Here is a 112952-nt window from a genome sequence, read left to right on the forward strand (position 1 = left end):
TGGCGATAAAGGAGCGGAACGGCCAATCCAGTGGCTGACTGATAACGGTTCGGCTTATACAGCTCATGAAACACGGCAGTTCGCCAGGGAGTTGAATCTGGAGCCCTGCACGACGGCAGTCAGTAGCCCTCAGAGCAATGGAATGGCAGAAAGGTTCGTGAAAATGATGAAAGAAGACTACATCGCGTTCATGCCGAAACCGAATGTAAGAACGGCATTGCATAACCTTGCAGTGGCGATCGAGCATTACAATGAAAACCATCCGCATAGTGCGTTAGGTTATCTCTCACCAAGGGAATATCGACGTCAGCGGGTAACGTCAACTTAAGATACAACGACTGTCTGAATATCGTGGGTCAAGGACATATATACATCAATTGTATTAGTCGCGACTTGATCTGACACTGAGCCTTGAAAGGTTGAGAGTTACCGGTTTTGATATGGGTGTCGAATCCTTATACAAAACACGAGGTAACTCTCATGCTTCATACTACCAATCCCGTTATCAAACACAAAGCCGGTTTGCTCAATCTGGCTGAAGAACTCAGCAACGTATCAAAAGCCTGTAAAATCATGGGCGTTTCGCGTGATACGTTTTATCGTTACCGCGAACTGGCCGATGAAGGCGGTGTGGATGCGCTGATTCATCGTAATCGCCGCGCTCCTAACTTTAAGAACCGTACCGATGAGGCAACTGAACAGGCTGTTGTTGATTACGCCGTCGCTTTCCCGGCACACGGTCAGCACCGGACCAGCAACGAGCTGCGTAAACAGGGCGTTTTTATCTCCGGCAGTGGTGTCCGTTCTGTCTGGTTACGCTATAACCTTGAGAATTTCAAAAAACGTCTGAAAGCACTGGAAGAAAAAGTAGCCCGTGATGGTATTGAGCTAACTGACAGCCAGATCGCAGCACTGGAGCGTAAAGCCAGTGATGACGAGGCCTGTGGCGAAATCGAAACAACTCATCCGGGATATCTGGGTTCGCAGGACACGTTCTATGTAGGCAACCTGAAAGGTGTCGGGCGTATTAATCAGCAGACGTTCGTTGATACGTACTCGAAAGTGGCTCACTGTAAACTTTACGTCACCAAAACACCGATTACCGCGGCTGACTTACTGAATGATCGTGTACTCAGCTTCAGAGTCTGTATTAACTGCTTCGGTCATGTAGTCGCTAATACGTTCAGCGGTGATTTTCGTTATTTCATCGTAGTTCATTTTATCCCCCTACAAGGCGCCGCTTTACCCGTTCAATTTCAGCCAGCGTTGCGGTGTCAGCTCCAGTGTAGTCCGGCGGCATGACGATTTGGGCTGCATACTCGCCTCAATCCTTAAGTACCAACAACATTATAGGGGGGCCAGACGGCCCCCTATAATGGATGTCAGGCATGGTGAAATAATGGGCGAATGTTTGGGCGAGCGGTTTGCGAAGCAACCCAAAGCTCATACTGAGATTGCATACCAGTCCACATTTCGGCGCTAGTTCCGAGTGCGGATTCCAGGCGGAGCGCCATATCCGCAGAGATACCAGCTTTTTCATTCAGAATCCGGGAAAGCGCCGTGCGAGTAATGCCTAATGCGGTGGCAGCGTCTGTGACTGACATTTCTCCCAGATATTCACGAAGAACCGCGCCTGGGTGCGCGGGATTATGCATACGATTCATAGTTTCCCTCAATGATAATCCTGATAGTCAACCAGAATTGCGTCTTCACCTTCAAATCGGAAGGTAAGTCGCCAGTTACCGTTTACAGATATAGCCCAATGGCCTTTAAGATCAGCTCCCTTCAGAGGGTGTAATTTCCAGCCTGGTGCAGACATATCGTCTGGGCGTTTAGCCATATTAAGGGCGGTTAATTGAATGCGTAGCTTAACCGCATGTTTGGCCTGAATGCCTGCGGTTGAACCTGTCTTGAAAAAGTGTTCAAGCCCTTTATGGCGAAATGACTTAATCAAAATAATTTCATCCATACGCGCAAACTGTGTGTATACACTACACAGGCGTAACGTAAAATGCAACCATCAAGGGGTTATCGGGTGGCGCAGGGGAACTGCCCCCTACGCTCCCACGGAACCGTACGTGACACTCTCGCGTCATACGGCTCTTGTCGTTGAATCATTCAAGTATCGTAAGCTAAGCACCAGTGTGCAAACAGCGTCGGGCAGTCGTGACGAATTCGCCGTAACCACTCGAATGCACGCACCAGACTACCTCGCGCTCGCTTGTGTTTGCGGGCAATCCACTTGGCCAAGTGCAGGTCAACCTGCGCCATTACCGGGTATAACTTCAATTGGTAAAAGCGACTGTAATAGGTTATCCACCCCTGAAGAATGGGGTTGATCCGGCGCGCTATTTCTCCAAGAGGAATAGGCGTGCGCCGTTGCAGTTCCCAATCCCGCACAGTTTGACGAATAGCCTTAGCCGCCTTGCCACTTATGGCTGCCAGGAAACTCAGGAACACTGACCCGTCGCCAGCTTTTGTCTTCCGAGGGCGAAACGTATAGCCCAGGAAGTCAAAACTGATCTCAGGATAATCGTCTGTTCGCTTCCCATCCCATCCTTGCAGTAGACAATCTTGGTCTTGCTCGGACTCAGTTCCAGCTGGCAAGCTGCCAGACGACGCTTGAGCTTGTCCCGCACCATAGTTGCCTGCGCGAGACTTTTACAGTGGATTACGATGTCATCGGCATATCGCTCAAACCGGATGCTCGGGAATTCCCGCTCCATCCAGGCATCGAATGCATAATGCAGAAACAGGTTGGCCAGCAGCGGGCTAATGACCCCACCTTGCGGCGTTCCTTTGTCTCTTGCCAGTAGCGTCCCATCCGGCATTTGTACCGGCGCAGTCAGCCACCGTTCGATATAGAGCAATACCCATTTGCAATCGGTGTGCTTGCATACCGCCTTCATCAGAAGTTTGTGATCGAGGTTATCGAAGAACCCCTTGATGTCCACGTCCAGTACCCAGTCATTACGCCAGCATCGTCGCCGGGCAACGCCTAGCGCATCATGCGCGGATTTGTGTGGTCGGTAACCATAGGAGTAGGCATGAAAGCACGGCTCCAGTATCGGCTCCAACGCATCTTTGACGACCATCTGCGCAATGCGGTCTGCTACCGTGGGTATACCCAACGGTCGTACCCCGCCTGACGCTTTTGGAATCTCGACGCGCCGCACTGCTGGCGGCATGTAGCTGCCGGAGGCCATTCGGTTCCAGAGTTTGTAGAGATTTCCTGTCAGGTTCTCCTCAAACGCCTCGACTGACTGCCCATCGACACCTGCCGCACCTCGATTAGCTTTGACCCGCTGGTATGCTTTCCAAACCGCATACTTAGAGACCTCGAACGGCTTTGGCTGACTCATGGGCTCCTCCCGGCTATCCGGTTGACCGATAAACCAGCCCCAACGACTGCCCCCCTTCGCTTCATGCCCATTACAGGCACTTCCTCACTACTACGAGGCCATCTGCCCCTGTGTCTCGCATCTGTACTCAGGAGCTTGCAGTGCCTCTGCTCCACGCCGCTCCCTTGGCATCGAGACGACAGGTTCCCACGTTCCGTACGAGAGCCTGTGTTGCGTTCATGCTGCCTATATGCCGGATGCCGCCCAGCCAGTACCCAGATATCTGCTGGACTCGTCATGCGCTGCGTAGATAGCACATTTTCGACATCGCCTAGAGGTTCCTTTCGACACTTCATCGACAGTTCACTTTCGTTCATCTCCGCAACACCTACCTGACGCATGTTCTGCGCCTTTTAACCTTGACGCTCACCACCACCGCTCTTAACGGCAGCAGCTCAAGGCGGTTTGAAGGCTGCGTCTGGACGCCGCCTCCGAGGGGCCGCCCCTCATCTCTCATACAGCATTGCATCCAACATCACGCCACTGGATGCATTCGTGGCACACCTACGCCGGAACCACCGAAATTTCCGGCCTGTGATTTTTAGCGGTCCTTCGGGACTTCAATAACACCATCCGCTATCCCCTGAGCAAGTTGTTCCATCCATTTCGCAAACCGAAAATACCCAGGGTATTGCAGCCATCTGAACTTTTGAGGCGTTGTCCATTACCCGTTTAAAGGCATCCATGTAGTCATAACAACCTTGCAATAATTGAGCATCACCATCTGCTGTCAGTGGGAACCGACTGGCATAATCATGAACTATTTTTGTCAGTTATCGTTGTTCTGCTGTCAAATCAATCATTTTTTCCTCGCAAAAGTGTCCGGTAGACTGTTGGACGTGAAACGGAAAATAATTCAGCCAGATCGCTGATTGAGTACTGCCCGGTTTCATGCATCCGGCAAAGCTCTTTTTGTTGTTTATCTGATAGTTTTGGCTGCTTCCCCCGCAACTTTCCCTTTGCCCGTGCAATTGCCATACCTTCCCGTGTGCGAAGACGTATCAGCTCACTCTCAAATTCGGCAAAGGTTGCCAGAACGTTAAAAAACATCTTCCCCATCGGGTCCCCAGGATCATAGAGGGTGGTACCCAATGCCAGTTTCACTCCCCTGGCCTGTAATGTATCGGCTATTTCCTTGGCATCAGGTACCGAACGCGCCAAACAATCAAGTTTCGGTACAACCAGCGTGTCTCCCTGGCGTACAGCAGCCAGAGCCTGCTCCAGACCGGGCCTCTGACGGTTTGCTCCTGTCAGCCCTTTGTCAATGTAAATCCGCTCCGGAGAGACCCCCAGTTTTATCAGAGCCTCCTGTTGGGCGGTCAAATCCTGTTTATCAGTGAAACAACGGGCATAACCAATCCGTATTTCAGTCATAATATGTACGTTTAAGGGGCCATGGAAGAGATTGATACCGTACCAGTTATATGAGACAACGTCAGCAGTGATTTTCTCTGAAATGTGAATTTAATTTTTTACCGTCCGCAGAGCGCAGTCTTACGTACAGGTTGCCGAGCGCAAAATTTATACATTCCGGAAATTTCTGCGCTTGCGGCTTGAAACCCCTTAGTATTTTTTGTCTGTAGTATCTATCCCAGCAATAGGTATATCCTGTTGCATCAATAAAGTTGACTTTTGTATACAACATGCGAATTTTCCTTAATCCGGAGCTATTCGTATGATAAAAAAAACTCTTCCTGTTCTGATTCTTCTGGCGCTATCGGGGAGTTTTTCTACCGCTGTAGCCGCTGATAAAAAAGAGACTCAAAATTTCTACTATCCAGAAACACTGGATTTAACTCCTCTGAGATTACACAGCCCTGAATCAAATCCCTGGGGGGCTGATTTTGATTATGCCACCAGATTTCAACAGCTGGATATGGAGGCTCTGAAAAAAGATATCAAAGATTTGCTGACAACTTCCCAGGATTGGTGGCCTGCGGATTATGGTCATTATGGTCCTTTCTTTATTCGTATGGCTTGGCACGGTGCCGGAACATACAGGACATATGATGGCCGGGGAGGCGCCAGTGGTGGTCAGCAACGTTTTGAACCGCTGAACAGCTGGCCGGATAACGTTAATCTGGATAAAGCCCGTCGATTGCTGTGGCCAGTCAAGAAAAAATACGGCTCCAGTATTTCCTGGGGAGACCTGATGGTCCTGACTGGTAATGTTGCCCTTGAATCCATGGGATTTAAAACGCTGGGATTTGCTGGCGGAAGAGAAGATGACTGGGAGTCGGACCTGGTATACTGGGGGCCTGACAACAAGCCTCTTGCAGATAACCGGGATAAAAACGGGAAACTTCAGAAACCTCTTGCCGCCACGCAGATGGGACTTATTTATGTCAATCCTGAAGGCCCCGGTGGAAAACCAGATCCTCTGGCTTCCGCGAAAGATATCAGGGAAGCTTTTTCACGTATGGCCATGGATGATGAGGAGACTGTGGCCCTGATCGCGGGAGGGCATACATTTGGTAAAGCACATGGTGCAGCGTCTCCTGAAAAATGTATTGGCGCAGGGCCTGATGGTGCACCTGTGGAGGAGCAGGGACTGGGATGGAAAAATAAATGTGGTACAGGAAACGGCAAATATACCATCACCAGTGGCCTGGAAGGAGCCTGGTCAACATCGCCAACCCAGTTCACAATGCAGTATCTGAAGAATTTATATAAATATGAATGGGAGCTGCACAAGAGTCCTGCCGGTGCTTATCAGTGGAAGCCTAAAAAAGCGTCAAATATAGTTCAGGACGCGCATGATCCGTCTGTCCTGCATCCGTTGATGATGTTTACGACGGATATTGCTCTTAAAGTTGATCCTGAATATAAGAAAATAACCACCCGTTTCCTGAATGATCCAAAAGCTTTTGAGCAGGCATTCGCAAGAGCATGGTTTAAACTGACCCACCGGGATATGGGACCGGCAGCCCGATATCTTGGTAATGAAGTTCCTGCAGAATCATTTATCTGGCAGGATCCTCTTCCTGCGGCGGATTATACAATGATTGATGGTAAAGACATTAAGTCGCTGAAAGAGCAGGTTATGGATTTGGGTATCCCTGCATCTGAGCTGATAAAGACAGCCTGGGCTTCAGCTTCCACATTTCGTGTGACTGATTATCGTGGGGGAAATAATGGTGCCCGCATCAGGTTACAGCCCGAAATTAACTGGGAAGTTAATGAGCCTGAAAAACTGAAGAAAGTACTGGCATCCCTGACCTCATTACAGCGTGAATTTAACAAAAAACAGTCTGACGGAAAGAAAGTGTCGTTGGCTGATTTAATTGTTCTTTCGGGTAATGCTGCAATCGAAGATGCGGCCAGAAAAGCCGGGGTGGAACTTGAGATTCCCTTTACTCCGGGAAGAACTGACGCCTCTCAGGAGCAGACGGATGTTGCCTCATTCAGTGTACTGGAGCCGACAGCAGATGGATTCAGAAATTATTACTCAAAAAGCAGAAGTCATATATCGCCGGTTGAAAGCCTCATTGATAAAGCCAGTCAGCTGGATCTCACCGTTCCTGAAATGACGGCATTACTGGGTGGTCTGCGGGTAATGGATATTAATACAAATAATTCTTCGTTGGGAGTATTTACCGATACCCCTGGTGTTCTGGATAACAAGTTTTTTGTTAATCTGCTGGATATGTCAACACGATGGAGTAAAGCAGATAAAGAAGATACATACAATGGATTCGATCGTAAAACGGGAGCATTAAAATGGAAAGCATCCTCTGTTGATTTAATATTCAGTTCAAATCCTGAATTACGTGCGGTGGCAGAAGTATATGCCTCGGATGATGCGAGAAATAAGTTTATTCATGATTTTGTTAAATCGTGGAATAAAGTTATGAATAGCGATCGGTTTGATTTAAACAATAAATGATAAAACTGATGAGGGAGGGCACCTCCCTCATGAAGGAGAAATTATGCAGAAAAGCAATAAAGTTATAATCAGCTGTGGTATGGCATTATATTTTGTGTGTGTGGGGATTACAGTGGCAGAAGAACTTGATGAAAGCATGCAAGTTCTTGCAAGGAATATGAGTGTACTTCAGTCATCAATGGATAAAAAGGAGCTTCTTGAAGCTCTTGACAGAATGGATGATGCTGTAGATGAGTCAATGAAGCGTCTTCCTGAGAGCATTTCACCGGCTGATGAAGAAGGGAAGAATGACTATATAAAAGAACTTCAAAAGCTTGAAAAAGAGATTATGCTGGCGAAACAAAAAATCTTATCGGGACAGTTATCAGATATACCCGATTCGGTAAACAAGATGAATAAAATCAGAGTTGAGGGGCATGATAAATTCAGATAAATTGTATTAGTCGCGACTTGATCTGACACTGAGCCTTGAAAGGTTGAGAGTTACCGGTTTTGATATGGGTGTCGAATCCTTATACAAAACACGAGGTAACTCTCATGCTTCATACTACCAATCCCGTTATCAAACACAAAGCCGGTTTGCTCAATCTGGCTGAAGAACTCAGCAACGTATCAAAAGCCTGTAAAATCATGGGCGTTTCGCGTGATACGTTTTATCGTTACCGCGAACTGGCCGATGAAGGCGGTGTGGATGCGCTGTTTCATCGTAATCGCCGCGCTCCTAACTTTAAGAACCGTACCGATGAGGCAACTGAACAGGCTGTTGTTGATTACGCCGTCGCTTTCCCGGCACACGGTCAGCACCGGACCAGCAACGAGCTGCGTAAACAGGGCGTTTTTATCTCCGGCAGTGGTGTCCGTTCTGTCTGGTTACGCCATAACCTTGAGAATTTCAAAAAACGTCGTAAGCGTCAACGGAGCACCGTATTGACGCTTATTTATTGGTGAGAACCACGTTCCATGGCAGGAGTTCGTCAACACGGTTGGAGGGCCATTCCGGCAGTACGCTCAGAATATGGCGCAGATACGCTTCCGGATCGATACCGTTCAGACGGCAGGTGCCGATCAGCCCGTATAGCAGTGCACCACGCTCGCCACCGTGATCGCTACCGAAGAACACGTAATTTTTCTTTCCAAGACAGACTGCACGAAGCGCTCTTTCCGCTGTGTTATTGTCCGTCTCCGCCAGTCCGTCATCACTGTAATAACAGAGGGCGTCCCACTGATTCAGTACATAGCTGAACGCTTCGCCCAGTCTGGATTTTTTCGACAGCGTGCCATTCTTCTCCACCATCCATTCATGCAGCGACGTCAGTAACGCTTTGCTTCGCTGCTGTCTGACTGCAAGACGCTCTGACTCTGGTAATCCCCGTATTTCATCCTCGATGGCGTACAGTTCACTGATTCGCTTCAGGGCTTCTTCTGCCGTCGCACTTTTGCTGCTGATGTATACATCGTGGATTTTTCTCCGGGCATGGGCCCAGCACGCAACTTCTGTCAGCGCACCACCTTCACGTTCTGCACTGAACAGCCTGTCATAACCTGTGAACGCATCCGCCTGCAGGATACCCCGGAAGGGGCGGAGGTGTTGCTCCGGGTGTTTCCCCTGCCGGTTCGGTGAGTACGCGAACCAGACCGCCGGAGGAGATGACGAACCCGCATTGCGATCATCCCGGACATACGTCCAGATGCGCCCTGTTTTCGTCTTTTTCAAGCCCGGTGCCAGTACCTTTACCGGTGTGTCGTCAGTGTGAAGCTTGCGGGTATTCATCACATAACGGTACAGGGCATCATTCAGCGGCATCATTAACTGGCAGCACGCGTCAACCCAGTTGGAGAGTAATGCACGGCTCAGTTCGACACCCTGTCGGGCAAAGATTTCACTCTGACGATACAGTGGCAGGTGTTCGCAGTATTTTCCCGTTAACACGCGGGCAAGTAATCCGGGGCCCGCGATACCACGCTCTATCGGGCGGGACGGCGCCGGTGCTTCAATGATGCAGTCACATTTTGTACAGGCTTTTTTTACCCGTTCTGTGCGGATCACTTTCAGGGCGCTGCTCACCAGTTCCAGCTGCTCAGTACTGACTTCCCCCAGATAATCCAGCTCGCCGCCACATTCCGGGCAACAACTTTCTTCAGACTCCAGACGGTGTATTTCACGGGGAAGGTGTGCCGGTAACGGACGACGATGGCGCGACTGTCGCAACTGGCGGGGAACCTGTGGATCGTCTTCCCGCCCACTGTAACGATCGCTGTCCTGTTCGCGTTGTTTCAGCAGGGCCTCAGCCTGTTCAACTTCACGACGCAGTTTTTCAGAACGGGTACCGAACAGCATCCGGCGCAGTTTTTCTATCTGAGCCCGCAGATGTTCTATTTCCCGTTCATCTTCTTCGATCTTTTCTTCGGCACGTGCCAGTGCAGAGCGCAGGAAGGCCTCCGTCTCTTCAACCAGACTCAGTTGCTGGTCTTTCTGACGGAGCTGGCTTTCCAGTTCTGCAATGCGAATGAGGTATTTCTGACTCATGGCCGTTTTTATAATGCGGCCAGGCGTTTTTTACAACATTGTCAGGGCGTTAAGGCGGGATGTTTTTGGCTGACGCCAGTCCAGCTTATCGAGGAGCATTGCCAGTTGCGAGCGGGTAATGGATACCTTACCGTCACGCACCGCAGGCCAGATAAACTGGCCTTCCTCCAGGCGTTTGGTGAACAGGCACAGACCATCAGCATCAGCCCAAAGAATTTTAACGGTGTCACCCCGTCGGCCACGGAAGATAAACAGGTGACCGGAGAAGGGATTAACATTTAACACATGCTGTACCTGTTCACCCAGCCCGTTGAAAGACTTACGCATATCGGTTATCCCGGCAACGAGCCAGATACGGGTACCGGATGGGAGTGAGATCATCTTCCCCTCCCGGTCAGTTCACGAATCAATACAGTGAGCAGCTCTGGTGAAGGATTTTCCAGCGTCATGTTACCGTGACGGAACTCCACCTTGCAGGAGCTGGCACTGACAGTAGTCTGAGTGGATAAGGGCGGAGTAAGAGCAGCCATCGGTTCTTTCGGCTCATCAGAGGTTATCTCTACAGGTAATAATTCAAGGCCTGCATCAGAAGTGGTTGTCACCGGAAGACGCCGTGATATACGCCCTTCGTTTTGCCAGAGTCTGAGCCATTTGAAAATAACATTATCATTGACGCCATTTTCTCGTGCAATCTGAGCCACACAAGCACCGGGTTGTGATGCCAGTTCAACCATACGAAGTTTGAATTCATTCGAATACTTTTTACGAGGTTCTTTTCGCCAGTCCTGTAATTCCATACTTAGATGTCCGTCTGTGTCAGATGGGCGTCTAAGTTACCAATTCTTGTCTAATGGCTACATACGGCGGTCGGTTTACGCTTACAAAACGTCTGAAAGCGCTGGAAGAAAAAGTAGCCCGTGATGGTATTGAGCTAACTGACAGCCAGATCGCAGCACTGGAGCGTAAAGCCAGTGATGACGAGGCCTGTGGCGAAATCGAAACTGCTCATCCGGGATATCTGGGTTCGCAGGACACGTTCTATGTAGGCAACCTGAAAGGTGTCGGGCGTATTAATCAGCAGACGTTCGTTGATACGTACTCGAAAGTGGCTCACTGTAAACTTTACGTCACCAAAACACCGATTACCGCGGCTGACTTACTGAATGATCGTGTACTGCCGTTTTATGCGTCTCAGGGCCTGCCGATGCTGAGAATACTGACCGACAGAGGCACGGAGTACTGTGGCAAAGTAGAGCAGCATGATTATCAGCTTTATCTGGCAATAAACGACATAGAACACACGAAAACGAAGGCGATGTCCCCGCAGACCAACGGCATCTGCGAGCGGTTCCATAAAACAATCCTGAACGAATTTTATCAGGTAACGTTCCGTAAAAAACTGTACGGCGATCTTGATACATTACTGTCGGATCTTGATGAATGGCTGGCTCACTATAATAATGAGCGAACCCATCAGGGAAAAATGTGCAATGGGCGGACGCCAATGGAAACGTTACTTGATGGAAAGCGCATCTGGGCCGGGAAAAATTTAAGCCAGATGTAATCTGACAGATACCTGTATAAATAACCGGTAACTGTCAGATCAGGTCTGAGCTAATACACATCAATAGCATAAAACTGAGCGTTTGTTTTAGCATGTCGTTTATAATAATTGATACACTTCTATATTTTTTATTCTTTGATGTGTTTTTGGATATTTACTTTTCTATTAGTCTAAACACTACCATAGTTAAAATAGTTAATTCTCAGAGCGATTAGTAAGCAACCAAATAGGAGAGCATTTTCAACGCAATACTCGACGGGATACTCCGTTTCTGTTCCCGGCTGCGGATCAGGTCAACGCTGACTCCCACCACTTCTGCAAATTCAGCCTGTTTCATTCCGACATGTTTACTAATAGCCTTCACATCCGGCAGTGTATGACGGTGAATATTTTTTGCAGCTGGCTGGATTTGACCATTCTCACTGGCTACCATTTCTTCCATGCTGTTGATAAGCAATTCAAAAATTTTCTTTTACATATATTTTTCCTCGTTATGGAGAGACCTGCCACCATTTCTCAGGCACTGTTGGCACACCAGTGCATCACATCTGCGAAGAAGTGTACTTACCTGTCGCGATAGGGTGTACTTCCGCGCTCTACGGTGTTTTCAGAATTGTATTTTTTCATCATTTATAATTCCCAGTAACCAGCTCCCTACTCGAGCACTCAAAGAATGAATCGGGGATTCTGACGCTGGCCTACAACCGCCAGGATATTGACACGACTGGCTTTATCATTCACTTCATAAAGTACATGCTGCCCAAGTAAGCTAATGCGACGCCCCCCTTCGCCATAGCGTTCATCAGTTTCATACAGGCGAGGGTAATCGGCCAGGCGCTCGGTTGCAGTGATCAGACTCTCAGTCACGTTCCTTGCATCCCAAAGAGATGCATTCTCGACCAGATATTCAAACAACACCGTTATATCCTCAATCGCACCTGGTCGCTATTCTACTTCATAACTCATTGTGCAGTTCCTGATAACGTCCCTGTAGTCGCTGGCGCAGTTGCGCATAACTCATTCCCGGCCGCTTATCGGCGCGAGCAGCGGCAACTTTCGCTCGTACCTGTTCGTCGTATTCCGCCCGTGCCAGTTCTTCATTAGCGAGGCGTTGCAATAGTGCAAACTTGTCTGTGCTGCCTTCTGGCAAAATACGAGTCAGGTTTTCGGCCAGCTCGCGCAGGAAATTGGCGTTTTCGTAATGTGTGGTGCTATTCACAGTTGACTCCTCCCTTCATTCAATAAAGGGCAATTGCAGTTCTTTTGATGCCGCACGCATAGGTATAACGAGTCAGAGTATCGATATTGGCCCCGGTGATATTGTTTCACAGGCAGGCGATAAGAGGAGGAATAATGCCCATTCGCCTGGTAATCTGCGTGTTGTCAGGTTTTATGCAGAGTATATAACCTTTCAGACACAGCCACCAACATATGCCGCGTCAGCGGCATGGAAGGCGGCAACTATGGTTACATGTGGCACAGAAACAAAACCACCGAAGCCCGGCGTAAGCCGGTACTGATTGACAGATTTCACCTTACCCATCTCCATCCTGCAAAGCTATATCCACTTTCAGCCATGACAGAGCCTATGTGCGCGGTCGGAGTGGTCCCGACAAGGGTTTACCCACAGTCGGAGCGTATCTCCGCGTAAGCGGGCCGTCAGGGCCGCTTACGAGCGTGTATGACAGACATTAGCGGGCATAAAAATGGCAACTATCAAAGACAGTGGCGTTGACACAGCGGCAACAACAACTACCTCTCTAATCCTGGTCTGGCAGGTTATGTGGAACAATTACGTATTCCGGGCGTATCCCTTTAACGACACACGGAATAAAAAAATCCCCACAAAAAAGTGGGGGCTCCAAGAGAAACAACAATTACAGGTGCGTTGGTCATATTCGAATAACGATAAATCAGCTACGCTGAAACAAAAATTTAACCGTACAGCCCACTGATTTCAATACTTAACTTAAGCTTCTGGCGTATAATTAATACGCATCAACAAACTCACATCAGACAAAACAACCATTCGAGTAAACAAAAACAAGAATAACCATCTGCACAATACTTTAAAGATATATGCTTTTATCCATTAACTCCTTCATGTTTATATGATTATTTTTTGTGAAATAAATCGCATTTTTAATAAAAACTCAAAACAAAAGCTTATCTCTTATCAGTTGATACGCAGAAACTATGGCAGAGTCCATGGTCAATAAATAACTAAAAATACCCCGAACAATATCACAAAAATTCTACATTTAATATTAATCTATTGCAAAAAAGGAGTGGGTGATTTATAAGTGGAAATGTAACAACCTCCTCTATAGTTCCATTAGTTTAAAGTGCAACATAAACTGAGCATTCATTTGTTCTCTTACCCCTGTGTTACCAGGGTTTTTTTATACTTATAACAAACCGAAGAGTTATCAGGCACTATAAGCAAAGCACCAGTAAGACAATAAGTTAAAAAACAAACACCAGAAGACATGATTTGCATATTATTTCGCAACAGAAGCTTCCCCCCATTATTCTGGACATGAAAAAACAAACATGTAACATGATATTAATACGATTCCGGTACTGTATGTCAGGGTAATGATGTAAATGGTGGTACCGTAATATTCATTCAGGAAATAAAAAAAGCCCTCTGAGAGCATACAGAGGGGGTAAGGAATGATTCAGTCAGAATAATGAGTCCTTAGTATTTATATACATTCAATACAACATTATTCAACAAGATACAATATTAAATCCTAAAATTTGTGAGCTGAAACCTTAAAGCTGAGTTCATTTGTATATCTGTCGCACAGAACATAAATCTTACCCTGAACATTGAGGCGAAGTACGGCTGATTAATACGTTGCGTGCAGTATTTTTCACGTTACACAAGCATCTGCGAAGTTATTTCTTCTTAACGTCGCCACTACCAATGTTTTTTTCTGACTTACTGACTCATAAATAATAGTGACAAACACTCGTTCTCACACTATTGTCAGTGCTGGTGATTCAGGACGGTAACCGGAGTTTACCCGGAACACGTAATCTATGGTCACTCCCGTTTTAGTAACACCGGTTTTGAAGATAAGCTGACAACCTGTATCTGTCGTGGTAAAGATGAAATCTGGTAAACCATGTCAGAATTGTTTTTATCCCGTTCTCTTTTGATACTCACCACTACTGAACGTCATCGACTGAGGAGCCGTTCATGATTTTCTTTTCCGGGTTTCCGTTTATTCTCCCCCCTGTCGATACCCCTACTGATAAATTTTTTTCGAGCGATATGCCTGCCACAGGGGCAACGAAAAGACATCCTCCTGAGATAGTTTTTTGTAGTTCTTCCAGAAGACAAGATTCTTTCGTACATCTGGCATGTGACGGTGTCTGTACAGCCATCGCAACTCACTTGCTGTAACACTCCTTCCGTGCCCATCGGTTTTACTGGCAACAGAGGATAAATCAAGACCATCAATAAAAAAAATGCACTCTGTTTTTCAAAATAAGTAACTGATATTCAAGCCCGTACTTGCTTGTCTTTTTAAATACATTAACTCTGTTTTTAAATGTGTTTGAAATAAACAATGCAGAGACATTATATCTGTCGTGCATTGATATGTGATTTAAAAACCCACGGACCTGTCATTTGTATTTTTTACGGCAAATCGGGTATCAGCGTAACTCCACACATCATTTGTTAAATCTGCCTGAATAATATACTGACAGTTTCTGTCCTTAATCAGATGGAGCTGTATTTCTTTTATTATAATGGCAATACCAAAAATGAGTTCTCCATCAGAAAACTCATCATCAATTTCTTTATATTTGTTTTTTAAGAAGAAACGTTTCATATCAAACTACCAGAGAATGATTCAGAACAACATCCGCCCACGGATGTTACCATGTTTTTTTTGCACAGATAATAAATGTTTTCTTATTAATAATGCTATATGATGTCCCCCTGAGTTAAGCGGAGCGCCCTGCACGAAAGGAAATGAACTTCTTTATATTTTAATACATTATTATTTATACCCTCAATGATATCCTGCGTCGTAACAGGGTCCACAGGGTTAAGTACATCACATTTACCTCCGGCGCGTGGAGTACAGCATCGTTCAAGAGCTGGCTCAGGACGTGATGAGTAGTTTTTCACCATTATTCTCCCGGAGTAATCTTTCTGAGACTCGGGATGTCTTCCCTGATGAAGAAGCTCAAAAATCTTTATGACATTATGATTAGAAATCGTCTCTCCATGCCTTACATACCAGTGAACGGATATGTCCATCCGGTTGACAGATGCAGATACATGGGGCAAAAGTGGAGTGTATCGGCCATGACTGATAACAGCAAGACGTTCAGAAAAAACATGGTTACATGTTCTTAACCTGACCCTTTTTCCATTCAGATATAATATCTCATCCATTCAGGAGCACTCTTCGCTTCTCAAAACATTCACAGAGCATCTGCCATCCACATAATTACCGGAACCATGAGTTTTCCATGTTGCGGATATCATATGTCTGACGCAAAAAACACCATCCACCGGAGATACTCTCTCTGTACCCAAAAAAGAGTGTTTTATAAAACATAGCATTTTCACCATGATGCCCATAATGCCATGGGGATATAATTTTTGCATCGTTTCCTGCTACATTATTTACTATTGCTAATATCTGCATTCATACTAATCCATTCATTTCCGATATTAATAATATACAGTAATAAAATTAATATAAACCTGAGCAAAAATAACACAAGGATACTGTATTATATCCAACGGAAAAACGTTTCTTCATTCAGTGGAACAAGGATAAAGACGGTCAGCCCCCAACGTCAGGGGCATGCTGGTTACAGGCTTATCATCAAAATCTGTACGAAACCACAGATTTCATTTTCCGGGCGAACTCCGGATACAGCGAAAGCGTTCGCATACCAGCTGAAACAGTGGGCGGAGTGAATTTGCACTACAGTAATGGTTGATTATGATATATTGCAAAGCTGTACGACCATTAATGTTTAAAATATTTTATAAATAAAGAGATATTAATGTCATGAAAAAACCAATGTCTGATATAAAGTTCATTTTTCACACAAAATCACCTCTGACAATATATAAGCAGATGCATAAAGGTAATGTCAGATTAAATATTGATGTTCATGGTAGTCCCTATAAAAGTGGTCAGGGTGGGCTTTACGTTGGTGATGCTATTTATAGCCCCGGAATGCTGCATGACTGGCTTAAGACGGTCGTGGATTTACAGACAATACATTGCATAAGACTTGTTTCATGTTTTTCCGCTTATGGTGGAGGCAGCAGCTTTGTTTGCCGTTTATCCCGACTGCTTCCTGAGGTGTATATCAAAGGTTATGTTAATGAAGTGTTCAGCGAAATGTCTCCTCAGGCAATAGGATATTGTCTGGGCGAATTTGGGCCTGTTCAGACAACTGTACTACTACAGAGACTGTTTCCTGATGGTCCTCCACCGCTGGATAAATTTGATAAGGATTTTTGTTCTGTCACCTATAAAAATGGTATTTTAATTAAAAGAACAGACAGTAAAAGCAAATAATTTCGTTGCTGTTCATTTGAATCAGATGTTACTGAAGTCGAGCAGGCAGCCTGACGGCTGCAGCTTGTCATGGCCCGTTCAGCTAAACCCCGTAAACGAAAACCTGCACCTCAAATAAGCAAACTTCCCCGCTATGTCGTGAGGCTTCACGACGATAACTTTTTTGATGAAGAAGAAGCTGAGGTTCTGCACTTTGATAATTTTGACAATGCCGTTAAGTGCTGCGCAGACCTGAATATTTCGTTCTTTGTGGATGTGGGAAACAAAAAGCTGGTCTTCTGGTTTGTACGTGTTGATGACGAAGGGTATCCGGAAATCGCCCGTTGCACGGAGCGGGAGTTTGCGACCATTCTTGCCGGTATCAGCGCCGGCGGCATGTTCTGCCCGGAATGTGGCACCGTTCACTGGCCGGATAGTGTAAACCCGCCCTTCTGATGCTTCCCCGTTTTGCGGATATTTTTCAGCAGGGAAACCGCTGGCTTAACTGGCTGGAGAAGCAGCCGGAAGGTTCAGTGCGTCCGGTAGTCATTGAATCGGTGACAAAAATAACTGCTACGGGCAAGACCCAGAACACGCAGTAATTCTGTCAGGGGATATGTTTGTCTCAGGGCATCAATAATCTTTGTTTTTTCTCTGTTGTTCAGGTGACTGATACTGATGCCCGGGTCTTTTTTTATGATTTCCTCCGCTTTTTTCAGAATATCCAGCTCCATCTGCCGGCGGCGTATTTCCTGATTCAGTCGGGCGACTTCCTCCCGCAACGCATCGCGTTCTGCCTCCAGGGAAGGGGCGTTATGTTTACGCATAGTCTGGTAAGCACTGTTGCCGATAATTTCATCTTTCCATTTATACAATACCGCACGACTGACACCAATACGCCTGGCGATTTCACTGGCTGATCCTTGTCGTGTACAGAGTGCCATGACAGCCTGACGTTTGACTTCTGGTTCAAAGGGGGCAACCGGATTGGTCTTACTGGTAAATATACGTCGTCTGTCGGGGTAACGTTCATTAACCCAGCGAGCGAGCACATCGGTGCAGGGATAACCCAGAGTTCTGCTGGTAAACGCCAGGCAGCAGCCGTGGTTAAGATAATGTTCAACGGCAACCCCTTTGTTTGACGTCAGTATGATGCTCGCTTTTTCATATCGACGGTTCAGTAGCCGGAAGAACAGGCTGGCTTCCTCCCTGTTCATCGGCAGATAGCCTATTTCATCCAGGATCAACACCCGGGCATAACTCAGTTGCTGTAGCTGACGCTCCAGCCGGTTTTCCTGTTTCGCTTTCATCAGTGTCGCGATCAGTCTGTCCAGTGGCATAAACAGTACCCGATGTCCCGCATCCACCGCTTTCACACCAAGCGCTATGGCCAGATGCGTTTTTCCGGCACCAGGAGGTCCCAGCAGGATCACGTTTTCGCTGCGCTCCACGAACGCCAGACCAGCCAGTTCCCGGACAACCTTACGGTCGATGCCCGGCTGGAAGGTAAAGTCGAACTGCTCCAGCGTTTTGACCCACGGCAGACGAGCCTGCTTCAGCCTGGACTCCATACCGCGCTGATGCCTGCCGTTCCATTCCTGCTGTAGCGCCATGCACAGGAACTCCCGGTAGTTCAGCTCTTTTTTAGCTGCCTGTTCCAGCAGGCTTTCAACGTGATAACTCAGATGCTCCATTTTCAGGCGACTCAGCAGGACTTCCAGTTCATGCATCACAACAGCTCCTCACAGGCACTCAGTGGTCGATGTTCCACCTGACTGACCTGCTGCCAGAGCGGGGAGTGATGCTCCGGCACTGTCTGCCAGCCAGACGATGCCGAACAGAGGCGATGTGAGGCCACCAGTTTCTCATTACTGTAGATCCGTAACTCGTCATCCAGCGATATTCGTATCGATACCGGCTGACCACACAGCGCTTCGGGAACGCTGTAACGATTACCACCAACCTCGATATAGCTGTCCCAGGACACATGGCGGATATCGAAGTAACTGGTATCGAAGTCCGTATCCGGTAACGGCTGCAGATGTTCCTGCTCCAGCGCGAAGCGCTGTTCCGGCGTTTCTTTGAACTGGCGAAGTTCCCGTTTGTCAGCCACATCGGCTATCCATTGCTCCAGTTGTTGATTAACATGAGTGAAGCTGTCGAACCTGCGGTACCGGATGAAGAAGTTCTCCTTGAGGTATTTCACCATCCGCTCAACCTTACCTTTTGTTCTGGCCCTGCATGGACGGCATGCCCGTGGCAGGAAGTTATAGTGGTCGGCCAGCAACAGGAATCCGGAGTTGAACACGACTTTCCCGTTGTTATTCTTCAGCACCGCAGCCTTCTGGCTATCAACCAGCACCGTTTTCACACAACCACCGAAGTAGCGGAAGGCGCGAACCAGTGATTCGTAGGTATGCTCAGCATCCTGTTTTAGTGCGGCAAAGGCATGGAAGCGGCGGGAGAATCCCGGCATATTAACCGCAAAGTTAATTTTGCACCGTTGCCCGGCAACCTCCACCTCAACGTCGCCCCAGTCTTGCTGGAGCTGGTATCCAGGCTGAGTTTCGAAGCGAACTGTTCTTTTTGACGGACGCATTTTACGTTTGGGCTGGATGTAGTAACGCAGCATGGAACGTCCGCCCGTATAGGCCATTGCCTTAATCTCCGCGAAGATAACCTCGCTATTCCAGACATTCTCTGCCAGGCGCATGTCGATGTAATCCATAAACGGTTTCAGCTTAACCATTTTGTGGCGGGTCTTTCTGGCTGGCGGTTCAGGGTATTTGAGGTAGCGTCTGACCGTCCGTTCAGAGCAACCAATCTGAGTCGCAATATCGACAATGTACGCGCCCTGCTGGCGCATTTGCTTTATCATGTAAAAGTCCTCTCTGCTCAGCATGTTGATGTCCTTTCTGGTGTGAGAACCTTAAGGAAACAACATGTTGGGTGGAGCGGACAATCCAAATGGTGAATTACCGTCTTATATCACTGGCGCTGACAGCACTGCGGAGTGAAGGCTGGCGCACAGAGGATACAGTATCTGCTGAGTCTGGTCCCCGACTGCCCGTGGCAGCATATAGTGTTCACACTTCCCTGCCAGAACTGGTCCCTGGTGTTCCACAACCGATGGTTACTGCGCATTGCAGCGGATGTGATACAGGAAATCTGCCGTCAGGCAGATGTGGAGCCGGGGATATTCACGGTAATCCACACATGGGGGCGTGACCAGCAGTGGCATCCGCACATTCACCTGTCGACCACAGTCGGAGGAGTGACGCCGGGTCACACCTGGAAAAACCTTCATTTTTACGCCCGTAAGGTGATGAGCATGTGGCGTTACCGGATAACACGGTTACTGTCACGGAAATATCCGGAACTGTTGATACCGGATGAGCTGGCCGTTGAGGGAAGCAGCAGACAGGAATTTACTTACTGATCTTGCCGAGATGCATCATGAGCAAAATCTTATATTATCTGCAACTAGATCATTTTATCGCGCAAAGGAATATTCTGAAATGATAAAAGCATCCAGGAATATTCTTATGAATCATACTCTTCTTGGCTTTACTGCATTCAGGCAAAGAATAATCAATTTGCAACTGAGTAATGAGACTAAAAATTTCAATAAAATTAATGATAAATATATTCGCGGCGCGGTGCTTTTAAAACTTTCAGTTGGATCTGTCGAGAACCGAAAAAATGCCGGGACTGCCTTCAACACCAGTAATTGGGATTATGCTCAAAATCATATGGGGTTAGCTGTATTTGAAGGTAATGGGGGTGTTTGTTTTTGACCCTAATTGTGGTGGTGCGCTAGTCAATTGGGTGGCGGATGTTTATTTACCAACCCCAGTAAAACTAGTGGATTCAATTTTATTGCGAATGTACCGTTTATATGATAGAGAAAATGGAAAAGAACTGCCAGTCTTAAACGATTTGAATGTCTGAACTATAATGAATTGCCGTTTGGTGATTCTGTTATTTGAGTAATTGTAAATAAAGACCAATAAGGAATTGCTTTTGGGTGTGAGCATCTTTTTGGTTGAAAAGACTACTGATTCACTAAATAGCTGCGCGAATTTTGGACAGACCTTGTGAGGCAAGATCGCCAGGGCATTTCCGCAGCCATGTGGCGTTACATCAGGCTTGTCATATTAGACGCGGCTATTTAGTTCAATCATCTCGGCATGGTTAAAAAACAGCCTTAACGTACAATAATTTTCGATATCCAAACTGACCCCTCTATGAAAAACATGGAGAAAAAGGTTTAATTCCCAAACCTAAAGGTGTTAGTGCTGATCCAGAGTTGCGTATTAAGGTCGTGAAAGCTGTGATCGAGCAGCACATGTCCCTTAATCAGCCTGCTGCTCACTTTATGCTTGCTGGTAGTGGTTCTGTAGCCAGGTGGCTGAAGGTTTATGAAGAGCGCGGAGAAGCTGATTTACGCGCGCTCAAGATTGGCACCAAAAGAAACATTGCAATATCAGTTGATCCAGAAAAAGCGGCATCAGCATTGGAGCTGTCAAAAGACCGACGCATTGAGGATCTCGAAAGGCAAAATTCCAGCAGCTCATCCAGTGCGGTCGGGTGAGTAATCACATTAAACATATTATAGCCTCCGAAAGAATAAAATACACCAGAACGGGAAAATTGCGCAAATATCAAATTTCACCAATAAATGAAAATACACATTAAGTACAGAGATCACTGGGGAAGAAAGGGGTTTTGATGCCGCGCCAGCGGCATGTAAGGCGGCACTCTGTTGTTTTCATATGATACTGGAGTAAAACCGCCGAAGCCCGGCGTAAGCCGGTACTGATTGATAGATTTCACCTTACCTATCCCCAGCCCTGCTAAGCCATACCCGCTTTCAGCTATGACAGAGTTTTTGTGCGCGGTCGGAGTGGTCCCGACGAGGGTTTACCCGAAGTCGGGGCGTATCTCCGCGTTAGCGGGCCGTTAGGGCCGCTTACGAGCGTGTACTCAATACCTCCAGCGAGAAGACTGACAGCGATGAAAACTTTAGTTACAACATTCATAATTAAAAGCGACTCTGTTCCGGCCCGAAGGGCCGGGGCGGGGCCGCTTTTCAGTTATGAGGGAGGGGCTTTGTGGTTTCAGTTCTGCGTAGGATCGGGTTTTTTCCGGTGGTTGTATTTGAGTGTTGTAACTAAAGTGGCTCTGGTTGGGGCCCGCCGCTTGCGGTGGGAGGTGCATATATGTCTGTCCAAAGGACAGGCAGTGAATAGGTTTTCTTTTTAAATGAATGTAATTAAGTGGTTTAAAAGAGATATAAGCAGTTGTTTAAAAGATATATTGCACCCTGTAACGCTGGCGGCTGGCGCTTTATGACATGAACGGTTGTAACTTTATGGGGAAGCCCCTTGCAGTTTAATGTGGATAAGCAAAATTCCCCGTCTGTGAGGCGTGTTTTGTATCAAAAACAGGGGAAAACGGATGCACCAGAAGGTGGATGATGAGGTTGTTTTTTGTATATGGCGCTGCTTTTTTGTTCGCGGACAGGCTTCAGGCGTGCAGATGCCTCCGGCGCGGGCCCGGATTATTCAGTGCAGGTTACTTTCAGGGGGAAGCGGTGGCCAGCCGGCTGTAATTACGGTTACGTGACAGAATCATGCGCTCTTTCACACGACGCTCCACTTCACGTTTTACCGCCTCATGATTGCCAGTGAAACGTCCTTCCGCGATTTCACGCGTCAGCTGCCGTTTCACCAGGGTGACGATATCCTGACGCTGCCTGTCCGCATCGCGACGCGCACGGGCACGCTTTATTCCACGGGACTTAAGCTCTGTCTGGTAACTGCGGAAACGCTCACGGACAAAACGCCAGGCTTTCGCTATCAGCTCATCCATAGCCAGGGTATCCAGCCCCTGCTTTTTGCGCTGTCTGTTTTCCCATTCCACGCGGCTGCGGCGTGCAGAAGCCACTGCCTCCTCTGATACATCGAGGGCAGCAAACAGCGCCGGTGTGAACGTGATATCGGTCGGAATGTAGCACCCGATAAGCGGATCATATTCCGTCTGGTAGGTAATCAGTCCCAGCTCTGCAAGGAACGTCAGGGCCCGTGTGGCCCGGGTGATGGAGAGTTTTCCGGCAGCAGACTCCGTCGCCAGTCCGCACTCAATGGCCAGCGTGGTGATGGAGCACTGGACGCGGTTGGCCAGCGGGTCATAGTGGAAACACAGCCCCTGCAGCAACGCATCAATAGCCCGGCGACGCAGTACCGGTGGCATGCGTCGACGCAGGCCCCGGGAGCGGGCATGTGCCACATGAATGGCGAAATCAAAACGGGAGGTGAAGCCCACCGCCTTTTCCATCAGTTTTTCGCAGAACGGCAGCGTTCCTGCTCCTTCACGGGGTGTGAACACCGGATTCGGGTTCTTTACCTGGCGGTAATACGTTTGTTGAAGCTCAGCCACACCATCCAGCACTTACAATGCGCAGAAGGAGTGAGCACAGAAAGAGGTCTTGAATTTTTCCGGGCATATAACTATACTCCCCACATAGCTTGATTGTTGGCTATGCGGTTTTATGGGGCCCCGGTAATCTTTCATGTCGCCAAACTTGAAGGAGATTATCGGGGTTTTCACTTTTCTGGCTCCTGTACATCCACATCAGAACCAGTTCCCTGCCACCTTATGGCGTGGCCAGCCACAAAATTCCTTAAACGATCAGCAATCTATCACGCACACCAGAAACAGGCAAGAATGTGATGTCGCTACATTTTAGTTAGCTGAAAGCACTCTTCTGCTTTATCAGTTCAGCAATCATCTCAGCCTGAGTAACACCTTCAGCTTCACACATCTCCTGTAATTGCGCTTTTAACGCAGCAGGAATGAACACTCTGAGTTCTTTATGTGTGGCACGTTTTCTTGCCAGAGATGCCTGCTGACGTTCTGCAAGCGTCAGAGGATTACCTTTTCGGTATGCTCGCTTTGTACCTGATGAGGAGGTCACTGCATTTTCTGTCTGCGACATCTCGCCTCCTCAATTCTCAAACAGGGATCGTTTCGTAGAGGATACTACAGTTTTTTGAAATCAGCGACTTGAAAGTTGTGACGATGATCTGTGTTGGCGCACAAATCATGTCTGATTACGACCGTTTAATGTGATTTTGATAATGAAATGACTGAAAAGCTGGAAATGCCTTAACCTGGATGCCGGCCCCGGGCGGGACCGGCTGTTTCTGGCATGTCGGGTGTCTGCCCCTGAAGTACCTCACACTTCCGGAAAGCGGGGACTTCCGTCCCCGCCCGGCAGCTTACTTCCGTGCTTCGTAGGCCAAAGTTACCTGCACCACTGTATTTCCTCTGTGAATATTCAGTTCACATAACCGTTCCCTGAATATCAGTGAAAAACACAACACCGTAGCGCACACAGCGAGCAACCCGATAAGGGCATATTTCGTCATAAACTTTGACCTCTCTGCAAAGAAGAGGCTACAATCAGTAGTGCTACGTACTTCATGCAGACCTCACGAGTTAATGGATTAACGAGTGGGGTCTTCGCATCTCTGGTACCTGCGTCTTGCCTGAACCAGAAAGGCTCAGACACCCGCCGCGATAATACCACATTCCCCGTTGCTGACTATTACCTGCATTTCCCGCTTTTTACTACAGAAGCACGAAGGCGTCACTCCAGCCAATAAGTATGCTTTTTATTTACATCAATTTTTAATCCGGTACCGACGTTTCCCTCCAATTAACTCGCTTTTCGTATGACTCATGGCAATAAAATTTTCTTTACCATATGACAACATCCCAATAATATCAAAGTTGTCTTTTAAGTTGATGGCATCCTTTTCACTTACAGCGACAATAAGTTGTTTACCAAATTTTCTGGCCATCATTGCAAACTGTGATACTGCTGATCCACCACCTAAATCAGGCCATCCAACACAATTAAAAATGATTGTGAGCTCATCACTATTCATTGCATCCCTGATAAAGGAGACAACATTCTCATTTTTCTCTACATCTGAATCACTGTTAATCTGGGTGAAATCATAATATTTAGAACCAGGTATAGAATCCCCCTTAAAAAACTTATCAATGTGAGAGGCAGAATTCCCCACAATAAGAATATTGTGTTCACACTTAATCATTAATTCTGATACATCATCATATTCCATATATTCACCATTATTATATAAAGTTTAGGTACAGGTGGTTCCGGAATTTACTCTGTGGCCACCATTTCCCGTTTTTTATTACAGAAACGCCGGGAGCGGGGAAAACTTGCTTTTTCCCGTTTCCGGGGTTGGACAACTGAGCAACGCGAAGGCGTCAGCTACGATATTCCTGTGACTGCTGCTCAGCCCCTGTTGTATTCAGCCATTCTACGGTCATCTGCAGCAGTTTTCTGGTATCGTGGCTTCTGAGCAACGGAATACCAGCCTGCCTCAGAACCTCTTCCAGAAGAATATCCCGGTGTCTGCGTTCCGGTCGTAAATGGCTGGCATCATCCAGCTCTACTGCTGCAACAATACTGAACGAACGCCGTTCAACGATAACCACATCAACATACCACTGAGACACCATCCTGAATAACTGCCACCACTGGCGTGATTGTGGCCGGATATTCCTGTTCAGCTGGACGATATCCGCGACCCGTACCTGCGGACACAGATACCACCGCTTCATATCCACAATTCTGAACAGTCCTTTCATAAAACTGACTTCCCTTTCTGTCAGCAACGTCTTCTGACGTTGCCAGTATTCACCGCTGGCCAGTATTCGCTCTGCATCACCGGTCCGTATACCTGCCGCATGCAATTCCATCAGCAAAGGAGAATGCTGATTTACACTTTTGAGGATAATCCGGATAAGTAACGCTGCAATAATCAGAACAATGAGAATAAAAATAATCAGTTTCATTGTTTATCTGCTCCTGGTGATTAACTATGCTGAATTATTACCTTACATATTTCCATATCTCTTTTGGTATCCCGTCATATAACTTTCCGGTGATTAATTCCGCTAACCGGTGGTCTGCTGCTGAATTAAATGATTCACGTTCACTGCCCGATAAGCTGTCTCTGTTTTTATGAATAATTTTTTCCAGCGTATTGACTGATGAACATCGCCGTAACTGATACAGCCATTCCTGTTTTGTTTTCGCCATTTTGATTCCCGCTGAGAACAGATGAATGATAAGATTTCCATCGCTTTATTTACGGTGTCTCCATATCCAGGGTGGAACCGGATCAGCATTTTTCCATATCAAATAAATGGCTCCTTTATTTCAGACATCCTGAATATTGCAGCACACATTGAATAACGCCTTATTTTGTGAAATAAATCACAAAATATAAACTCACGACTTAATACGGAAAAAACTCTGTGCTACTCAGAATTGTCCGGTCATACTACCCGACCGGAGATTAAAAAAGTAAATCTCATGCATTATTCAGCCTTCTGACTCCTGGAGTAATGAAGGCTGCTTTTTTCGTTACACCCTTCCCCGGCAGCGCCGGTGGCAGTGTTCAGCCCTTTTCCGGGCAAACTGCTGCCAGTCTGACCGGGGCGCAACACCGGCAGCCCGTCGCCATGCTTCAGCGGCTTCCATCCAGAGCCCCCTGACTTCCAGAATAACAGCCCGGCCTCCGGCACGCTGCCAGCGCCAGACCTGAGCGTTCCGTGAACTGTTTCTGAATCCATTCATTTTTCTGTCCCTCCCTTTCAGTCGTCAGTATTATTGTGGTAAATAATTCAGTGGACTGGGTTCCTTTCGGGTACGGAAGTTATTTCCTTTTAAGCCTTATTTCCCTGCTTCCTCTCTCTGATGGAGGCTTTTTTTTATTTCTCATCAAGCACGGCCTGAAGTTCTGCCTTTATCCGGTTCTGGCGGCGGATTTTATCCAGACGCGCTGCCGCATACGCTTCCTCCTCCTGAGAAATATGCTCCGTCACATACCCTTCCGTGTCATACCGGCAGGCACCGGCTTTCATGGCACACAGATAGCTTTCTGAACGGGTAATGGCCTTCAGCGCCCTGCGCAGTTTTTTATGCGAGAGCGGGATATTCCGCTGCACCACGTCTTCCAGTAACACGTCACGGATACCGCAGGCCAGAAGCCGGGGGGTGTCACCGTCAAATAATCCCGGCCACCAGGGCTTCAGGGTGTTCACGGCCTCATCCAGTGTGGGCAGGTTCAGATAAATGGACAGCGCCTGTCTGGCCTGCGCTTTTTTTGCCGCCTGCTCTGCTTCCCGGGCCGCTTTCTCGGCCAGCTTCTGCTTTTTCACCTTCCATTTTGGTGGCGTGGTGACATTGATGATGGTTTTCCGGCTGCGGACAGGCGTCTCTCCTTCCGTTTTCCGCTTCAGTGTCAGTACCGGTCGCTTCTGCTCTGTCATGCTGTGTTCTGCCTCTGACGAATCATCCTGTTACAGTCAAAGATACCACACCCGTCACAGTGCCAGAACGCCCAGCACAGCCAGATGACAGGCATAGAAAATCGGGAAAAAATCCCCGGGCCAGAAACGGGGTAGTGATTTCCCTGCACACGACACCAGACCAACGGTCAGCACCGTCATCACAAGGCCAGCTACAGCCGCCACATCACTGGTGGCGAGGTTAAGCGCAGGAATCACGGTCAGCAGGCAGGCAACCAGCGCCAGACGTTCCGTTCTGTCTTTCTCCCTGTACAGCCTGTGGCTGACCGCCAGCATTAGTAGCCCGGCAATGCCGTAACTGGTGCCGGACAAAGGCAGCCACGCTGCCAGCAGCAATATGACCCCCACCAAACGCCACCAACTGCGCGTTTCACACCACGTCAGCATCTGTGCCGCAACCGCAAAGGCAAACAGGATATTCCCTTCATACCAGGGAAAGCCGGCAACGTAATACGCGAACTGGGCAATCACAGCCCATCCCCACAGCCGGTTAATGGCCGACTGCCGGATATGCGCATGACGGGACAGATTCAGCCCCCATACCAGGGCAAACAGCGGAAAGGCTCCACGCCCGGCCAGAAACATCCACGTCTGGTCCAGATGCAGAATGCGGTTTGCATGGTCCAGTACCATCAGCACCAGTGCCACCGTTTTGATGATATCCCGCTGTCCGGGGGACCAGACAAGAAGGCGCTCCAGCCACTCCCGGGGTTTCATGGTCACAACACCGACCGTGTTATTCATATTCTCCATATCATCACGCCTTACGAAGCTTTAAAACCATACATGTGCCAGCACAGTTCCCCCGATAATCAGTATCATCACTGCGGTAAGGCCGAGAAGAGACACATTCATCACACCAACCCGTCGGGAAACCGCATCCATCCCGATTAAAAGGCGGACGTAAGCTTCATTTTCCTTAAGCTGTGTTCTGAGCTCTTCCACCGACGAAGATATCACGGGCAGCAACGGATGCGCGGGGTCGGTTTTTTTAAGTCTCAGCCGGGTTCTCAGTAAAGCTTTCAGGAAGGCGCACCCCGTCTTGTAAAACTCCATGTTGCAATATTCATCCTCGCTTATGCAGTTTTTCAGCGATGCCAGCTCTGCCGTAAAGCCATAACGCTCAGGAATATTGTCCACGGATAACGCGCTCAGTATGTCTGCTGTTTTTCCCCGGATGTCATCAGGGTCAGGGAAGGTTTCCATATCAGCAATCTCCTCAGGGGGTTAACACAAACGCCCGGGCCGACAGTATCAGTCTCCGCCCAGGGTTTTCTCTTTCTGCAGGTCACGGACCATATCCCGCTCCATCTGCTGCAGTCGCTCCTGCAACAGATTTTCCCGGGCAACCTCCCGGACAGCGTCCTGCACCCGTTGAGGCTCACGCAGCACACTCTCCGGCAGTACGGCTTCCCGTTCAGAAGTGACAGCCCGGTCACGCTCCTGCCCGGCAATATCCCTGACAGCCTGCTCTGTTTTGTCATCCGGCTGGTCAGGTTTTTCCTCTGCCATTTTACGGACAATTTCATCTGCGCGACGTTCCGTTTCACGGCGGATAGCCTCTTCAGCCTGCCGCTGTGCCAGTACCTCTGCCGTGACCGGTTCGCCATTTCCGGCTCCCGGCTGGACGCTGTTGTCCGGGATATCCCCCCACACGCGGCCACCGGTGATGGCACCCGGATTCCACGGGCGACCTTCACCGGCAATTCTCACCACCACACCGCTGTCAGGATTATCACGGGCAATCCGGACACCATCCTGCATATTATCAGCCAGCAGACTCTCTCCGTTACGGCTGCCCTGCAGGGCCACAAACTGTGCATCTTCACTGCCCTTCACCCGGCCTTCACCACTGAATCCCCGCAGCCCGTTTCCGTCATCCGTGGTCAGCGGGTTCAGCCAGATACCAGCTGACCTGCCGTTACGGTCAAAAGCCGGCAGTGCCACATACGGCTGCGGATATTTGCGCCCCAGTGCAATAAACCGTGCAGGACTGTCTCCCCCGGCCAGCCCCGCCTGACGAAGAACGGCACGGCCTGCCGCCACATCCCGCAGCTCCCGCGCCGTACTGAACAGCCGCTCTGCATTCATGACCTCCCGGTCCGGTTTCGGTTCAAACACATCGTGGGCTGTTCCTTTCTGTACGGCATTGTTAATGGCATCCGTCCAGCCCTGACGGTTATCGGTGTACACCTGTACATGCTGCTTCATACGCGACAGGGCCACGTAGGCTGATTCAAAGCCTGCCATCAGTTTCCGGTTACCTTCCGTGCCTTCAAGCGCGATGGCAAAGGTTTCACTTGCCCCCTGCGCACCGTGGGCGGTGATGGCATAGGCCAGGTCAATATGTTGCTCTGCCCGCTCCTGACCGGGGCGAATCACCCGCGTCTGCTGTCCGTCCGACAGCGTGACACTGTCACCGGAAACCGCCATCACCGTCCAGACGCTGTTGGCCACATAACCGCGCTCCCGGTCACTCTTCGTGAAGCGCATCCGGTCACCGGTCCCCACCCGGATTTTGTCCGGGGTGTACAGTGTGACACCTTCAGCCACCGCCTCCCGGGGCGAAATCAGCCGTGAGTTACCGTCCGTATCCTGCAGGGTTATCAGCCCGTCATCCCTGCTGATACCGGCAATCCGGTGATACACATTATCCACCAGGACAATGGCATCCGGGTTATTCTCCCAGGTGGAGAGACGACGCAGTTCCCCGTCGCGTATATTCGCTGTATTCAGGACAGGCACCATGACCTGCTCTTTTCCCAGCTCACCGGCCTTTTCCCGTGCATCATGAATCATGCTGTTCAGCACGCGCCGGTCTTCATTCAGGTGCGTGACAATCAGCGTCTGCTCCCGTGCTTCCGGTGTCCTGCCGGTATAGTCACGGACAATGGCTTCATACAGTGTCATGGGGACATCCGGAAAAGCCTCGCCTTTCAGCATCGCCTTCTGCTGCGCTTCTGCCAGTTTCGCTTCCTGGCTGTGACTGAACTCCGTCACGGAGTGCTCCGGTGCCCAGGCGCCCTCCTGACGTGGCACCTGAGACGGTTTCACACTCTCAAGCCCGGACAATGCTCTTTCCACATCCCGGTTAATCAGGCTGTATACCGCCTCCCGCAGTTCCGGCGTCTGACGCACAATCTCCTTCATGATGGCCACATCGGCAGCACTGCGCGTCTGCTGGAGACGGAAAGGCTGACCGGGCGCGATGGCCTGCAGCTGGTCCGTGTCACCGCTGGCCACAGCACGACCACCACCGGCCGCAATCAGGGCGTATGCCCGTGCCATGTCGGTATTGCCCACCATAGAGCTCTCATCGAGCAGGAACAGCGTGTTGCTGAAATCCGGCGTTTCTCCGCTGCGCTGCTGCAGCTGCGTGTCATGCAGAAAGGACGCCAGTGTCTGCGCATCCACGCCGGCGCTGCGCATCTCCCCGACCGCACGGTGAGTGGGCCCCAGCCCCACAACACGGGGACGCTCACTCTCCGGCAGCATGTTCACGGCTGACATCACCGCCCGGAACTGTGTGGTCTTACCCACACCGGCATAGCCCTGCACCACCGTGAAACGGTCGATGGTTTCCAGTATCATGCGGGTGGCGGCGCGCTGTCCTGATGTCAGTTTCTCCATGAGTTCGCCAGGTACTCTCTCCATCAGCGGCGTGACCGCCTCCTTACCTTCGAGAATATGGCGAAGAATGCTCTTTTCTGCCTCATACGACGCACGGGAAACCAGCAGTCCTGTGCCATAGCCTTTTGCCACATCCACATACAGTAAATCACCGCGTTTTATCTGCGCATTGATTTCCCGTCCCAGGTCAGTAAAACTGGTTCCTTCTGCAGCAAACGACTTCGCCTCTGTCAGCAGGTCCACCTGGCTGAAGGCCAGGTTTTTACTTTCCACCACCGGAAGGGCCAGATGAATGGCCTGCTGTGCCGGCGTGTGAAGCCCGGCTTTCTGCAGACTGATAGCGGTTTCCAGCAATGTCTCACCGGCACGCGCCTTTATCTGCTCAGAAACCACCGTAAAGGACGGATGGCGGGCAAGTTTTTCCGCAGTACGGGTTTCATCCAGTGAGGAATACAGCCGGACATCACGACCGCTGCGGGCCAGACCGTTCAGGGTGGCGTTGTCCATTGCCATCTGTGTGACGGAGGCAAACACCGTCGCACTGTCACTGACGGAATGCCCGGGCGTTTCCACCCAGCCGCTCTCCAGCTTCAGTGCCGTGAACGGTGAGTAGCCAACAGGCAGGGAGGCCGGTTCAGCCCGCCCCGGCACAACAACCGTCATCGCGTCCTCGCTGACGGATGCCACCTGCAGGCGGTCACCGCCGGAGATGCGGAGTCCGGGGATTTTTCCCGTCACCCTCAGACGCTCGCCCTCTGCCACCGGTATTTTTTCCGGCCGGAACAGCGACCAGCTGCTGTCCAGGGAGGAAATACGCACCACCTGCGTTTCGCCCTGCGCATCCCGCAGGGTCAGGCTGTGACTCTGCGCCGTCACCCGGTCTATCACATAACGGTCATGACTGCGTGTCTCCGGGTTCCACTGCTCCATCACCATCCCCGGGCGATACATATCCCGCAGATAACGGCTCCGGCTGTCCAGCCAGACCGGTGACAGTGCAGTCATGGTCACCTCCGGGTGTCCGAGCACGCCCTGTGTTTTCAGCTCACTGCGAATGGCCTGTGTCAGTATGGCCTGTTCCCGTACTCCGCTGACCTGTGCCACGCTCTCTTCTCCGGCTTTCACGCTGGCCGCAAAGTCCCCGGCCAGCCGGGCATAGCGGACATTCCGGTCCGGTTCACTGATGATGGTTGCCGGTCGCTGCTCTCCCCCCTGCCAGCGATATGTGTTCACCCCGGCATCTTTCATGGCCATCAGCGCACTGCCTGTACCGGTTCGCTGTCCGCTGTCGCTTATCAGGACCTGTACGTTATGACGTGCGGCACCGTCCAGCAGGGTTAACGTCTCTTTCAGGGAGAGTTTTTCGCCCTGGTCAACGATAACAGTACTTCCCGGTGTGAAGGCCATGCCCTCCAGCAGCTGACGCCGCCCGGTTATCAGCTCACCGGACAGCCGCTCATCCTGCTTCAGGTTCATCTGCGAGCGACGGTCAGCGGCGATAATCTGCACTTCCCGCCCCTGCTCCCGGGCCATCATTGCCAGCTCGGCCACCCGCTCACGCTGCCCGGCTGCACCGCCCTGCCCGGACACAATGGCCAGCGACGGACGGTCCTGTGCCAGAACGCTGACAGCATCGCTGTAACCGGTCGTCCGGGGGACACTTTTCTCCGGATGTACAGTCACCCGGTTCTGTTTCATGATGTCACGACTGAGTGCCCGGACTGACAGCTCATCGAGCACATGAATCCCGGACGTGAACAGCCCCTTCTCACGGTCGAGGGGAATCAGCTGCTCACGGCTGATGGCCTCATCGATACCGGCACGGGCCCGCTCAATCACACCATTTTCCGGCGGCAATATACCGACCGTTCTGGCCAGCACGTCCGTGTACGTAAACTGCACTTTTCGTTCACTTAATCCGGCAATGGCCTGTGTCACCGCCTGCTGCACATCCGGCCCGTCCTGTGAAGCTGGCCCGGGCGTCTGCATGCGGCTCTCCGCACGCTGATCCGCCGCGTCACGATATGCCCGGATGTCGAACCCGGTTTCCTTCAGCGTCTGCATCCATTCAGCCATTCTGACTTCAGGATCGACGTGCTGTTTGGATTTTCGCGTATCCAGTGCCGCCACATCCCGGGATTTCAGCGAGGCGTCTTCCCCGACGGCCGCCCGGATAGCCTGCGAGCGTCCGGAAAAGGCCTCCACCGGTACGCCCGGCATTTCCCACATACCGTGCTTACCAACCACTTCAGTTTCATAGCCCAACGCCTCAACCTGCTCTTTCAGTTTTTCCCGGTAGAGCCTGCCAAAGGCAATCTGATTAGCGTACACATTCTCAATGAACCCCGTTTTCCCCACTTTGTCACTGCTCAGTGTCTTCCACTCGCCGTTATGCTGCGTGACATTAGCCACCACCGCATGCGTGTGTAACTGTGGTTCCTGATCGCGACTGGTGTCGTGGTTAAACAGTGCCATCACCAGATTACCGGTCAGTACCGTTTCTGACTGTCCGTCCGTCATCACCCGTGTGGAGGCCAGCGCCTCCACCTGACGGACAGCAAAATCCACGGCCTGATTATGTGCATCAATCAGGCGCTTATCGCCACCTGGCATGGCCATCATGGAGACACTTTTGGGGGCGGAGAACGTCAGGTCGTAACCGGGACGATGCCTGTTACTGCCATCCTGCATGCGGCTTAAATCCGCTCCGTCCGGCAGTTTCCCCTCCAGAAGACGGGTAAAGACATCCTTATCGACACTGCCCTGCAGCCCCAGTTGCTCTGCCCCCCTGCCGGCCCAGCGTTCCCCCATGCTGCCCAGCACATAGTAATTATCCTTGTCGGTATAATAGTTACCGGCACTTCCGGCCGATCTGACCTGCGCGATACTCATCATAAACGTATATCCCTTTGACATATCCCGACAACGATCCCACAATGGATATGCGCAAGACATATCCATGTAAGGAGGTAAATGATGGAAACCACCGTATTTCTCAGCAACCGCAGCCAGGCGGTCAGGCTGCCAAAAGCGGTTGCATTGCCGGAAAACGTAAAACGCGTTGAAGTGATTGCTGTCGGACGAACCCGTATCATTACGCCAGCCGGAGAGTCATGGGATGAATGGTTCGACGGAAACAGCGTCAGCGCTGATTTTATGGATAACAGGGAACAGCCCGGCATGCAGGAAAGGGAGTCATTCTGATGCTGAAGTTTATGCTCGATACCAACATCTGCATTTTCACAATAAAGAACAAGCCCGCCAGTGTCAGAGAACGTTTTAACCTGAACCAGGGGAGAATGTGTATCAGCTCTGTCACCCTGATGGAGCTGATATATGGTGCAGAAAAAAGCCAGATGCCTGAACGCAATCTCGCTGTGATCGAGGGATTTGTTTCCCGCATTGATGTTCTGGATTACGACGCTGCAGCAGCCACACACACCGGCCAGATAAGAGCAGAACTTGCCCGTCAGGGACGCCCTGTCGGACCATTTGATCAAATGATCGCAGGTCATGCCCGCAGTCGGGGACTGATTATTGTGACTAATAACACCCGGGAATTTGAACGTGTGGACGGTCTGCGAATTGAAGACTGGAGCTGACCTGTTCATCAGAAATCATCTCCCGGCTCAACATCCTCCCCGCGCTCCCGGTGCACGTTGATATTTACCTCTTCACGGCGCTGCATCTGCTGCTGGATATCCGGATTCTGCTCCCGTTGCCATGCCTCATAAACGGCCATATCCACCACTTCACCGGATTCACTGATCCCGGGTGGCAGTTGCTGTTCCATCTCTTCTTCCGGTTTCATTTTCAGCTCCTGCGCGATCCCCCCTGCCGGAACACTCACACCTGCATCTGACTTCTTATCATTGATGACAGAAGACACTGGCTGTTGTGGCTGTTCAGCCTGAGTCACGTCTTCTCCGGAGACAACCTCCGGTTCGAAGAGACTGGCCATCTGGCGACCTTCTGCTTCCCTTGCAGCAAGCACGGCGCTCAGGCGGTTCTCCATTTCCGGATTGAGGTCACGCGGAATAAACTCCGGAGCAACCTTCGGTCGTGCCTGATATTTCAGTGAGAGTTTTACTGCCGGATACGGTCCGGGCAGGGTGACATAGCAGGTCAGATCCGGCAGAGACTGAATGTCGGAATAACTGACCAGCGTCTGGCGCTCCATATCCTTACCGGTCGATACCCCGTCACGTACAGGGTCAGCACCGTAGGAATACTGCTCGCTGGCTTTCAGGTGCTCTTTCTCACCAATTTCACCGGCAGCGAACTCTGCAATCTTATGGCTGGGAGAACGGAAAAAGGCACGGGTGTTCATGACGTCAAACAGCGTGGCTGCCGCTTTCTCACCGTAGATATCTTCCAGCTGGGCATAGGACTGGATACCAAACACATAACAGCCACCGAACTTACGGGCTTCCGGCAGGATCTCCACCAGGTCCGGCAATTTGTGTAACGTGGGTAACTCATCACAGAAAAACCACACACGACGGTTACGGTTTTCTCCCATTGCCAGCAGCCCACGAATGGCAATGGACAGCCACATGGAGATCACCGGTTTCAGGGAAGCATGGGTGTCGGCGTTCGACGAGATAAACAGCCAGCCGTTTTTCTGATCTTCCCGGACACCACGCATCCAGTCACGGATGGTGAAGGGCTCACCGTTATGCTCAATCCCCTGCAGGTAACGGATGGCTTTCACGTAGTTGGTCAGCACTGCACGGATGGAAATCGCCGTTTTCTCGATTTTCTCTTCCACCAGGTTGGCCGCAGGTGAATTACGCAGGAAGGTACGCAGTTTTTCAATTTTGATGGAAAGCAGTGTGTCCACCAGTTTGCTGTAGCTGCGGTTGGGGTCATTGCGCATCAGGTACGCCGCTTCCGCAAAAATGGTACGTCCTGAACCCTGCCAGAACGGATCCTCTTTTGTACCCATCGGGATCAGGGTATTTGCCGTATTATCAAAATCCGGCTGTGTCAGGCACTCCTTCCACAAATCCCAGGCGGCACAGCGGGCATCCAGCGGATTCAGGATCTTATCAATGGACGGGTCATAGTAACTTTTAACAAATTCCCCTGATCGGTCATAAATCACCACCATATCACCACGCTGACGGGCGTAGTTGGCCAGACGACGGATAACTTCCGACTTACCGGCCCCGACCGTGCCGTGCAGACAGAAGTTCTGGATTTCGGAATCCCGGATAATCGGCAGGTCGCCAATCCGGATATCGGAGTCCTTGCCGTCTTTTTTCAGCATCCGGGCAACGTCCTTCGGGTTGTCTGTCAGCTGACGACCACCTGTGACTTCATTTTCGCTCTGTTGTTTACCCTGACGCCCCAGAATCCAGGAGACAACAAAGAAGGTGATCAGGCAGATAACCAGGGCCACAATAGTGGCCAGAACGAATGCGGACCATAGCTGCTCACCGCACCAGATCATATATTTATCATGCAGTACCTGAGCCGCGTTCATCCGGAAGGTTTTGCCGTAATACTGGATCTCATAGACCGGCTGGGACCTGATTAAATCCCGCATGCCTTCCAGCGTGGTGCACCACCAGTAAATACAGCCGTTCACAAACGTCTGCCAGCTTAGTTTTACCCATAAAACCAGACCAACGAGGATCCAGAAAAAAATGAACAGGCAGTAAAGCATGATATTGGCGATCTGGCTGAACATGCGGATACGCATGGACGCAATCTGACCGCCCTGGGTCATATCCTTTGCGTTAAAACTCATGATGAAACTCCGGGAAAGTCAGGAACAGAGCAGAAAAGAGCGGTGTGGAATGCATTCACAGAACAAACCATGTATACCCTGTATACCGGTGGTGATAGCCGCCTGCTGGCCTGCCGGAAGAAACTTTTTCCAGCACGATATCAGTCAGGCGCAATATTTCAGACCAGTCACTCTCGTGTGAATACTGGATCTGAACAAAAAGGCGTACCCGTTCACGATAATCCAGAGCCGTGCCCGGTTCATAAAAGTGGCCACTGTCAGGAGATACACGGGACGTTTTATTGATGAGCTCGTATTTATCGGCATGAGTCTGTGACGACAGAGACCAGGTAATATTTTCTTCCTGCTCACCATCAATACGGCTATTCCCGGGCGTCCAGGCAATTTCCTGCGCACTGGTCACGATGATCTGTCTGGAGACTTCTGCCAGCTTTTTGGGAGTACAGAATACCCGGGCCAGCACACACAGGGACAACAAATTACAGCGGCCCTCTTCCGGCTTAAGCGGATTGCTCCCGGATTTCTCAGGAAAAGATATTTTTGTCAGTATTTCAGTTAATTCCTTATACCTGAGAGAATTAATAAAGTACATGACAAGCATCATGAGAAACAATATAACAATAAGCCCTCCGATAACCACTAAAAGGTCAGTATCAATATTATTGCTGTACAGATAGTCTTTAGTTGTCGCTGTATTATCCTGTATCACCGGGGGGATTCAGTTACAGGCTTCTCAGTAAATTGATTATTCTCACCAACATATTCAGCGATATTGTCTGATGTCATAATGACTTTCTCCGGAAGATCCCGGCTTCGCCGGCAACACTTCACGGTCGCACAAAGAATTTGCACAACCGTTCAGTGTTCTCATATTTATTTCGGAAACGCCGGGAAGCGACAAAATTTATTTTGTTACTTCCCGGGGTTAGACAACGAGCAACGCGAGGCGTCAGTCAGGAGGCCAGTCATCCCAGCCACGGATAATATTCTCTTGACGCTATTTAGTTTTATCCCTAAAGATCAGCTATTAACCGTCATAAGCATCCATATCTGGTCAACATCTGATGAATCCTTATCAACAGCGACTGGTTCAATTGAAAGCGACCATATTGTTTTTCCATTAACAACACAGGAAAAGTCATCAAAGAAATAACCTCTTTTTATATGCTCATCCAGCTTTTTCGTTTGAAATCTATACGCAACTTTTTGTTCTTCAAAACTCTGATAAGAATCCCTGAATGCTTCATATGCTCCGAAATGAGCATACAATCCCATATCACGAAAGGCTTTAGCAACTTTATAGCCTGATTCAATAAAAGTATCAGCCGTAAATTTCTTAATTCGACCTTGCCCTCCGCTTATAATACATAAGTTTTCAACATTCACCGATGGTGCTGCAACCTGTTTATCAACAAACAAAGCTGGAGTATATAAAAAATAAGTATCAGAACCTCCAGTGCGGGTGATATAATTATAATTCTCATTATGAATATTATACATTATCTGATCGGACAAAAATTCTCTTACATGTTTATTTTTATATTTATATAAAGCTCCTTCAGATACTTCTGTACTTATGCATCCCTGAATGAGAAAACAAATTAATAACACTATACATTTTCTGATTAACACGACTACCCCCTTAATGCCATAATAGGGAATTTATATGAGACTGGTACAGCTTTATCCAGTCTCATCCTAAATTACAATATATTAGCAATTGATTTGGCCAACTGGTCTTCGAGAACAGGTTTCGCCTCTTCAAATTTCAGGTTAACCTTGTTCGCATTTGAGACCACCCGGGTCTGGTATTTATGCTGGTTACCCGTTTCAGTACTGGTCTGAATTTTCTCACCTGATGTGCCCTGACGAAGAGCGGCAATATTATCCGTTGTCACCGTTGCCTTAGTACGCTCTGCAATCTGCACATCCGTGATCATGGTATAGTTCACATCTTCCACCATTGCATCTGCAGCCATACCCACCAGACCAGCAGCAAGGCCTACACCGAGTGTGGCACCGGCAGAATTGGAGTTATATCCGGTAATACCGGCACCTAATGCTGCACCAACAGCTGCGCCTTCATAACCACGGTTCAGCCATCCCTGAGACTCCCGCAGATCCATCTTATCGGCCTTCAGCACATTCGCCTGAATCCTGTAGTAGGCTTTATCCGGAGAAGTCACCACCTGATACCCTTTTTCTTTCACAGCATCAGCAATTTTGCCCTGCAGCCCACTCATATCTTTATCAGACGTGTTTTTGATCTGCAGAAATACCGTGCGTTCGCTGGCGGGTTCAAGCCAGATGGTTTCACTCATCTGAGTTTTGACTTCAAGATTACGCTTCTTGATTGCTGTGCTCATCGCACCACACCCTGAAAGGACCAGAGTGGAACTGACCAGGGTAACCATCATCAATTTTTTTGTTTTCATCAAATTACCTTTATTACAAGCTACAGTTTTCTTATCGCCTATCATCATAGTCCTGCCAACAAGTTCCAAAAGTATTTCCTGCTGAATCAAATCCTCCATGCATAGCTAATCCTGTTGCCGGATTAGTACGATAAAAATCCACATAATCAAAACTCACATCATCAAAATCCAGATGCAATTCTTCATTGGCGTTTTCATTTACCTGAGATTGCATCCATTCTCTTACACTTACACAACCACAAACTCGCCTTAATTCGTATAGTGTACCAATGATAAAAGTCATCAGGCTTAATAACGGAGAGAATAAGGAAGATACTGGCATCAGTATATACCAAACGCCTTTACTGAATTTAAACTCATCCGACACATGCCGTTTTTTTCGTATTTGAGAAAACAACCATATAAACAGTCCCTGCCATAGTACAATAAAGCACAGGATAAAAACTGTTTCAGCGCTCCCCCAATCAGCCAGATTACAGGCAATGAGCTGTATCACAGTTATCAGAGCAATATGAGCTAAATTTTTCATTATCATCTCCCAAACCCAGCATTATTGCTTATACTTATCCTGATACTCTTTTGCCCTGTTCATAAGATCCTGTGGGCTGTCAGCACCGGGTATTCCTTCCTGAGCTGATTTTTCTTCATTATATTTATCATTCTGAGATAATGCCTCTGTTTTATGGTGATTTTGCAGTTCAGAATACTGTCCTATTACAATACTTTCCTCGCCGCGGATGCTGTTCTGAGTATCTCCGATATTGCCTCGATATTCTGTGACCATATTATCAACCTGCTGCTTCACATCGTTACGGATATTACTGTCCTGCGTTCTTTGCTCAATAATACCCAGATGCCCCTGATGGTCTGCAATAATATCCTGGCTGCCACCGCCCGAAGGTACGCTCTCCATTCCTTTACCGATATCGCCACGGGATTCACGCCAGGCGCTATCAACACCAGGCTGCACCTGTTCCTGAACAAAAGACCAGGCCATTGCCCGACGACGTTCTGCAATCTCCGGTGAACTGGTGTTTGTCAGAATAGCTTCTGCATCCTGCGGCGCATGTTTCATCACATACTGTGCAAACTGTTGCGACAGGTCTTCACTCATCTGTCCGCTCATACTTTCAGTACGGGAGGCCATTTCCGCATATTCATGGCTGCGGGTCATATTCGTCGTGTACTGGTCGTAACTCTGTTTCGCTGAGTTCAGGGCTGCTGACAACTGATCCACGCGGGAATCGGCATTATTGTCAGTATGGCTGCCGGATTCACTGACCTTGCGATTAATAAAGTAGTCGCTTGCTTCTTTAAAGTCTTGTGTAGCTCTGGCATCAATATCATGACGGGCATCATGGCTGGCCCGTGAACCACTGCTGGCCTGATGCGCATCCTCATCATTCCAGTCAATACTTGTCCTACCACCACCTCTGACACCTGCGCCACCACCAACACCAAGAATTTTAGGTTTAACCCCCCATTCAGCATGAGCATCACCATACATCCCCGCAGAACCTCTCGTACTTCTGGATGCCAGTTCTCTTGTCGCCTGCTCATTACTGATATTATGCGCCTTCGCATAGCTTTCCACCGCACTGCGCATACGGCTGGCCATCATGGAGTCCTGCGCGCTCATCGTGCTGTCAGCGCCACTGGTGACTGAATCACTGCTTCCCCGGTTAGAGCCAAACTGGCTGAGTGTGTTCCAGGCACTGCCAATACTGCTGCTGAAACCATGCAGGGCACTTTCCGCCTTATTCATCGACTCCCGGGCCATTTCCTGTTGCGCTGCTGCAATCTGACGCGTTGCATTAATACCAACCGGCAAACGGGACATTGCCCCACTGGCGTCCATCACCATACTGCCGTCACGGGTCTGCGTGGCGGTTGCACCACTGCCAGTCTGGTGCATCATCTGACCAAATGACGTGGTACTGTTGGTGCTCCAGCTGAAGCCGTTCACGTTCTCCGTCTGCATGTTGCCGTAGGAGTAATTACCGTCAACCACACTGCCTGCCGCACTGGCGGTTGGCGTGATGGAAGAAGACGCAAAGTGGCTGTATACGCTGGAAAATCCGGCACCAAGGCCTCGTACCATCATCCATGACAGAGGGGGGATCATCGCTGAGAGATAACCTGCGGTTGATGCCAGGTCGGAGTATTTCAGCTGTATCTGAGAGACTTCCGACAACACCACCGGGGCACCGTTCTGCTTCGCATAGAATGTCATGGCACTGTTCAGAATGGCGTACAGCAGAGGCCAGGTCTGCAGCCACATAAGGGCAAACACATAACCCTTCAGCACCGGCAGTGTCATTTTGTTAAATGCAGCAGCCAGTACCAGAAGCGGGAAAATACCAATGGTTATTCCGGTCAGAATGGTCTGGACCATCGGCAGGTTTCGCATTATCACATGCCCGACAGAGACGTGCGCCAGTCGCTGTTTCTCCATTGATGAGGTGGTGGCCAGACTCACCAGGCTGGCCGTATCACCGTTACGGGCCGCATTACTGGTGATACCCTCTTTCAGTGCATTTATTGTCACATTCTTACGCATAATCTGGCTGGCCGACTGGCTGGCACCGTAGAAATAGCTGTAACTGTCACTGAGCAGTTCCCTGAATAACAGGTCAGGGTCCGGTCTGCCGCCAAATAACTGCTGCACATAATAATGCCAGGTCTTGCCTCCGGTATTCGTATCAAAATTCAGCTTATCCTTCAGTCCGACGGATGCGTCCTTACAGGACACAAACGGCTCTGAGCTGTGCAGAAAACTGTAATTATTATTCGGCACCTGACGTAAAGGGCTGGGCTGAGAAAAGATTATGGTATACGGGTCAGAGGAGGCCATCAGGTCTTCCAGCGTGTATTTGTGGTTCAGGTAAATATCACCCAGCACGCAGTTCTGGACGTAGTCCTGAAACAGACTGATGATTTCCGGATTCCGGGAGAGAAAATCGGTGCTTTTCACTATCAGATTCGCCCCGAACAGCATCCCTGTCTTGCTGTAGGTGGCGCTGTCCGGCTGAGCGAAAACCATCTCATAGCCGGCCACCATTGCATGCCCGATACGGGTTGTCAGCGATAATGGCATCGCCAGCCCGACCGGTACATTGTCCACACGATGAACCTGAACCAGGTCACTGTTATCAATAATCTGCACCGATGTGCGGACATTAATCAGCAGACTGATAAGCACAAACACGGCAACCCATCCCAGCAAATCCATCACGTTATGTCGCTGTACCCACATAAACGCCACAGCAACAACAGACAGGGTGAGCGCAATTTTTTCGATGGAATCCCACGTCCGGGTACTAATAAAGGCAGCGATGGCATTCAGGTTGTTCCGTAACCATTCCCCACCGGCGATGACATAGACCTCGTTCACTGTACGCCTCCCCCGAAGTGATAATTATTCTGGTAACGGCTGAGCATACGGGCAGACAACTGCTGACGCATGTAGCTCATCTGACGGTCAACGACCAGCAATGCATCCTGCTGGACCTGCACCTGGCTCTGGAAAATGGCAATCTGTTGCTGCGCCTGATTAAGGTTATCGAGCACACTGTCCAGGACCGCCTGCGGGTAGTTCCCGGTGGAAATCATCGCCCGGGCCTGCTGAAGCAGTTCCTGAATGTACTGGAGCATGATGTCGTAACCGATATAGTCCGTCAGCTGGTAGAGCACACTGTTGGATACGCCCAGCATCAGTGGGTCAACCAGATATCTGAAAACAGGAATGGTGGTGCTCTGAATGAAGTTTTTTTCGTTCTCAGCCAGCGGAGAATCACTGAGCGCCTTGTTCTGAATACTGGTGAGCAGTTTTGCTATCTGTGACTTGAGCGCCCTGTCCTTACTGATGGTCACATTCGCATCGGCCACCACGTTGAGGCACTTATCCGAATCATTGCAGTGATAAATTTTCGCGGTGCCCCCTTCCATAATCGCCCGGACAATATCGCGGTCAGTGGTTCGTGCAGGAAGAGGGGTAATCTCACTGTCTTCACCAAAAATCAGCGTACCGGTGAGCGTCATAATGAACTCTTTCAGCTCCTTGTTACCATCAAGCATCCTGTTTTTGGACAGAGAATCCCAGATGATATTGATGTTTTTCAGTACCCGCTCCTTGTCCTTATCGCTGGCCTTGTCACGAACCGCTGAGGACTGCCCTCCGACAGTGCACCCCTGACGGGAAGCGGCCCAGTCAGCAAAGATATTGCTTTCACTGCCAATGTCCTGGCAGACTTTCCGCTGAGATTCCTGCGTCTGAGGGAACAGGCCACCCACAAGCCCCTGGGCCACCTGACAGCTACTGAGGTTCATACTGTTAATGTCATTCGCCATCTTCTGCAGGAAATCTTTCGCGGTTTTGATTTCGGGCACCGTTGTCTGCAGGGCAAGGTCAAAAAAGTAACCCATCGCGTTACTCATAATCTGCTTAACAAAACGCTGCAGCTGCTCACCATTAATAAAACTGAATGAGCCGAGATAAGCATCGATGCCGCCACACCCTGCATTGATATCCGGCAGTGTCATGGAGATAAGCTGGATATTTCTGACCTGATTACGGGCATACAGAGAACCGCCATAGGCATACCCGGCAGCCTGCCCCTGCCAGACTCCGGCCTGGGTGGTATTGGTGGCAAATCCCAGCTTATTAAAGAACTGATTCATGTCGCTGTTCACATCCGCTGACGCTGCGGGTGTGACCGTCAGTAAAACGGCACAAAGAACCAGAAGAGGTTTAATGCGAGGCATCGTGATTACCCTCCCTGAAACTGTTCTCCCGGCGCATACGACGTTTCAGCAGGAATATCATGATATTCCCGAATATTAATTCATACATTGTGGACAGAAAATATGTAACAAGAAACCCTGCTGCAAGCGCATATAACGTATACGGAATTGCATACATCAGAATGTTCCACATATAAATCAAATTATTTAATTCCGGCTCTGTTTTCCACGAATCAATACCGGCGCTGAAAATAGCATGCATACCGTGCCATAAAAGCAATCCGGCAACAAAGAAAACCACAAAAAGCCAGAAGTGTTTTATGGAGTTATCACAACTGCGCTCGATATCCCGTTTAATTTTTCTGATTTTGAATTCCTGATTCTTTTTGTTTTCTGTCATCATAAGTTTCCTCTGATATTTCTGATGATTCATTCAGACCGGTCATGCGGCTGTAATATATTTCAGACACCGAAATCCATCCCACAATTGCCCCCACAAAAAACACAACAGAAACAGAAAAGGTAAGACACAGCGAAACGACAATTTCTGCAGGGCTGGAGGGATAAAAAAGCCCCTGACGGATAAAGGGGATATTCAGGCTGACGATGATTCCGGTCGCGATGCCGGATATTCCGGCAATGAGTAACACCACCTGCTTATTTCGCACTTTTTTTCCTCCGTACATCTGCAGAACGGTATCCATCCGCGCCATAAAACCGGCAGCATCCGATGCGCCCTGTAAAAGCGGCAGCGCTTCAAGCGTATTGACGTTAACCAGGAAGGTGGTCGGTGTGGCCACAGGGATATTCGGGAAGAATGTTTTCAGCACATCCGGTGGTGCAGGTAACGCCTGCGGGAAGGCCGTATCACCCTGACCATCCAGGGTATAGGGAAATACGGAAAATCCGTACTGCAGCGCCAGCTGTTTCAGTACCGGGTCAAACTGGTGACAGTACGGACATCGCCCCTGCATGAACAGCACCACTTTCCAGTCAGCAAGATTGACCTGAGTTCCGTTGCTGAGGCGGAACCAGCGGGGAGCCGACTTTTCTGTCCTGGCTGACGTGTCTGCTGCAGGCTGTGCGGCCATACCCTGCGGATTCCAGAGTCGCTCAATCTCATTCCGGATGGAGGCCTGCACGGCAGCGGCGCTCAGTAACAGGGTGAACACCAGTGATTTAGTGAGAGACATGTCTGCTCTCCTTCTCTGCAGCAAGAATGGCGGCCTGACGGGCTTCCAGAGCTTCCCTTTCCTCCCGACTGACGCGGGCTATCCATGTATCCAGTATCTGGTATGCGCCAAACATTACGAGAATGGCCGCAATCAGCTCTGCCAGAAAGAAAGCCATCCAGGGCTTTCTGTAGACCAGACGGGCAACAATATGAAACCAGAGCCCCAGGGAGAACACCCATACACCGGTAATATCCAGCCGGGGTAAAGAGAATCTGTATTTACTTATCATTTGAATATCCTGTTGTGGTTTACATGAATTTATTCACGCATATAATCTTCATATTTTTGTGAAATTAATCAGAACCTTACATGGAAAAGTCATCTTTCAAAGAAAAACTGGAAATAGTGAGAAACATCATAAGAGAGTCATTGTCAGGTAATACGGCTTTTGCTTTGCTGGTGTATTTATTATTGCATTCCCTGCCCATTAAAACCTTCGCTGATTTATTTATGACAGTTCTGTTATTTATAGCAATTATCGTTGTTGTGATATGGATATTTTTAATCACCTACGTTTATTTCTGTGAGTTATTCAGAAGTCACTGGATAGCAGTCTGGTTTATCCTCTGGTCTGTGGTAATCAACCTCACTATTGGATTTGGCATTTATGACAAATTAGCACCAGTCATTTCACTAATGAAATAATAAAAAACCACATCACTCCAGACCATATGGCTGACAACATAATACAAACAAACATCCTTCTGAAACTGTCAAACTTCGTGATAACCGGCATGGTACTGACTGCCATTGAAACAACCGGTACGGCACACTGATTCATAACCGCACCACAAAGAAACAAGAAATTATCTGGCAGCACACATACACTTATGACATTTACTACAAAGAAGACAAACGAGCTCAGCAGATAAACTCCTTTATTATTTGGTCCTGTAAAGAAATAACCCCCCCACGATAAACAGGCTGGCACCTGTAAAAAAACACAAATCCCCTGTATGCATATATATCCTTTGGTTAAAAATTCGGTTTAAAGTCTTCAGAAACGTTCAGGAACTGTTTTGCCAGGTCGTCCTGCGAAATAAAGCCGTATGATAACGGGCGAACACTGCCCTGTTTCGGGTCTACCAGCATCATGGCCGGGAAATATTTCACGCCGAGGCGCTGCGCCTGCCCCTGGTCAGTCCGGGAATCCGGCAACAGCGGATTAATCACGCCATCCACGGAAACGGGAATAACACTCAGACCATACGTATCCCGGAAGCCATTAATGACCTGCGCCAGTTGCCCGTCGATGGGGTCCTGCCCACGGTAAAAAAACATGATGCCGTAATGCTCTGCCAGTCTGGCAATGGCCTGTCGCTGCTGCGCCTGGTCTGCCGCCAGCTGGTTCCGTACCGTACCGTTGTAATGGCTGTACTGCAGGTTATAGTCCAGTTCGGGATGTGCCAGCATGGCCTTTCTGGCACTCATGGTGAAAAGCCCGGCCTGCTGAGTCCAGTAATTCTGCAGCCGGAAATATTTCACAAAATTATCCACGCCGGGATACAGAATGGCTTCGTACAGCGCCCGCTTTGTTGCCGTCTGCAGCGCAGTCAGTTTCTGCATAATATCCGGCTCCTGACGGGGAGCCGCAGGGACTGGTTTATTTTCTTTTTTCTTCGGATTTATTTTCTCGTTATACCACTGCCAGCCTGCATCTTTTCCTGACGCCGGAAAAATAAAGCAGCAGAGTAACAGTGGCAGTAATGCTTTATTCATCTTCATTCCTTTCATCACTTTTTCTTTCATCAGGTTTCTGCAGGTCAGCCAGTGCAGAAAAACAAAAATACAGAATAAACAGGAGCTCACCGGAGTAAAGAATAACGAAAGCAGCAGCAAGTATCCCGCCCACCGTGGTTTCTTTTACCGTATTCCATGACCAGATAATTACCGGGGAAATGACAATTGCTGTAATAACAAGCCGGATAAGAAAATCAACAAGACGATTCGACGTGAATATGACTTTCATTATTTTCCCGACCTTACTGCCCCACCTGTTTCAGCTGACCGGCAATCTGCTCTTTCACTTTTTCGGTCAGCGCACCATTATCCGGGATTTTCTGGTTATTCATCAGGTCTTCGTAGAAGTTAGTGAAGTCCAGCTGGTCGAACTTAATACGCTGCAGTTCATCCACGGTGATCCCCCGGCAGTCAGGACTTTTTGCGCTGCCAAAACCAATACGCAACTGTCCGTTGCGCCCCTGCTGCTGGACTATCTGCGCCAGCTTCGAATCAAACTGGCAGTAACTGCGCTTTTTCTGCAGACAGACACCCAGCACTTTCCGGGAGCAGAACTCACCCACACTCACCGTCAGTTTGTTGTCCTTCGCCTTTCCCAGCGCCTTTTCTTCACTGTTACATTCAGCCAGCCCCACATCCTGCCCCCAGCCGCCATCCTTACAGCAGTTACTGAAGCCGGCTGCAGCCTTACGGCAGAATTTCGCCTCACCGGTAAAAGCCCGGACATCCACACCATTCAGGGCGGCAACATCCTTACCTGCGGCGGCAAGCGCAGCCAGTTGTGAGACGGCTTCACCAAAATCACTGCTTTTTCCGCTCTGCGCCTTATCACATTCACCATCGAGACAGAAGACATCACCACCACAAACCATCACTTTCCCGGATGTTCTGGACTCGCAGGAGTACGTGGCATACTCATGCAGACAGGCTCCCTCATCGGAATAAAACGCGCACTGACGTGAGGCCAGCGTACAGGCCGGATTATCAACATATTTCTGACAGGTGCCGTTATCTGCCGACTGCGTGACATATTTATCCCGGTATGCCCAGCACGCCTGTGTGATGCTCCAGGGTTTACCTTCCATCACACCTGTTTTCGTACCACCCGGCTCTGAACACTCAGTGCCTTTCAGCACGCCATCCGCTTTATTAAACGGACAACTCTCCACCCACTCCACTCGTGGAACCCATTCTTTATCACGGACCTTCATCCTGAGTTTCAGCGTAAAGGTGGAGGCGCCGCTGGCCAGTTTCTCATAAACCTGTTGGTCACCGTTCCCGCCAGAAAGGCAGTTACCGTTAGCAGTACAGCCACTGCCGGTCAGTACCTGCCCCTGTGTCACCTGCAAACCTGTTGCCCCGGACAGAGGGAAAGTCCCCGACTGCCCGTTTGCCAGGCCAACATTGAACGTTGAATTCATGAAGGTATAACGAGAGTTCAGGAAGAAAAAAGCGGCGTATACAGACAATGATGCACTTTCCACTGTACCGGTTACCGGAGCCGTGACACTGAACGCCAGTTTCAGCCCGTTCATACTGAACCGGAACTGTGAGTGCGGTATCGTCACCTCACGATATTCATCCGTGTATTTCCAGTCCCCTGTGATACTGGCGGTTCTGGAACAATATTCCTCAACCATCGTATCCCGCTCACAGGTATAGTTGGTGAATTCACTGCGGTTTATCTGTTGCGCACTGCACTGCTGTCCGGTGTTTCCCACGATGCTGTCAGCCCGGTTCACCACATCCCTGCCGGTCTGAATAAACGGCGCATCCGGTGACAGAATGTCTTTCGGCTTGTTCATGAAGGATTCTGTGATGGTTTTGCCGGTTTCACTGGTTGCCCATTGTGTGGTGCCGTTATTTTTCAGACCGCCATCCCCGTCGGCAGTCACCCCACCGTAATACTGCGTCTCATCCGGGTTCGCGTTATACCCCGGGATACTCTCCTGCGGATTAAAATTCTGAATACTGCCAATACCCTGCCCCTGGATCTGACGGGCAAAATCGGAACCTGCCCGGTAATCACTGTTGCTGTCTGCAAACACAGAAAAGCTCAGAAAAAAAACAATTGCACAAATATTGCACGGTTTTCCGGAGTCATTAAAATTCAGAGACCTGAAAAAGGTATTTATATTTTCTTTCATAATCTGAACCAAATGGAGAATGAAGTGATGTCATCTCAACTTCAGAACTGTGTTGATTGTGGTAAAGCATTAAGTCGAACAGCCACAACATGCGGGAATTGCAGCTCAACGGACCCTTTTGGAAAAAAACGCCGCAACGATCGCTTGCATCAATGGTTTGCCGGGCTGTTTATTACGGCTACTATTATTGCTGGCGGGCTATGGTACATGGGAATTCTTGATGTTCCGGGATTATTACTCAGATAACGATTTCAGTAACGATATCAGTGTCCTGAAATCAGCACATAACGAGTGACGACAGTACCGGTTATACCAGTAATAAGGGGCTTCGGGCTGAAGCCTGAAACAGAGCTGAAACTCGCTGTTAAAAGCCCCCTTCACCGACCATCCCCATGCCAGACGTGGTATTGCTGATTCAGCATCCTGCCGCAGTCGCCGTTCAAGAAGGGCAGCCATTTTTACCGGACAGACAAAGGCAATATAAGGCGGCAGCTTTGTAACAGGAAAACCATGCCCCTGACAGGACGCATATGTACGGAATCCGTGAACGTTCATCGCGGCCACAAGTGCACGGATGTCCGGGTCAATCCGGTAATAGCCTGCTGGAAAACTCATTGCGACTTATCCCCGGTGCCGTCCAGCAGTCCCTGAGCCACCTGCCGGCAGTCTCCCGTGGCGGCCACTTTTTCCAGCGCCTGCCTGACGCGCAGATTTCCCCGGATGATGTCGTGCCCCTGGCTGCAGAACACCACCAGGGCCGGCACGCTGCGGATGCCGTACTGTGAAAACAACGTCGGGTCGATCTGAACACCATCGGTCGCGCCATCTTTTACCAGAGACAACACGGCTTCAGCGGTAGTCTTCAGGTCATTGTTCACCATGCCCCGCAGTGTGGCCGGAATACCGTAGTGCCCGGTTTCGCTCAGCATCTGTTTCAGCCCCTCTTCGGGTATGGAAAACGATACAAAATACACGGCCCCCTGTTGTGGTTTGTCTTTCTGAGCAGCCTGCTGCTTACGGACCAGTTCATCGAGAAACTGGTTATCGGAATGCTGAAGGGGATTCGCCCTGACCTGCTGTTCTGCCCATGCCTGCAGTTGTGTGTCCGGCTTTTCACGTAACTGCTGACTCAGTGTTTCCTGCTGCTTCAGGAACCGGCGGTTTTCTGGCGTATTCACGTTTTCCGAAGCGTGGGCAGAAATAAACAGTCCTGCTGTCAGGGAAAAAAGTACAAATATTTTACGGCTCATATCATCTCCCGGCATAGTGATATAATTTAATTACCGGCGCACTTTTCTTTCAATCTTTCAGACAGAGCATATAACTCATCCATTTCTTCCTGAGTAATGCATTTTCTGCTGACAGTAATCTACACCGTAGCCACGGCGGTATCTCTGTTCAGAATAATATCATCACCGTAATTTTTTAATGACAGATGGTCTCCCTCTCTCCGGGCCTGGTATATTTTTTTCCGGTGGATACTCAGACAATTCGTTCTCCTACCTGTCTTTAGATTTATCATTACAATTATATTCAGACATAGTGCTGATGAATTCCCGAAATCTTCTGTCAATAAACTCCAGTCGATTCAGTATATCCTCTGATTTCCTGACATCTTCAATATCTGTAAGCCGACGGCACTCCAGCAGAGGATAATATGCCCCACCATTTTCAGTCCATTGTCTGACCACATCAAAAGCACTCACCTTTTCCAGCAGGGAGAAAAATCGCTCCTCACTGATAAAAATTTCTTTTTCTTTATTACTTATCTTTCGTAAAAATGATAAAAAACTCATAACACACCTTGATTTATATTGTACACATGCACACACGGTTATATTTATGAGAACCGCCAGACTCATTTCCTGCGCTTAACAGACATAAACTTATCTGACGAAAGATACGAGAAAACAACGCAGATTGTTGATTAGCTTCTTTCTCTGTTTATCTTTTTTCTGAGTCTGGCGGCAATTAATTGCCAGTCTTCTCTTTCACTCCGGCTTACAGCACTTTCTCTTGCGTAAACATGCATAGTGATTTTATTTTTCACTTTCATCCTTCACCTCTTTATTTACAGGAACACACAGTTACGTTTACGCCACATCAGGTAGCCGAAATTTTTCTTTGTGTTGGGCGGATTTTTTCCCGTCTCCCAGCGCATCACACTGCGCCCGAACGGATGGCACTGCCCGCTGTCCGGGTACATGTTCACCATCTGGTAACGCCAGCGTTCTTTGGGAAGTATGGGAGACGGATATTCGTTACAGACGGCACTGTCCTTACCGATGGTTTCCATAATCATGCCCTGGCGGTGGAGCTTAAATGCCATCCGCTCACTGACCAGCAGGGAGGACTGCAGCGGGCTGGATTCATTGCTCACCCAGCCATTAAACGGATACATACTGCCCTGCGAACCGGCACACCAGAACAGAATATCCAGAGGTTTATTAAAGGCGCTGGCAATCGCATCAGCTGCACAGGCACCCTGCGCTATCGGGTTGGCAAAAATAACCGCTTCCGGATTGAGAATGGTGGTCAGACTGCTGTCCGTCCATGTGGGATCGATTTCGGAAAGATACGCGATATCCAGGTCACCACCTTCCAGACAGCCCAGCGATGTGATGATATTCAGCCAGTACGTCAGCGGGTATTTGTACCAGTGCACGTGATAGAACGCCCCGTTCACCTGTTTATCTTCTTTTCTTGCCGTCCCCTGTGCCGTTTTCCCGAATTCCGGCAGACTGAACCCCAGATTAACCATGCATCCCGGTGAGCGGGTGACATCCGTCAGGGCCATCGGCTCCCAGTAACCAATAGCCAGCCCGATACGTTTAAAAACAGGGGGAGGCGCCGGGCAGAACTGGATCGGCATTGACGGGTTTGCGGTATCCGGCACCTTCCCCTGGCTCACTTTTGTGCTGCCCAACGAGAGAGGGAAAATGCAGCTCCAGCAAATATCCGTGATCGGGTTAACAAACCGCCCCTCACAGGCAGCGTCCGCTGACGCTACGGGAACATGGCCAGTCAGCAGCAAAACCACACACAACCACATACACCGTTTCATTTCCCTCCCTCCCCGACCGGAATAAATTCCACCTTCAGGAAGCGATCGCCGGGGACCGCGCTCACCCGTGCCGGAACCTGATCGATGCCGAGGCGCTGACAAATCACACCGTTCTGGTCAAAGTAAACACGACTGTCCAGAGCTTTCTGCATCTCCGGGATACTGCCCTGCACCAGGATAATTTTGCTTTCCAGCGTGGGAGGCGTCTGGCGGTTCATCCATTCAATCTGCTCAGGATCATCACCGTTGATGAAATACAGCGTCTGGTTGAAAGGCACATACTGCAGCGGGTTCATCACCTCCCCCTGGCGGGCAAAGATACGACCTTCGTTATCCCGGATATCCGCAGCCAGTCTGACCGACGGGTCAAACAGCCGGCTGCTGTATTTCTCCGTCCTACCGATACCGGGCACGGCAGGGGGCCGCAGGCTGTTGCGGATAACCCGCGCCTTAAAGGCATCCATTTTCCGGCCCATCTCACCGGACTGCTCCAGAGCTGTCAGGCGCTGCATGATCACCGTCAGCATGTCCGGCTCCTTTACCGGCCACAAATCCCCCCAGGTGCCAAGATCGGCTGCAGCCACACTCTGCCCCCATATCAGCAGGGCAATCAGCCCCCGGCATTTCATGGTTCTGCCCTCATTCGCCGGGCAATATCCTGCTGGATTTCACGGGTGATATCCGGTACCCCCTGTACCACGGCAGGCGACACCAGAATGACAGCGTGGTGCTTCTGCTGCCACGTCTGCAGACTGGCCTCCAGTGCCGCGTTAAAACGGTCAGCCAGCGCCTTCGACTGCGCTTCTGACAGTTTTTTCTGGCTGGCGCTGTCAAAAAACGCATCCACAGTCTGTTTCATGTTGAAGGCGACGGTTACCGGCGTGTTCAGTCTGACAATGGCGTAACTGACGGCTGCGTTCAGTAACACCATTGCCAGGCATCCCGGCACCATCCACCACCAGTGGCAGCGTTGACGGGCTGTAACATCAGTCGTTTTTTGCGTTGTGGTCATGCAACACTCCTGTATTTCTCATGTTCTTCCAGCCAGGCCTCCAGCGAAGCCATCTCCGGCCCTGACTTCTTCCACGCCAGCTGCCACACCGCCTCATGAATACTCAGGCCCTCCTGACGCTTCTGCTGCACAAACTCAAAATCCGGGCCGTCAGAGCTGTACATGGCACGGCTTAACGGATCCACAAACAGACGGTGCCAGGAGGAATGGTTTTCCACCTGCAGCAGGAAGGAACTGAACCACTGGTCTTTGGCCGCACCAAACTTGCCAATCATGTCACGCTGCAGTGGCAGGAACTGGTCCGGATACAGCTGGTTGTATTTCGCGAACTCCTTCGCACTCTGTTTGAGGATAATTTTGTAGGAGGAGTTACCCCATGCCGCACGGGCAGCACTGGACGCCTTGTCAGAGTCAAAGTCGACGATGTTCTGTGTGATGGTGATATAGGCACCGGTATGACGACGGGCGGTACGGTAACCTTTCTCAATAAACTCACCGACCTTGTGATTTTTGAAGTCCAGCAGACGCCAGCCTTCATCAATAACGTTCAGTTTCTTGAGGTTACGCGGCGTGCGGTACATCCGGTTCTCGATGTAAATAATAAGGCTGAACATCACCGCAACCAGCAGGGACGGACGGTCTTCCAGTCCGCCCAGCTCCAGCACCACCATTCTGGCATCATCCCGCAGGGACGGCTCATCGGAGTTAAAATACCGGCCGTAAGTGCCGTTGGCAGTGTACTGGTCAAGCAGCACAATCATTTCGTCCAGACGGCTGCGGATGGTCGGTGACTCAGCATACTGCTCGCTGTCACTGGCGTTTTTCAGGAAATCCACCACGTCATCAATTCGTGCCCTGTTCTCTTTGACCAGCCATGATGCCCTGACTGCCTGCAGCAGCAGACCTTCATGCACTTCATCCAGGTTACCGTTGGGGCTGGCCATCACCGACAGCTGGTCACGGACACGCTCCGCTGACTGGTCAATATCGGTGATATTCGCAAACGGGTTAAAGCGCAGGGTTTCACCATCCAGATATACGCCCCCCATGTTCTCACACAGGGACTTGTAGCCATCCCCCATGTCGAACACCACGGCAAAGCCCCCGGAGTCCAGCACGCTGCGGATAAGTGGCTGTATCAGCCCCGTCTTACCGGCCCCGGATGTTCCACAGACCGCCATGTTGTAGTTGGTGTTATTCATCCCCCGGAAGAAAATATCGATAAACGCCAGCTGGTTACGGTAGGTGGGGGCCAGCAGACCTGCCGGTGTCAGGGGGTTATCCGCCACTAACGGCATCAGGTTGGCCACATTAAAGCTCTCTGCGCGCTGAACCACACCGGCCTCTTTCAGCTGTTTAAACAGCCCTTTCCCGGCCATAAAGGGCAGGCAGGTCAGGAAATTGCGCATGTGGTTAAAGCGTGGTGAAATCAGCTCAAAACCGTTTTTACGGAAACTGTTCAGGATGTCCTGCTCCACTTCCAGCGCCGTTTCATTATTGTCCTTGCAGAATGCGGTGATGTTGAGGAAGTAGGACACGACAGAAGACTGACCGGAGCCCAGACGCTGACGCAGTTCCCCCCACTCCTTCGCCTCTTTCTCCACGGACGGAAACCATTTGGCATAGGAGGTCTTCGACTTTTTCTCCAGGTCCATGTACTTCAGGTTGGCTTCGCTGTGGGTTTTCACCTGGTCTTCCACCACCAGAGTCAGCGTCAGGATGAACGGGCAGGAGATGGACAGTTCCGGGTTCAGCAGGTTGCTGTAGTTGTCGGCCATGTTCCACAGGAAGGCGATTTCCGGGTTACGGGCCAGATGGAAATTCAGGATGCGGGCGGTGCTGTTCCTGCCGTTCTCACGCAGGCCCAGCGTCAGGTAATCAGCCCGGACTTTCAGATCAAAACTGTCCTCCACACACTGATAATTCAGATCAGAATACGGGTCCAGCTGACGTCTTTTCGGGTACAGGGAGTCCGGGTTATGGTTAATCATCTCCCCGACAATATCGATGAAAGCCTGCGCATCCACCGTCTGCGTGGTGATATATGCTCCCTGCAGAGACGCCCGGATGATTTTCACCAGGTTTTCCATTTCCAGAATGTCGGCCCGGCTTTTTTTCTTCGAGGGAGAACAGTACGAGATAAACACCCGGTAATGGCGCAGGGTCAGAGGCAGGTTCAACCCTTCCGGCAGCGGAAACAGTGTTTCTGCGGCTTTCATGTAATAGGCCCGGGTAATGGCGTTAAACCGTTCTGCCTGTTCACCTGACCAGGAGAACTCACGCAGCCCGTACTTAATCCGCTCGCCAACCAGCTGGCTGGACATCAGATGGATACACAGCGGAATACCGCGCGGCAGTTTGGTGCGCAGCATGTGATCGAGAGCCTCCACAATGGTCTCATTCGCCCCATTGATGGGAATGGCTTCCAGCATAAAGCCCATCGTGGTGTCATTAATGAACAGACCGGACTCCTGGTTGTAATCACGGTACGGCAGCAGACGGCTGAACTGTGGGAAGCTCATTTCGCCCAGAATTTCATTGGCCTTTGAGGATTCGTCAGGCAGTTTCAGTGCTGTGACGAGGGAGTTAACCGCCTGAGTGACGGCCTCAAGTGGGTTATTCACATGAATTCCTTAGTTGAAAAATAAAACGAGAAATGCGGAAAGCATGAAGGGAACATCTGTAATTAACGCGCTATTTCCCGACGCATATACAAATATTTCTGTTTTCTGAATATCCGCGCATTCTCATCCGGAATTAAATCAATATTTCCTGCGACTGACTTATGCATAATGTTTTCTCTGCTTTTCCTGATACGCCTGACATTCAACGCACAACGTCACACCGGGAAATATTTTCCTCCGGGCTTCAGGAATAGGATTTCCGCATGCTTCACAGAGATAAACAGGAATACCATGAGCATTTATTTTCTGGCGTATCCGGTTTATTCCTGTCATGGTCAGTTGTTCTGTCACTGAATATGCTTCATCGGCTTCATCACTCACGGAATATTCCTCCCGACATGTTCTGGCACGCTACCGCCCATCCCTTTTCACGCACAGGGCACTCGTTTTACAGGCAGATTTTAAATACAGAAATCCCGCCGGCATTGTCGGCTGATATACAACTTCAGGGCCAGTTAATTAATACGTGGTTTTCCCCACGCAGACGGTTTAATAACAAAAAACACACTGGATGGCTGATGATAAACATCCTGATTATCAATATAAGGCGCTATCCATAATGCTGCCGTCTGCTCACCCGTTCTTAGCGGACGGGGAGGTGTTACCGGCGTAACTGAACTGACCGGAACAACCGTTTTCACTTCCCGGGCAGCGGTAAACAGCGGGCGTGGTGCCAGCAGTTTCTGCTCCGGAAGTGCTGTCACAGCAGGCCTGCTGTGGGACGGCGTTGTCGTCGCAACGGCCTGCACCGACGTGGTCCGGAAGTCCCCGTCAGCCAGGCTCGGCAGTGATGCCGCAACCGGCTTTGCTTCTGAGGACTGCTCCAGTTTTTTGGCCTTCTCATTGGCCTGCTCCATCGTCATACAGGTATCGGATGTGGTGGCATCACACTCAAAATCGGAGTTCGTTCCGGCACAGCCAGAAAGTAATAACGTCCCCAGCAGCGGAATAAATAAAGAAATCGGCTTCATTGTCCTTCTCCTTTTTTATTACTCCCCACAACAGAAGAAATGAATTCAGCCATCAGATTTGATTTCCCTGCACAGGGTTGTCCGAAAATTACTGTATATCCAGGAGAAGAAAACAAACTCATCGACATCCCCTTCTTCATCACACCGACAGCAGCCATATTAAAATTGTGCGGCAATAATTCAGGACTGAATTTCTCCTGTGCAGGAAGTACGATTCTTGTGGTGCAGTTACTGAGAACAGCATGCATAAAATCATCTGATATGCGTTTATCCGGCACAGAGCGGGCAGTAATAACATGAATATTACGCATGTTCATTTTTATCTCCGTTGTTTCTGTTTGTTCTGTTATCAGGGAAATAAGCATGGCATTTCCTGATTTTTCCCGGCAGGGAAGCGTCTTCAGCAAGTACTTCCCTCAGTCGTTCATCTGCGGTTCCCACCCGGACACATTTCATTTTTCCGGGCCACATCGGATATTTCCCGGTGCCTGCTGCAAACGACATAAACATCAGTGCCAGTGTTGCCCATAATGCGGTGACCAGTTGCATCAGTGACCGGTCAGTCTCCCTGGCATACTCTGTGGCTCCAGCATTGCGGTAATGGCAGATTTCTTTTTCTTCTGCTCCGGGAAGGTCTGAGGAAGAAAACCGGCATTCACTGACCGGAAACTGCCCGGCAGTGGCTGTCTGTCTTACAAAGTTAATCTCCTGAACCAGTAATTTCCCCGGCGTGGTGTTGTCCTTCCATAAAACAAATAACGCCATCAGGGCCATTGTTGCCAGTGGCAGAATGACGGTGTATTTCAGACACCAGAACAGTCCTCGCAGAACCCGGGCGACAACATACCTGGCGGCATGGCACGCCTGACAGGACGACGTATTATTTGCCATCGTTGCCCCCTTCCTGACCACCGGCCATAAACTGCTGCGGATTCAGGTCGCCCAGCTGTTTCAGCATCTGGTCGGTATTCAGACCATTCAGGTGACTCTCTGCGGATGGCGGGTTCGGCACGGGACTTCCCGGGTTACTCTCTTCCGCCTGCCCCTGTGCCTGCTCCAGCGCCATCTCTTCCACGGTTTTCAGCTGGAAACCGTCCTGGAACACCACGGTCACTTCATTACCCGCCCCGATGGGTATCACCGGGTGATACTGCTCAGCGCGTTTGATGTAGTAGTCACTGAGGGTCTGTGCCGCTTTCGATGCACCGCCACCGATACCCATTTTCAGCACATCACCGGCCGCGTAAGCGGCAGTGGCTCCCAGCCCGACAGCAGGCTGTGAAGCACGTTCCATTCCCTGGCCGATACCATCAACAAATCCAGCCCCCCATGCCCAGCCGAGGATTTTGCCGTTACGCATCACCACTTCACCCTTGATACCGTTTTTACCCCGGAAGCTGACATGCCCTTTAACCGGCATATCGATGGTTTTACCCTCCTTCAGGCAACTGATATTGCGGGTACGCACGATGGCACGCTCACTGGAAACATCCCCCCAGGCTTCCAGCCCAACAAAGCATCCCGTTGCGTCATAGGTTTTGCTGTTCGGCATTTCCACCAGACCGGTGATACGCAGCTGCATCGGCACCGTGGATTCATTACCGGTGACAGAGGCATTGGCATCCGCCCCTTCAATCAAAATGGCTTTCGCAAAACTGCCTGACGGAATGTACGGCAGGGACGGAGTTTGCTTTGTGCCGGCATCATAGCTGAACGTTTTACGCTGTATCCGGTTCGGCACCGGCACAGACTGGTACGTCACCTGTGGCGGCGGCGTGGCTCCGTTGCCCGGATAGAACGCGGTGGGCGGTGGCACAGCACCTGCCCCCTGCGGCGGAAAAGCAACGGGCGCATTACCGGGCTGAGGCTCCCCCTCCGGACCGGGAGGGGATGCCGGCATCTGTGGCACAGGCTCTCCGGTCACTGTCACGGGATTCGCGCCCAGGGCTTTCACCTGCTCTGCCAGCGCAGCATTCTCCTGCCCCAGCTTTTCAATGCGACGCTGGTCATCACCACGCTGTTTGTTCAGAACATCCATCTCACGACGGATTTCCTCATACTGCTTCTGCATCTGTGCCGCCGTCACCTGCATCTCTGTGGTGGCATGCTGACGCACCTTGTCATCAAAGGTGGTATCCACAACACCGGTCATATCCGGTACAGGTTCCTGCTCTGCAACGGCATCAGTGTTCCCGGACATATCCATATCAGACAGATAAAGCGCACCACCAATTGCTGATACCGATCCGACAATCACAATCCCCAGCCACAGGAACTGCTTGCGTTTCACAATGGTATTGATACTGGCCATCAGTTGCCCTCCCCGTCACGAATGACGTACACATCCATACGGGCAGCGGCCAGTAACTGGCTGACAGGCTGGCTGAACATCACCGCCCGGGTTCCCGGCTGCCAGAAATCACTTTCCCGGATATTCAGCGCAGACAGCGTTTTATTTTCCACGGTAAAGCGCACCATCTTCAGGTGATTCCCCGTCCATACGGCTTCAGCTTTTGCGGACATTCCGGCAGGGGCCTGCAGGGTTTCCTGTGTCACGGGGATCTGATACCAGCCTTCTGGCAGTTTTCCGGCACGGACCGCCTGACTGATGGAAACCAGCAGGGATTCGTAAGGCGTGGATGTTTCCCATGCACCGGCAGTTTCTCCTGTTCCGCGCAAATCGCTGACCAGCTGAATGGTACGCCCGGCTCCTTCACGGGGAACGGCCTGAATGGAAAGGTTAAGACCACGTTCTGTTTCCAGAATGAACGTAAAAGGCTTTTTGTTGACGGTGGCCACCACCACACCACCGGACGCAGTCTGCTCATTATTAGTCAGCGCACCATCCAGACTGTTCACGGCGATAATCCGGTCACCGGGGACAGTAAACAGATTCGGGCTGGTATTACTGATGGCAATACTTGCCTGACCGCCATTGACCATCGGAACCACTGTAGGTGCCAGTGTGCCGTTTCCTGCCAGCACGCTGCCGGAAAAAAGCAGGCAGGCGGATATTATTAGTGTCTTATTTTTTCTCATCGTCTGTTTCCCCGAAATTATCCAGCCAGGTCACCCCGTTTTCCCGTTTCAGAATAAGAATGTAATGTTTGATATCAGTGAAAGGTTCGGAGTTACCAATCCATGTTTTCCGAATCCCTCGGATTTCCACACGACCATATTGTGGCCAGACACGAACACTGGTCTGGAAAAAAGCAGAATTCACGTTATCTTTTTTGATGAGCTTTGCTTCTTCGGCCAGAATCACTTTCATCTGGTTCTGTGCGCCCGGACGGATATACTGCAGAAGTGCCTGGTGAGAAGCATCGACAATTTCCGGTGAGACATTCAGGCGCAGGGCAATAAACGCCAGTGCCATCTGCTGCAAAAAAGAGGCATCAGCACTGTTCTGTGATACCGCAAAGGGCATATTAAACCCCATCGGTGTCACGGCAGTACGCTGTTCATTCTGAAGGCGGTAATTATTCACCCCCTGAATCACGTTAACAGCCAGACTGAGAACAATGAGCAGGGACATAAATATAAAAGCAATGGCCAGTACACGACTGGTACTTAAGCGGGCACCGTGTTCCATATAACAATCCAGGTATCAGTTCTATTTAATCCACTGCCGGAAACACGAATCAGGAACATTATGAAAAATACCGCGAAGCAGGACTGTTGGCATATACCAGTAAACAAGATCCCGTAACCAGGAGCTGCCCCGCCCTTTTTTCAGTTTTTTAATTCCGAAATAAACCAGAACCGCTGCACCAATACCGAAAAGATATTTCGATGTTGTGATACCCCAGCCAATACAGATCGCTGCGGGGATCAGTTCATCCACTGGCAGGCCAAACCAGCGGCTCTGGTTGGTCAGTGTTTCCGGGAAACGATATTTCTTAAGTTTATTCTCGTCTCCCGACATCGTTTTATTTCCTGTCAGAGGCCAACGACGGTCATACCTATAGCAATAAATACAGATATGATGGCAAAACCGGCCAGGAACTTGACGTTTTTGGTCATCATGTACATGACCGCCCCGACCAGCACTTCAGCCAGAACGACCCATTTAACAATACTGGAGTCCTTACCAAAGGTGGCTTTGACGGTGTCATTACCGGACTGCATGAGGTCCTGACCGCCAGCAGCCAGGGCCGCCTGAGGGAAGAACATCATCAGCACAGCAGCCGGGATCACAGCACGAACCAGGCGAAGCATATTCAGACGAGTGAATTTAGAAAAAAACGACTTCTTTTTGACGGGCGCAGAAGCACCCTGAACACTTAAAACGGCGTCCATATGATTCCTCTGTTTAATATTGATAGATAAAAACTAAAGCTCTTTAAATGTTGACTCGCTCTCTTCGGTCACCTCCCTGAAAATTTCTTCGTTATAAAAATCCGGATATCGCTTCAGATGATCTCTCAGGCGAATCTGAACTTCGATAGTTTTACTTCTTCCGCTCCGATCTTTTGCTCTGATAAGCCGGTTATTTGTATCTTCATCGAGATAAACTGAAATTGTTCTGCTTGTACCGGCTTTAGCGTTCCGCCTCCTCACAGATTCACCTCATTCTTAATGGCTAATAAGAGGATGATTGCACAGAAATCGACGAAAAAAAACACGCCAAAAATGGCGTGTCTTATTTAACATTTACTTAACACCATAATATTCACGTATAACATCAATTAATTTTGTGAATTCATTACTTGTTATTAAAGATATTCTAAAAAGATCAAACTTAGCATATCTGGTTTTAACTTTACGTTTCATCGGTTTAATTCTGTCCTCTGATGCACGAATGGTAATACCTAACTCCCTAGCAATTGTTGCATGACCAACACCAAACATATACATCGCAAACACAATTAAAGTACCAGGAGATAGTTCATTCAACCAAAAATTATCATGCGCAACAGCAATTTTTTTCATATAATCATTTTTCAGAAAAAAATGATAGTCAGGAAACAAATTTATCTGCCACAAAACAACTGATTCGTTACTGTCAAAAGAAATATTTTCCATTCTTATCTGATAGATTTCGCCATGAAAATTAAAGCGACGACAAAAAGCTGAACCATGCCCAAGAGACTGACACTCCAGCTCCAGAAAGGATAAATAAACCTCAACCTGATAACGAATATAGCTTTCCCCCGAAAGGGGCTGATCTTCTTTTGAAAATAACTCAATAAATGCACCATTGGCATAAAGTATTTTACGATTCTGATTTCGAACACAGACAGGAACAGGTGAGTTACGATAGATATCCTGAACACTCAGGATATATTTATTTACAGATTGACTGTTACGTGGCCTTTCTCTAGGATCCAGTGCACACATAGGAACCTCCGTTAAGGATTCTATGGACAGTCGATGCAGGGAGGTCTGAACTCCCTGCATCGGCGATTTTTAATATCAAGTTTTAACGTGGCATTAACCACATAATTAATATACCCTTTATGTGGTTAATTGTCATCAAATTGAACCAGATCAAAATCCTGTTATTTTAAGCAAATCAACTTTTAATTCTTTTTTATTCCTCATCATTTTCTGGAAAGAACCTCTCCATCTCAGATGACACCTTATCCCTGATATCTTCGACCATATTCGCATATTCAAACTTTGGATTCCCGGAAACATGAGGGCTTAGTGACTCAATACCTAAAATCTTAGCAACTGTTGACTGTGTTTTTATCGCACATTCAAGAAGTACCTTATTAAACTCAGCCTGATTGAACGCTGACTCTTTACGCTCCATCTGAGCCTCATATACACGAAGCCCTAATTCGAGAAGCATAGTGGATATGCTTGAGAAACTTACATCTGTACTTTTAGCTCCTTCTGCACGTCTTCTTTCCACAATTTCATTTATTTTATAGACAATTTCGTCACTGACATAAGCCTGCACTTTCGCCATATGTATACCTCTTTATTTTCTTATCGCATCAAATTTATTTCACATATAAAAAAATGACAATTCATCGATGAATCGAATCGTGACGCAAGTTACGATAATTACGATTCATGCAGCAAATCACATCACGATTTGAATCTAGAGTCAATTCGCTTTAACTCGTTGTTTTATTATTACTGATTCATCTATGAGTTGTGTTAAATTCATTGGTGAATCATATGTGATTCACCAATGAATCCTTTTTATAATGTAAAATAAATTAAAATACATTATTTAAGACATAAGTTAATGATTCAAATAGCAAATCAGCAAAAACTTGTTTTTGCGTGGGGTGTGGTGCTTTTGGTGGTGAGAACCACCAACCTGTTGAGCCTTTTTGTGGAGTGGGTTAAATTATTTACAGATAAAGTCACCAGAGGTGGAAAAATGAAAAAATGGATGTTAGCCATCTGCCTGATGTTTATAAATGAGATCTGCCAGGCCACTGATTGCTTTGATCTTGCAGGCCGGGATTACAAAATAGATCCTGATTTACTGAGAGCAATATCATGGAAAGAATCCCGTTACCGGGTTAATGCCATCGGTATTAATCCGGTAACGGGATATGGCAGCGGACTGATGCAGGTAGACTCCCAGCATTTTAACGAACTGGCCCGCTACGGAATTAAGCCGGAACATCTGACAACAGATCCCTGCATGAACATTTATACCGGTGCTTATTATCTGGCAATAGCCTTTAAAAAATGGGGCGTCACCTGGGAGGCCGTTGGTGCATACAATGCCGGATTCAGGAAGACCGAACGCCAGAACCAGAGACGTCTTGCCTACGCATCAGATGTTTACCGGATTTATACCGGGATAAAAAGCAGTAAAGGTATCCGGCTTCCGGCCACGAAGAAATCACTTCCGGAAATTAACAGCGTGCAGAACAATTAATCTTACAGACATTGTCAGATACCGGTTATGCCGCAAAAGCGGCATGGAAGGCCACACACAAAAATACCATTTGAGTGACAATACTGACTGGCCGAAGCCCCGCGAAGCGGGAACCCATCTTATATATACCAGGTAACTGCGCAGCCTCCTGCCAGACCATTTTTCGCGGGCACAATATTTACAGACAACCGGAAAGCCAGTTGATGAAATTGAGGTATATCAGACGACACAGCGATGCCGAAAAATGATAATATAAGTAAAGCCCTGAAAATTTTTTCGGGGCTTTACTTATATTATCATGACTTCCACTTTCTGAACTGTTCGGCAATCACCCATAACGCCTTGTTGATTCTTATATCACCATCAATACCTGTAATGGCTCTTGTCCTGGTATTTTTCCCGGAGGCACTTCGCCCCGATAATCCACCTTTTATCATATTCTCCTGAACCCGCTGCCAGGTTGTCCAGAGATCGTTCTGTTTATCTTCCCGACGACGGGGAGTAATTATCTGTTCAGGCGTCACTGGCGTTTTATTTTCATCTTCATACCTGACCATCAGTGCAGCTCTGCCAAATAAATGTTGCTCGTCACTGTTAAGATGAATTTCTTTCATCTCCTCCATATTATCAGTGACCTTATCAAAGACACCGAGCACTTCATACGCTCCCTCGATAACCTGCCCGACAATATCACCTTTATGTGGAACGCGGATTTCGCTAAAATTATTTCCGCACACCAGGCCATTTGTGCAGACAAAACGAAAAATTCCGGGGATCATCTGATAACTGGATGAACCATCATGTGAATTAAGCAGGATAATTTCAGGAACTTCCTGCCCGTTAATATGCCCTTCCCTGCGAAGACGTAACATATGTTTACTGTATTCGCGACGTCCCGAATCACGAACCCGACTCTGACAGGCAAAGAATGGCTGGAAACCTTCATCACGTAACTTATTGATGATATTGATTGTTGGAATATACATATAACGTTCACTCCGGGACTCATGTTTATCACCGGAAAATACCGAAGGCACGAACTGCATTAATTAATCATCCGTTAAAGGACGTTCACGGCGGATGGAATTATACCGACCAAAACGGGAAGCTAATCGCATAACAGCCACTCCTTTATGAAAGAATAAATTTAATAAAAATTTTTTCCGCTTAATATCATCCCTCCCGATCTCCATTAACAAGATTGCAACAATCAGGAGGGATATTCATCACATCCGGTCAGCAGATCGCCCGGATATCGAGGCCGGCACGCTTAATCTGACGCAGGAACTGTTTGAAGTGATCGGCTTCCGCAATGTTGATATGGCGGAACTGCTTATCCACACCCTGACTGAGCGCGTAGCTATAACTGAAGGCCATCTTTTCCGGGTGGCTTTTGCGATATTTTTTCAGCTCAGTCAGGCTGCTGAATTCCAGGACGTCCCACTCTTCCCCGGTGTTTTTTTTCTTCCCGGCAACAAGAAGCGTGTACGACGCGGTGTTAACGTGGATATTTCGGGTACTCATCCTGCTTTCTCCTCTCTCAGGTTTTCAGCCCCCATCATCTTGTATGTAATCAACGAGCGATGATTAGCTACCATCGCATGAAGCGGAGAGAACCTACCCCATCATCTAAGGTAATAACCTTCGTCAACAGCTATAGTCCTCTGCTTCACCTTTCACGCCAGCATTAACATTGAACGGTTGCCAAGAGCTAAGACTCTGCATGAACAAGACAAATTGGCGTGATGGTTATGTGAAAGGAGAAAAAATGCCGATGTACCAGTTAGGTATTGATGTCAGTAAAAACACTCTTGATCTATGCCTCTTACGGGAGGGCATCAAAGGGAGGATCAAAACTCGTAAGCTAAAAAATACTGCTGATGCGGCTAAAGTCGTGGCAGAGTGGCTTAAAAAGCAATCCTGTGAACTGGGCGAAGTTCATATCATCATGGAAGCCACTGGGGTATATCATGAACCTCTGGCTTATGGCCTTCACTTTGCTGGCGCCAGAATTTCTTTAGCCAATCCTCACCGCACAAGGGAATTTGCCAGAGGTATGAATATCCTGACCAAGAATGACAAAGTTGATGCCTGGATGCTGGCTTGTTATGGCTCCCTTAAAGAGCCTGAGGCATGGACTCCACCACCAGAATCTGTGCGGTATCTTAGAGCTCTTTTACGCCGCAGAGACGCTCTTGTTGCAGACAGCACCAGAGAAAAAAACAGACTTGAAAAATCTGTTTTTACAGACAGCCCTGATGCCGTCAGGGCGTCAATTGAAAACATGCTTCAGGAGCTGAGCAATGAGATCGAACATCTTGATGTCCTGATCCAGGAACATATTAAAACTCACCCTGAGCTCAACCAGGATTTCAGACTGTTAACATCAATAAAATCTGTTGGTTACCTGCTGGGATTAAATATGCTGGCAATACTCAAAAGCCATTCATTCGAATCAGCAGAGCAGGCAGCAGCATTCCTTGGTGTAGTTCCGGTAGAAAGGAGATCTGGCACATCTGTAAAGGGAAAACCTAAATTATCTAAAATTGGACCACCGGAGATAAGAACAAAACTTTATCTTGCCGCTTTATGTGGGCTGAGATTCAACCCTGTAATGAAACAGATGTATACGAAGTTATGCCAGAGGGGAAAGTCAAAGATGTGTGCTATTGGAGCATTAATGCGAAAACTTGTGCACTGGTGCTATGGTGTGCTGAAAACGCAGTTACCATTCGACGCTGAATACAACCAACAAAGTCATTATAAAACAACATGTTAATCAACACCATCGGAGCAATACTGAAGCAACATGTTTGTATCTTTTTCCTTCTATCATGGTATTTAACTGAGCATCTGCTCTTTTTATAAAAACTCAGAGAAAATTTCTCCTGAAAATGGAATGTTCAAACATCACATAATTTTCTTGACTAAACACGGTAGCTGTTGAGTTTCGGGAGCCGCGGTTTTGACGTTTTGCGGGGACCTGTCTTTTGTTCCCTCCGGTATTAACCATCACCCGTTTGAGAACCTTCGCCGCAAGGGGCATCACTGCCACGGCCGGAAACGACTGTCCGGGGGCAGACCGCAAAAGTTTTTGCCTGCTTTTGGGCAAAAACTTTTGTGGGATGTGCATTTCACCCCTGGACTGGCGGAGACGGTTGTGGCTGTCTTTGCCCCCGGCGACAGGGGCTTACACGGGTGTATGGCACCGGATACAACAACGGGCAGGCACCCGCCGCAACGACGAAGAGCGCGTGCGCGAAACGGCGTTGCCCCTCACATCCCGGCGGCCTTTTGCCGGGATGCCAGGAGCGCAGGCCACGGCGCGACAGAGGCGGCGCGACCGTTCCGGTCGCTGCAAGCCGGGGGTTTTCACGCATCGGACCGTAGCGACAGCCCGAAACCGCGCCAGCGGGTTCGGCGGAGACTGGCAGGTGCGCCAGCAGCTGCCTGTCGGAGTCGGGCCTGACGACCGGATGCCGCCAGGCAGCCGGGAGCCGAAGGGGCGCCCGGCAGACAGGACAACACTGCAGTAGTCAGAATCAGAGTAGGAAGAAAAAGAGAATAATCACGGGAAAGGTAATGTCATTTCTGACAACTGGCCATAAACAGAGAAGGCGCGTTCATCCCCGTTCCCGAAGGGAAACGGCCTTCCTGAAATCAGGTTGTTCATGCCCGTACAACATCAGCAAGGAGAAAGGGGCTACCGGCGAACCAGCAGCCCCTTTATAAAGGCGCTTCAGCGCAGTCAGACCAGCATCAGCCCTGAAAAGGCGGGCCTGCGCCCGCCTCCAGGTTGCTACTTACCGGATTCGTAAGCCATGAAAGCCGCCACCTCCCTGTGTCCGTCTCTGTAACGAATCTCGCACAGCGATTTTCGTGTCAGATAAGTGAATATCAACAGTGTGAGACACACGATCAACACACACCAGACAAGGGAACTTCGTGGTAGTTTCATGGCCTTCTTCTCCTTGCGCAAAGCGCGGTAAGAGGCTATCCTGATGTGGACTAGACATAGGGATGCCTCGTGGTGGTTAATGAAAATTAACTTACTACGGGGCTATCTTCTTTCTGCCACACAACACGGCAACAAACCACCTTCACGTCATGAGGCAGAAAGCCTCAAGCGCCGGGCACATCATAGCCCATATACCTACACGCTGACCACACTCACTTTCCCTGAAAATAATCTTGTCGTTCAGCCAGTTCACGGGCAATCCGTGTGATTGTTGCCTCATCACGCTGCCTCCCGGAGTTTGTTCGGCACCATCCACCGTTCCATCTCACGGACAGCGTGACCGGCCTCCCTTGCCGCCATACCAGCCTCTGCAATGACCTGCCAGAATGGCATATCCTGCCACTGCCAGCGTTCCATTCCGGCCAGTGACGGAAAACGCTCGCCCCACTGCCAGAACAGGGTTTCCAGGTCATGCTCTGCCACCCGGTCACTCCAGCGTGCATGCCAACTTCCGGCTGTTTCCGGCGAATGGAATGCCAGTTCGATTTCTGCCTGAGCAACCAGCGCCTGGTACGCATGGGTTTTCTGCTCTGCCTCCCTCGCCTGCTGACGGCTGTACTTCTGCATGACCAGTGCAGATTTATGGCGACTGCGTTCCCTGACACGGAACCGCACTGACGGGAACAACCGCTCTGCTGCATCACCGGGAAGAGGAAGGAGGCAGACCTCGCCCTGTGTTTCAATCAGCACATCGATGGCATACAGCCACTGAAGACGGTTGCCGCGCAGTTCTTCTGCGGTCAGGGACGGCATGAAAAATCGCAGGTCAGACAGCGAAATCCTGCGGCTTCCGTTCAGACAGCGGAAAAACGCCCCCGCATACGGATATTCCGCCAGCGTGTTTCCCTGATGGCGGCGTTTTTCCGTCTCCGCCACCGCCCGCCATGCGGCCTGTTGCTCTGTGCTGAGGGGAACCAGTGCCCGTGAACGTACGCTCATGCCTGACCTCCTTCCGCCATCAGGATATGGATGATGTCATTAACGCTGTACCTCTGCGCATCCAGTGACGCCGCCAGTGCCAGTGAATGGCTGACGGCTTCCGGTGCAAACCGCCGCTGCACCTGAACCACCGCAAACGGCTCACCACCGGCATTCACCAGAACCAGCACCCAGACCTGAGAGACATCGCCCGGTGAACATAACGCCAGGTGAAAACGTTCGTGGGCAGGCGTGAAACGGACCTGGACGGGGAAAAAGCCGCCAAACTCGCTGCCGTACTCGCCGTTCAGCGTCCAGTTGTCCGGCGCATCCAGCTCCCGCATCACGGCGTGTGTCAGCTCACGACGTTCATCACTTCCGGCTGCCCGGATATCTTCATATTCCTGTGCGCTCATGGTCTGTAATACATTCAGGGTCAGTTCAGTTTTCATCACGGTATCTCCCTTGCTGCCGCCCCGTCTCCGGCGGGGCGGCGTGATAAATGGTTTATGACTGGCGGTCAGGCGGCTTCTGCCTGGTCGTCACGGTACTCCGTGGTTTCCGTCTCTGCCTGTGGACGTGGTGCACACATCCAGCCAGGCACCCAGCGGTTGTCTTTCATGTGGAACTCTGCATGTTCAGCGGCATCGCCTTTCTTCATCTTCTCTGCGTCCCGTGCGGCACCGGACAGTCCTGCCTCATTCAGGGCTGCGATAATCTGCGGCTTTTTCAGGTGTCCGAAGAAGTTTGCTTTTGTCGGCTGCCACCAGTCGCGCATATGAAAGCCGATGGCGCTTTCCAGCGAATCCAGCGGACTGCGTGACGTGTGACCATACTCACGGATCTGAACACCGTGGATGCTGCACGCAGTGCAGAAACTGAGCAGGGATAACAGCACCTCCTGACTGAGTGACAGGAACGTCGTCATGTCACGTGACCATCCCTCCGGTAACAGGGCAGCAAGACGGGCTTTTTCTGCCATCATCGCCATGAATGCGGCACCGTCCTTCCCCGATGGCGCATCGCTGGTCAGCGCATAATGCTCACATTCCAGACGAATTTTTGCGGGATTGCTGTAAGCTCCGCTGCCAAACACATTCAGGCAGAGCGTCCATGCCAGCAGTGCCAGGGATTTGTCCGGTTGCTGCATCAGTGCTGCCTGGACTGCCAGCGTGCGTTCGGAAGACATTTTCGTCAGCAGTGGCAGACTGATTTCCTCCACTGACGCTTTCTCCTGCACCTGTTCCGTGCGGTCAGCGTCGTCAGCCGCGTCATCTTCACTGCGCAACTGCACACCACGCTGGACACACACATTACCGTAACGCCAGGACACCACCACACCGCTTCCGGCACGCATCTCCGGCGTCCACGCTCTGACCTTCGCCATGCAGCGCATCAGCTTCATTTCTGCTTCCAGCAGGTCGGATTCCTCACACTGGTTTTCCAGCGAGTCGTAACGTGCCATCAGTTCGTTCAGGCGTTCTTCTTCCGCCTCCGTCAGCACCGCTTCCGGCTCCGGCAGACTGCGATATGTTCCGGCATCCTCACGGCAGAAACCGACAGGCTCCATGCGTCCGGCGCACCATTCCCAGCCTTCAGCTTCCCGAAGGTGTTCAGCGACAGCCTGGAGTTTTTCCAGCAGGGCGGCATCGAGCGCAACACAGTCCACATAGCCACCCTCGTCGTCGCTGAACAAGTCAGTGCGCAGTTCATCTGGCGAGAAGGCATCAGCCCCCACGAAGCGGAATTTAGTGTTCCCCACCACCGCCACTTCACTTTCGGTCACCAGACGACGAATGGTCTGTACTTCCGGCTTACCTCCCCATCCCGACTGACAGGCGGCTTCAAACACCTGCACCTGACGCGCGGTGTCGTTCTCCAGCGCCAGCGCCTGACAGTGCTCGGTGGTGATGCAGTCTTCTGCCAGCGCATCGAGGATAACCGGGGCAAGGTCAGCCAGTTTCAGCATTCGCTGAACGTGGCGGGGTGAATAGCCCAGCAAATCACCGATTTGTGCAGGTGTTTTGCCTTCCTGCGCCATTGCGCGGAATCCGGCAATCTGTTCGGCAGGGTGCATATCCCGACGCTGACCGTTCTCGGTCATCGATGCGGCAGTCGCCAGCTCCTGCGGAATGACCTTCACGCGTACAGGCCAGTCAGCCGGAAGGATGTTGCGCTCTGCCAGCATGTTGAGTACTGCCAGTCGGCGACCGCCTGCGGCGACACCGTAACGGTCACCTGGCAGGGCATGAACAACCAGATTCTGTAACAGGCCGACACCTTTAATGGAGTCCGCCAGTTCGCTGACGGACTCCGCAGAATACGGCACCGTGCGCACATTCAGTGGTGATTTAATCAGTGAGGCCAGCGGCACGCTCACTTCCGCCGTCTGCGCCAGCAGGGCAGACAGGACTGTTTCCTGCGTTTTTGCAGGTTTACGGCTGGATTTACGCTCCGTTTTTGTCTTAGACTCTGTAACTGACATATATTTCTCCTTTGACCGGGATGGTTGTATGTCTGCCGGACGCCTTCCCGTCCGGCACCTCTCTTACTTAAGAATGCCGAAATCCCGGATGACATGGTTCATCCAGTACCCGGCACCGTCCTCAAAATTCCAGGTGCGCCAGACCATTGCACCGTTATTACGGACAACCAGGCGAAACTGTTCGCCGTGGTCATCCTCGATAAAGACGTTCCGGTACTGTGCGGCAACGGCTTCGGCATGTTTGCGGGTAAAAGGACCGTCAGGCAGTCCCTGAAGTATTCTGAAATATTCGCTCATCCTCATCTCTCCGGTGATGCCCCGCGCAGGGCGGGGCGGTTATCACAGTCAGGCCAGTCAGAACGGGATATCGTCTGAAAACCCGTAATCCTCCCCCTCCGGCGGTTGCGGCTGAGGCTCGGGCTGCTCGGCCTTACGTCCACGGCCTTTCGTTTTTGCGTCACCTTTTTTCGTACCGGCCTCCGCCTGTGGTTCCGGCTGAGGCTGACCGCTGAACTGTTGCCCCTCTTCCGGCTGAGTCTGAGCACCTGCGGTACGTCCCAGCATCTGCATGGTGCCCGTGGTTTTCACAAGGATTTCGATGACGTAACGGGTGATACCGTTATCCTCCCGGCTACGGGTACGAAGCTGGCCTTCGATGTAGACCTGCACGCCCTTGCGCAGATATTCACCAGCCACTTCCGCGAGCTTGCCGAACAGCACCACGCGGTGCCATTCCGTCTGCTCCCGCATCTCCCCCGTCTGTTTGTCGCGCCAGCTTTCTGACGTGGCCACCTGCAAGTTTGCCACTGCGCCCCCGTTGGGGATGTAACGGACTTCCGGGTCTTTACCCAGACGACCAACGAGTACAACCTTGTTAATTCCACGAACTGCCATGATGTGCCTCCTTCTGTTGATGTTTTCAGCCCCCATCACCCGTTTGAGAACCTTCGCCGCAAGGGGCATCACTGCCACGGCCGGAAACGACTGTCCGGGGGCAGACCGCAAAAGTTTTTGCCTGCTTTTGGGCAAAAACTTTTGTGGGATGTGCATTTCACCCCTGGACTGGCGGAGACGGTTGTGGCTGTCTTTGCCCCCGGCGACAGGGGCTTACACGGGTGTATGGCACCGGATACAACAACGGGCAGGCACCCGCCGCAACGACGAAGAGCGCGTGCGCGAAACGGCGTTGCCCCTCACATCCGCCGGGATGTGAGGAGCGCAGGCCACGGCGCGACAGAGGCGGCGCGACCGTTCCGGTCGCTGCAAGCCGGGGGTTTTCACGCATCGGACCGTAGCGACAGCCCGAAACCGCGCCAGCGGGTTCGGCGGAGACTGGCAGGTGCGCCAGCAGCTGCCTGTCGGAGTCGGGCCTGACGACCGGATGCCGCCAAGCAGCCGGGAGCCGAAGGGGCGCCCGGCAGACAGGACAACACTGCAGTAGTCAGAATCAGAGCAGCAGGAAAAAGAAGAACAGTAGCAGTAGCAGTAGCAGTAGCAGTAGCAGTAGCAGGAACAACAACATCAGTAACAGACAAATGACAGGCATGAAGAAACAGAAGCCCCCATCAGAACGTCCGCGTAATGAAAGGGGCGGCGCGTCAGCGCGGCCCCTTTCAGCGCCGCCGGCGCGCGGTTTTTTCCCGGCGCGGGCAGACAGGCATTTATCCTCCCGCCTGCCCGGCGTCATCAGGCACGCAGACGAATAATCATCGTCGGAACACGGGTATAAGCAAACGTACCGCGTGGCAGCTCCTCGCGGACGTCAGAAAACGGTAACAGCTTCTCCTGCTGGCGCGGCCCGTTCAGACAGACGGCAACCAGCACGCCCCCCGGACGCAACAGGGAAAAAGCCCGCAGGATATGCCGGATATCCTGCCCGTGACTGAACGGCGGATTCATAATAATCCGGCTGTAATACTGCGCCGGCTGCCATTCCATGAAGTCACCATGCTGCACCCTGACACCGTTAAAATTTTCCCGCAGATACCGGACCAGTCCGCTGTTAATCTCCACCGCATCACACATGGCCCCCGGCGCGGTATCCCGAATCGCCCGCAGTATGGCTCCGGTGCCGGCAGAGGGTTCCAGAATGTGATCACGGTTGCTGATCTCCGCCAGTGTCACCAGGCGCTTACAGACCGGGGCAGGTGTCACAAAAAGCTGAGATTCAGCCCGGATTTCAGCAACCGGCGCGGCGTTATCCAGCCTTACGCGCATCAGCCGGATACGTTCTCTTAACTGACTGTGCATGTCATTATCTCCGTCATACCCCGGGGCTTTTCCCCGGGGATAAGCCTTATTTCTGCGGGATTTCCGTGATTTTCATGTCGGTGATATACACATTCACCAGGCGGAAATTATTGTCCATTGTGCGGCGGTAACGATATGCCCCGTGGTCTTCTGCCTCTGCCACACTGCGCACGGCCTTACAGTCCCGGGGCAGGGCAGCCCACTGTGCCTTTGTCATTTCCCGGAAACCTTCTCCCGGATAGTTGACAACAGGCGGGCGCTTCGCGGCCTGTCTGGCGACGGCGGCCTCTTCTGCCGATGGTGCTTTGTAGTCCGTGATGCGATCGGGCGTCACTTTCATCGTGCCGCTGTACCCGAGAAAACTGTAATTTGGCGTTGTGACTGAACTCACCGCCCCGTTGCTTTTGTTCACACGGATGATGGTCAGCCACTCGCCCCGGCTGAAAACCTGCCCGCCCGGCTCAAAATCCTGTGTCCGGGTAACCACGCCGCCGCTTTCGTCCAGCATGGCACGCTCATAGATCAGGCGGTTCTGATAGTGGTTAACCCAGCGTTGCTGACGCTGAATCTGCCGTTCATGACAGCGGATCGCAATTTCGCGGGCCTGCTCCGTGGTGATAATGTCATCATCCAGGGCCGACCATAACGATCGACTTCCTTCATACTGGCTTTTTTCTGCCGGGCGCGGATACGTATCCAGCGGGAAACAGGCGCTGATATGGTCATGACTGCTGATGAGTTTTGCCATATTCAGATCCAGCGATTCAGCCCGCCACATCGTCAGATATTTCTGCGACTGCGCGATGGTCTTTTCAGACTTGCGCAAATCAGCTTCGATTTTTTTGATACGACGCCAGCGAACGTCCGGACGTTCTTTATACTTCGCGTGAAGCAGTGCCGACCGCGCCCGCTCTTCCCAGTATTCCGCACGTTCAAAGAGCATCACGGCACGTTTCATGCCGTTTTCAATACGCTGCGCATCACGACGGGCGCGGCGTTCACTGTGATGCCCCACAAGAATGGGCTGACCGGGCGGGATCATCGCGGCCAGTCTTTCCACTTCATCAAGTGCCTGTGCGGATTCACTGGCCCGCTTTCCGCTGTATCCGGTAAACCGCTCCGCCCGTGCTTCCTGACGTTCAGCGAGCGTGCTGTCTTCATCCTCAATCTCTCCGGCAAGTGAGAGGAGCACGTCTTCCCGGCCCGGTGTCCAGGCTGGCGCCACAAACAGCGCCTGTTTGGGTGCCCAGCGGAAACCGGCATCATGAACTTTTTTATACGTCTCCGGGTCAAGACGTGACGCGGCATACAGGCGCAGTTTGTTGTCATCCGGTGAGTAGGTCGCGCGGTACATCTGCACAGGGCTGGCGGCTTCCGGGGCGGTCATGGTGATTGCTGCTAATGTCATAAAATGTTCTCCTTCCGTCTGTTGCCGCCCCTCGCGGGGCGGCTCACCTCATCAGTTAAAAGCGCGTTTCAGTTCGAGTGTGCGGAGCACCTGCCCGAAGGCCGTGTTTTTCATGGCGGGGATGTGTACACCACGCCCCCGGTGAAAACTCCGGGCTATGTGTCGCCCGAAGGCTTTCAGCACGGGGGCAATTTCCGGCGCGGGGATGTCTTCGCGTCTGAAACGGGGATGACGGCGGGGCTTTACAGCCGCTGCGGAAGGTGAAACAATACTGACTGTCATAAATGAATCTCCTTATGGCACAGGTTAGTGAAGCCGTGAAAATCGATTGCGGCGATTTCTACGGCGTGGATTAAGCAGGTCCCGGACCTGCTTTTTTCATATCTGCGTCTGACGTTCTCCGGTGTTTTCCTCCTTCTGTTCCTGCGTTCTCATTACCTGCCAGCCGGATGACTGACAGAGCGAATAAATGCGTATTGCCGGAGCCTTAAATAAATCCTGATTTTTAAAGAACATCACCCGTTGAGTTTCGGGAGCCGCGGTTTTGACGTTTCGCGGGAACCTGCTGCTGTATTCCCTGTGGTATGAACTTCACCCGTTTGAGAACCTTCGCCGCAAGGGGCATCACTGCCACGGCCTGACGCACCTGTCCTGGGCAGAACGCAAAATTTTTTACCGGGTTTTGGGTAAAAAATTTTGTGGGCTGTTCATTTACCCTGGACAGTCAGTGCGGCAGGTTGTGGCTGTCTATGCCCCCGGCGACAGGGACTCATACGGGTGTGTGGCACCAGGCAGGCAATGAGCAGGGACCCGCCGCAACGACGTGAAGCGCGTGCGCGAAACGGCGTTGCGCCTTACATCCCGGTGTCTTTTTGCCGGGATGCCGGGAGCGCAGGCCACGGCGCGACAGAGGCGGCGCGACCGGAACGGTCGCTGCAAGCCAGGGTTTCGCGTCAGGGGTGGAAGCCCGCCAGGGCGGAGACAGCTCCGCTGGCTCCGTTCACGACAGCCCGCCCCGCCAGGGGGACGCCCGGGAAAGCCATAAACAGGAGAGGAACGGAAATAAGAAGAGGAAGAAGAAGAACAGTAACAGGCACGGTAACCACAGAAAAATAACATCAGAAAAAAATATTCCGGACACATCACAAACGGGAAGGGTAACGGGCTACGCGCCAGCGTGGCCCGCTTCCCTTCCGGCAGGCGCCAGCCTGCCAGGGGTTTTCGCGCGGGCTGACAGGCGGCCTCCACCGCCTGCCCCTGTATCACCTGTGCCTGCTGCCCTGAAGGATGTAGTGACCACCGAGGAAAACCGCCTGCTGATTCGCCACAAAATCACAGATTTCATCAACAATCTGCGCGGTGGTGAGCGGTTTCTGCCCCATTTCACGACGCCGCGCATTAATCACGGCCCTGTAATTACGCAGAATTTCGCGGGTTTCCGTGCTGATATTCATTACCCGTTCTCCCCGTCCAGCGCCTGACGCATCACCCGCATAATCTCACGTTCTTCCCTGACAAATGCGTCACCGTCGCCCCCGTTCTCGCTCCCTACAGCATGGAGGCGATAAATTTCACTACCAGCCATCACCATCACTTTTTCCAGCAGCACCGCAGGGACTGTTACAAGACGGTTTACGCGCTTTTCCTCCATCAGTTCATTGACAATATCGGAAACAACTCTGTCACATGCGCCATATACAAAAGCATCGTCCAGCCGCTGCATGACGGTTTCCAGCTCATCGTCTGACAGGTTCCAGTCCCGGGCTATGTGGCGCACATCCCCGCGGGTCAGCACCACGGCAAAAACGCATTCACTGTCCGGCACGTCTGTATCCAGTACATCGCGGATAACTTCTTTAACAGTACAGTACATGTTCTCGTCTCCTTTACAGGGGCGGCATTGCCGCCCCGTCCGTTAATCAGTCCAGTGCCGCGTAAATCGCGTTGCATTCGGGGTGAAATTCGATGTGGCTCCACAACTGCGCATCGCGCATCCGGTAAAGGTGTGTCAGTCCCGCATCCCCGCTGTCGTGGTACAGCCACAACTGGCGGTTAATCACAAGGGAAGTCAGGATGATACCTGCGGCATCAGCACTCACAGTGCGGTCAAACCAGTTTTCACCGTTGACCAGATGAAAACGGTCGCCATCCGGCATCATGTAACCGCCACCGTCCGGCAGGCGGATGAAATGCCAGAAGCCTCCCTGATATTCCGGCATCATTTTTTGCGCCAGCGCGTACACATACGCCTCGGCATACAGAAAATCGTTGCCAAACAGGTAAGGCAGAAAGGAGAGACGGTCACACTCTTCAACGTACAGAGTGACAGGTTTCGCATACTGCATGATGTTTTCCTCCGTTGTTCACATATTCCGCGACACCGGGCGGTGCCGTGCCTCCATAAAAGCCGGGCGATAAGGCGGGGATGCACAGGGCGCAAGGGAAGCCGCAGCCTGACGCACACGGCTGGCGGGAGTTGGAGGGTGAGACCGCGAAATCTGAGCGGGTGAACGACCGGAAAATCACGGCAGACGGGAAGGAGGGACCGGGTGACCGCAGCGGCGAAGCGTACCCTTGCATCCCTGCCAGCCCGGCTAAGATGGAGGCACGGCACAGCCCGCACACGACGCTGAGGCCACATAACTGAAAAACCACAAGGCCATGCCCTGCATGGCCGGGTAAAGCGGAGCCGGCGGCGACTTCCTTTGTGCTCTGTCCGGGGACCGGCAGGAAAAAGGCGGGGATTTACCCCGCCAACGTCATCATTTCCGGATTTTTGCCAGGGCATCCGCCATGCTGCGGATTTCGGCCCGGGCTTCCCGGACCACCTCCCGCAGAACACCACGGTCAAACCAGCGGCGGGGCGGTTCATCCGGTATACGCAGCACATCGCAGGCCAGCCCACTGGACAGGATATGCTCAATACAATCGCTGACCAGGTACATTTCCACCGACGAAAAACGTGCTCCCCGGTTCACGATGGCATCGAGCACCACGGGCAGGTTTTCGTCATCTTCATCGAGCCAGCAGGGGTGATCGCTTTCCTTCACGACCAGGCGAAAGCGGCGCGTCTGGCGGATCAGCAACGTCTGACCGGTGGTGGTCAGCGCCGCCCGGATACGCCGCGCATCTTCTGCCACCTGGTAACAGATGCTTCGTACCGCATCGTGCACCGCATCAAGAACTGCCCTGATTTCGTCTTCGGTCAGCCATTCACCCGCATACGGGAAAGACACCTGCGTTCCGTCTGCCGGAAGTACCGGCAGCGACTGCCACTGACTGCCGGACAGTACCAGTTCCGCCCCGGTTCCGGTCAGTTTGTGAATGGCGGAGGCCAGGTGCGGCGGCAGCACGCCATCGTGGCGGTTAACGAGTAACGTCGCCAGCCGGGACGCATCCAGCCGCACGTAAATGCTGATCCAGCCCGGATAGTTCGGATTTCGCTGGTCAACATCCGTCTCTTCCGGCCAGCCCTGCGCCAGCAGCAGGTTACGGGCGTGGCGACAAATCAGTGCATTCAGCGTTTCGTTCATGATTCATGGTCTCCCTGAATCGCCACCCGCAGGCGGCGATAACATCAGTCGTTTTCGTGTGTGTTGTTTTTCCGCAGGGCGCGGGCCTGAATAACCACCGTCTGACGGCGGGTAATGCATTCCGGGCGGCCCATTCACGTTTCCACAGTGCCTGTTCAGCGGTCTGAATCAGGGACGCCAGCAGTTCAGCAGGGACGGTCACCTGGCGGTTTTCGCTCACGTTGCTGATAATCTCCATCGCCGCACCGGAAGAAATACCGGACTCAATCCGCTGGTCTTCCGGGATGTCCTCCAGGCGCGCCAGGACAGTCCTGATTTCATGATCGGTCAGGGAAATATCCATTCCGTCAGCCAGTGCCTGAATCTCTTCCGGGGACCAGACAACCAGCATCAGCGGCGTGTCTCCCGGATACTTTGCTACCAGCTCCCGGCAGAGTATTTCGCATGTCCGTACATACTCTCTCCCCTCAATCTTTGAAGCAGGAATCCAGTTCCAGAATTTCGGTATATGCTTCCATCAAGAGGCGGTTTGCGCGAAACAGCGTCTGACGCACCAGACGTTCCGGCAGGGTGTCGGCATTAAAGCTGTACCGCTGCTCCATCTCATTCATGGTTGTACGCAGGTCGCACATGGCACTGGCCACCTCCGCCACTTCGGCGCGAAGTTTTTCGTGTCCGGCATAATTCATTTACGCAGCCTCCGGCATAAACCAGTCATCATTCGCGGCCCCCTGCTGCATGGCCCGTTGAACGGCAGCCAGTCGTTGCTGTCCGGCACGGTGATACTGCTCAAGCAGCTCGATACCGATATACCGGCGTCCGGACCGGAGGGCGGCAACGCAGGTTGAGCCGCTGCCTGCAAAAGGGTCCAGCACAATAGCGTTCGGGTGTGTGAAGCTCTCAATCAGCGGTTGCAGGCTGCTAACAGGCTTTTCCGTCGGGTGATGACGATTGCCTGAATATTTCCAGCCCTGCACATCCGGTAAGGGTTTCTGAGGCAGCGCCGGACGCCCTTTTGCCAGGATGTAGGCGCATTCGTGGCGGTACGCGACATACGCAGATTTGGATGTGTAGTTTTTGGTGAACACAAGGTGCCCTACCACGCTGAATCCGGCGCGTTTCCAGGCCGCCATAAAGCGGTCAATACGGTTCCAGCCGTAGAAGCTGACCATCAGCGCGTCTTTTTTGAGCACGCGGTACATTTCATTGCAGGCTGGTTGAAGCCACTCGTCAGTTCTGTCACCGGCAAGAGTACGGCCGGAACGGTCGCAGAAACCGACCAGATAAGGTGGGTCGGTGATGATGAAATCGACAACATTGTCCGGAAACGTGGCCATAACTCGCACGCAGTCACCCAGAATAAAACGGGACATAACAGCACTCTCCTTCTCTTACAGAGGGCACCAGGAGGGCCCCCCTGTGGTGCCCGTTCCCCGCTGCCTGTGGGCTGTTCACCGCGTCCGGTAACGGGTCAGGCCGACCGTGGAATATCGCAGCCGTCGTCTTTTTGACGGCGAGAATATGCCGCGAAAGCGGCTTGAAGGGCGTTCATCAGAAAAGGGCGACAGGCTGGCGTACACTGTCACCGACGCCAGCCGGGAGCGGTAAAAGCGCCCGTCCCGTGCCCGCCGGACGCGGGACACTGACCACAGGCAGCGTTCCTGCCGCGCCGCGTCAGCCGGCGCAGTAAAAAGAGGAGCCCGGCGACATCTTTTGTTACTTGCCAAGAAAACCCCAAAATAACCCACAACAACCCCAACAAAACACCAAAAACAAGACAAACAATCATTGATTGATGGTTTAAATGGGGTAAACTTGACAAATAAACCCACTTAAAACCCAAAACACCCCCAAATAAACACCAAAAAAAACACCATAAGGAGTTTTATAAATGTTGGTATTCATTGATGACGGTTCAACAAACATCAAACTACAGTGGCAGGAAAGCGACGGAACAATTAAACAGCACATTAGCCCGAACAGCTTCAAACGCGAGTGGGCAGTCTCTTTTGGTGATAAAAAGGTCTTTAACTACACACTGAACGGCGAACAGTATTCATTTGATCCAATCAGCCCGGATGCTGTAGTCACAACCAATATCGCATGGCAATACAGCGACGTTAATGTCGTTGCGGTGCATCACGCCTTACTGACCAGTGGTCTGCCGGTAAGCGAAGTGGATATTGTTTGCACACTTCCTCTGACAGAATATTACGACAGGAATAACCAACCCAATACGGAAAATATTGAGCGTAAGAAAGCAAACTTCCGGAAAAAAATTACATTAAATGGTGGGGATACATTCACAATAAAAGATGTAAAAGTCATGCCTGAATCTATACCAGCAGGTTATGAAGTTCTACAAGAACTGGATGAGTTAGATTCTTTATTAATTATAGACCTCGGGGGCACCACATTAGATATTTCTCAGGTAATGGGGAAATTATCAGGGATCAGTAAAATATACGGAGACTCATTTCTTGGTGTATCTCTGGTCACATCGGCAGTAAAAGATGCCCTTTCTCTTGCGAGAACAAAAGGAAGTAGCTATCTTGCTGACGATATAATTATTCACAGAAAAGACAACAACTATCTGAAGCAACGAATTAATGATGAGAACAAAATATCAATAGTCACCGAAGCAATGAATGAAGCACTTCGTAAACTTGAGCAACGTGTATTAAATACGCTCAATGAATTTTCTGGTTATACGCATGTTATGGTTATAGGCGGTGGCGCAGAATTAATATGCGATGCAGTAAAAAAACACACACAGATTCGTGATGAACGTTTTTTCAAAACCAATAACTCTCAATATGATTTAGTTAACGGTATGTATCTCATAGGTAATTAATGATGGACAAGCGCAGAACCATTGCATTCAAACTAAATCCAGATGTAAATCAAACAGATAAAATTGTTTGTGATACACTGGACAGTATCCCCCAAGGAGAACGTAGCCGACTTAACCGGGCCGCACTGACTGCAGGTCTGGCCTTATACAGGCAAGACCCCAGGACCCCATTCCTTTTATGTGAACTACTGACGAAAGAAACCACATTTTCGGATATCGTGAATATATTGAGATCGCTATTTCCAAAAGAGATGGCCAATTTAAATTTTTCAACAATCATTCAGTCCTCTTCACAACCGGAGCAAAAAAGTGATGAGGAGACAAAAAAGAATGCGATGAAGTTAATAAACTAATTAAATTATGATTGCGTTTCCTTTATCCACTATCAGGCTGGATAAAGGGAACTTAATCAAGTTATTTTCTTGCCAGTCATTACATAAAATAAACAGGGTCGTTATTATGAAATTATTCCACGGAACTTATGAAAAAGTGGCTCCAATAATCAAAATTGGTGAGTTCGCAATGTCTGGCAATAACGTTTTTGATGGGTTATTTGCCAGCCCGGAGCGCGATATTGCTGCCAGTCACGGAAACACCGTATTCATATACCATGTTGATGATGATAAAATAGCCAAATCCCGTGATCTTGATGCTCATTTTCAAGAGGTTTATGCCTTCTTACATAACGAACTGGATACTGCTGACGTAGAGGAAATAGCAGATCACGTCATGTGGGATAACAATTCAGATATCGAGGATTTTGCAGATATTCTCTCGCCACGCCTCGGCAGCGATATTAGGGGAGCATACTCATGGTAATTGCAACGCCTGCGTGGTCGTGTAGCCACTTACCTTGGATTTGATGCCATAGAAATGAACGATGAACACGGCACAAGTTACCTCATTGTGAATCCACAAATTAAAGGTGAATAAAATGAATTCCCGCATTAAAGGGACTAGATATTCTCCAGTTCCTCCTGTCCTGCAAGGCTATACGGTCTGTACAGCAATGAAAATGAGCTGTACGCGGTTGAAGGATTTACCCGCAGTCGGGCCGTGAGGGCCGCTTACGAACATGTATGACAGAGTTACATTTATACAATGTCCTGCAGGGCATAGAAGGGGCGAAAGAAAATACCTGGGCGAAGCCGCTGAACATCATTCTGGCGATTCCAATAAAGGTACTTGCTCGCGCTCTGTCATTTTCTGAAACTCTTCATGTTGCATTTCGATTTTCCTTCTAAGATCATAACGCGCATACCTGTTCTTTTTATGTATATCTATATCTATTTTTGTGACGAGTTCAAACCACAATGTTCGCACTCCCCATGCAGCGTTATGAAACATTTCCGCAACGGCTATAGAGTCTGTATTAACTGCTTCAGTCATATAGTCGCTAATACGTTCAGCGGTAATTTTCGTTATTTCATCGTAATTCATTTTATCTCCTACAAGATTATTTAATGGAATACAAAATATCTGGCCTGATAATAATTTTCCAGAATTAATATCTGCAGGCTATGTTAAGTTGTCCTCACACACAATCTACCTGTTTTCTCGTGTGTGCCACAGGCGCAATACATAAATAGTCTGACCAGTAAGTTCGTAACGGATTTCGTACTCACCAGCAAAAATCCGTCTGACCTCCCTGGGTTCAAACTGAAACAACTGTTCTCCCATACGTGGATGAGTTAACAGAATGATCGGTGCCTGTGTCAGGGACTGCACCGTTCTGGCTGCAGCTGGTTTACTGGCCAGCGCCAGAAAATCATATAACCGCGCCAAATCAGAAAGCGCCTTACTGGTCCACTTCAGTTCCATCAGCGAGGCACCGGTAACGAATTGTCAGTATCGAGGCTGTCCGCCCAGGCCTGTACAGCCTGATGGTCGATAACCCGTCCGGATGTCACATCGTCCAGTGCTTCCAGCGTCAGGCGATTACGCTCCTCCTCCTGGGCAATCCATGCAGAAAGCGCCTGTTTGATAATCCAGCCCCGGGACCGTTCCAGTCTGGCGGCCATCTGGTCGACTTTATCAGCCATAAGTAATGGCACATGCGCGGTAATTACTTTTGTTGCTTGTGCGGTATTGTTTTTCATTTGCATATCCGATTAGTTGTTAATCACATTTAATCATAGTGATTACATTCAGGCGGAACAAGGCAAATAATGCGCGCCAACGCATGTAAGGCGGCACTCCGTTGTTTCATATGGCACAGAAATAAAACCGCCGAAGCCCGGCGTAAGCCGGTACTGATTGACAGATTTAACCTTACCCACCCCATCCTGTTAAGCCATACCCACTTTCAGCCATGACAGAGCTTCTGTGCGCGGTCGGAGTGGTCCCGACAAGGGTTTACCCGAAGTCGGGGCGTATCTCCGCGTAAGCGGGCCGTCAGGGCCGCTTACGAGCGTGTATGACAGACATTAGCGGGCATGAAAAAATGGCAACTCTCAAAGACAGTGGCGTTGACACAGCGGCAGCAGCAACTACCTCTCTAATCCTGGTCAGGCAGGTAGTAGGCGTTGGCTTCATGCCTGCCGTTGGTGGTTGTTCTGGTAACGGTGATTTGCCCTGCCTGTTCCAGCGTCTGAATTGCCCGCTTAACACTCTGTCGACTAATACCGGACAGGATAACCAGTTCAGTGATTGAGATTTGATTTTTTCCGGCAGCAATGAAGCTGGCGATTACACACAGGATTGAACTTGTCGTTCTCAATGTCAGCGACCCCTTATCACTGCCAGACCATGTTTTTTGCTTGCGGCTGTCTGGATGTCGTCCGAAGGTCATCGAATAGTAGTTCAAAGAAAAAAAGACATCGAGAAACACGGGAACTCTTTATCTGTCCAGTTTTAACCATGAGCATGCGCCTGAATGCCCCATGTATCGTCAGTTTTCCGGAAATGAAGAGGAAACCTCCTCCGGAACAGGCCGGCATCCCGTGCTCCCGTATAAATAACAGAAACTTTTTACCACCTGATGACCGTAATTCCGTTATCAGACTGCAGGCTCGCTCTGCTTACCATGATGGTGAGCGCTCCTCCGTTCGCAAGAAACGTCCGCGCCTTTCCCGTTTACTCCAGTCTCTTATTGAAGATGCCGGGCTGAATAAACTGGATTCCCTGACCAATCCCCGTATCCGGGCTAATTATCGTGAGTGTCCTGATGCCATACGGCAGGTTACACTGCAGCAGGAGTATATTCGGGGAAGAGCCTTATCTGAAATTATCCAGCCTGAACTGAAGAACACGGTGGTGCGGAGTCCGGAGAGTAACGGAACAACAGAAAGCTTAGTGAAAACGATAAAGCGTGACTACATCAGTATCATGCCCAAACCTGACGGGTTAACCGCAGCAAAGAACCTTGCAGGGGCGTTCGGGAATGATAACGAATGGCATCCTCATAGTGTGATGGGTTATCGCTCGCCACGGGAATATCTGAGGCAGCGGACCAGTAATGAATTAAGTGATAACAGGTGCCTGGAAATACAGGGGAAAATCCACAGAAAAACATTTATTCTGTTGTCTTGTTATGTTTTAAAAACGCATGTTACCATCTGTGTTGCCCGGAAGCTGTTTCTGAATTATTGTCTGGTGATTTAATATGAAGCGTTTTTTTGTAAAAAACAAATATAAAGAAATTGATGATGAGTTTTCTGATGGAGAGCTCATTTTTGGTATTGCCATTATCATAAAAGAAATACAGCTCCATCTGATTAAGCGCAGAAACTATCAGTATATCATTCAGGCTGATTTAACAAATGATGTATGGAGTTACGCGGATACCCGATTTGCCGTAAAAAACACAAATAACAGGTCCGTGGGGTTTTTAAATTACATATCAATGCACGACAGATATAATGTCTCTGTATTGTTTATTTCAAACACATTCAAAAACAGAGTTAATGTATTTAAAAAAACAAGCAAGTGTGGACTTGAATATCAGTTGCTTGTACTGAGAAAAAAAGTGCATTTTTTTATTGATGGTCTTGATTTATCCTCTGTTGCCAGTAAAACCGATGGACACGGAAGAAGTGTTACAGCAAGTGAGTTGCGATGGTTATACAGACACCGGTACATGCCAGATGTACGAAATAATCTTATCTTCTGGAAGAATTACAAAAAACTATCTCAGGAGGATGTCTTTTCGTTGTCCCTGTGGCAGACATATTGTCCGAAAAAAATTTATCAATAGGGGCATCGACAGGGGTTTTTAATAAACGGAAACCCGGAAAAGAAAATCATGAACTGCTCCTCTGTCGATGACGTTCAGTAGTGCTAAGTATCAAAAGAGAACGGGATAAAAAACACTCCTGACATGGTTTACCAGATTTCATCTTTACCACGACAGATACAGGTTGTCAGCTTATCTTCAATACCGGTGTTACTAAAAAACGATAGTGACCATAGATTACGTTTTTCGGGTAAACTCCGGTTACCGTCCTGAATCACCAGCACTGACAATGGTGTGAGAGCGGGTGTTTGTCACTATTATTTATGAGTCAGTAAGTCAGAAAAAACGTTGGCAGTGGGGACGTTAAGAAGAAATAACTTCGCAGATGTTTGTATAACGTGAAAATGTTGCACGCAACGTATTAAATCTGCCGTACTTCGCCTCAATGTTCAGTGCGGCAGATATACAAATGAATTCAGCTTTAAGGTTTCAGCTCACAAATCTTAGGGTTTAATATTGTATCTTGTTGAATAATGTTGTATTAAATGAATATAAATACTAAGGACTCATTATTCTGACTGAATCATTCCTTACCCCCTCTGTATGCTCTCAGAGGGCTTTTTTTATTTCCGGAATAAATAATAAAATAAAGATGCGATTCCGGCACCACCATTTACATCATTACCCCTGACATACAGTACCAGAATCGCATTAATGCATGTTACAAGTTTTGTTTTTTCATGTCCAGAATAATGGGGGGAAGCTTCTGTTGCGAAATAATATGCAAATCATGTCTTCTGGTGTTTGTTTTTTAACTTATTGTCTTACTGGTGCTTTGCTTATAGTGACTGATAACTCTTCGGTTTGTTATGAGTATAAAAAACCCCTGGTAACACAGGGGCAAGAGAACAAATGAATGCTCAGTGTATGTTGCACTTTAAACTAATCGAACTATAGAGGAGGTTGTTACATTTCCACTTATAAATCACCCACTCCTTTTTTGCAATAGATTAATATTAATTGTGAAAACTTTGTGATATTGATCAGGGTATTTTTAGTTATTTATTGACCATGTACTCTGCCATAGTTTCTGCGTATCAACTGATAAGAGATAAGTTTTTTGTGTTTTTATTAAAAATGTGATCCATCTTGCAAAAAAATAATCGTATAAACATGATGGGGTTAATGGGTAAATGTATATGTCTTTAAAGTATTGTGCAGATGGTTATTCTTGTTTCTGTTTGATCGAATGGTTGTTTTGTCTGGTGTGAGTTTGTTGATGCGTATTAATTATACGCCAGGAACTTAAGTTAAGTATTGAAATCAGTGGACTGTACGGTTAAATTTTTGTTTCAGCGTAGCTGATTCATCGTTATTCGAATATGACCAACGCACCTGTAATTGTTGTTTCTCTTGGAGCCCCCCACTTTTTGTGGGGATTTTTTTATTCCGTGTGTCGTTAAAAGGATACGCCCGGAAAACGTAATTGTTCCACATAAGAATAATTAATCTGAGCAAGTTATTTCATCCTGTCTTGTACAGAACGTTCCACCACATATTGCGATTTTTATTCTCACGTAAAATATATTCTGCTGGTTTCAGTAATTCGGGAGATTTATGAGGCCTTTTACTGTTGTACAGTACCGGGGGCGTATTTTCATGGAAGGAAATCACTCAATAACCGATCTCCTTCACGGTAATACGCATGAACAACAGAGAAAAAACAAAGATAGCTGATGCCCTGAGACAAACATATCCCCTGACAGAATTACTGCATGTTCTGGGCCTTGCCCGTAGCAGTTATTTTTATCACCGGGCTGCACTGAAAGCCGGTGATAAATACGCCACGATACGTACGATGCTGACAGATATCTTTAACAGTAATTACCAGTGTTATGGCTATCGTCGCCTGCATGCGATGCTCAGGCATGAGGGGGTTCGGCTATCAGAAAAGGTTGTACGCAGACTTATGGTGGAGGAACAGCTTGTCGTCAGCCGTAACCGTCGTCGCCGCTACAGCTCATATTGCGGAGAAATCGGACCGGCTCCGGATAACCTTATCGCCAGAGATTTTAAGGCGGAGCAACCTAATCAGAAATGGCTGACAGATATCACGGAGTTCCAGCTCCCTGCAGGTAAAGTCTGGCTATCACCGCTCGTGGACTGCTTCGATGGAAAAGTTGTGAGCTGGTCTCTCAGTACACGTCCCGACGCTGAACTGGTCAACACCATGCTGGATAATGCGGTCGAAACGTTAAATGCTGGCGAACGACCGGTGATACACAGTGACAGAGGTGGGCATTATCGCTGGCCAGGCTGGCTGGAAAGAGTGAATGCAGCAGGTCTTATTCGCTCAATGTCCCGTAAAGGATGTTCACCTGATAATGCCGCATGCGAAGGCTTTTTTGGCAGACTGAAAACGGAAATGTATTATGGGCGTAAATGGTCGGGCATCACGCCAGAAAAGTTCATGCAGCAAGTGGATGCTTACATCAGATGGTATAACGAGCGGCGTATAAAATTATCGCTGGGTGCCGTCAGTCCCAAAACGTACCGCCAACAATGCGGACTGGAATGATAAAGCAGTCCAAGAAATCGTCCGCATCCCCGTTTCTGTGCGCGGTCGGAGTGGTCCCGACGAGGGTTTACCCGAAGTCGGGGCGTATCTCCGCGTTAGCGGGCCGTGAGGGCCGCTTACGAGCGTGTACTGAGAACTTCCAGCAAGGATACAACCCACGCCGTTACTGGTCGCGGAAAAATCTAGGTTTCCGGCTGGAACCCCTTGATCTGAGCTCTCAGTAAATATCAATACGGTTCTGGCGAGCCGCTTACGTTCTTTGAACGCAGCGGCTATCTCACGGGTGGTCATCCCTTTGGCATACAACGAGAGGAGCTGGTTATCCATCCCGGTAATACGGGTCTGATTTTTCTTTACCAGTTGTGGTTCGAAGGTACCGTCACGATCGCGCGGAGTACGCAGTTCCAGTGGACCGTCGCCTGTGATAACGGTCTTTGTGGAATAACCGTTGCGGGAGTTAGCTCCTGGTCTGGACTGATTTTTCTCATACCCAAGATGGTGTGTCATCTCTGCATTGAGAGCGGCTTCAACGCTGAGCTTTTTTAGCAGCCGATCAAACTGACTGAGGTCTTCAGGGGTTTTGAGGTTTTTGGCCAGTTCGTTAGCCAGAGCCTGTAACTGTTTTTCGTCCATAAATTAACCTTCATTTGATGCTGGATTGAACATATCAAAATCAGGCAATTACACAAATCTATGTACAGGCTCCACCAAGGGAATATCGACGTCAGCCAAGCTGAAACTATGTGATTGCCGTCAACAGTTACTGTTCAGTATTCTCCGTCCATCAATGGATTTAGCCGAATATAGTGATATATTATCTAAATTATAATAACCTTTATATTTCTGTTTTAAAAAGTTTATAAGCTCCATCTTATTTCCTACAAGATATTCACCAAAATTTGGATCAAAGAATAAAGAATGCCGACCATTTTTTATAAATGCTGTAGTATGTGACATTGTACCATTTGAAAGAGATAAATTAATAATATAAGAATCATCCTTTATATTATAGAGTTCAACAGGATTTACACCCCCTTTTATTTTTTTTAGGTGTATCTTTCCGTTTTTTATTAAGTATGGGTCTTTAATGGTTCCGCTTTCATATGCAAGTAACATTCCTCTGTATCTTGAGGAAAATGCATATGTCTTGCTAAAAAAAATGAAATCACACTTTATGTCGTTTAATTTGTTATATATATAATCAATACACATAAAAAAACATAATCCATTATATATGCTTCTGTCTGTATGTTGAGACTTTATGAATTCAGTTTGAGAAAACTTAAATATATTTTCCATATGGATTTGCCCCTATATTTCCAGACATCTGTTATCACTTAACCCATTACAAGCCCGCTGCCGCAGATATTCCCGTGGCGAGCGATAACCCAGCGCACTATGCGGATGCCATTCGTTATAATGCTCGAACGCCTCTGCAAGGTTCTTTGCTGCCGTTAACCCGTCTGGTTTGGGCATGATACTGATGTAGTCACGCTTTATCGTTTTCACGAAGCTCTCTGCTATTCCGTTACTCTCCGGACTCCGCACCGCCGTGTTCTTCGGTTCAAGTCCCAACATCCGGGCGAACTGGCGTGTTTCATTAGCCCGGTAGCATGAACCATTATCCGTCAGCCACTCCACTGGAGACGACGGAAGATCGTTGCCGAAGCGGCGTTCCACCGCTCCCAGCATGACGTCCTGTACTGTTTCACTGTTGAAGCCGCCAGTAGTCACCGCCCAGTGCAGTGCCTCACGATCACAGCAGTCCAGCGCGAACGTGACACGCAGTCTCTCTCCGTTATCACAGCAGAACTCGAACCCGTCAGAGCACCATCGCTGATTGCTTTCTTTCACGGCCACTCTGCCTGTATGTGCCCGTTTCGATGGCGGTACAGCAGGTTTTCGCTCAAGCAACAGCGCATTCTGGCGCATGATCCGGTAAACACGTTTGGCATTGATCGCAGGCATACCATCAAGTTCTGCCTGTCTGCGAAGCAGCGCCCATACCCGACGATAACCATACGTGGGCAGCTCTCCGATAACATGGTGTATACGGAGAAGCACATCCGTATCATCAGTGTGACGACTGCGGCGGCCATCCATCCAGTCATCGGTTCGTCTGAGAATGACGTGCAACTGCGCACGCGACACCCGGAGACAACGGCTGACTAAGCTTACTCCCCATCCCCGGGCAATAAGGGCGCGTGCGCTATCCACTTTTTTGCCCGTCCATATTCAACGGCTTCTTTGAGGAGTTCATTTTCCATCGTTTTCTTGCCGAGCAGGCGCTGGAGTTCTTTAATCTGCTTCATGGCGGCAGCAAGTTCAGAGGCAGGAACAACCTGTTCTCCGGCGGCGACAGCAGTAAGACTTCCTTCCTGGTATTGCTTACGCCAGAGAAATAACTGGCTGGCTGCTACACCATGTTGCCGGGCAACGAGGGAGACCGTCATCCCCGGTTCAAAGCTCTGCTGAACAATTGCGATCTTTTCCTGTGTGGTACGCCGTCTGCGTTTCTCCGGCCCTAAGACATCAATCATCTGTTCTCCAATGACTAGTCTAAAAACTAGTATTAAGACTATCACTTATTTAAGTGATACTGGTTGTCTGGAGATTCAGGGGGCCAGTCTACCATATTTATCTGTATGTTTTCCATGTTTATTTCTGAACTTTAGAGTAAGATTATAACTTAATCTGACATAGGTTTTTTATGATATATATCATTGAAATTGTAATTTCATATATATGTATACATGAGAGTGAGTGGTACTGTAAGTGACCTGAATACTTCAGGGCTTCACTGCGAAATTCAGGCGAATGCTGTTTACGTGTTTTTTTGCTGGTTGATACTGTTTTTGTCATGTGAGTCACCTCTGACTGAAAGTTTACTCACTTAGCTGCGTGTCCACTATTGCTGGGTAAGATCAGGTCTGTTGCCTTCTTTCCGCAGGACGGGCAGGCACGGCTGCCGCATGAGCAGGTCAGGTACTTTACGTGATGACAGTCCGGGTTATCACACCCGAACTCTTTTACACCCAGTATCCGTGTGCACAGATAAAACATTCTCCAGGAAAACCGGGGCGATTCATTGATTTGCGGGGGATAAATCATTGCATCTCTCCGGAGGTTTTTGGTCATCAGCTCAGGGAACACTCACCATGGGGGTGGGTATTGCGCCTACAAAAACGCTGGCTAAAAGTGCACAGTGGGCAACAAAGCAATGGCCACAGTTTTCCGGTGTGGTCGCGCTGACAACAGAAAACCGTAATCGGATCTTGAAGCTACTGGGGCTGCAGCCAGTTGGTGAGGTCTGGGGAGTAGGACGCAGACTGACGGAAAAGCTGAATGCGCTGGGTATTAACACAGCACTGCAGCTGGCGCAGGCTAACACGGCATTCATCCGGAAAAACTTCAGCGTCATTCTTGAGCGTACGGTACGCGAACTCAACGGCGAGTCCTGCATATCCCTGGAAGAAGCACCACCGGCAAAACAGCAGATTGTCTGTAGTCGCAGTTTTGGTGAACGAATCACAGACAAAGATGCCATGCACCAGGCTGTTGTTCAGTATGCAGAGCGGGCCGCAGAGAAACTACGTGGGGAGCGTCAGTATTGCCGGCAGGTGGCGACATTTATACGAACGTCACCCTTTGCAGTGAAAGCCCCCTGTTACAGCAATGCCGCTGTGGAAAAGCTTCCATTCCCCACACAGGACAGCCGGGACATTATTGCCGCAGCATGCAGAGCGTTAAACCATGTCTGGCGTGAAGGGTACCGCTATATGAAGGCAGGAGTCATGCTGGCTGATTTCACACCATCGGGTATAGCGCAGCCGGGATTATTTGATGAAATCCAGCCCCGTAAAAAAAGTGAAAAGTTAATGAAAACACTCGATGAACTGAACCAGTCGGGAAAAGGGAAAGTGTGGTTTGCGGGGCGAGGAACCGCCCCTGAATGGCAAATGAAACGGGAAATGTTGAGTCAGTGTTATACAACTAAATGGCGAGATATTCCCCTGGCCAGGCTGGGTTAGTTCAGTCATCTCCGAACATATTTTCAGCGTTTCTTCTGGTCTGGTCTTCACCGTCATTTCTCGCCAGGCTCTGCTCTGTAAGAGGAGCACTACAATCCACAGACGTATGGAGACCAGATTGTTTTTCCAGTAATTCAAGCAATTTCTTTTCAACCGAAAAAGCACCTGGTATTACGCTGGAAATCACCTTATTAATATCATCCAGAGTCGTATTTTCTGTCAGTAACTCCGATATCAGCAAAGGAAGACGTTTATCTATAGCTGCAAACGCCGCACCAGTAACTAACATCGCGCGCATGAAACGTCCCCGCTCCTTCAGTTTTTCATTTGCAATGAGCTCATCTGCTATCTTATCTCCTGTCCGTTCATCCGGGAAAAGTTCAAATGAGCAGCGTCTGGATTTATTTTCATCACTCATTAATCACACCACCTTTCATTTTTATCATTCCCATGACTAAATCAAACTGCGGGGATGAGCTCAGATAAAAGCGCTTATCAGGAACCCTAGTCAGGTTCTTCACAGCCTCGGACACAATTTCAGCCCCACCACCAACACACATTACATGTGTATAGTCGGTGAAACGGCTGATGACATCATTAACTCGTTTAATAAGCAACTTCTGCCGTTCATTGATAACATTAATGATAGACTCACGCTGTTCAGCATTATAAATGCGACGGGAAAGGTAGTCAGGTTCATTACGGTGCACAATGATATTGTCAGCCTGGAATGAGCTCACTCTTGTATTAGCATGTACAGCCATCTGTTCCTTAACCCCGGATGTAATCAGGGACACGCCGATATTCGGATCACACCAGGTTTTTGTAATCCCTGTCATTTTGCTACGAACATGCGACACATCAAGAGTTGTACCACCGAGATCTACGATCAAAAGGGATTCATCATCCTCAAGCCCCGCAAGAACACTGAAACCAGCGGGAATACTTTCAGGAAGAACGGAAACACTGCGAATAACAAATGCATCACTCCCCTGCACCCGTACTTCACGCATCACATTTTTTTTCTTTCTTTCAATGTTTTGCTTATTTTTCTGATTGTTGGCGTCAAGGTATTCAGAGATCGGCAATGTGACGATGACATCAACAGGCTGCGCTTTCAGGCCGGTCTGCTGTAGCGCATGCTGAATGGCCACAACATTCACATCACTGTACTGATAGCGTGTTTCAGTCGTTACGACAGCATCAGCACTTAATGGATCAAATGAAAACTTCTCGCCGTCGATCTCGTAATTAGCCGGGGCAGCATCATCCAGTAAACTAAAAGACCATTCCGGTTTAAAGCTGTTAGGGCTGATTAGCGTTTTCACGTCACCATCCTCCAACCAGGCAAGTTTAATGTTGGTAGAACCATCATCAATAAAGATTTTCATAACCAGTCTCCGTTGCTCATAAACAAATAGAAAAAACAAACATACTTCATACATATAATGTATATTCAATTATAATGAAAAAATGGTCTTTCTGAAAAGACAAATACAACATAAAAACACGATAAATTGCATGTGCATTGTACACACAACTTTAAGACCGAGGAAATCATAGATACAAAAACATTATGAAGGTTATATGTGATACATAAATGCAATATAAAAACATCTTTGACATCATGGTTCAGGTTAAGGGAAAAGGAATGAAATGGTGAAACTGAGAGGAAAGGAAAGCGGTGACGAATCATGTCACCATATACAGAAAGATGTCTAATGGGGACTCTTCAGGTACCTGAAGAATCCCCATAACGCATTTAAAAGACACCCATCAGATACCCTCAAGGTACCCTATGAATTATTGACCTATTGCACCGTCACGTTCAAGCTTCTCTCTTATAGCCTCAATAATATATGAGCTAAAATCCAGAGATGTTTTACTGGTCGCTTTAAGTTCCGCATGTGCTTCAAAATACGACAGCGGTATGGCCTTAAGATTCTTAGCCTTCGTCCTGGCAGCTACGGGACGACCTGAAACTTCCTCTGCACCTTCATTTGGCTGAGACGGGACTGTTGCTGTTACGGCAGAAGAAGAAGTTTGTAATCTGGCAGAATCCACCAGGTTTTTCAGTTTTTCAGCCTGTGCACTAAATTTCGCTTTGCTCATGAGATAACCCAGGATGTTTGTTAGATACTCAAAAGATATCTATTAAAAGCCTAAAGGATACTATATGGATACCCAATAGATATACCTTACTGTTTATTATTTTCAATCAGATGATTGATTTCTTCGATCAGGGCAATAACTTCCTTACCTCCTGCCGAATAGCGCCCATGAACAGACTCAGTGATTCCCATCCCAGTCTCAATGACATCCTCAAATTCTGCACGAGCAGAAATGCGGCTCTTCATCAGCTTCAGATGTTTGAACGATGGCAGGATTGCATCAAGCTTAGGGAATTTCTTCTTGTTAGGATTAACTTTACAGAGATACAGGTGAGCAATTATATCGGTCCCCATGATAGAGCTGATTTCGTCCAGTACTCCATCAAAATGCATCAAACCAATACGCTCAGTCAGGGAATCTTTTGAAGGGACAATAACGCAGTCTGCAAAGGCAATCGCAGTACGGGTAAGATCTGAGTCAAATCCCCCACAGTCAATAAGTAACGTCTTATCGCTGTTCTTGTAGGGAGTCATAATTTCGATTAACTCATCCACTGTTTTGGGTACTTTCACGGAAATTTCTTTTCCTTCAGGTCTCAGCCCCAGAATGATAGAAAGCCCAGTATGAGTATCCAGATCAACTGTATCAGACTTCATTTCACCAACAATGTTTACGGATGAAGTTGTCTTACCCACACCACCTTTGGGATGCGTATTAGCAATAACAGGCATAGTGTATCTCCAGAATCCAAATGTAATACCCATAAAGAACCCCAAAGACATCTTTCGGATATCCAAGAGGTACTCAACAGATGTTTTTTTACTCTATACCAGTCCGGCATGTCAACAGAATATGAAATACCGATAATATATCCATGAGATATCCGAAAGGGATTTAAAAAAGTCAGAGCTTAAGGAATTCTTTTGAGCATAGACACTGCATCGGACTCAGGCATCGCAAACTGCACCCGGTGCCGTGCAGCCACATCCAGTGCAAACACCTTCGTGTAGACCTCTGTTGAGCTGATGGACTTATGCCCCATCAGGCTCTGCAGGACCTTCAGTGGAATACCGGCATACAGCATATGCATCGCATAGGAGTGGCGGAATGTATGTGGTGTGACAAGAACAGAGAACGTCACACCGTCAGCAGCAGCGGCGGCAACCGCTTCCCCAATCCAGGTCCTGACTGTTCTGTCCGTCACTTCCCAGATCCTCACTTTCTCTGTTCTGCCGGTGCGACAGTTACGCCGCTCCCTGGGGATTTTCAGTGTTGCCACCATCGTCTGCAGCTGGCTGAGGTACCAGGCATCAGAGATGCGGAACCAGCCGGTGAGTCTGCTTACCGGCCGGCGATCTTCCTGCCGTTCTGGCTGTCTTTTCGGTCCGTTGTTTCAGGGTCGCAAGCTGCACAAACGGATACGGAGGCGCGAGCGAAAAATCCCCCCGTGTCAGCGCCAGTGCTTCATTAATGCGCGCACCGGTGTTCCACAGTGTGGCCAGCAGCATCTTGCGGCGCAGATCCGGGACGTAATGGAGCAGGGCACTCACTTCCGGAGCCAGCAGATATTTCGGCAGTTCATCATGGACCATCGACATCTGGCGAAGTGCCAGAGCTGCCGGATAATCAATGACAGCAGGAAGTTGTGGAGACTGTCCGGCAGAATACACTGCCGGTACCATGGCTGCAGACTGGCTGTGTATAACGGAGCCTGACATTTATATTCCCCAGAACATCAGGTTAATGGCGTTTTTGATGTCATTTTCGCGGTGGCTGAGATTGTCAGCGCCAGTGATATAAGACGGTAATTCGCCATTTGGATTGTCCGCTCCACCCAACATGTTGTTTCCTTAAGGTTCTCACACCAGAAAGGACATCAACATGCTGAGCAGAGAGGACTTTTACATGATAAAGCAAATGCGCCAGCAGGGCGCGTACATTGTCGATATTGCGACTCAGATTGGTTGCTCTGAACGGACGGTCAGACGCTACCTCAAATACCCTGAACCGCCAGCCAGAAAAACCCGCCACAAAATGGTTAAGCTGAAACCGTTTATGGATTACATCGACATGCGCCTGGCAGAGAATGTCTGGAATAGCGAGGTTATCTTCGCGGAGATTAAGGCAATGGGTTATACGGGCGGACGTTCCATGCTGCGTTACTACATCCAGCCCAAACGTAAAATGCGTCCGTCAAAAAGAACAGTTCGCTTCGAAACTCAGCCAGGATACCAGCTCCAGCACGACTGGGGCGACGTTGAGGTGGAGGTTGCCGGCAACGGTGCAAAGTTAACTTTGCGGTTAATACGCTGGGGTTCTCCCGCCGCTTCCATGTCTTCGCCGCACCAAAACAGGATGCTGAGCATACCTACGAATCACTGGTTCGCGCCTTCCGCTACTTCGGATAGATAATAGCTTTATCAAGTAATTTAATACTATCCATTCCATTAACTCTTTTTTAAAGATAAAAAACTGTACCATAGTTTGTTTAAATAACATAGATAATCGTTACAAGATTATTGCAGAAATCTATATCATATAAAAAGCCAATATATTATTTATATACTAACGTTCACGTAAACTTTCATTAATAGTTTCATTTAATGGGCTAAGAAGATAGCTGATAACACTACGCACTCCTGTTTTTATTTCTGCCATAACCGTCATTCCAGCTGTAACAGGAATTTTTTTTCTTTCTCCCTGTATATCATTCCGATCAATAGATATAATCACGTTAAATACAAGTCCTGTATCCGGAACAGAAACAGGATCTGCAGTTATATTTTTTACTTTCCCCGTAAGGTAACCATAGCGTGTATATGGATATGCATCTACTTTAATAACTACCTCCTGTCCAGGTTGTATAAAACCGATATCCTTGTTAAGTACAGACGCTGTAACTTCGAGAATGTCATTATCAGGGACAATCATCATCAGCGTTTCTGCTGTTGTGACAACTCCACCTTCTGTATGTATATTTAACTCCTGAACAGTACCACTAACAGGAGCTTTAATAAAAGATGACGCTTTTCTCTGCCTGTTTTTTTCAAGCTCATGCTCCAGTAACACAATGTTATCTGTTGATTTTCTGTGCTTCTCGATAATTTCACTTCTGAAAATATTCGTCTCCAGTGCCAGTTCTTCCCGCACAAGTTCTATTTCTTTTTCAAGTTGAGAAACCTGTGCAAGCCAGACTGCATGTTCATTTTTTGCCTGAATATACTTATTTTCCTGCTCCATAACTGAATGTTGAGAAACAGCTTTTTTATTCAACAAATACTTAAAATCATTGAGTTTTTTTCTTCATGTGATACCTGATGCTCATACAGGCTAACACGAGCAAGCGCTGCATCCCGTTCAACTACTTTTTTATTTAATGTAAGCTGCTTTTGATTTTTTCTGTTCTGCCATGTCATGAATTGTTCTTTTATTAATGAGCTAACCCTCAGAAAATGTTCACCTCCCGCGTTATCTTCTCCACCAGGAAAATCTGTTATCCTTATTTCTGGAAGCTCATTCTTTTGAATTGATTCAGAAAGAATTGCGTAGCGATATTGTTCTGTTTTTTCATACAACAAAGATGCTTCTGATTTTGAAATATCAGATTCAACACCAGGCACTGTCAATTCAACTAATGGATCATTTTTTTTACAAAAGCGCCATCTTTTACCATTATTTTTTCTACAATTGCATTCTCTATCGGTTTTATTTCTTTGCTTCTTCCACTATGAGTAAACTTACCATTTGCTACTGAGACTATTTCTACTTTCCCAAGGACAGATAAGAGAAGAGATATAATTACAAATAATAAAATACTCCATATAACAAAATGAGAACGTCTGGATACTGGTGTTTCAATGAGTTCAAGGTGAGCAGGAAGAAATGCATACTCATCTTTTTCTCTGACAGGAGCGTCAAGTGTGTGACGAATTTTCCAGACATCAGAAAAAACCGCCTTATAACGGCAAATCAAATCCCATAAACTTTTCATGTAAAAGCGCATACATTATGCCTGCAAATGATATAAATATGCATATAAACTGTCTTTTTTGGAGATAAGCTCTTTATGTGTGCCATCTTCAGAAATAATACCATTATCCATAACAATTATTCTTTTTGCATTTTTTACAGTGGACAACCTGTGTGCAATAATAATTACGGTTCTGTTCTTACATATTCTTGACATATTTTTCATTATTATATTTTCCGACTCATAATCAAGAGCACTTGTTGCTTCATCAAAAATAAGAATTCGAGGATTTGTAACAAGAGCCCAGGCTATTGCGATCCGTTGACGCTGCCCTCCTGAAAGACCAACGCCCTGTTCTCCAACAATAGTATTGTACCCTTCTTTTAGTTCCGTAATAAAATCATGGGCACCTGCAAGTCTGGCTGCCTCAATTGCCTGCTCCATAGATACAGTCGGAGAAGCTAATGTAATATTATCGATAATACTACGATTTAATAGAGTATTTTCCTGCAATACAACACCAATCTGGCGTCGTAACCATTCTGGATCAGAAAGTGATAAATCATGCCCATCAATTAAAATCTGTCCTGTCTCTGGTATATAAAAGCGCTGAAGCAGTTTTGTTAATGTACTTTTTCCTGAACCAGAACGGCCAACTATACCGATAACATCCCCCTTCGATATGTATAAATTAATATTATTTAAAATAACATTGCCGTCAGAAGAATACCGAAACCTAACATTTTTAAATTCGATATCCCCCTGAATTTCCGGCAGTATATTTCTGCCTGACTTTTTCTCTACCGGTGTATTTAATACATCTCCAAGGCGCTCAACAGAAATACCAACTTGCTGAAAATCCTGCCAAAGATGAGCCAGTCTGATAACAGGAGCAATGACCTGACCTGCAAGCATATTAAACGCGATTAACTGCCCGATGCTTATCTCTCCCGATATGACAAGATGTGCTCCCATCCAGAGACTAATTACCATTACACTTTTCTGTATCAGCTGTATACCCTGCTGCCCTGTCATTGCAACCAGATTTACCCTGAAACTGGAAGCAACATACCCGGCCAGTTGTTTATCCCATGTAGCAATCATTTGTGGCGATACTGCCATGGATTTAATTGTATTTATTGCTGTTACCATCTCGACAAGAAAAGCTTGATTTTCTGCATTCCTGAGAAATTTATCATCAAGACGTCGACGTAATAAGGGTGATATAAACAATGACCATATAACATAACAAGGTAGTGACAATAATATAACCAGTGTTAATTGAGGGCTGTAATACCACATGACACAAAAAAATATTACAGAAAAAATAGATCAAGAACTGATGTCAACGCTTGTCCGGTTAAAAAATTACGAATTTGTTCCAGTTCCCTTACTCTGGCAACGGTCTCTCCGACCCTGCGATTTTCAAAATATGAAACAGGTAATGCAAGCAAATGTCTGAATAACTTAGCACCCAGTTCAACGTCAATACGACTTGTCGTATGAGAGAAAATATAAGTTCTGGCTCCGGTTAATATCACTTCAAAAATTATCACTATAATAAATGCCATTGTAATAATATTTAACGTTGAAAACCCCCGATGAACTAAAACCTTATCCATTACAACCTGAAAAAAAAGAGGTGTTATTAACGCAAGAAACTGAATAAAAGCAGAAACAGTTAACACCTCAAGTAAAATCTTCCTGTATTTCACAACAGAGGGGATAAACCAGGAAAAATCAAATTTAGCTAACTCTCCGACTACTGTTGCTCTTGACGTAACCAGAATAACTTTTCCCTGATACAGTTTTTCGAACTCATCCCGGCTAAAAGTTTGTGACTGATGCTGTTCAGGATCATAAACAAGATAGCGTGATGAATCTTTAGTTACACGAGATAATATATAATGCTTACCGTCATCCCGCCATATCAACGCAGGTAATGGAATCATTGATAATCTGGCAAAATGTTTTTCTACATATTTTGCTTTTAAGCCAATGGATTTCGCTGCCAGTAACCATTCAGTCACCCCAAAATCTTGTGTGTGGGTATTAAACTGATGCCTTATAGTTTCAGCATTGACAGTTATATTATGATATTGTGCAAGCAATATCAGTGTATACAAGCTACTATGAGAACTACATTTACTCATGATAAAACGATGCCCATTCCTCCTGGAATGGGCATCACCTCCGCTTTTAGTCTCAGACAGTTGTCGTTAAAATTGTTGAGTGTGTGTTATTTTGATGTAAGGCTAAATTATATAAAGATGCTAATCGTTCATCACCTGAATCTAACCCTGAAACTGAAGAAATAATTTTGTTAATATCATTGGCAACACTGGTGATATTAACCATATTTTTTTCTGATGCTATAGAACTAGCTTTTATATAACCTGACCAATCATTATTTTTATGAGGTATGTTATCAGATTTAATTTCACGACCATCTTTATCTGTTATAATCTCAACAAGATGATTATCTGCTCCTGAGGCATCTTTCGCAAACCAGTTTTTAAATGTTATCCCATTGACATCATTTGACTCATTAAATGATAGTACACCATTAATGGCTTTATTCATGATAAGATCATTTCCCACTTTCTTAAATGCGATATCATCAAAGCTAATATCAGATAAGTGCAGGCGATCTCCTTTACCTCCTTCATCTGCAATTGTATGATGACCATAGTTTTGCCGATAAACATAAATATCATTACCAAAACCGCCATTCAGATAGTCATTACCTTCCCCTCCATCCAGAAGGTCAATACCACCACCATAAAGTTTATCATCACCAGTGCCACCTGACAGAATATTATAAGCTCCGTGTGCCTGAAGCTCATCATTACCGCTTCCTCCTGTCAGATAATTATTACCATCCCCTCCACTCAATTTATCGTTTCCACTACCACCAAATAACTGGTCGTCGCCCTGTCCTCCGGATATATAATCATCCCCATCATCGCCGTATAGTCGATCATTACCATAATTACCTTCGATATAATCGTTCCCATCTGCGCCATGGAATATATCATTAAACTTACCGCCTTTGAATTCATCATCATGTTTTCCGCCGATGAGTTCTTCAACAGAATGTAGCTTATCTATCACATCATAAGAAATTCCACCGGCTCTGAATTCAAAATCACGATATTGTATTTTCTCTGTTCGCTTTCCCACTGACACCTCCTGTTCATTAACGACTTCCTGCAATACCTTCACGTCACCATACATATTTTTTGAAACTATATACTCACCAGGTTTCGATGCTCCTGTTGCATCAATTGTTAGTTTGCCAGCATCCGTCTTATTATAAGATACGGTGTCATGGCCTTCTCCAGCAAATACTTCTGACGAGCCTGAGCCAGAATAAACAATATCATTTTTATCTCCGAGCTCAGAAATTATTTTCGCCTGATGGTATTTATTATCCTTTTCAACAAACTGAATCAGATTTGAATAATCATATACACCTTTATGACTTTTTAATCCTTTTACAGACCATGTATCCTTACCATTTACAATAAGAGATGTCATATATTCATATTTACCACTCTGTTTTCTTTCTCTGACTTCTTCTCCTGGGGTAAATGTTGGTGGATTTACAAATGTCAAAACACTTGATACATTACCTGTTGAAAGGTCTATGGTCCCTTTTTGAGGATCAAAAACTTGTTGTGTAAACTCCTTCGGTTGATCCTCTAAAAGCCCTCCATTCTCCAGATAATTAATATATGCCTTACCACTCTGACTACGATCAGCATTACGGGTTATACCTGCAAGTTCACCGATCTTCTCATCCCAATGTTGCTGAGTTATTGCGACAGCTCTTTCTACTGCATGCTGACGAGAAAAATCTGCAAGCAAAGACAGAGAGTCTTCTAAAAATGCAGCATGTCTTGCATCATAGCCATTCTCAAAATAATTTTTGCCATGCTCCTTTTCCCATTCATTGATCCGAGCAGCGAATTTATCTGCAACGTGCTCAAACATAGCCTGTTTTGATGCTTCCAGAATGCCAGATATCGTACCGGTTAATGCACTCACTAGCATGCTTATCGGGGCCCCTATGAGGGATGCACTGGAGGCTGCACTAACTCCCGCAGATACAGAACTCAGAACAGTATTTATTGTTGTCAGGGCTGCATCTATAGCTCCGGTTTCTTTATGAAAGGCTGCAAGTAAAGCATCCCCTTCATAATTCAATTTTTTAAATCGTTCAGAATATGCTTCAAGCTGCTTAGCTCGCTCAAATTTATCTGCAATAGCCAGGAAAGAAAGAGGACTGATAGCCAGCATAACAGCCGATGTGATCAGACCCGCACTTGCAGCTGTTGTCGATAAGCCCTGTGCCATTCTCTGAGCCAGAATATATTGTGAAACAGCTTTACCAACATTTCCCAGAACCTGAGTTGTCAGTTCGATACCTGCTGCTGCTTTTGTTCCTGTATGTGCGTCACTGTTTCCCAGAATAAAGCTTGCTGATACAGCTGAAAGAATTCCAGAGATAACATCCAGCCCATCCCCCAAGGGGCCCAGGTCAGGTAAATTTTGTAATTTTCCACCAACAGAACTTAAGCTAGGTTTACTGGATAAAAATGAGCCAAGCTGGTTAAGCTGCTCAGAAAATGAATCAACAGTACTGTTTATACTTGATACTGTATCTACAAGGTGATTAATAAGTTCAATACTATTTTTGGCAATATCATTCTGACTTATATCCTCTCCTCCCCGTTGTTTTCTCAGCAATTCATCAAGAGCCATGCCTGATAAGGCAATCCCCGTAAAATTATGTAGTGCTGAAAGAACTGTTCCGGCTTTTCCCAGATTATTACCTACATTCTCAGCGGTTCCGCCTATTTTACTCCCAACGTTCTGATACTTCTGCAGAAGTTTATCAAGTTGTGGTGCGAATATTGCAACACCACGTTCAGTTAATCCTAAAACTTTTTCTGCTGTACCAAAAAACTGGTTTGCAATCGCTGTATCATCTCGTTCAGTACGGTGTATTTCTATTCCAAGCTCATCAGCAGCTTTGACCAACTCATTAATACCCACGCCCTGAGCTTCATAATCATCAGGTATTAATAATATGAGTTTTTTTCCAGCGGTACGTACGTTTGATGATGCTGTATTAAATGCTGATTTTGTAGTCGATGTCGCATTGCTGAAAATGTTCTTTATTTTATTTACTGTCATATTAGTTTGCTTTCTCAATATTAAAATTAAAATCTTGTCTATTTTTTACTTCAGACATAAGTTCATGATGGTATTGCCTGAATATTTTTGATGCCAATTTTTTATCTATCCCCCCACCATGAAACTCAGCTATTTTCCCTGTTTTACCATACTCATCTAACCTTATTGCTCTGAATAACTCATAAGGATACTTTTTCCTCATGTGTTTATATAAGTCCATGTTGTGTCCAAATGGCGCTATCCAGTCAATAAACCACTTCCTTTCTCCCGATATCCAGTCCTTTGCATACAAAGATGTTACATCATTTATATATTTCACCTCGCATTCCAGATCTAAACTGGCCCAGCTACAAAAAGCTACAGGAAGGTCATCCTTTGTCAGCAAAGCAAATTGATTTGTCTGAATGGCAGGTATGACATTAATAGCAAAAACAGACAGAGGCCATTTTCTATGCAGCGGAGAACAGGCCCATAACCATGCAACCTTTCCCATGACATCAAAGACATTAGATTTCATAATATTTAAAGATGTATAAAATTCAAGAATGGTAAAGAAATTAAAATAAAGACACAGAAATCATATTATTTGAAAAATAAACATCTAAAAACAAAAAGCTACCGCAAGGAGCTCCCCTCCTAACACAAACAACTATAATATATTGGCTACAACTCTTATGCATATTACAGATGAGTTATATTATAATACTCAGATGATTGTTTTGTAAGATAACAAATGATTTTCATATGAGTCCCCTGCTACAAAAACTTTATTAAAGAGGTATCAGACAGATTACAGCAAACCATTTGGTTACAGTTACCAAAGAAAACCCACTCAAGTTTCATACTGAAGGTATTCTCATCCAGCATTGAAGTGGTCAACAAAAACTGGTCACCGCGTTAGAGTTTTTCCAGTATCGATTTTCCGATTCGTTTGGGGGTAACCCACCGTTATATTCGTGCGGTCTTAGTGCGCTGTAATATCCAACGATATAGTCCGTTATGGCGTGAGCTGCCTCGCTGAAGCTTACGTAACCCACCACCGGCATCCATTAACCCCGGGGCAGTCACTGAATGAGGGACCAGCAGCGGTAAAATAACCTGCATAATTTCATAATGATGCCTCTGTTAGTTATGAAGGTTTACGTCATTAAAATTGCTGTTCGTGGTGTCAGTCCTATGGTCTGGCGTCGGCTGAGGATTGCAGCCGATACATCACTGGCTGCACTCCATTTTATTATCCAGATCATTCAGGGCTGGGGTGATGACCACCTGCACCAGTTTCATATTTACGGTAAAGATTACGGTATCACTTACGAGGGGAGCATTGGTTTTCCGGATAAGCCGGAAACCGGATCTGCGCGGCGGGGAACGGGCAGGAAATATGATGATTAAGCAACTTACATAAAATCATATCAGATATGATTTTTACCTGTCAGAATATTATCAGATGGAGCGTGCAGGATGGATGAAGAAAGGGTGTTTTCACTCAGCTATGAGCAACTAACCCGAATAGCGGAAAAAAATATCCGTGAATGTGGGCTGGACAGCCAGAGCGCCAGGTGCATCAGTGAATTGAAGGCCTCAGCTCTGCTGTGGTTGTGGTATCGAGTAGGCAGCCTGACGGCTGCAACTTGTCATGGTCTGCCATTACCGCTATAAAAACAGACAATGTTATTGTCTTTCAGGTGGTTATATGGCCCGTTCAGCTAAACCCCGTAAACGAAAACCTGCACCTCAAAGAAGCAAACTTCCCCGCTATGTCGTGAAGCTTCACGACGATGACTTCTTTGACGAAGAAGACACAGAAGTTCTGCGCTTTGATAATTTTGACGATGCCGTTGAGTGCTGCGCTGACCTGGGTATTCCGTTCTTTGTGGATGCGGGAAACAAAAAGCTGGTCTTCTGGTTTGTACGTGTTGATGACGAAGGGTATCCGGAAATAGCCCGCTGCACGGAGCGGGAATTTGCAACCATTTTTGCCGGTATCAGCGCCGGCGGCATGTACTGTCCGGAGTGCGGCACGGTTCACTGGCCGGACGGAGTCACCCCGCCCTTCTGATGTTTCCCCGTTTTGCCGATATTTTTCAGCAGGGAAACCTCTGGCTTAACTGGCTGGAGAAGCAGCCGGAAGGTTCAGTGCGTCCGGTGGTGATTGAGTCGGTGACAAAAATCAGGTGGAGAGGGATGTATCAGCAGTTACTGAAAGTTGCCCCGCTGAAGTGCATCCTGTGCGGGAGTCAGATGCATTTTACGGGGCTGAAGCGGGGTTACCGTCTGGCAGATCTGGTTGTGATGCATGAGCCACTGGCGCGAATGTGGGTATGCAGCTGAAAGCCGCAGAGGGGAAGTTGCGTCCATTTTCAGGGAAATGGAGCAAAAAACCGCCACTTATGCTTTGTATCAATCAGTATCGCCCCGTTCGATAGTCGTTTCCTTTCATATGGTGTACAAGGAATGTCGAAGAAACATCCGTTTCGTGATGTTTTTTTAATCTTTTTGGGATTTAAATTCCTGTCGATGAACAAGAAAAGTATAAAACCATTACTTAACATGATATTAATAGTAAAAAAAATCCAGACGACCAGTCAATTAACATATATAACACTATAAAAATAATATAAAAAAGCGAGTACACCTCGACATATAACATGATGCAACTCACAAAAAAAAAATAAAAAAATTGCAAAGACCGTTTAACTAATCTCAAATATCCGTGAAACAACATGACGGGAGGTAACATGAAAAAGCTAATGTTGGCAATTTTTATTTCTGTATTATCTTTCCCCTCTTTTAGCCAGAAAGCTGAATCAGTTGACTCTTCAAAAGAGAAAATTACATTAGACACTAAAAAGTGTAATGTTGTAAAAAACAACAGTGAAAAAAAATCAGAAAATATGAATAACACATTTTACTGCTGTGAACTTTGTTGTAATCCAGCCTGTGCTGGATGTTATTAAAATCATAGAGGGAATCTTTATTCTGATTCCCTCTATATTATATGTACTGGTGCTAAGAAAATCATACTAAAAAACAACGCTTTTATATTATATGGCCAGAATATTTTAATAATGACCTTATATTTTACGACGATTAAAATTCTAGTGACAGAGCAAGAAAGTAATGCGAGAAGATAAACTAAAGTATTTGCTTGAAATTTATAGAGAAAATGAAAGAAAGATAAAAGAGCTGGAACAGATCAAAAGCCATATATCTCAGTTAGAAGTCGCAGTGCTTCGAATTAATAACCTAAAAGTGCGAGAAGATATTGATTCGCTGTTAAAGAGTTATAATTATTAATGCTAATAAAAGCCAGTTTGTGACAGATAAAACAGAGTCATGTAAGTCGCGGACAGCGGTATCGCTTGTTTTTTTAATTTACTATACGTCAAGCTGCCCCTATTATTTCATTCGTTACTGGCGATATTATAAACGTTATGTCGCTCTTGTTTCCCTGCAGTAATCACTTATATAACATTTCTTCATCAATGCGAACAGATGTAATGACAAACGTATTGACGAGTAACAGATGCCGCGTCAGCGGCATGTAAGGCGGCATACTGTTGTTTCATATGGCACAGAAATAAAACCGCCGAAGCCCGGCGTAAGCCGGTACTGATTGACAGATTTAACCTTACCCACCCCATCCTGTTAAGCCATACCCACTTTCAGCCATGACAGAGCCTCTGTACGCGGTCGGAGTGGTCCCGACAAGGGTTTCCCGCAGTCGGGGCGTATCTCCGCGTTAGCGGACCGTGAGGGCCGCTTACGAGCGTGTATGAGAGACGTTGTCAACGCCACGATGTTTGACCGTTATGGGGATGCAGACGATTTCCTAGACTGCTTTATCATTCCAGCCCGCATTGTTGGCGGTACATTTCAGGGCTGACTGCACCCAGCGATAATTTTATACGCCGCTCGTTATACCATCTGAGTAAGCATCCACTTACTGCATGAACTTTTCTGGCGTGATGTCTGACCATTTACGCCCATAATACATTTCCGTTTTCAGTCTGCCGAAAAAGCCTTCACATGCGGCATTATCAGGTGAACATCCTTTACGGGACATTGAGCGAATAAGACCTGCTGCATTCACTCTTTCCAGCCAGCCTGGCCAGCGATAATGCCCACCTCTGTCACTGTGTGTCACCGGTCGTTCGCCAGCATTTAACGTTTCGACCGCATTATCCAGCATGGTGTTGACCAGTTCAGCGTCGGGACGTGTACTGAGAGACCAGCTCACAACTTTTCCATCGAAGCAGTCCACGAGCGGTGATAGCCAGACTTTACCTGCAGGGAGCTGGAAATCCATGATATCTGTCAGCCATTTCTGTTTTGAGACAGTTATGAAAATTAAAATCCTGCACAAGCAGGGAATGAGTAGCCGGGCGATTGCCAGAGAACTGGGGATCTCCCGCAATACCGTTAAACGTTATTTGCAGGCAAAATCTGAGCCGCCAAAATATACGCCGCGACCTGCTGTTGCTTCACTCCTGGATGAATACCGGGATTATATTCGTCAACGCATCACCGATGCTCATCCTTACAAAATCCCGGCAACGGTAATCGCTCGCGAGATCAGATACCTAGGATATCGTGGCGGAATGACCATTCTCAGGGCGTTCATTCGTTCTCTCTCGGTTTCTCAGGAGCAGGAGCCTGTTGTTCGGTTCGAAACGGAACCCGGACGACAGATGCAGGTTGACTGGGGCACTATGCGTAATGGTCGCTCACCGCTTCACGTGTTCGTTGCTGTTCCCGGATACAGCCGAATGTTGTACATCGAATTCACTGACAATATGCGTTATGACACGCTGGAGACCTGCCATCGTAATGCGTTCCGCTTCTTTGGTGGTGTGCCGCGCGAAGTGTTGTATGACAATATGAAAACTGTGGTTCTGCAACGTGACGCATATCAGACCGGTCAGCACCGGTTCCATCCTTCGCTGTGGCAGTTCGGCAAGGAGATGGGCTTCTCTCCCCGACTGTGTCGCCCCTTCAGGGCACAGACTAAAGGTAAGGTGTAACGGATGGTGCAGTACACCCGTAACAGTTTTTATATCCCACTAATGACTCGCCTGCGCCCGATGGGGATCACTGTCGATGTTGAAACAGCCAACCGCCACGGTCTGCGCTGGCTGCACGATGTCGCTAACCAACGAAAGCATGAAACAATCCAGGCCCGTCCCTGCGATCGCTGGCTCAGCATCCATGCTGGCACTGCCTCCAGAGAAAAAAGAGTATGACGTGCATGTTGGTGAAAATCTGGTGAACTTCGACAAATCCCCCCTGCATCATCCACTCTCCATCTACGACTCATTCTGCAGAGGAGTGGCGTGATGATGCAACTGCAACATCAACGACTGATGGCGCTCGCCGGGCAGTTGCAACTGGAAAGCCTTATAAGCGCAGCGCCTGCGCTGTCACAACAGGCAGTAGACCAGGAATGGAGTTATATGGACTTCCTGGAGCATCTGCTTCATGAAGAAAAACTGGCACGTCATCAACGTAAACAGGCGATGTATACCCGAATGGCAGCCTTCCCGGCGGTGAAAACGTTCGAAGAGTATGACTTCACGTTCGCCACCGGAGCACCGCAGAAGCAACTCCAGTCATTACACTCATAGAACGTAATGAAAATATCGTATTACTGGGGCCATCAGGTGTGGGGAAAGCCCATCTGGCAATAGCGATGGGCTATGAAGCAGTCCGTGCAGGTATCAAGGTTCGCTTCACAACAGCAGCAGATCTGTTACTTCAGTTATCGACGGCACAACGTCAGGGCCGTTATAAAACGCCGCTTCAGCGTGGAGTCATGGCCCCCCGGTTGTTCATCATTGATGAAATAGGCTATCTGCCGTTCAGTCAGGAAGAAGCAAAGCTGTTCTTCCAGGCCATCGCTAAACGTTACGAAAAAAGCGCAATGATCCTGACATCCAATCTGCTGTTCGGGCAGTGGGATCAAACGTTCGCCGGTGATGCAGCCCTGACCTCAGCGATGCTGGACCGTATCTTACACCACTCACATGTCGTTCAGATCAAAGGAGAAAGCTATCGACTCAGACAGAAACGAAAGGCCGGGGTTATAGCAGAAGCTAATCCTGAATAAAACGGTGGATCAATATTGGGTCGTTGGTGGAGATATAATAAGTGGATCACTTTTCATCCGTCGTTGACACAATGGAACAAATTGCTGCCCATTGTGAGTCATATTCGCCCTGATTTTCCAGCACCATACGGGTCGCCCGCTGACGGACTTCGGGGGAAAACCAGTATTTTTAGTCATCCTGTTTACCTCCTTCTCAGAGAGTTTCATCTCCAGGATTCCCGGGACAGTTCACAGGAATTCTGCACTTTGATAATTTTGACGATGCCGTTAAGTGCTGCGCAGACCTGAATATTTCGTTCTTTGTGGATGTGGGAAACAAAAAGATGGTCTTCTGGTTTGTTCGTGTTGATGACGAAGGCTATCCGGAAATTGCCCGCTGTACGGAGTGGGTGTTTGCGACCATTCTTGCCGGTATCAGCGCCGGCGGTATGTACTGTCCGGAGTGCGGCACGGTTCACTGGCCGGACGGAGTCCCCCCCTTCTGATGCTTCCCCTTTTTGCCGACATTTTTCAGCAGGGAAACCGCTTCGTCAGAGGGGGAAGTCGCAGTGGTCACCCGACTCAGTACTTTAGTGTCAACCTCCGGTATCTAGTTGCTTCTCCTCTGCTCTATAAAATAAATCAACTATCATCACACTGCGAGTTCATATGTACCGCCAGTGACGCATCTGAAAAACGCGTCAATATGAGTTCACCGGAATATTACTTACCCCCGGAACATCACCAAAGGGAATGGAGGGAGAGGGGAGACTGATTTTGGCTAAAAGTTAATTGCCCATAAAATAATTTAACATTAAAATAACCATATTTTTTCATGTCTTAAGTTTAAGCTGGAGAAAAAATGGAGTTCAATCGGAGACAGTTCTTTCGAATCTGCGCGGGCGGTATGGCAGGAACAACTGTTGCATCTCTCGGATTCTTATCATCTTTTTCCGTTCACGCGGAAACCCGTCAATACAAACTCTTAAAAGCAAAAGAGACACGTAATAACTGCACATACTGCTCAGTAGGGTGCGGCATGCTGATGTACAGTCTTGGCGATACAGCTAAAAACGTCAAAGAAAGTATCTACCATATTGAGGGCGATCCGGATCATCCGGTGAGCCGTGGCTCGTTGTGTCCTAAAGGCGCTGGCGTGTTGGATTATATTCATAGTAAAAACCGTCTGCAGTATCCCGAATATCGAGCACCTGGGGCAGATAAATGGCAGCGTATTAGCTGGGATGATGCGATTAATCGTATTGCCCGACTCATGAAAGATGATCGTGATGCCAACTTTATTGAGAAAAACGCACAGGGCGTTACTGTCAACCGATGGGCCACTACAGGCATGCTATGTTCCTCAGCGGCAAGCAATGAAACCGGGATCCTTGACGGTAAATTTGCTCGTGGACTAGGTATGGTCGCTATCGACTGTCAAGCACGATTATGTCATGGCCCCACCGTTGCTGCTCTTGCACCAACATTTGGACGTGGTGCTATGACCAACAATTGGGTCGATATTAAAAATGCCAACGTAATACTTATTATGGGCGGCAATGCTGCTGAGGCACATCCGGTAGGCTTTAAATGGGTGGTCGAAGCGCAAACTAAAAACGACGCGACCGTGGTGGTGGTAGACCCGCGCTTTAACCGTAGCGCCGCCGTCGCCGATCTGTATGCGCCAATACGCGCTGGTTCAGACACAGTATTCCTGCTCGGAGTAATCCGTTATCTGCTGAAGAACAACCGGGTGCAGCACGACTATGTGCGCCATTACACGAACGCCAGCCTTATAATACGTGATGACTATCAGTTCAATGACGGTCTGTTTAGCGGCTATGACGACAAGAAACGTCAGTATGATAAATCAAGTTGGTTCTATCAGCTTGACGAACAGGGTAATGCCCTGCGTGATGATTCATTGAATCATCCACGCTGCGTGTGGAATTTGTTGAAAACTCACGTCGAGCGTTATACGCCAGAAATGGTTAACCGACTGTGTGGGACTACCGTGGCGGATTTCAATCGAATCTGCGAAATTCTCGCTAGTACCTGTGTTCCTGATCGCACCGCCACCATCCTGTACGCACTGGGTTGGACACACCACTCCAACGGGGCACAGATTATTCGCGCCGCTGCTATGCTCCAGTTACTACTGGGTAATATAGGTATGGCAGGCGGTGGTGTTAACGCCCTACGTGGCCATTCCAATATTCAGGGATATACCGATCTTGGCTTATTGTCGACAAACCTGCCGGGCTATATGCCGCTGCCGTCGGAAAAACAGCCAGACTATCAGACCTATATTTCGCAAATCACGCCACCTGCGTTAGGTGTGAATGAGGTCAATTACTGGAAAAATACTCCGAAATTCTTTGTTAGCATGATGAAAAGTTTCTGGGGCAATAATGCAACAGTGGAAAATAACTGGGGCTACGACTGGCTACCTAAATGGGATCGCCTGTATGACGTAATGACTCAGACCGAATTGATGCTCGAAGGGAAGCTCAATGGTTACATCGTTCAGGGATTTAACCCACTGGCGGCGTTTCCCGATAAAAACAAATCAATTCGGGCACTTTCCAAACTGAAATATATGGTGGTTATCGATCCACTGGCCACTGAGTCTTCCAATTTTTGGCAGAATCATGGCGAGATGAACGATGTAACCCCGGCAGATATTCAGACCGAAGTTTTCCGCCTGCCATCTTCCTGCTTTGCTGAAGAAAATGGTTCAATAGCTAACTCCGGGCGTTGGTTGCAGTGGCACTGGGCTGCGGCAGAACCACCAGGTGAAGCCTGGCATGACGGAAAGATCCTTGGCCACCTGTTTATGCGACTGCGTGAACTATATCAGCAGGAAGGCGGAGCGAATCCTCAACCCTTGTTGAATATTGCCTGGAATTATAAAGATCCATATGACCCACACCCAGAAGAGATTGCTCGTGAAGCAAATGGCCAGGCACTTGAAGACATTTATGATGATAAAGGCCAGCTTATTGCCCAGAATGGTCAGCAGCTCAGCAATTTTGCACAGTTACGCGATGACGGCTCTACCAGTTGTTTCTGCTGGGTCTACTGTGGAAGCTGGACAGAGCAAGGTAACCAGATGGCAAATCGTGATAATAGTGATCCATATGGTTTGGGCTGCACACCGGGCTGGGCGTGGTCATGGCCAGCCAACCGCCGTATTCTCTACAATCGCGCTTCGGCAGATCCATCAGGAAAACCGTGGGATCCAAAACGAGCTCTGCTGCATTGGGATGGCAGAAAATGGCTCGGTATGGATGTCGCAGACTATGATAAGGCAGAACCGGGCAGCAGTGTTGGTCCGTTTATCATGAATCCGGAAGGTGTAGCGCGTTTGTTCTCCATCGACAAAATGAACGACGGGCCATTCCCGGAACATTACGAACCCATTGAGTCGCCTATTGGTACTAACCCGCTGCACCCGGATGTTGTATCCAGCCCAGTTGCACGTATCTACAATGACGATATCACCAATATGGGTAAAGCGGATGCCTTCCCGTACATCGCAACAACTTACTCCATTACGGAACTGTTTCGCCACTGGACCAAACATGCTCTGCTCAACGCCATCGTTCAACCCGATCAATTCATCGAAATCGGTGAGGCGCTGGCGAGCAAAAAAGGCATTAAAGCTGGTGATACGGTGAAAGTGATGTCGAAACGCGGCTTTATAAAAGCAAAGGCGGTGGTCA

At 48.6% G+C, this 112952-nt stretch carries 112 protein-coding genes and 44 pseudogenes (2 of these 156 cut by a window edge); 40 read left to right on the plus strand and 116 right to left on the minus strand.

Features of this window, described 5'->3' with window-relative positions; all coding sequences use genetic code 11:
• Both QUE34_RS26920 and QUE34_RS26925 read left to right on the plus strand, forming a co-directional pair.
• Positions 1-328: pseudogene (locus QUE34_RS26920) on the plus strand (IS3 family transposase) (its annotated part extends 607 nt beyond the left edge of the window); the annotation flags it as partial.
• A 152-nt stretch (positions 329-480) separates the two neighbouring features.
• Positions 481-1140 (plus strand): annotated as a pseudogene (locus QUE34_RS26925) (helix-turn-helix domain-containing protein); the annotation flags it as partial.
• Here the strand turns inward: QUE34_RS26925 and QUE34_RS26930 are convergent.
• The 7 genes and pseudogenes from QUE34_RS26930 to QUE34_RS26960 all read right to left on the minus strand — a co-directional run.
• Positions 1135-1218: pseudogene (locus tag QUE34_RS26930) on the minus strand (hypothetical protein); the annotation flags it as partial. The pseudogenes QUE34_RS26925 and QUE34_RS26930 overlap by 6 nt on opposite strands.
• Positions 1219-1382: 164 nt before the next feature.
• Entirely contained in the window at positions 1383-1664 is a 282-nt protein-coding gene (locus QUE34_RS26935; RefSeq protein WP_001081196.1) for a HigA family addiction module antitoxin, read from the minus strand.
• Between the two features lie 8 nt (positions 1665-1672).
• On the minus strand, positions 1673-1954 hold the full coding sequence (locus QUE34_RS26940; protein WP_024166187.1) for a type II toxin-antitoxin system RelE/ParE family toxin: 282 nt from the start codon (positions 1952-1954) through the stop codon (positions 1673-1675).
• 164 nt (positions 1955-2118) lie between these two features.
• A complete protein-coding gene (locus tag QUE34_RS28745; RefSeq protein WP_001355313.1) occupies positions 2119-2460 on the minus strand; it encodes a group II intron maturase-specific domain-containing protein in 342 nt (113 codons plus the stop codon).
• A complete protein-coding gene (gene ltrA / locus QUE34_RS26945; protein WP_001355314.1) occupies positions 2451-3362 on the minus strand; it encodes a group II intron reverse transcriptase/maturase in 912 nt (303 codons plus the stop codon). Before ltrA ends, QUE34_RS28745 begins: the two co-directional genes overlap by 10 nt.
• A 580-nt stretch (positions 3363-3942) precedes the next feature.
• Positions 3943-4174: pseudogene (locus QUE34_RS26955) on the minus strand (arylsulfatase regulator).
• A 22-nt stretch (positions 4175-4196) separates the two neighbouring features.
• Complete coding sequence (locus QUE34_RS26960; protein ID WP_000136193.1) at positions 4197-4775, minus strand: recombinase family protein; 579 nt, start codon at positions 4773-4775, stop codon at positions 4197-4199.
• A 301-nt stretch (positions 4776-5076) separates the two neighbouring features.
• Between QUE34_RS26960 and katP the strand changes: the two genes are divergently transcribed.
• From katP to QUE34_RS26975, 3 genes and pseudogenes are all read left to right on the plus strand, one after another.
• A complete protein-coding gene (gene katP / locus QUE34_RS26965) occupies positions 5077-7287 on the plus strand; it encodes a catalase/peroxidase KatP (RefSeq protein ID WP_000592772.1) in 2211 nt (736 codons plus the stop codon).
• 43 nt (positions 7288-7330) lie between these two features.
• A complete protein-coding gene (locus QUE34_RS26970) occupies positions 7331-7720 on the plus strand; it encodes a cytochrome b562 (protein WP_001172749.1) in 390 nt (129 codons plus the stop codon).
• A gap of 104 nt (positions 7721-7824) precedes the next feature.
• Positions 7825-8196 (plus strand): annotated as a pseudogene (locus tag QUE34_RS26975) (helix-turn-helix domain-containing protein); the annotation flags it as partial.
• A 25-nt stretch (positions 8197-8221) separates the two neighbouring features.
• Here QUE34_RS26975 and tnpC read toward each other — a convergent pair.
• From tnpC to tnpA, 3 genes are read right to left on the minus strand one after another with little or no spacing between them, the layout of a single operon-like run.
• Entirely contained in the window at positions 8222-9814 is a 1593-nt protein-coding gene (gene tnpC / locus QUE34_RS26980) for an IS66 family transposase (protein WP_000080223.1), read from the minus strand.
• 30 nt (positions 9815-9844) lie between these two features.
• Positions 9845-10195, minus strand: coding sequence for an IS66 family insertion sequence element accessory protein TnpB (gene tnpB, locus QUE34_RS26985; RefSeq protein ID WP_000624677.1), 351 nt, complete (start codon positions 10193-10195; stop codon positions 9845-9847).
• Complete coding sequence (gene tnpA, locus QUE34_RS26990; RefSeq protein ID WP_000422696.1) at positions 10192-10611, minus strand: IS66-like element accessory protein TnpA; 420 nt, start codon at positions 10609-10611, stop codon at positions 10192-10194. The genes tnpB and tnpA overlap by 4 nt, the downstream gene beginning before the upstream one ends.
• 86 nt (positions 10612-10697) lie before the next feature.
• Here tnpA and QUE34_RS26995 point away from each other — a divergent pair.
• Positions 10698-11378: pseudogene (locus QUE34_RS26995) on the plus strand (integrase core domain-containing protein); the annotation flags it as partial.
• Positions 11379-11589: 211 nt separating this feature from the next.
• Here the strand turns inward: QUE34_RS26995 and QUE34_RS27000 are convergent.
• From QUE34_RS27000 to QUE34_RS28755, 9 genes and pseudogenes are all read right to left on the minus strand, one after another.
• A complete protein-coding gene (locus QUE34_RS27000; RefSeq protein WP_307722354.1) occupies positions 11590-11835 on the minus strand; it encodes a helix-turn-helix domain-containing protein in 246 nt (81 codons plus the stop codon).
• Positions 11836-12044: 209 nt separating this feature from the next.
• Positions 12045-12311 carry a type II toxin-antitoxin system RelE/ParE family toxin gene (locus tag QUE34_RS27005; protein ID WP_071986334.1) on the minus strand — a complete coding sequence of 89 codons (267 nt, stop codon included), beginning with the start codon at positions 12309-12311 and terminating at the stop codon, positions 12045-12047.
• Between the two features lie 22 nt (positions 12312-12333).
• Entirely contained in the window at positions 12334-12597 is a 264-nt protein-coding gene (locus QUE34_RS27010; RefSeq protein WP_001089472.1) for a hypothetical protein, read from the minus strand.
• Between the two features lie 19 nt (positions 12598-12616).
• Positions 12617-12754 (minus strand): annotated as a pseudogene (locus QUE34_RS27015) (helix-turn-helix domain-containing protein); the annotation flags it as partial.
• 35 nt (positions 12755-12789) lie between these two features.
• Positions 12790-12921 (minus strand): hypothetical protein, encoded by a 132-nt coding sequence (locus QUE34_RS27020; RefSeq protein ID WP_263811068.1) that lies wholly within the window; start codon positions 12919-12921, stop codon positions 12790-12792.
• A 43-nt stretch (positions 12922-12964) separates the two neighbouring features.
• Positions 12965-13060: pseudogene (locus tag QUE34_RS28750) on the minus strand (replication-associated protein RepA4); the annotation flags it as partial.
• A gap of 1938 nt (positions 13061-14998) precedes the next feature.
• Positions 14999-15226 carry a hypothetical protein gene (locus tag QUE34_RS27025; protein WP_000819260.1) on the minus strand — a complete coding sequence of 76 codons (228 nt, stop codon included), beginning with the start codon at positions 15224-15226 and terminating at the stop codon, positions 14999-15001.
• Between the two features lie 95 nt (positions 15227-15321).
• The gene (locus tag QUE34_RS28495; protein ID WP_349815476.1) at positions 15322-15798 is read right to left on the minus strand and encodes a putative adhesin; all 477 of its coding nucleotides are present in this window, start codon (positions 15796-15798) and stop codon (positions 15322-15324) included.
• 55 nt (positions 15799-15853) lie between these two features.
• Positions 15854-16039 (minus strand): annotated as a pseudogene (locus tag QUE34_RS28755) (hypothetical protein); the annotation flags it as partial.
• Positions 16040-16426: 387 nt separating this feature from the next.
• Between QUE34_RS28755 and QUE34_RS27030 the strand changes: the two are divergent.
• From QUE34_RS27030 to QUE34_RS27040, 3 genes and pseudogenes are all read left to right on the plus strand, one after another.
• Positions 16427-16945, plus strand: a complete 519-nt coding sequence (locus QUE34_RS27030) for a hypothetical protein (RefSeq protein WP_024262281.1) — start codon at positions 16427-16429, stop codon at positions 16943-16945.
• Positions 16946-17014: 69 nt separating this feature from the next.
• A complete protein-coding gene (locus tag QUE34_RS27035) occupies positions 17015-17380 on the plus strand; it encodes a hypothetical protein (protein WP_000124080.1) in 366 nt (121 codons plus the stop codon).
• Positions 17380-17511: pseudogene (locus QUE34_RS27040) on the plus strand (IS91 family transposase); the annotation flags it as partial. The gene QUE34_RS27035 and the pseudogene QUE34_RS27040, both read left to right, overlap by 1 nt.
• On the opposite strand, the pseudogene QUE34_RS27045 reads toward QUE34_RS27040, so the two are convergent.
• The 3 genes and pseudogenes from QUE34_RS27045 to istA (QUE34_RS27055) form a co-directional block, all read right to left on the minus strand.
• Positions 17479-18060 (minus strand): annotated as a pseudogene (locus tag QUE34_RS27045) (transposase); the annotation flags it as partial. The pseudogenes QUE34_RS27040 and QUE34_RS27045 sit on opposite strands and share 33 nt — an antisense overlap.
• Positions 18049-18654, minus strand: a pseudogene (gene istB / locus QUE34_RS27050) (IS21-like element IS21 family helper ATPase IstB); the annotation flags it as partial. The pseudogenes istB (QUE34_RS27050) and QUE34_RS27045, both read right to left, overlap by 12 nt.
• Positions 18654-19826, minus strand: a complete 1173-nt coding sequence (gene istA / locus QUE34_RS27055; RefSeq protein ID WP_000952361.1) for an IS21 family transposase — start codon at positions 19824-19826, stop codon at positions 18654-18656. The gene istA (QUE34_RS27055) and the pseudogene istB (QUE34_RS27050), both read right to left, overlap by 1 nt.
• A gap of 102 nt (positions 19827-19928) precedes the next feature.
• Here istA (QUE34_RS27055) and QUE34_RS27060 point away from each other — a divergent pair.
• The 3 genes and pseudogenes from QUE34_RS27060 to QUE34_RS27070 all read left to right on the plus strand — a co-directional run.
• A pseudogene (locus tag QUE34_RS27060) lies at positions 19929-20354 on the plus strand (transposase); the annotation flags it as partial.
• Positions 20355-20469: 115 nt separating this feature from the next.
• The gene (locus QUE34_RS27065; RefSeq protein WP_135276003.1) at positions 20470-20721 is read left to right on the plus strand and encodes a hypothetical protein; all 252 of its coding nucleotides are present in this window, start codon (positions 20470-20472) and stop codon (positions 20719-20721) included.
• A gap of 446 nt (positions 20722-21167) precedes the next feature.
• Positions 21168-21485 (plus strand): annotated as a pseudogene (locus QUE34_RS27070) (helix-turn-helix domain-containing protein); the annotation flags it as partial.
• Between the two features lie 133 nt (positions 21486-21618).
• Here QUE34_RS27070 and QUE34_RS27075 read toward each other — a convergent pair.
• The 14 genes and pseudogenes from QUE34_RS27075 to traI all read right to left on the minus strand — a co-directional run bounded on the left by QUE34_RS27075 (position 21619) and on the right by traI (position 33868).
• Positions 21619-21805 (minus strand): annotated as a pseudogene (locus QUE34_RS27075) (hypothetical protein).
• Positions 21802-22144: pseudogene (locus QUE34_RS28760) on the minus strand (replication-associated protein RepA4). The pseudogenes QUE34_RS27075 and QUE34_RS28760 overlap by 4 nt, the downstream one beginning before the upstream one ends.
• 363 nt (positions 22145-22507) lie before the next feature.
• Positions 22508-23365 carry an incFII family plasmid replication initiator RepA gene (repA, locus tag QUE34_RS27080; RefSeq protein ID WP_000829162.1) on the minus strand — a complete coding sequence of 286 codons (858 nt, stop codon included), beginning with the start codon at positions 23363-23365 and terminating at the stop codon, positions 22508-22510.
• Complete coding sequence (tap, locus tag QUE34_RS27085) at positions 23358-23432, minus strand: RepA leader peptide Tap (protein WP_001364037.1); 75 nt, start codon at positions 23430-23432, stop codon at positions 23358-23360. The genes repA and tap overlap by 8 nt, the downstream gene beginning before the upstream one ends.
• Positions 23433-23675: 243 nt before the next feature.
• On the minus strand, positions 23676-23924 hold the full coding sequence (locus QUE34_RS27090; protein ID WP_000083838.1) for a replication regulatory protein RepA: 249 nt from the start codon (positions 23922-23924) through the stop codon (positions 23676-23678).
• A 283-nt stretch (positions 23925-24207) separates the two neighbouring features.
• Positions 24208-24357, minus strand: coding sequence for a Hok/Gef family protein (locus QUE34_RS27095; protein WP_001312851.1), 150 nt, complete (start codon positions 24355-24357; stop codon positions 24208-24210).
• Positions 24358-24612: 255 nt separating this feature from the next.
• Positions 24613-25077 (minus strand): hypothetical protein, encoded by a 465-nt coding sequence (locus QUE34_RS27100; protein WP_000455478.1) that lies wholly within the window; start codon positions 25075-25077, stop codon positions 24613-24615.
• Between the two features lie 154 nt (positions 25078-25231).
• Entirely contained in the window at positions 25232-25822 is a 591-nt protein-coding gene (locus QUE34_RS27105; RefSeq protein WP_000766788.1) for a DUF2726 domain-containing protein, read from the minus strand.
• A 37-nt stretch (positions 25823-25859) separates the two neighbouring features.
• Positions 25860-26069 carry a hemolysin expression modulator Hha gene (gene hha / locus QUE34_RS27110; protein ID WP_001355319.1) on the minus strand — a complete coding sequence of 70 codons (210 nt, stop codon included), beginning with the start codon at positions 26067-26069 and terminating at the stop codon, positions 25860-25862.
• 327 nt (positions 26070-26396) lie between these two features.
• Complete coding sequence (locus QUE34_RS27115) at positions 26397-26609, minus strand: hypothetical protein (RefSeq protein ID WP_286338986.1); 213 nt, start codon at positions 26607-26609, stop codon at positions 26397-26399.
• A gap of 134 nt (positions 26610-26743) precedes the next feature.
• Positions 26744-27304 (minus strand): fertility inhibition protein FinO, encoded by a 561-nt coding sequence (locus tag QUE34_RS27120; protein ID WP_000139355.1) that lies wholly within the window; start codon positions 27302-27304, stop codon positions 26744-26746.
• 54 nt (positions 27305-27358) lie between these two features.
• Complete coding sequence (traX, locus tag QUE34_RS27125) at positions 27359-28096, minus strand: conjugal transfer pilus acetylase TraX (RefSeq protein WP_000429592.1); 738 nt, start codon at positions 28094-28096, stop codon at positions 27359-27361.
• A 21-nt stretch (positions 28097-28117) separates the two neighbouring features.
• Complete coding sequence (locus QUE34_RS27130) at positions 28118-28549, minus strand: hypothetical protein (RefSeq protein WP_000447372.1); 432 nt, start codon at positions 28547-28549, stop codon at positions 28118-28120.
• Between the two features lie 48 nt (positions 28550-28597).
• Positions 28598-33868 carry a conjugative transfer relaxase/helicase TraI gene (traI, locus tag QUE34_RS27135; protein ID WP_000986971.1) on the minus strand — a complete coding sequence of 1757 codons (5271 nt, stop codon included), beginning with the start codon at positions 33866-33868 and terminating at the stop codon, positions 28598-28600.
• Positions 33869-33949: 81 nt separating this feature from the next.
• Between traI and vapB the strand changes: the two genes are divergently transcribed.
• On the plus strand, positions 33950-34177 hold the full coding sequence (vapB, locus tag QUE34_RS27140) for a toxin-antitoxin system antitoxin VapB (protein ID WP_000450526.1): 228 nt from the start codon (positions 33950-33952) through the stop codon (positions 34175-34177).
• Positions 34177-34575 carry a type II toxin-antitoxin system tRNA(fMet)-specific endonuclease VapC gene (vapC, locus tag QUE34_RS27145; RefSeq protein WP_000911316.1) on the plus strand — a complete coding sequence of 133 codons (399 nt, stop codon included), beginning with the start codon at positions 34177-34179 and terminating at the stop codon, positions 34573-34575. Before vapB ends, vapC begins: the two co-directional genes overlap by 1 nt.
• A gap of 8 nt (positions 34576-34583) precedes the next feature.
• Here the strand turns inward: vapC and traD are convergent, their stop codons facing one another.
• The 11 genes and pseudogenes from traD to traQ form a co-directional block, all read right to left on the minus strand.
• Positions 34584-36728 carry a type IV conjugative transfer system coupling protein TraD gene (gene traD / locus QUE34_RS27150; protein WP_000009375.1) on the minus strand — a complete coding sequence of 715 codons (2145 nt, stop codon included), beginning with the start codon at positions 36726-36728 and terminating at the stop codon, positions 34584-34586.
• Positions 36729-36783: 55 nt separating this feature from the next.
• Positions 36784-37320, minus strand: a complete 537-nt coding sequence (locus tag QUE34_RS27155) for a hypothetical protein (RefSeq protein ID WP_001355323.1) — start codon at positions 37318-37320, stop codon at positions 36784-36786.
• 428 nt (positions 37321-37748) lie between these two features.
• The gene (locus QUE34_RS27160; RefSeq protein WP_001355324.1) at positions 37749-38228 is read right to left on the minus strand and encodes a hypothetical protein; all 480 of its coding nucleotides are present in this window, start codon (positions 38226-38228) and stop codon (positions 37749-37751) included.
• A 203-nt stretch (positions 38229-38431) separates the two neighbouring features.
• Entirely contained in the window at positions 38432-39163 is a 732-nt protein-coding gene (gene traT, locus QUE34_RS27165) for a conjugal transfer complement resistance protein TraT (protein ID WP_001364068.1), read from the minus strand.
• Positions 39164-39194: 31 nt separating this feature from the next.
• Complete coding sequence (gene traS, locus QUE34_RS27170; RefSeq protein WP_024166185.1) at positions 39195-39692, minus strand: conjugative transfer entry exclusion protein TraS; 498 nt, start codon at positions 39690-39692, stop codon at positions 39195-39197.
• A 21-nt stretch (positions 39693-39713) separates the two neighbouring features.
• Positions 39714-42557 (minus strand): conjugal transfer mating-pair stabilization protein TraG, encoded by a 2844-nt coding sequence (gene traG / locus QUE34_RS27175; RefSeq protein ID WP_001006995.1) that lies wholly within the window; start codon positions 42555-42557, stop codon positions 39714-39716.
• The gene (gene traH, locus QUE34_RS27180; RefSeq protein WP_001137366.1) at positions 42554-43927 is read right to left on the minus strand and encodes a conjugal transfer pilus assembly protein TraH; all 1374 of its coding nucleotides are present in this window, start codon (positions 43925-43927) and stop codon (positions 42554-42556) included. The genes traG and traH overlap by 4 nt, the downstream gene beginning before the upstream one ends.
• Positions 43914-44306, minus strand: coding sequence for an F-type conjugal transfer protein TrbF (trbF, locus tag QUE34_RS27185; RefSeq protein WP_000138366.1), 393 nt, complete (start codon positions 44304-44306; stop codon positions 43914-43916). Before trbF ends, traH begins: the two co-directional genes overlap by 14 nt.
• On the minus strand, positions 44260-44574 hold the full coding sequence (gene trbJ / locus QUE34_RS27190) for a P-type conjugative transfer protein TrbJ (RefSeq protein WP_001244895.1): 315 nt from the start codon (positions 44572-44574) through the stop codon (positions 44260-44262). Before trbJ ends, trbF begins: the two co-directional genes overlap by 47 nt.
• Positions 44575-45099: pseudogene (gene trbB / locus QUE34_RS27195) on the minus strand (type-F conjugative transfer system pilin assembly thiol-disulfide isomerase TrbB); the annotation flags it as partial. It lies immediately after the preceding gene.
• Entirely contained in the window at positions 45086-45370 is a 285-nt protein-coding gene (traQ, locus tag QUE34_RS27200) for a type-F conjugative transfer system pilin chaperone TraQ (protein WP_000624195.1), read from the minus strand. The pseudogene trbB and the gene traQ, both read right to left, overlap by 14 nt.
• 80 nt (positions 45371-45450) lie before the next feature.
• On the opposite strand from traQ, the gene QUE34_RS27205 reads away from it, so the two are divergent.
• Positions 45451-45786 carry a hypothetical protein gene (locus QUE34_RS27205; protein ID WP_000415768.1) on the plus strand — a complete coding sequence of 112 codons (336 nt, stop codon included), beginning with the start codon at positions 45451-45453 and terminating at the stop codon, positions 45784-45786.
• On the opposite strand, the gene trbA is transcribed toward QUE34_RS27205, so the two are convergent.
• From trbA to traN, 4 genes are read right to left on the minus strand one after another with little or no spacing between them, the layout of a single operon-like run.
• Complete coding sequence (gene trbA, locus QUE34_RS27210) at positions 45767-46072, minus strand: conjugal transfer protein TrbA (RefSeq protein ID WP_236922840.1); 306 nt, start codon at positions 46070-46072, stop codon at positions 45767-45769. The two genes, QUE34_RS27205 and trbA, sit on opposite strands and share 20 nt — an antisense overlap.
• A 44-nt stretch (positions 46073-46116) precedes the next feature.
• Positions 46117-46860: a type-F conjugative transfer system pilin assembly protein TraF gene (traF, locus tag QUE34_RS27215; protein WP_001030399.1), complete on the minus strand. Its 744-nt coding sequence runs from the start codon at positions 46858-46860 to the stop codon at positions 46117-46119.
• Complete coding sequence (locus QUE34_RS27220; protein WP_000864356.1) at positions 46853-47110, minus strand: conjugal transfer protein TrbE; 258 nt, start codon at positions 47108-47110, stop codon at positions 46853-46855. Before QUE34_RS27220 ends, traF begins: the two co-directional genes overlap by 8 nt.
• Positions 47111-47123: 13 nt before the next feature.
• Entirely contained in the window at positions 47124-49028 is a 1905-nt protein-coding gene (gene traN / locus QUE34_RS27225) for a type-F conjugative transfer system mating-pair stabilization protein TraN (protein WP_000662057.1), read from the minus strand.
• Between the two features lie 27 nt (positions 49029-49055).
• On the opposite strand from traN, the gene QUE34_RS27230 reads away from it, so the two are divergent.
• Positions 49056-49274, plus strand: coding sequence for a hypothetical protein (locus tag QUE34_RS27230; protein WP_001364024.1), 219 nt, complete (start codon positions 49056-49058; stop codon positions 49272-49274).
• Here the strand turns inward: QUE34_RS27230 and QUE34_RS27235 are convergent.
• From QUE34_RS27235 to traM, 19 genes are all read right to left on the minus strand, one after another.
• Positions 49263-49643, minus strand: coding sequence for a hypothetical protein (locus QUE34_RS27235; protein WP_000009645.1), 381 nt, complete (start codon positions 49641-49643; stop codon positions 49263-49265). The genes QUE34_RS27230 and QUE34_RS27235 overlap by 12 nt on opposite strands.
• Entirely contained in the window at positions 49640-50278 is a 639-nt protein-coding gene (trbC, locus tag QUE34_RS27240; RefSeq protein WP_000087541.1) for a type-F conjugative transfer system pilin assembly protein TrbC, read from the minus strand. The genes QUE34_RS27235 and trbC overlap by 4 nt, the downstream gene beginning before the upstream one ends.
• A 249-nt stretch (positions 50279-50527) precedes the next feature.
• Entirely contained in the window at positions 50528-50824 is a 297-nt protein-coding gene (locus QUE34_RS28765; RefSeq protein ID WP_001364039.1) for a hypothetical protein, read from the minus strand.
• A gap of 275 nt (positions 50825-51099) precedes the next feature.
• Positions 51100-52092: a conjugal transfer pilus assembly protein TraU gene (gene traU / locus QUE34_RS27250; protein WP_001355328.1), complete on the minus strand. Its 993-nt coding sequence runs from the start codon at positions 52090-52092 to the stop codon at positions 51100-51102.
• Positions 52089-52721 carry a type-F conjugative transfer system protein TraW gene (gene traW, locus QUE34_RS27255; RefSeq protein WP_000650119.1) on the minus strand — a complete coding sequence of 211 codons (633 nt, stop codon included), beginning with the start codon at positions 52719-52721 and terminating at the stop codon, positions 52089-52091. Before traW ends, traU begins: the two co-directional genes overlap by 4 nt.
• Positions 52718-53104, minus strand: coding sequence for a type-F conjugative transfer system protein TrbI (trbI, locus tag QUE34_RS27260; RefSeq protein WP_000214089.1), 387 nt, complete (start codon positions 53102-53104; stop codon positions 52718-52720). Before trbI ends, traW begins: the two co-directional genes overlap by 4 nt.
• A complete protein-coding gene (traC, locus tag QUE34_RS27265) occupies positions 53101-55728 on the minus strand; it encodes a type IV secretion system protein TraC (RefSeq protein WP_286338981.1) in 2628 nt (875 codons plus the stop codon). The genes trbI and traC overlap by 4 nt, the downstream gene beginning before the upstream one ends.
• Positions 55729-55887: 159 nt before the next feature.
• Positions 55888-56109 (minus strand): conjugal transfer protein TraR, encoded by a 222-nt coding sequence (gene traR / locus QUE34_RS27270; protein ID WP_001278688.1) that lies wholly within the window; start codon positions 56107-56109, stop codon positions 55888-55890.
• Positions 56110-56243: 134 nt separating this feature from the next.
• Positions 56244-56759 carry a type IV conjugative transfer system lipoprotein TraV gene (traV, locus tag QUE34_RS27275; protein WP_000802746.1) on the minus strand — a complete coding sequence of 172 codons (516 nt, stop codon included), beginning with the start codon at positions 56757-56759 and terminating at the stop codon, positions 56244-56246.
• Positions 56756-57076, minus strand: coding sequence for a conjugal transfer protein TrbD (locus QUE34_RS27280; protein WP_001057269.1), 321 nt, complete (start codon positions 57074-57076; stop codon positions 56756-56758). The genes traV and QUE34_RS27280 overlap by 4 nt, the downstream gene beginning before the upstream one ends.
• A complete protein-coding gene (traP, locus tag QUE34_RS27285; RefSeq protein ID WP_000002892.1) occupies positions 57063-57650 on the minus strand; it encodes a conjugal transfer pilus-stabilizing protein TraP in 588 nt (195 codons plus the stop codon). Before traP ends, QUE34_RS27280 begins: the two co-directional genes overlap by 14 nt.
• Positions 57640-59070, minus strand: coding sequence for an F-type conjugal transfer pilus assembly protein TraB (gene traB / locus QUE34_RS27290; protein WP_000146619.1), 1431 nt, complete (start codon positions 59068-59070; stop codon positions 57640-57642). The genes traP and traB overlap by 11 nt, the downstream gene beginning before the upstream one ends.
• Positions 59070-59798 (minus strand): type-F conjugative transfer system secretin TraK, encoded by a 729-nt coding sequence (traK, locus tag QUE34_RS27295; protein ID WP_001355329.1) that lies wholly within the window; start codon positions 59796-59798, stop codon positions 59070-59072. Before traK ends, traB begins: the two co-directional genes overlap by 1 nt.
• A complete protein-coding gene (gene traE, locus QUE34_RS27300; RefSeq protein ID WP_000399757.1) occupies positions 59785-60351 on the minus strand; it encodes a type IV conjugative transfer system protein TraE in 567 nt (188 codons plus the stop codon). The genes traK and traE overlap by 14 nt, the downstream gene beginning before the upstream one ends.
• A gap of 21 nt (positions 60352-60372) precedes the next feature.
• Complete coding sequence (gene traL / locus QUE34_RS27305; RefSeq protein WP_000012121.1) at positions 60373-60684, minus strand: type IV conjugative transfer system protein TraL; 312 nt, start codon at positions 60682-60684, stop codon at positions 60373-60375.
• Between the two features lie 14 nt (positions 60685-60698).
• A complete protein-coding gene (gene traA, locus QUE34_RS27310) occupies positions 60699-61058 on the minus strand; it encodes a type IV conjugative transfer system pilin TraA (RefSeq protein WP_000340277.1) in 360 nt (119 codons plus the stop codon).
• 33 nt (positions 61059-61091) lie between these two features.
• Complete coding sequence (traY, locus tag QUE34_RS27315; protein WP_001254381.1) at positions 61092-61319, minus strand: conjugal transfer relaxosome protein TraY; 228 nt, start codon at positions 61317-61319, stop codon at positions 61092-61094.
• A gap of 93 nt (positions 61320-61412) precedes the next feature.
• Positions 61413-62099: a PAS domain-containing protein gene (locus QUE34_RS27320; RefSeq protein WP_000332479.1), complete on the minus strand. Its 687-nt coding sequence runs from the start codon at positions 62097-62099 to the stop codon at positions 61413-61415.
• Positions 62100-62292: 193 nt separating this feature from the next.
• Positions 62293-62676, minus strand: a complete 384-nt coding sequence (gene traM, locus QUE34_RS27325; RefSeq protein ID WP_001151555.1) for a conjugal transfer relaxosome DNA-binding protein TraM — start codon at positions 62674-62676, stop codon at positions 62293-62295.
• 423 nt (positions 62677-63099) lie between these two features.
• On the opposite strand from traM, the gene QUE34_RS27330 reads away from it, so the two are divergent.
• Complete coding sequence (locus tag QUE34_RS27330; RefSeq protein ID WP_000759166.1) at positions 63100-63609, plus strand: transglycosylase SLT domain-containing protein; 510 nt, start codon at positions 63100-63102, stop codon at positions 63607-63609.
• Between the two features lie 296 nt (positions 63610-63905).
• Here the strand turns inward: QUE34_RS27330 and QUE34_RS27335 are convergent.
• Both QUE34_RS27335 and QUE34_RS27340 read right to left on the minus strand, forming a co-directional pair.
• A pseudogene (locus QUE34_RS27335) lies at positions 63906-64727 on the minus strand (DUF932 domain-containing protein).
• Positions 64728-64845: 118 nt separating this feature from the next.
• On the minus strand, positions 64846-65133 hold the full coding sequence (locus tag QUE34_RS27340) for a hypothetical protein (RefSeq protein WP_000107535.1): 288 nt from the start codon (positions 65131-65133) through the stop codon (positions 64846-64848).
• 244 nt (positions 65134-65377) lie between these two features.
• Here QUE34_RS27340 and QUE34_RS27345 point away from each other — a divergent pair, with 244 nt between their 5' ends.
• Entirely contained in the window at positions 65378-66388 is a 1011-nt protein-coding gene (locus tag QUE34_RS27345) for an IS110 family RNA-guided transposase (RefSeq protein WP_001132300.1), read from the plus strand.
• A 93-nt stretch (positions 66389-66481) separates the two neighbouring features.
• On the opposite strand, the gene QUE34_RS27350 is transcribed toward QUE34_RS27345, so the two are convergent.
• Positions 66482-66742, minus strand: coding sequence for a hypothetical protein (locus tag QUE34_RS27350; RefSeq protein ID WP_000547943.1), 261 nt, complete (start codon positions 66740-66742; stop codon positions 66482-66484).
• A 69-nt stretch (positions 66743-66811) separates the two neighbouring features.
• On the opposite strand from QUE34_RS27350, the pseudogene QUE34_RS27355 reads away from it, so the two are divergent.
• Positions 66812-66984, plus strand: a pseudogene (locus QUE34_RS27355) (hypothetical protein); the annotation flags it as partial.
• A gap of 424 nt (positions 66985-67408) precedes the next feature.
• Here the strand turns inward: QUE34_RS27355 and QUE34_RS27360 are convergent.
• Positions 67409-67534 carry a type I toxin-antitoxin system Hok/Gef family toxin gene (locus tag QUE34_RS27360; protein ID WP_001372321.1) on the minus strand — a complete coding sequence of 42 codons (126 nt, stop codon included), beginning with the start codon at positions 67532-67534 and terminating at the stop codon, positions 67409-67411.
• Positions 67476-67625: pseudogene (gene mok, locus QUE34_RS27365) on the minus strand (plasmid maintenance protein Mok); the annotation flags it as partial. The gene QUE34_RS27360 and the pseudogene mok, both read right to left, overlap by 59 nt.
• Before the next feature lie 21 nt (positions 67626-67646).
• Here mok and QUE34_RS27370 point away from each other — a divergent pair.
• On the plus strand, positions 67647-67835 hold the full coding sequence (locus QUE34_RS27370; protein WP_001355331.1) for a hypothetical protein: 189 nt from the start codon (positions 67647-67649) through the stop codon (positions 67833-67835).
• On the opposite strand, the pseudogene QUE34_RS27375 reads toward QUE34_RS27370, so the two are convergent.
• The 5 genes and pseudogenes from QUE34_RS27375 to QUE34_RS27395 form a co-directional block, all read right to left on the minus strand.
• A pseudogene (locus tag QUE34_RS27375) lies at positions 67780-68566 on the minus strand (plasmid SOS inhibition protein A). The gene QUE34_RS27370 and the pseudogene QUE34_RS27375 sit on opposite strands and share 56 nt — an antisense overlap.
• A complete protein-coding gene (gene psiB / locus QUE34_RS27380) occupies positions 68563-68997 on the minus strand; it encodes a conjugation system SOS inhibitor PsiB (RefSeq protein WP_000845944.1) in 435 nt (144 codons plus the stop codon). The pseudogene QUE34_RS27375 and the gene psiB overlap by 4 nt, the downstream one beginning before the upstream one ends.
• 68 nt (positions 68998-69065) lie before the next feature.
• Positions 69066-71030, minus strand: coding sequence for a ParB/RepB/Spo0J family partition protein (locus QUE34_RS27385; RefSeq protein ID WP_000117199.1), 1965 nt, complete (start codon positions 71028-71030; stop codon positions 69066-69068).
• A 63-nt stretch (positions 71031-71093) separates the two neighbouring features.
• On the minus strand, positions 71094-71327 hold the full coding sequence (locus QUE34_RS27390; protein WP_000005990.1) for a DUF905 family protein: 234 nt from the start codon (positions 71325-71327) through the stop codon (positions 71094-71096).
• Positions 71328-71384: 57 nt separating this feature from the next.
• Positions 71385-71924, minus strand: a complete 540-nt coding sequence (locus tag QUE34_RS27395) for a single-stranded DNA-binding protein (RefSeq protein ID WP_286338982.1) — start codon at positions 71922-71924, stop codon at positions 71385-71387.
• A gap of 225 nt (positions 71925-72149) precedes the next feature.
• Between QUE34_RS27395 and QUE34_RS28770 the strand changes: the two are divergent.
• Positions 72150-72308 (plus strand): annotated as a pseudogene (locus QUE34_RS28770) (hypothetical protein); the annotation flags it as partial.
• Here the strand turns inward: QUE34_RS28770 and QUE34_RS27400 are convergent.
• The 13 genes and pseudogenes from QUE34_RS27400 to QUE34_RS27460 form a co-directional block, all read right to left on the minus strand.
• Positions 72308-72565, minus strand: a complete 258-nt coding sequence (locus QUE34_RS27400; protein ID WP_023147917.1) for a hypothetical protein — start codon at positions 72563-72565, stop codon at positions 72308-72310. The pseudogene QUE34_RS28770 and the gene QUE34_RS27400 sit on opposite strands and share 1 nt — an antisense overlap.
• A pseudogene (locus QUE34_RS27405) lies at positions 72478-72691 on the minus strand (hypothetical protein). The gene QUE34_RS27400 and the pseudogene QUE34_RS27405 overlap by 88 nt, the downstream one beginning before the upstream one ends.
• 25 nt (positions 72692-72716) lie before the next feature.
• Positions 72717-73280, minus strand: coding sequence for a class I SAM-dependent methyltransferase (locus tag QUE34_RS27410; RefSeq protein ID WP_047671019.1), 564 nt, complete (start codon positions 73278-73280; stop codon positions 72717-72719).
• Positions 73281-73326: 46 nt separating this feature from the next.
• On the minus strand, positions 73327-74688 hold the full coding sequence (locus QUE34_RS27415) for a DUF3560 domain-containing protein (RefSeq protein ID WP_000170678.1): 1362 nt from the start codon (positions 74686-74688) through the stop codon (positions 73327-73329).
• 51 nt (positions 74689-74739) lie between these two features.
• A complete protein-coding gene (locus QUE34_RS27420; protein WP_000218637.1) occupies positions 74740-74970 on the minus strand; it encodes a hypothetical protein in 231 nt (76 codons plus the stop codon).
• A gap of 980 nt (positions 74971-75950) precedes the next feature.
• Positions 75951-76142: a hypothetical protein gene (locus QUE34_RS27425; RefSeq protein WP_001027514.1), complete on the minus strand. Its 192-nt coding sequence runs from the start codon at positions 76140-76142 to the stop codon at positions 75951-75953.
• Entirely contained in the window at positions 76142-76561 is a 420-nt protein-coding gene (locus QUE34_RS27430; protein WP_000271768.1) for a DUF1380 family protein, read from the minus strand. Before QUE34_RS27430 ends, QUE34_RS27425 begins: the two co-directional genes overlap by 1 nt.
• 46 nt (positions 76562-76607) lie before the next feature.
• Positions 76608-77033 (minus strand): antirestriction protein, encoded by a 426-nt coding sequence (locus QUE34_RS27435; RefSeq protein WP_001198949.1) that lies wholly within the window; start codon positions 77031-77033, stop codon positions 76608-76610.
• 417 nt (positions 77034-77450) lie between these two features.
• Positions 77451-78221, minus strand: coding sequence for a YubG family protein (locus tag QUE34_RS27440; protein ID WP_001006229.1), 771 nt, complete (start codon positions 78219-78221; stop codon positions 77451-77453).
• 44 nt (positions 78222-78265) lie between these two features.
• A pseudogene (locus tag QUE34_RS27445) lies at positions 78266-78693 on the minus strand (DUF1380 family protein).
• The gene (locus tag QUE34_RS27450) at positions 78689-78910 is read right to left on the minus strand and encodes a YubE family protein (protein ID WP_001104895.1); all 222 of its coding nucleotides are present in this window, start codon (positions 78908-78910) and stop codon (positions 78689-78691) included. Before QUE34_RS27450 ends, QUE34_RS27445 begins: the two are co-directional and overlap by 5 nt.
• On the minus strand, positions 78911-79594 hold the full coding sequence (locus QUE34_RS27455) for a DNA methylase (RefSeq protein WP_000085877.1): 684 nt from the start codon (positions 79592-79594) through the stop codon (positions 78911-78913).
• 78 nt (positions 79595-79672) lie between these two features.
• Positions 79673-79969 carry a hypothetical protein gene (locus QUE34_RS27460; protein WP_001364075.1) on the minus strand — a complete coding sequence of 99 codons (297 nt, stop codon included), beginning with the start codon at positions 79967-79969 and terminating at the stop codon, positions 79673-79675.
• A 143-nt stretch (positions 79970-80112) separates the two neighbouring features.
• On the opposite strand from QUE34_RS27460, the gene parM reads away from it, so the two are divergent.
• The 3 genes and pseudogenes from parM to QUE34_RS27475 all read left to right on the plus strand — a co-directional run bounded on the left by parM (position 80113) and on the right by QUE34_RS27475 (position 82008).
• The gene (gene parM / locus QUE34_RS27465; protein WP_105279257.1) at positions 80113-81075 is read left to right on the plus strand and encodes a plasmid segregation protein ParM; all 963 of its coding nucleotides are present in this window, start codon (positions 80113-80115) and stop codon (positions 81073-81075) included.
• Positions 81076-81077: 2 nt separating this feature from the next.
• Positions 81078-81428 carry a plasmid partitioning/stability family protein gene (locus QUE34_RS27470; protein WP_024166183.1) on the plus strand — a complete coding sequence of 117 codons (351 nt, stop codon included), beginning with the start codon at positions 81078-81080 and terminating at the stop codon, positions 81426-81428.
• 106 nt (positions 81429-81534) lie between these two features.
• Positions 81535-82008 (plus strand): annotated as a pseudogene (locus tag QUE34_RS27475) (AcrIF11 family anti-CRISPR ADP-ribosyltransferase).
• 303 nt (positions 82009-82311) lie between these two features.
• On the opposite strand, the pseudogene QUE34_RS27480 reads toward QUE34_RS27475, so the two are convergent.
• From QUE34_RS27480 to QUE34_RS28775, 4 genes and pseudogenes are all read right to left on the minus strand, one after another.
• Positions 82312-82515: pseudogene (locus tag QUE34_RS27480) on the minus strand (hypothetical protein); the annotation flags it as partial.
• Between the two features lie 105 nt (positions 82516-82620).
• Complete coding sequence (locus tag QUE34_RS27485; RefSeq protein ID WP_000421249.1) at positions 82621-82896, minus strand: type II toxin-antitoxin system RelE/ParE family toxin; 276 nt, start codon at positions 82894-82896, stop codon at positions 82621-82623.
• Positions 82896-83180, minus strand: a complete 285-nt coding sequence (locus QUE34_RS27490) for a CopG family ribbon-helix-helix protein (protein WP_001355337.1) — start codon at positions 83178-83180, stop codon at positions 82896-82898. Before QUE34_RS27490 ends, QUE34_RS27485 begins: the two co-directional genes overlap by 1 nt.
• A gap of 189 nt (positions 83181-83369) precedes the next feature.
• A pseudogene (locus QUE34_RS28775) lies at positions 83370-83492 on the minus strand (replication-associated protein RepA4); the annotation flags it as partial.
• A 26-nt stretch (positions 83493-83518) separates the two neighbouring features.
• Here QUE34_RS28775 and QUE34_RS27495 point away from each other — a divergent pair.
• The 5 genes and pseudogenes from QUE34_RS27495 to QUE34_RS27515 form a co-directional block, all read left to right on the plus strand.
• Positions 83519-83728, plus strand: coding sequence for a hypothetical protein (locus tag QUE34_RS27495; RefSeq protein ID WP_157839880.1), 210 nt, complete (start codon positions 83519-83521; stop codon positions 83726-83728).
• 172 nt (positions 83729-83900) lie between these two features.
• Positions 83901-84309 (plus strand): annotated as a pseudogene (locus tag QUE34_RS27500) (hypothetical protein); the annotation flags it as partial.
• 3 nt (positions 84310-84312) lie between these two features.
• A pseudogene (locus QUE34_RS27505) lies at positions 84313-84564 on the plus strand (integrase core domain-containing protein); the annotation flags it as partial.
• 115 nt (positions 84565-84679) lie between these two features.
• Positions 84680-85270 (plus strand): hypothetical protein, encoded by a 591-nt coding sequence (locus QUE34_RS27510; RefSeq protein ID WP_001355339.1) that lies wholly within the window; start codon positions 84680-84682, stop codon positions 85268-85270.
• 1684 nt (positions 85271-86954) lie between these two features.
• A pseudogene (locus QUE34_RS27515) lies at positions 86955-87827 on the plus strand (IS3 family transposase); the annotation flags it as partial.
• On the opposite strand, the gene QUE34_RS28780 reads toward QUE34_RS27515, so the two are convergent.
• From QUE34_RS28780 to QUE34_RS27535, 5 genes and pseudogenes are all read right to left on the minus strand, one after another.
• On the minus strand, positions 87771-87986 hold the full coding sequence (locus tag QUE34_RS28780) for a replication-associated protein RepA4 (protein WP_502877073.1): 216 nt from the start codon (positions 87984-87986) through the stop codon (positions 87771-87773). The pseudogene QUE34_RS27515 and the gene QUE34_RS28780 overlap by 57 nt on opposite strands.
• Positions 87987-88082: 96 nt before the next feature.
• A pseudogene (locus QUE34_RS27520) lies at positions 88083-88460 on the minus strand (transposase); the annotation flags it as partial.
• Between the two features lie 120 nt (positions 88461-88580).
• Positions 88581-88943, minus strand: a complete 363-nt coding sequence (locus QUE34_RS27525; RefSeq protein ID WP_001355468.1) for a YopT-type cysteine protease domain-containing protein — start codon at positions 88941-88943, stop codon at positions 88581-88583.
• 195 nt (positions 88944-89138) lie between these two features.
• A protein-coding gene (locus QUE34_RS27530; RefSeq protein WP_088895425.1) for an IS3-like element IS2 family transposase occupies positions 89139-90367 on the minus strand; the annotation gives its coding sequence in 2 pieces (ribosomal slippage) (positions 89139-90052 and positions 90052-90367; 1230 coding nt in all).
• A 385-nt stretch (positions 90368-90752) separates the two neighbouring features.
• Positions 90753-90881, minus strand: a pseudogene (locus tag QUE34_RS27535) (transposase zinc-binding domain-containing protein); the annotation flags it as partial.
• Positions 90882-90911: 30 nt separating this feature from the next.
• On the opposite strand from QUE34_RS27535, the pseudogene umuC reads away from it, so the two are divergent.
• Positions 90912-91858: pseudogene (umuC, locus tag QUE34_RS27540) on the plus strand (translesion error-prone DNA polymerase V subunit UmuC); the annotation flags it as partial.
• A gap of 1 nt (position 91859) precedes the next feature.
• Here the strand turns inward: umuC and QUE34_RS27545 are convergent.
• The 6 genes and pseudogenes from QUE34_RS27545 to QUE34_RS27570 all read right to left on the minus strand — a co-directional run bounded on the left by QUE34_RS27545 (position 91860) and on the right by QUE34_RS27570 (position 95811).
• Positions 91860-92276, minus strand: a complete 417-nt coding sequence (locus QUE34_RS27545; RefSeq protein WP_001278817.1) for a plasmid partitioning/stability family protein — start codon at positions 92274-92276, stop codon at positions 91860-91862.
• A complete protein-coding gene (locus tag QUE34_RS27550) occupies positions 92269-93249 on the minus strand; it encodes a plasmid segregation protein ParM (protein ID WP_000688516.1) in 981 nt (326 codons plus the stop codon). The genes QUE34_RS27545 and QUE34_RS27550 overlap by 8 nt, the downstream gene beginning before the upstream one ends.
• 412 nt (positions 93250-93661) lie before the next feature.
• Positions 93662-93970, minus strand: coding sequence for a molecular chaperone GroEL (locus QUE34_RS27555; RefSeq protein WP_000030204.1), 309 nt, complete (start codon positions 93968-93970; stop codon positions 93662-93664).
• An 86-nt stretch (positions 93971-94056) separates the two neighbouring features.
• On the minus strand, positions 94057-94701 hold the full coding sequence (locus QUE34_RS27560) for a ParA family protein (protein WP_001144034.1): 645 nt from the start codon (positions 94699-94701) through the stop codon (positions 94057-94059).
• 179 nt (positions 94702-94880) lie between these two features.
• Positions 94881-95688 (minus strand): annotated as a pseudogene (locus QUE34_RS27565) (site-specific integrase).
• Positions 95689-95811 (minus strand): putative type II toxin-antitoxin system PemK/MazF family toxin, encoded by a 123-nt coding sequence (locus QUE34_RS27570; RefSeq protein ID WP_001364100.1) that lies wholly within the window; start codon positions 95809-95811, stop codon positions 95689-95691.
• 40 nt (positions 95812-95851) lie between these two features.
• Between QUE34_RS27570 and istA (QUE34_RS27575) the strand changes: the two are divergent.
• A pseudogene (gene istA / locus QUE34_RS27575) lies at positions 95852-96375 on the plus strand (IS21-like element IS21 family transposase); the annotation flags it as partial.
• On the opposite strand, the pseudogene QUE34_RS27580 reads toward istA (QUE34_RS27575), so the two are convergent.
• The 6 genes and pseudogenes from QUE34_RS27580 to QUE34_RS27605 form a co-directional block, all read right to left on the minus strand.
• A pseudogene (locus tag QUE34_RS27580) lies at positions 96375-96469 on the minus strand (transcriptional regulator); the annotation flags it as partial. The pseudogenes istA (QUE34_RS27575) and QUE34_RS27580 sit on opposite strands and share 1 nt — an antisense overlap.
• 66 nt (positions 96470-96535) lie before the next feature.
• Positions 96536-97973: pseudogene (gene ehxD / locus QUE34_RS27585) on the minus strand (enterohemolysin T1SS ABC transporter subunit EhxD).
• 3 nt (positions 97974-97976) lie between these two features.
• Positions 97977-100096 (minus strand): annotated as a pseudogene (gene ehxB, locus QUE34_RS27590) (enterohemolysin T1SS ABC transporter permease/ATPase EhxB).
• 49 nt (positions 100097-100145) lie between these two features.
• Entirely contained in the window at positions 100146-103142 is a 2997-nt protein-coding gene (gene ehxA, locus QUE34_RS27595; RefSeq protein WP_286338983.1) for an enterohemolysin EhxA, read from the minus strand.
• 1 nt (position 103143) lies between these two features.
• A complete protein-coding gene (gene ehxC / locus QUE34_RS27600; RefSeq protein ID WP_001355427.1) occupies positions 103144-103659 on the minus strand; it encodes an enterohemolysin-activating lysine-acyltransferase EhxC in 516 nt (171 codons plus the stop codon).
• Positions 103660-104017: 358 nt separating this feature from the next.
• Positions 104018-104191 (minus strand): annotated as a pseudogene (locus tag QUE34_RS27605) (IS3 family transposase); the annotation flags it as partial.
• Between the two features lie 64 nt (positions 104192-104255).
• Here QUE34_RS27605 and QUE34_RS27610 point away from each other — a divergent pair.
• The 5 genes and pseudogenes from QUE34_RS27610 (at position 104256) to sta1 (ending at position 106099) form a co-directional block, all read left to right on the plus strand.
• Positions 104256-104534 carry a plasmid pRiA4b ORF-3 family protein gene (locus QUE34_RS27610; RefSeq protein WP_000982737.1) on the plus strand — a complete coding sequence of 93 codons (279 nt, stop codon included), beginning with the start codon at positions 104256-104258 and terminating at the stop codon, positions 104532-104534.
• 69 nt (positions 104535-104603) lie between these two features.
• Positions 104604-104801, plus strand: coding sequence for a hypothetical protein (locus QUE34_RS27615; RefSeq protein WP_001355426.1), 198 nt, complete (start codon positions 104604-104606; stop codon positions 104799-104801).
• 34 nt (positions 104802-104835) lie between these two features.
• Positions 104836-105201, plus strand: a complete 366-nt coding sequence (locus QUE34_RS27620) for a hypothetical protein (RefSeq protein WP_000124091.1) — start codon at positions 104836-104838, stop codon at positions 105199-105201.
• Between the two features lie 110 nt (positions 105202-105311).
• Positions 105312-105473, plus strand: a pseudogene (locus QUE34_RS27625) (IS91 family transposase); the annotation flags it as partial.
• A 407-nt stretch (positions 105474-105880) separates the two neighbouring features.
• Entirely contained in the window at positions 105881-106099 is a 219-nt protein-coding gene (sta1, locus tag QUE34_RS27630; protein ID WP_001355425.1) for a heat-stable enterotoxin ST-I group a, read from the plus strand.
• A 708-nt stretch (positions 106100-106807) separates the two neighbouring features.
• On the opposite strand, the pseudogene QUE34_RS28785 reads toward sta1, so the two are convergent.
• Positions 106808-106864, minus strand: a pseudogene (locus tag QUE34_RS28785) (hypothetical protein); the annotation flags it as partial.
• A gap of 123 nt (positions 106865-106987) precedes the next feature.
• Positions 106988-107472 (minus strand): annotated as a pseudogene (locus tag QUE34_RS27635) (IS3 family transposase); the annotation flags it as partial.
• On the opposite strand from QUE34_RS27635, the pseudogene istA (QUE34_RS27640) reads away from it, so the two are divergent.
• From istA (QUE34_RS27640) to fdnG, 4 genes and pseudogenes are all read left to right on the plus strand, one after another.
• Positions 107450-108479, plus strand: a pseudogene (istA, locus tag QUE34_RS27640) (IS21 family transposase). The pseudogenes QUE34_RS27635 and istA (QUE34_RS27640) overlap by 23 nt on opposite strands.
• Positions 108476-109248, plus strand: a pseudogene (gene istB, locus QUE34_RS27645) (IS21-like element helper ATPase IstB). The pseudogenes istA (QUE34_RS27640) and istB (QUE34_RS27645) overlap by 4 nt, the downstream one beginning before the upstream one ends.
• A gap of 308 nt (positions 109249-109556) precedes the next feature.
• Complete coding sequence (locus tag QUE34_RS27650; protein WP_157839835.1) at positions 109557-109733, plus strand: hypothetical protein; 177 nt, start codon at positions 109557-109559, stop codon at positions 109731-109733.
• Positions 109734-110089: 356 nt separating this feature from the next.
• Positions 110090-112952: the 5' portion of a formate dehydrogenase-N subunit alpha gene (fdnG, locus tag QUE34_RS27655; RefSeq protein ID WP_000395613.1), read on the plus strand. It continues 188 nt past the right edge of the window; 2863 of the gene's 3051 nt are visible here — the first part of the coding sequence; its start codon is at positions 110090-110092; its stop codon lies beyond the right edge, outside the window.

The sequence above is a fragment of the Escherichia sp. KS167_9B genome (assembly GCF_030295215.1).
Classification (GTDB): domain Bacteria; phylum Pseudomonadota; class Gammaproteobacteria; order Enterobacterales; family Enterobacteriaceae; genus Escherichia; species Escherichia coli_F.

Bases quoted from the DNA above. Each gene is read 5' to 3' on its own strand.
- QUE34_RS26935 (WP_001081196.1), bottom strand. From the start codon at position 1,664: ATGAATCGTATGCATAATCCCGCGCACCCAGGCGCGGTTCTTCGTGAA.
- ltrA (WP_001355314.1), bottom strand. From the start codon at position 3,362: ATGAGTCAGCCAAAGCCGTTCGAGGTCTCTAAGTATGCGGTTTGGAAA.
- QUE34_RS26960 (WP_000136193.1), bottom strand. From the start codon at position 4,775: ATGACTGAAATACGGATTGGTTATGCCCGTTGTTTCACTGATAAACAG.
- katP (WP_000592772.1), top strand. From the start codon at position 5,077: ATGATAAAAAAAACTCTTCCTGTTCTGATTCTTCTGGCGCTATCGGGG.
- QUE34_RS26970 (WP_001172749.1), top strand. From the start codon at position 7,331: ATGCAGAAAAGCAATAAAGTTATAATCAGCTGTGGTATGGCATTATAT.
- tnpC (WP_000080223.1), bottom strand. From the start codon at position 9,814: ATGAGTCAGAAATACCTCATTCGCATTGCAGAACTGGAAAGCCAGCTC.
- tnpB (WP_000624677.1), bottom strand. From the start codon at position 10,195: ATGATCTCACTCCCATCCGGTACCCGTATCTGGCTCGTTGCCGGGATA.
- tnpA (WP_000422696.1), bottom strand. From the start codon at position 10,611: ATGGAATTACAGGACTGGCGAAAAGAACCTCGTAAAAAGTATTCGAAT.
- QUE34_RS27020 (WP_263811068.1), bottom strand. From the start codon at position 12,921: ATGGGTAAGGTGAAATCTGTCAATCAGTACCGGCTTACGCCGGGCTTC.
- QUE34_RS27025 (WP_000819260.1), bottom strand. From the start codon at position 15,226: ATGAAACGTTTCTTCTTAAAAAACAAATATAAAGAAATTGATGATGAG.
- QUE34_RS28495 (WP_349815476.1), bottom strand. From the start codon at position 15,798: ATGGATGAGATATTATATCTGAATGGAAAAAGGGTCAGGTTAAGAACA.
- QUE34_RS27030 (WP_024262281.1), top strand. From the start codon at position 16,427: ATGAAAAAACCAATGTCTGATATAAAGTTCATTTTTCACACAAAATCA.
- QUE34_RS27035 (WP_000124080.1), top strand. From the start codon at position 17,015: ATGGCCCGTTCAGCTAAACCCCGTAAACGAAAACCTGCACCTCAAATA.
- istA (WP_000952361.1), bottom strand. From the start codon at position 19,826: ATGCTGAGCAGAGAGGACTTTTACATGATAAAGCAAATGCGCCAGCAG.
- QUE34_RS27065 (WP_135276003.1), top strand. From the start codon at position 20,470: ATGAATCATACTCTTCTTGGCTTTACTGCATTCAGGCAAAGAATAATC.
- QUE34_RS27090 (WP_000083838.1), bottom strand. From the start codon at position 23,924: ATGTCGCAGACAGAAAATGCAGTGACCTCCTCATCAGGTACAAAGCGA.
- QUE34_RS27095 (WP_001312851.1), bottom strand. From the start codon at position 24,357: ATGACGAAATATGCCCTTATCGGGTTGCTCGCTGTGTGCGCTACGGTG.
- QUE34_RS27100 (WP_000455478.1), bottom strand. From the start codon at position 25,077: ATGGAATATGATGATGTATCAGAATTAATGATTAAGTGTGAACACAAT.
- QUE34_RS27105 (WP_000766788.1), bottom strand. From the start codon at position 25,822: ATGAAACTGATTATTTTTATTCTCATTGTTCTGATTATTGCAGCGTTA.
- hha (WP_001355319.1), bottom strand. From the start codon at position 26,069: ATGGCGAAAACAAAACAGGAATGGCTGTATCAGTTACGGCGATGTTCA.
- QUE34_RS27115 (WP_286338986.1), bottom strand. From the start codon at position 26,609: ATGAATGGATTCAGAAACAGTTCACGGAACGCTCAGGTCTGGCGCTGG.
- QUE34_RS27120 (WP_000139355.1), bottom strand. From the start codon at position 27,304: ATGACAGAGCAGAAGCGACCGGTACTGACACTGAAGCGGAAAACGGAA.
- traX (WP_000429592.1), bottom strand. From the start codon at position 28,096: ATGGAGAATATGAATAACACGGTCGGTGTTGTGACCATGAAACCCCGG.
- QUE34_RS27130 (WP_000447372.1), bottom strand. From the start codon at position 28,549: ATGGAAACCTTCCCTGACCCTGATGACATCCGGGGAAAAACAGCAGAC.
- traI (WP_000986971.1), bottom strand. From the start codon at position 33,868: ATGATGAGTATCGCGCAGGTCAGATCGGCCGGAAGTGCCGGTAACTAT.
- vapB (WP_000450526.1), top strand. From the start codon at position 33,950: ATGGAAACCACCGTATTTCTCAGCAACCGCAGCCAGGCGGTCAGGCTG.
- vapC (WP_000911316.1), top strand. From the start codon at position 34,177: ATGCTGAAGTTTATGCTCGATACCAACATCTGCATTTTCACAATAAAG.
- traD (WP_000009375.1), bottom strand. From the start codon at position 36,728: ATGAGTTTTAACGCAAAGGATATGACCCAGGGCGGTCAGATTGCGTCC.
- QUE34_RS27155 (WP_001355323.1), bottom strand. From the start codon at position 37,320: ATGTACTTTATTAATTCTCTCAGGTATAAGGAATTAACTGAAATACTG.
- QUE34_RS27160 (WP_001355324.1), bottom strand. From the start codon at position 38,228: ATGTATAATATTCATAATGAGAATTATAATTATATCACCCGCACTGGA.
- traT (WP_001364068.1), bottom strand. From the start codon at position 39,163: ATGAAAACAAAAAAATTGATGATGGTTACCCTGGTCAGTTCCACTCTG.
- traS (WP_024166185.1), bottom strand. From the start codon at position 39,692: ATGAAAAATTTAGCTCATATTGCTCTGATAACTGTGATACAGCTCATT.
- traH (WP_001137366.1), bottom strand. From the start codon at position 43,927: ATGCCTCGCATTAAACCTCTTCTGGTTCTTTGTGCCGTTTTACTGACG.
- trbF (WP_000138366.1), bottom strand. From the start codon at position 44,306: ATGACAGAAAACAAAAAGAATCAGGAATTCAAAATCAGAAAAATTAAA.
- traQ (WP_000624195.1), bottom strand. From the start codon at position 45,370: ATGATAAGTAAATACAGATTCTCTTTACCCCGGCTGGATATTACCGGT.
- QUE34_RS27205 (WP_000415768.1), top strand. From the start codon at position 45,451: ATGGAAAAGTCATCTTTCAAAGAAAAACTGGAAATAGTGAGAAACATC.
- traF (WP_001030399.1), bottom strand. From the start codon at position 46,860: ATGAATAAAGCATTACTGCCACTGTTACTCTGCTGCTTTATTTTTCCG.
- QUE34_RS27220 (WP_000864356.1), bottom strand. From the start codon at position 47,110: ATGAAAGTCATATTCACGTCGAATCGTCTTGTTGATTTTCTTATCCGG.
- traN (WP_000662057.1), bottom strand. From the start codon at position 49,028: ATGAAAGAAAATATAAATACCTTTTTCAGGTCTCTGAATTTTAATGAC.
- QUE34_RS27230 (WP_001364024.1), top strand. From the start codon at position 49,056: ATGTCATCTCAACTTCAGAACTGTGTTGATTGTGGTAAAGCATTAAGT.
- QUE34_RS27235 (WP_000009645.1), bottom strand. From the start codon at position 49,643: ATGAGTTTTCCAGCAGGCTATTACCGGATTGACCCGGACATCCGTGCA.
- trbC (WP_000087541.1), bottom strand. From the start codon at position 50,278: ATGAGCCGTAAAATATTTGTACTTTTTTCCCTGACAGCAGGACTGTTT.
- QUE34_RS28765 (WP_001364039.1), bottom strand. From the start codon at position 50,824: ATGAGTTTTTTATCATTTTTACGAAAGATAAGTAATAAAGAAAAAGAA.
- traU (WP_001355328.1), bottom strand. From the start codon at position 52,092: ATGAAACGGTGTATGTGGTTGTGTGTGGTTTTGCTGCTGACTGGCCAT.
- traW (WP_000650119.1), bottom strand. From the start codon at position 52,721: ATGAAATGCCGGGGGCTGATTGCCCTGCTGATATGGGGGCAGAGTGTG.
- trbI (WP_000214089.1), bottom strand. From the start codon at position 53,104: ATGACCACAACGCAAAAAACGACTGATGTTACAGCCCGTCAACGCTGC.
- traV (WP_000802746.1), bottom strand. From the start codon at position 56,759: ATGAAGCCGATTTCTTTATTTATTCCGCTGCTGGGGACGTTATTACTT.
- QUE34_RS27280 (WP_001057269.1), bottom strand. From the start codon at position 57,076: ATGAACATGCGTAATATTCATGTTATTACTGCCCGCTCTGTGCCGGAT.
- traP (WP_000002892.1), bottom strand. From the start codon at position 57,650: ATGGCAAATAATACGTCGTCCTGTCAGGCGTGCCATGCCGCCAGGTAT.
- traB (WP_000146619.1), bottom strand. From the start codon at position 59,070: ATGGCCAGTATCAATACCATTGTGAAACGCAAGCAGTTCCTGTGGCTG.
- traK (WP_001355329.1), bottom strand. From the start codon at position 59,798: ATGAGAAAAAATAAGACACTAATAATATCCGCCTGCCTGCTTTTTTCC.
- traE (WP_000399757.1), bottom strand. From the start codon at position 60,351: ATGGAACACGGTGCCCGCTTAAGTACCAGTCGTGTACTGGCCATTGCT.
- traL (WP_000012121.1), bottom strand. From the start codon at position 60,684: ATGTCGGGAGACGAGAATAAACTTAAGAAATATCGTTTCCCGGAAACA.
- traA (WP_000340277.1), bottom strand. From the start codon at position 61,058: ATGGACGCCGTTTTAAGTGTTCAGGGTGCTTCTGCGCCCGTCAAAAAG.
- QUE34_RS27320 (WP_000332479.1), bottom strand. From the start codon at position 62,099: ATGTGTGCACTGGATCCTAGAGAAAGGCCACGTAACAGTCAATCTGTA.
- traM (WP_001151555.1), bottom strand. From the start codon at position 62,676: ATGGCGAAAGTGCAGGCTTATGTCAGTGACGAAATTGTCTATAAAATA.
- QUE34_RS27330 (WP_000759166.1), top strand. From the start codon at position 63,100: ATGAAAAAATGGATGTTAGCCATCTGCCTGATGTTTATAAATGAGATC.
- QUE34_RS27340 (WP_000107535.1), bottom strand. From the start codon at position 65,133: ATGAGTACCCGAAATATCCACGTTAACACCGCGTCGTACACGCTTCTT.
- QUE34_RS27345 (WP_001132300.1), top strand. From the start codon at position 65,378: ATGCCGATGTACCAGTTAGGTATTGATGTCAGTAAAAACACTCTTGAT.
- QUE34_RS27350 (WP_000547943.1), bottom strand. From the start codon at position 66,742: ATGCACATCCCACAAAAGTTTTTGCCCAAAAGCAGGCAAAAACTTTTG.
- QUE34_RS27370 (WP_001355331.1), top strand. From the start codon at position 67,647: ATGAAAATTAACTTACTACGGGGCTATCTTCTTTCTGCCACACAACAC.
- psiB (WP_000845944.1), bottom strand. From the start codon at position 68,997: ATGAAAACTGAACTGACCCTGAATGTATTACAGACCATGAGCGCACAG.
- QUE34_RS27385 (WP_000117199.1), bottom strand. From the start codon at position 71,030: ATGTCAGTTACAGAGTCTAAGACAAAAACGGAGCGTAAATCCAGCCGT.
- QUE34_RS27390 (WP_000005990.1), bottom strand. From the start codon at position 71,327: ATGAGCGAATATTTCAGAATACTTCAGGGACTGCCTGACGGTCCTTTT.
- QUE34_RS27395 (WP_286338982.1), bottom strand. From the start codon at position 71,924: ATGGCAGTTCGTGGAATTAACAAGGTTGTACTCGTTGGTCGTCTGGGT.
- QUE34_RS27410 (WP_047671019.1), bottom strand. From the start codon at position 73,280: ATGCACAGTCAGTTAAGAGAACGTATCCGGCTGATGCGCGTAAGGCTG.
- QUE34_RS27415 (WP_000170678.1), bottom strand. From the start codon at position 74,688: ATGACATTAGCAGCAATCACCATGACCGCCCCGGAAGCCGCCAGCCCT.
- QUE34_RS27420 (WP_000218637.1), bottom strand. From the start codon at position 74,970: ATGACAGTCAGTATTGTTTCACCTTCCGCAGCGGCTGTAAAGCCCCGC.
- QUE34_RS27425 (WP_001027514.1), bottom strand. From the start codon at position 76,142: ATGAATATCAGCACGGAAACCCGCGAAATTCTGCGTAATTACAGGGCC.
- QUE34_RS27430 (WP_000271768.1), bottom strand. From the start codon at position 76,561: ATGTACTGTACTGTTAAAGAAGTTATCCGCGATGTACTGGATACAGAC.
- QUE34_RS27435 (WP_001198949.1), bottom strand. From the start codon at position 77,033: ATGCAGTATGCGAAACCTGTCACTCTGTACGTTGAAGAGTGTGACCGT.
- QUE34_RS27440 (WP_001006229.1), bottom strand. From the start codon at position 78,221: ATGAACGAAACGCTGAATGCACTGATTTGTCGCCACGCCCGTAACCTG.
- QUE34_RS27450 (WP_001104895.1), bottom strand. From the start codon at position 78,910: ATGAATTATGCCGGACACGAAAAACTTCGCGCCGAAGTGGCGGAGGTG.
- QUE34_RS27455 (WP_000085877.1), bottom strand. From the start codon at position 79,594: ATGTCCCGTTTTATTCTGGGTGACTGCGTGCGAGTTATGGCCACGTTT.
- parM (WP_105279257.1), top strand. From the start codon at position 80,113: ATGTTGGTATTCATTGATGACGGTTCAACAAACATCAAACTACAGTGG.
- QUE34_RS27470 (WP_024166183.1), top strand. From the start codon at position 81,078: ATGGACAAGCGCAGAACCATTGCATTCAAACTAAATCCAGATGTAAAT.
- QUE34_RS27485 (WP_000421249.1), bottom strand. From the start codon at position 82,896: ATGGAACTGAAGTGGACCAGTAAGGCGCTTTCTGATTTGGCGCGGTTA.
- QUE34_RS27490 (WP_001355337.1), bottom strand. From the start codon at position 83,180: ATGCAAATGAAAAACAATACCGCACAAGCAACAAAAGTAATTACCGCG.
- QUE34_RS27495 (WP_157839880.1), top strand. From the start codon at position 83,519: ATGGCAACTCTCAAAGACAGTGGCGTTGACACAGCGGCAGCAGCAACT.
- QUE34_RS27510 (WP_001355339.1), top strand. From the start codon at position 84,680: ATGAAGCGTTTTTTTGTAAAAAACAAATATAAAGAAATTGATGATGAG.
- QUE34_RS27525 (WP_001355468.1), bottom strand. From the start codon at position 88,943: ATGTTACTTGCATATGAAAGCGGAACCATTAAAGACCCATACTTAATA.
- QUE34_RS27545 (WP_001278817.1), bottom strand. From the start codon at position 92,276: ATGAGTGATGAAAATAAATCCAGACGCTGCTCATTTGAACTTTTCCCG.
- QUE34_RS27550 (WP_000688516.1), bottom strand. From the start codon at position 93,249: ATGAAAATCTTTATTGATGATGGTTCTACCAACATTAAACTTGCCTGG.
- QUE34_RS27555 (WP_000030204.1), bottom strand. From the start codon at position 93,970: ATGAGCAAAGCGAAATTTAGTGCACAGGCTGAAAAACTGAAAAACCTG.
- QUE34_RS27560 (WP_001144034.1), bottom strand. From the start codon at position 94,701: ATGCCTGTTATTGCTAATACGCATCCCAAAGGTGGTGTGGGTAAGACA.
- QUE34_RS27570 (WP_001364100.1), bottom strand. From the start codon at position 95,811: ATGTTGGGTGGAGCGGACAATCCAAATGGCGAATTACCGTCTTATATC.
- ehxA (WP_286338983.1), bottom strand. From the start codon at position 103,142: ATGACAGTAAATAAAATAAAGAACATTTTCAGCAATGCGACATCGACT.
- ehxC (WP_001355427.1), bottom strand. From the start codon at position 103,659: ATGAAATCTAATGTCTTTGATGTCATGGGAAAGGTTGCATGGTTATGG.
- QUE34_RS27610 (WP_000982737.1), top strand. From the start codon at position 104,256: ATGATGCCTCTGTTAGTTATGAAGGTTTACGTCATTAAAATTGCTGTT.
- QUE34_RS27615 (WP_001355426.1), top strand. From the start codon at position 104,604: ATGGATGAAGAAAGGGTGTTTTCACTCAGCTATGAGCAACTAACCCGA.
- QUE34_RS27620 (WP_000124091.1), top strand. From the start codon at position 104,836: ATGGCCCGTTCAGCTAAACCCCGTAAACGAAAACCTGCACCTCAAAGA.
- sta1 (WP_001355425.1), top strand. From the start codon at position 105,881: ATGAAAAAGCTAATGTTGGCAATTTTTATTTCTGTATTATCTTTCCCC.